This is a genomic window from Luteimicrobium sp. NPDC057192, assembly GCF_042670205.1.
In the GTDB taxonomy this organism is placed as follows: Bacteria; Actinomycetota; Actinomycetes; order Actinomycetales; family Cellulomonadaceae; genus Luteimicrobium.
In genome coordinates, this window is record NZ_JBHUWD010000002.1 from 169262 (window position 1) to 266564 (window position 97303).

Annotated in this window: 81 protein-coding genes, 2 tRNA genes and 1 pseudogene (1 of these 84 only partly in view); 59 read left to right on the forward strand and 25 right to left on the reverse strand. The window is 73.3% G+C overall.

Annotated features, from left to right (window positions below):
- The 4 genes from prcA to hisF all read left to right on the forward strand — a co-directional run.
- Positions 1-61 carry the end of a proteasome subunit alpha gene (gene prcA, locus ACFT5B_RS02255; protein ID WP_386796348.1) on the forward strand. The gene continues 653 nt to the left of window position 1, outside the view, so the window shows 61 of its 714 coding nt (coding positions 654-714); its start codon lies off the left edge, out of view; its stop codon occupies positions 59-61.
- A 24-nt stretch (positions 62-85) separates the two neighbouring features.
- On the forward strand, positions 86-1447 hold the full coding sequence (pafA, locus tag ACFT5B_RS02260) for a Pup--protein ligase (protein WP_386796349.1): 1362 nt from the start codon (positions 86-88) through the stop codon (positions 1445-1447).
- 73 nt (positions 1448-1520) lie between these two features.
- On the forward strand, positions 1521-2567 hold the full coding sequence (locus ACFT5B_RS02265) for an FKBP-type peptidyl-prolyl cis-trans isomerase (RefSeq protein WP_386796350.1): 1047 nt from the start codon (positions 1521-1523) through the stop codon (positions 2565-2567).
- A gap of 63 nt (positions 2568-2630) precedes the next feature.
- The gene (gene hisF, locus ACFT5B_RS02270) at positions 2631-3401 is read left to right on the forward strand and encodes an imidazole glycerol phosphate synthase subunit HisF (protein WP_386796351.1); all 771 of its coding nucleotides are present in this window, start codon (positions 2631-2633) and stop codon (positions 3399-3401) included.
- On the opposite strand, the gene ACFT5B_RS02275 is transcribed toward hisF, so the two are convergent.
- The gene (locus ACFT5B_RS02275; protein ID WP_386796352.1) at positions 3398-4045 is read right to left on the reverse strand and encodes a TIGR03085 family metal-binding protein; all 648 of its coding nucleotides are present in this window, start codon (positions 4043-4045) and stop codon (positions 3398-3400) included. The genes hisF and ACFT5B_RS02275 overlap by 4 nt on opposite strands.
- Before the next feature lie 81 nt (positions 4046-4126).
- On the opposite strand from ACFT5B_RS02275, the gene ACFT5B_RS02280 reads away from it, so the two are divergent.
- The 15 genes from ACFT5B_RS02280 to pyk all read left to right on the forward strand — a co-directional run bounded on the left by ACFT5B_RS02280 (position 4127) and on the right by pyk (position 22520).
- Positions 4127-4759 carry a hypothetical protein gene (locus ACFT5B_RS02280; protein ID WP_386796353.1) on the forward strand — a complete coding sequence of 211 codons (633 nt, stop codon included), beginning with the start codon at positions 4127-4129 and terminating at the stop codon, positions 4757-4759.
- A 34-nt stretch (positions 4760-4793) separates the two neighbouring features.
- Positions 4794-5669, forward strand: a complete 876-nt coding sequence (locus tag ACFT5B_RS02285; protein ID WP_386796354.1) for an alpha/beta hydrolase — start codon at positions 4794-4796, stop codon at positions 5667-5669.
- Positions 5666-7225 (forward strand): carboxylesterase/lipase family protein, encoded by a 1560-nt coding sequence (locus ACFT5B_RS02290; RefSeq protein WP_386796355.1) that lies wholly within the window; start codon positions 5666-5668, stop codon positions 7223-7225. The genes ACFT5B_RS02285 and ACFT5B_RS02290 overlap by 4 nt, the downstream gene beginning before the upstream one ends.
- Positions 7226-7295: 70 nt before the next feature.
- Positions 7296-7703 carry a phosphoribosyl-AMP cyclohydrolase gene (gene hisI, locus ACFT5B_RS02295; protein ID WP_386796356.1) on the forward strand — a complete coding sequence of 136 codons (408 nt, stop codon included), beginning with the start codon at positions 7296-7298 and terminating at the stop codon, positions 7701-7703.
- A complete protein-coding gene (locus ACFT5B_RS02300) occupies positions 7700-9286 on the forward strand; it encodes an anthranilate synthase component I (protein ID WP_386796357.1) in 1587 nt (528 codons plus the stop codon). The genes hisI and ACFT5B_RS02300 overlap by 4 nt, the downstream gene beginning before the upstream one ends.
- Positions 9283-9936, forward strand: coding sequence for a Trp biosynthesis-associated membrane protein (locus ACFT5B_RS02305; protein ID WP_386796358.1), 654 nt, complete (start codon positions 9283-9285; stop codon positions 9934-9936). The genes ACFT5B_RS02300 and ACFT5B_RS02305 overlap by 4 nt, the downstream gene beginning before the upstream one ends.
- A gap of 79 nt (positions 9937-10015) precedes the next feature.
- On the forward strand, positions 10016-10273 hold the full coding sequence (locus ACFT5B_RS02310; protein WP_386796359.1) for an HGxxPAAW family protein: 258 nt from the start codon (positions 10016-10018) through the stop codon (positions 10271-10273).
- A gap of 100 nt (positions 10274-10373) precedes the next feature.
- Positions 10374-10736, forward strand: coding sequence for a DUF2752 domain-containing protein (locus tag ACFT5B_RS02315; RefSeq protein WP_386796360.1), 363 nt, complete (start codon positions 10374-10376; stop codon positions 10734-10736).
- A 114-nt stretch (positions 10737-10850) separates the two neighbouring features.
- Positions 10851-11666 (forward strand): indole-3-glycerol phosphate synthase TrpC, encoded by an 816-nt coding sequence (gene trpC / locus ACFT5B_RS02320; protein WP_386796361.1) that lies wholly within the window; start codon positions 10851-10853, stop codon positions 11664-11666.
- Between the two features lie 52 nt (positions 11667-11718).
- The gene (gene trpB / locus ACFT5B_RS02325; RefSeq protein WP_386796426.1) at positions 11719-12996 is read left to right on the forward strand and encodes a tryptophan synthase subunit beta; all 1278 of its coding nucleotides are present in this window, start codon (positions 11719-11721) and stop codon (positions 12994-12996) included.
- The gene (gene trpA / locus ACFT5B_RS02330; protein ID WP_386796362.1) at positions 12993-13865 is read left to right on the forward strand and encodes a tryptophan synthase subunit alpha; all 873 of its coding nucleotides are present in this window, start codon (positions 12993-12995) and stop codon (positions 13863-13865) included. The genes trpB and trpA overlap by 4 nt, the downstream gene beginning before the upstream one ends.
- Positions 13862-14740 carry a prolipoprotein diacylglyceryl transferase gene (lgt, locus tag ACFT5B_RS02335; RefSeq protein ID WP_386796363.1) on the forward strand — a complete coding sequence of 293 codons (879 nt, stop codon included), beginning with the start codon at positions 13862-13864 and terminating at the stop codon, positions 14738-14740. Before trpA ends, lgt begins: the two co-directional genes overlap by 4 nt.
- 151 nt (positions 14741-14891) lie before the next feature.
- Positions 14892-19487 (forward strand): glutamate synthase large subunit, encoded by a 4596-nt coding sequence (gene gltB / locus ACFT5B_RS02340; protein ID WP_386796427.1) that lies wholly within the window; start codon positions 14892-14894, stop codon positions 19485-19487.
- Positions 19480-20946: a glutamate synthase subunit beta gene (locus tag ACFT5B_RS02345; protein ID WP_386796364.1), complete on the forward strand. Its 1467-nt coding sequence runs from the start codon at positions 19480-19482 to the stop codon at positions 20944-20946. Before gltB ends, ACFT5B_RS02345 begins: the two co-directional genes overlap by 8 nt.
- Before the next feature lie 137 nt (positions 20947-21083).
- Positions 21084-22520 (forward strand): pyruvate kinase, encoded by a 1437-nt coding sequence (gene pyk / locus ACFT5B_RS02350; protein WP_386796365.1) that lies wholly within the window; start codon positions 21084-21086, stop codon positions 22518-22520.
- 91 nt (positions 22521-22611) lie between these two features.
- Here pyk and ACFT5B_RS02355 read toward each other — a convergent pair.
- Positions 22612-22685: transfer RNA gene (locus ACFT5B_RS02355), tRNA-Leu, on the reverse strand.
- A gap of 110 nt (positions 22686-22795) precedes the next feature.
- On the opposite strand from ACFT5B_RS02355, the gene ACFT5B_RS02360 reads away from it, so the two are divergent.
- Both ACFT5B_RS02360 and ACFT5B_RS02365 read left to right on the forward strand, forming a co-directional pair.
- The gene (locus ACFT5B_RS02360; protein WP_386796366.1) at positions 22796-23464 is read left to right on the forward strand and encodes an ANTAR domain-containing response regulator; all 669 of its coding nucleotides are present in this window, start codon (positions 22796-22798) and stop codon (positions 23462-23464) included.
- Positions 23465-23651: 187 nt separating this feature from the next.
- Positions 23652-24302: a GNAT family N-acetyltransferase gene (locus ACFT5B_RS02365; RefSeq protein WP_386796367.1), complete on the forward strand. Its 651-nt coding sequence runs from the start codon at positions 23652-23654 to the stop codon at positions 24300-24302.
- A gap of 50 nt (positions 24303-24352) precedes the next feature.
- Here ACFT5B_RS02365 and ACFT5B_RS02370 read toward each other — a convergent pair whose 3' ends face one another.
- Positions 24353-24763 (reverse strand): hotdog fold thioesterase, encoded by a 411-nt coding sequence (locus ACFT5B_RS02370; protein WP_386796368.1) that lies wholly within the window; start codon positions 24761-24763, stop codon positions 24353-24355.
- Between ACFT5B_RS02370 and polA the strand changes: the two genes are divergently transcribed.
- Complete coding sequence (gene polA / locus ACFT5B_RS02375; protein WP_386796369.1) at positions 24762-27497, forward strand: DNA polymerase I; 2736 nt, start codon at positions 24762-24764, stop codon at positions 27495-27497. The two genes, ACFT5B_RS02370 and polA, sit on opposite strands and share 2 nt — an antisense overlap.
- Before the next feature lie 36 nt (positions 27498-27533).
- Here polA and ACFT5B_RS02380 read toward each other — a convergent pair whose 3' ends face one another.
- Positions 27534-28337: a class I SAM-dependent methyltransferase gene (locus tag ACFT5B_RS02380; protein ID WP_386796370.1), complete on the reverse strand. Its 804-nt coding sequence runs from the start codon at positions 28335-28337 to the stop codon at positions 27534-27536.
- Between the two features lie 141 nt (positions 28338-28478).
- Between ACFT5B_RS02380 and ACFT5B_RS02385 the strand changes: the two genes are divergently transcribed.
- Together ACFT5B_RS02385 and rpsA are read left to right on the forward strand one after the other, a co-directional pair.
- The gene (locus ACFT5B_RS02385) at positions 28479-29504 is read left to right on the forward strand and encodes a 6-phosphofructokinase (protein ID WP_386796371.1); all 1026 of its coding nucleotides are present in this window, start codon (positions 28479-28481) and stop codon (positions 29502-29504) included.
- Between the two features lie 221 nt (positions 29505-29725).
- Entirely contained in the window at positions 29726-31204 is a 1479-nt protein-coding gene (gene rpsA / locus ACFT5B_RS02390) for a 30S ribosomal protein S1 (protein WP_386796372.1), read from the forward strand.
- 128 nt (positions 31205-31332) lie between these two features.
- On the opposite strand, the gene ACFT5B_RS02395 is transcribed toward rpsA, so the two are convergent.
- Positions 31333-33210, reverse strand: coding sequence for an ABC transporter ATP-binding protein (locus ACFT5B_RS02395; RefSeq protein WP_386796428.1), 1878 nt, complete (start codon positions 33208-33210; stop codon positions 31333-31335).
- Between the two features lie 140 nt (positions 33211-33350).
- Here ACFT5B_RS02395 and ACFT5B_RS02400 point away from each other — a divergent pair, with 140 nt between their 5' ends.
- Genes ACFT5B_RS02400 through ACFT5B_RS02410 form a run of 3 tightly spaced genes read left to right on the forward strand, consistent with a single transcriptional unit; the run spans position 33351 to position 35169 of the window.
- Positions 33351-33863 carry a MarR family winged helix-turn-helix transcriptional regulator gene (locus tag ACFT5B_RS02400; RefSeq protein ID WP_386796373.1) on the forward strand — a complete coding sequence of 171 codons (513 nt, stop codon included), beginning with the start codon at positions 33351-33353 and terminating at the stop codon, positions 33861-33863.
- 23 nt (positions 33864-33886) lie between these two features.
- On the forward strand, positions 33887-34513 hold the full coding sequence (gene coaE / locus ACFT5B_RS02405; RefSeq protein ID WP_386796374.1) for a dephospho-CoA kinase: 627 nt from the start codon (positions 33887-33889) through the stop codon (positions 34511-34513).
- Positions 34510-35169, forward strand: coding sequence for a pyroglutamyl-peptidase I (locus tag ACFT5B_RS02410; protein WP_386796375.1), 660 nt, complete (start codon positions 34510-34512; stop codon positions 35167-35169). Before coaE ends, ACFT5B_RS02410 begins: the two co-directional genes overlap by 4 nt.
- 73 nt (positions 35170-35242) lie before the next feature.
- On the opposite strand, the gene ACFT5B_RS02415 is transcribed toward ACFT5B_RS02410, so the two are convergent.
- A complete protein-coding gene (locus tag ACFT5B_RS02415) occupies positions 35243-38038 on the reverse strand; it encodes a DUF5979 domain-containing protein (protein ID WP_386796376.1) in 2796 nt (931 codons plus the stop codon).
- Positions 38039-38216: 178 nt separating this feature from the next.
- On the opposite strand from ACFT5B_RS02415, the gene uvrB reads away from it, so the two are divergent.
- From uvrB to ACFT5B_RS02440, 5 genes are all read left to right on the forward strand, one after another.
- On the forward strand, positions 38217-40325 hold the full coding sequence (gene uvrB, locus ACFT5B_RS02420) for an excinuclease ABC subunit UvrB (protein WP_386796377.1): 2109 nt from the start codon (positions 38217-38219) through the stop codon (positions 40323-40325).
- A 61-nt stretch (positions 40326-40386) separates the two neighbouring features.
- Positions 40387-40836, forward strand: a complete 450-nt coding sequence (locus ACFT5B_RS02425; protein WP_386796378.1) for a VOC family protein — start codon at positions 40387-40389, stop codon at positions 40834-40836.
- Between the two features lie 24 nt (positions 40837-40860).
- A complete protein-coding gene (locus ACFT5B_RS02430) occupies positions 40861-42474 on the forward strand; it encodes a nucleoside/nucleotide kinase family protein (RefSeq protein WP_386796379.1) in 1614 nt (537 codons plus the stop codon).
- Between the two features lie 157 nt (positions 42475-42631).
- Positions 42632-43633: a TerC family protein gene (locus ACFT5B_RS02435; protein ID WP_386796380.1), complete on the forward strand. Its 1002-nt coding sequence runs from the start codon at positions 42632-42634 to the stop codon at positions 43631-43633.
- A 3-nt stretch (positions 43634-43636) separates the two neighbouring features.
- Positions 43637-44659, forward strand: a complete 1023-nt coding sequence (locus ACFT5B_RS02440) for a TerC family protein (protein ID WP_386796381.1) — start codon at positions 43637-43639, stop codon at positions 44657-44659.
- Here ACFT5B_RS02440 and ACFT5B_RS02445 read toward each other — a convergent pair.
- A complete protein-coding gene (locus tag ACFT5B_RS02445) occupies positions 44631-44954 on the reverse strand; it encodes a YciI family protein (protein ID WP_386796382.1) in 324 nt (107 codons plus the stop codon). The two genes, ACFT5B_RS02440 and ACFT5B_RS02445, sit on opposite strands and share 29 nt — an antisense overlap.
- A gap of 144 nt (positions 44955-45098) precedes the next feature.
- Between ACFT5B_RS02445 and uvrA the strand changes: the two genes are divergently transcribed.
- A complete protein-coding gene (gene uvrA / locus ACFT5B_RS02450; protein WP_386796383.1) occupies positions 45099-48017 on the forward strand; it encodes an excinuclease ABC subunit UvrA in 2919 nt (972 codons plus the stop codon).
- 62 nt (positions 48018-48079) lie between these two features.
- Here the strand turns inward: uvrA and ACFT5B_RS02455 are convergent, their stop codons facing one another.
- On the reverse strand, positions 48080-48571 hold the full coding sequence (locus ACFT5B_RS02455) for an OsmC family protein (protein WP_386796384.1): 492 nt from the start codon (positions 48569-48571) through the stop codon (positions 48080-48082).
- A gap of 88 nt (positions 48572-48659) precedes the next feature.
- Here ACFT5B_RS02455 and uvrC point away from each other — a divergent pair, with 88 nt between their 5' ends.
- The 9 genes from uvrC (at position 48660) to ACFT5B_RS02500 (ending at position 58077) form a co-directional block, all read left to right on the forward strand.
- Positions 48660-50849 carry an excinuclease ABC subunit UvrC gene (gene uvrC / locus ACFT5B_RS02460; protein ID WP_386796385.1) on the forward strand — a complete coding sequence of 730 codons (2190 nt, stop codon included), beginning with the start codon at positions 48660-48662 and terminating at the stop codon, positions 50847-50849.
- A complete protein-coding gene (gene rapZ / locus ACFT5B_RS02465; protein WP_386796386.1) occupies positions 50846-51784 on the forward strand; it encodes an RNase adapter RapZ in 939 nt (312 codons plus the stop codon). The genes uvrC and rapZ overlap by 4 nt, the downstream gene beginning before the upstream one ends.
- A gap of 2 nt (positions 51785-51786) precedes the next feature.
- Entirely contained in the window at positions 51787-52752 is a 966-nt protein-coding gene (gene yvcK / locus ACFT5B_RS02470; RefSeq protein WP_386796387.1) for a uridine diphosphate-N-acetylglucosamine-binding protein YvcK, read from the forward strand.
- Between the two features lie 25 nt (positions 52753-52777).
- Complete coding sequence (gene whiA / locus ACFT5B_RS02475) at positions 52778-53758, forward strand: DNA-binding protein WhiA (protein WP_386796388.1); 981 nt, start codon at positions 52778-52780, stop codon at positions 53756-53758.
- A 250-nt stretch (positions 53759-54008) separates the two neighbouring features.
- On the forward strand, positions 54009-55016 hold the full coding sequence (gap, locus tag ACFT5B_RS02480; protein ID WP_386796389.1) for a type I glyceraldehyde-3-phosphate dehydrogenase: 1008 nt from the start codon (positions 54009-54011) through the stop codon (positions 55014-55016).
- 144 nt (positions 55017-55160) lie between these two features.
- Positions 55161-56366 (forward strand): phosphoglycerate kinase, encoded by a 1206-nt coding sequence (locus tag ACFT5B_RS02485; protein WP_386796390.1) that lies wholly within the window; start codon positions 55161-55163, stop codon positions 56364-56366.
- Positions 56367-56420: 54 nt separating this feature from the next.
- Complete coding sequence (tpiA, locus tag ACFT5B_RS02490; RefSeq protein WP_386796391.1) at positions 56421-57212, forward strand: triose-phosphate isomerase; 792 nt, start codon at positions 56421-56423, stop codon at positions 57210-57212.
- Positions 57213-57370: 158 nt separating this feature from the next.
- Positions 57371-57613 carry a preprotein translocase subunit SecG gene (gene secG / locus ACFT5B_RS02495; protein WP_386796392.1) on the forward strand — a complete coding sequence of 81 codons (243 nt, stop codon included), beginning with the start codon at positions 57371-57373 and terminating at the stop codon, positions 57611-57613.
- A gap of 116 nt (positions 57614-57729) precedes the next feature.
- Positions 57730-58077: an RNA polymerase-binding protein RbpA gene (locus tag ACFT5B_RS02500; RefSeq protein ID WP_386796393.1), complete on the forward strand. Its 348-nt coding sequence runs from the start codon at positions 57730-57732 to the stop codon at positions 58075-58077.
- Positions 58078-58174: 97 nt separating this feature from the next.
- On the opposite strand, the gene pgl is transcribed toward ACFT5B_RS02500, so the two are convergent.
- The 5 genes from pgl to tkt form a co-directional block, all read right to left on the reverse strand.
- The gene (pgl, locus tag ACFT5B_RS02505) at positions 58175-58972 is read right to left on the reverse strand and encodes a 6-phosphogluconolactonase (protein WP_386796394.1); all 798 of its coding nucleotides are present in this window, start codon (positions 58970-58972) and stop codon (positions 58175-58177) included.
- Positions 58969-59892 (reverse strand): glucose-6-phosphate dehydrogenase assembly protein OpcA, encoded by a 924-nt coding sequence (locus ACFT5B_RS02510; RefSeq protein ID WP_386796395.1) that lies wholly within the window; start codon positions 59890-59892, stop codon positions 58969-58971. Before ACFT5B_RS02510 ends, pgl begins: the two co-directional genes overlap by 4 nt.
- A complete protein-coding gene (gene zwf / locus ACFT5B_RS02515; RefSeq protein ID WP_386796396.1) occupies positions 59889-61430 on the reverse strand; it encodes a glucose-6-phosphate dehydrogenase in 1542 nt (513 codons plus the stop codon). The genes ACFT5B_RS02510 and zwf overlap by 4 nt, the downstream gene beginning before the upstream one ends.
- A gap of 54 nt (positions 61431-61484) precedes the next feature.
- The gene (gene tal, locus ACFT5B_RS02520; protein WP_386796397.1) at positions 61485-62618 is read right to left on the reverse strand and encodes a transaldolase; all 1134 of its coding nucleotides are present in this window, start codon (positions 62616-62618) and stop codon (positions 61485-61487) included.
- A 109-nt stretch (positions 62619-62727) separates the two neighbouring features.
- Entirely contained in the window at positions 62728-64842 is a 2115-nt protein-coding gene (gene tkt, locus ACFT5B_RS02525; RefSeq protein WP_386796398.1) for a transketolase, read from the reverse strand.
- 373 nt (positions 64843-65215) lie between these two features.
- On the opposite strand from tkt, the gene ACFT5B_RS02530 reads away from it, so the two are divergent.
- The 10 genes from ACFT5B_RS02530 to der all read left to right on the forward strand — a co-directional run bounded on the left by ACFT5B_RS02530 (position 65216) and on the right by der (position 74179).
- On the forward strand, positions 65216-66190 hold the full coding sequence (locus ACFT5B_RS02530) for a heme o synthase (RefSeq protein WP_386796429.1): 975 nt from the start codon (positions 65216-65218) through the stop codon (positions 66188-66190).
- A 16-nt stretch (positions 66191-66206) separates the two neighbouring features.
- Complete coding sequence (locus ACFT5B_RS02535) at positions 66207-67139, forward strand: site-specific tyrosine recombinase XerD (RefSeq protein WP_386796399.1); 933 nt, start codon at positions 66207-66209, stop codon at positions 67137-67139.
- 260 nt (positions 67140-67399) lie between these two features.
- Positions 67400-68239 carry a ParA family protein gene (locus tag ACFT5B_RS02540; protein WP_386796430.1) on the forward strand — a complete coding sequence of 280 codons (840 nt, stop codon included), beginning with the start codon at positions 67400-67402 and terminating at the stop codon, positions 68237-68239.
- Entirely contained in the window at positions 68223-69137 is a 915-nt protein-coding gene (locus ACFT5B_RS02545) for a segregation and condensation protein A (protein ID WP_386796400.1), read from the forward strand. The genes ACFT5B_RS02540 and ACFT5B_RS02545 overlap by 17 nt, the downstream gene beginning before the upstream one ends.
- Positions 69134-69877 (forward strand): SMC-Scp complex subunit ScpB, encoded by a 744-nt coding sequence (locus tag ACFT5B_RS02550; protein WP_386796401.1) that lies wholly within the window; start codon positions 69134-69136, stop codon positions 69875-69877. The genes ACFT5B_RS02545 and ACFT5B_RS02550 overlap by 4 nt, the downstream gene beginning before the upstream one ends.
- Positions 69878-69923: 46 nt before the next feature.
- Positions 69924-70733, forward strand: a complete 810-nt coding sequence (locus tag ACFT5B_RS02555; protein ID WP_386796402.1) for a pseudouridine synthase — start codon at positions 69924-69926, stop codon at positions 70731-70733.
- Between the two features lie 13 nt (positions 70734-70746).
- Positions 70747-71109, forward strand: a complete 363-nt coding sequence (aroH, locus tag ACFT5B_RS02560) for a chorismate mutase (protein WP_386796403.1) — start codon at positions 70747-70749, stop codon at positions 71107-71109.
- Between the two features lie 80 nt (positions 71110-71189).
- On the forward strand, positions 71190-71921 hold the full coding sequence (gene cmk, locus ACFT5B_RS02565; protein WP_386796404.1) for a (d)CMP kinase: 732 nt from the start codon (positions 71190-71192) through the stop codon (positions 71919-71921).
- Complete coding sequence (locus ACFT5B_RS02570) at positions 71918-72610, forward strand: lysophospholipid acyltransferase family protein (RefSeq protein ID WP_386796405.1); 693 nt, start codon at positions 71918-71920, stop codon at positions 72608-72610. Before cmk ends, ACFT5B_RS02570 begins: the two co-directional genes overlap by 4 nt.
- Before the next feature lie 45 nt (positions 72611-72655).
- The gene (der, locus tag ACFT5B_RS02575) at positions 72656-74179 is read left to right on the forward strand and encodes a ribosome biogenesis GTPase Der (RefSeq protein ID WP_386796406.1); all 1524 of its coding nucleotides are present in this window, start codon (positions 72656-72658) and stop codon (positions 74177-74179) included.
- Between the two features lie 81 nt (positions 74180-74260).
- Here the strand turns inward: der and ACFT5B_RS02580 are convergent, their stop codons facing one another.
- On the reverse strand, positions 74261-75553 hold the full coding sequence (locus ACFT5B_RS02580; RefSeq protein WP_386796407.1) for an NAD(P)/FAD-dependent oxidoreductase: 1293 nt from the start codon (positions 75551-75553) through the stop codon (positions 74261-74263).
- A 223-nt stretch (positions 75554-75776) separates the two neighbouring features.
- Here ACFT5B_RS02580 and ACFT5B_RS02585 point away from each other — a divergent pair.
- A tRNA-Pro gene (locus tag ACFT5B_RS02585) sits at positions 75777-75853 on the forward strand.
- A gap of 136 nt (positions 75854-75989) precedes the next feature.
- On the opposite strand, the gene ACFT5B_RS02590 is transcribed toward ACFT5B_RS02585, so the two are convergent.
- Both ACFT5B_RS02590 and ACFT5B_RS02595 read right to left on the reverse strand, forming a co-directional pair.
- Positions 75990-76559, reverse strand: a complete 570-nt coding sequence (locus tag ACFT5B_RS02590) for a GNAT family N-acetyltransferase (RefSeq protein WP_386796408.1) — start codon at positions 76557-76559, stop codon at positions 75990-75992.
- Positions 76560-76843: 284 nt separating this feature from the next.
- Positions 76844-78088, reverse strand: a complete 1245-nt coding sequence (locus ACFT5B_RS02595) for a carbohydrate-binding protein (RefSeq protein ID WP_386796409.1) — start codon at positions 78086-78088, stop codon at positions 76844-76846.
- 662 nt (positions 78089-78750) lie between these two features.
- Between ACFT5B_RS02595 and ACFT5B_RS02600 the strand changes: the two genes are divergently transcribed.
- On the forward strand, positions 78751-83637 hold the full coding sequence (locus tag ACFT5B_RS02600) for a glycosyl hydrolase 115 family protein (RefSeq protein WP_386796410.1): 4887 nt from the start codon (positions 78751-78753) through the stop codon (positions 83635-83637).
- Positions 83638-83724: 87 nt separating this feature from the next.
- On the opposite strand, the gene ACFT5B_RS02605 is transcribed toward ACFT5B_RS02600, so the two are convergent.
- Positions 83725-84183 (reverse strand): PPOX class F420-dependent oxidoreductase, encoded by a 459-nt coding sequence (locus ACFT5B_RS02605; RefSeq protein WP_386796411.1) that lies wholly within the window; start codon positions 84181-84183, stop codon positions 83725-83727.
- A 98-nt stretch (positions 84184-84281) separates the two neighbouring features.
- Here ACFT5B_RS02605 and ACFT5B_RS02610 point away from each other — a divergent pair, with 98 nt between their 5' ends.
- Positions 84282-85250, forward strand: a complete 969-nt coding sequence (locus ACFT5B_RS02610; protein ID WP_386796412.1) for a sigma-70 family RNA polymerase sigma factor — start codon at positions 84282-84284, stop codon at positions 85248-85250.
- Positions 85251-85289: 39 nt separating this feature from the next.
- Here ACFT5B_RS02610 and ACFT5B_RS02615 read toward each other — a convergent pair whose 3' ends face one another.
- Positions 85290-86198 (reverse strand): sigma-70 family RNA polymerase sigma factor, encoded by a 909-nt coding sequence (locus ACFT5B_RS02615; RefSeq protein ID WP_386796413.1) that lies wholly within the window; start codon positions 86196-86198, stop codon positions 85290-85292.
- A gap of 79 nt (positions 86199-86277) precedes the next feature.
- Here ACFT5B_RS02615 and ACFT5B_RS02620 point away from each other — a divergent pair, with 79 nt between their 5' ends.
- On the forward strand, positions 86278-86784 hold the full coding sequence (locus tag ACFT5B_RS02620) for a hypothetical protein (protein ID WP_386796414.1): 507 nt from the start codon (positions 86278-86280) through the stop codon (positions 86782-86784).
- Here ACFT5B_RS02620 and ACFT5B_RS02625 read toward each other — a convergent pair.
- The 3 genes from ACFT5B_RS02625 to ACFT5B_RS02635 form a co-directional block, all read right to left on the reverse strand.
- Entirely contained in the window at positions 86763-87902 is a 1140-nt protein-coding gene (locus ACFT5B_RS02625; protein WP_386796415.1) for a pectinesterase family protein, read from the reverse strand. The two genes, ACFT5B_RS02620 and ACFT5B_RS02625, sit on opposite strands and share 22 nt — an antisense overlap.
- A 216-nt stretch (positions 87903-88118) precedes the next feature.
- On the reverse strand, positions 88119-90347 hold the full coding sequence (gene katG, locus ACFT5B_RS02630) for a catalase/peroxidase HPI (RefSeq protein ID WP_386796416.1): 2229 nt from the start codon (positions 90345-90347) through the stop codon (positions 88119-88121).
- A gap of 36 nt (positions 90348-90383) precedes the next feature.
- On the reverse strand, positions 90384-90806 hold the full coding sequence (locus ACFT5B_RS02635; RefSeq protein WP_386796417.1) for a Fur family transcriptional regulator: 423 nt from the start codon (positions 90804-90806) through the stop codon (positions 90384-90386).
- A 26-nt stretch (positions 90807-90832) separates the two neighbouring features.
- On the opposite strand from ACFT5B_RS02635, the gene ACFT5B_RS02640 reads away from it, so the two are divergent.
- Together ACFT5B_RS02640 and ACFT5B_RS02645 are read left to right on the forward strand one after the other, a co-directional pair.
- Positions 90833-91285, forward strand: coding sequence for an alpha/beta hydrolase fold domain-containing protein (locus tag ACFT5B_RS02640; RefSeq protein WP_386796418.1), 453 nt, complete (start codon positions 90833-90835; stop codon positions 91283-91285).
- A gap of 18 nt (positions 91286-91303) precedes the next feature.
- Positions 91304-91573 (forward strand): annotated as a pseudogene (locus ACFT5B_RS02645) (alpha/beta hydrolase fold domain-containing protein); the annotation flags it as partial.
- A 12-nt stretch (positions 91574-91585) separates the two neighbouring features.
- Here the strand turns inward: ACFT5B_RS02645 and ACFT5B_RS02650 are convergent.
- The 4 genes from ACFT5B_RS02650 to ACFT5B_RS02665 form a co-directional block, all read right to left on the reverse strand.
- Entirely contained in the window at positions 91586-92503 is a 918-nt protein-coding gene (locus tag ACFT5B_RS02650) for an RNA polymerase sigma-70 factor (RefSeq protein WP_386796419.1), read from the reverse strand.
- A gap of 95 nt (positions 92504-92598) precedes the next feature.
- On the reverse strand, positions 92599-93360 hold the full coding sequence (locus tag ACFT5B_RS02655; protein WP_386796420.1) for an SDR family oxidoreductase: 762 nt from the start codon (positions 93358-93360) through the stop codon (positions 92599-92601).
- Positions 93361-93421: 61 nt separating this feature from the next.
- Positions 93422-94825 (reverse strand): NAD(P)/FAD-dependent oxidoreductase, encoded by a 1404-nt coding sequence (locus ACFT5B_RS02660; protein WP_386796421.1) that lies wholly within the window; start codon positions 94823-94825, stop codon positions 93422-93424.
- A gap of 60 nt (positions 94826-94885) precedes the next feature.
- Positions 94886-96214, reverse strand: a complete 1329-nt coding sequence (locus ACFT5B_RS02665) for an FAD-binding oxidoreductase (RefSeq protein ID WP_386796422.1) — start codon at positions 96212-96214, stop codon at positions 94886-94888.
- 120 nt (positions 96215-96334) lie between these two features.
- On the opposite strand from ACFT5B_RS02665, the gene ACFT5B_RS02670 reads away from it, so the two are divergent.
- Positions 96335-97255: a sigma-70 family RNA polymerase sigma factor gene (locus tag ACFT5B_RS02670; RefSeq protein WP_386796423.1), complete on the forward strand. Its 921-nt coding sequence runs from the start codon at positions 96335-96337 to the stop codon at positions 97253-97255.
- Positions 97256-97303: the final 48 nt, after the last annotated feature.

Consider the following 97303-nt stretch of genomic DNA (forward strand, 5'->3'; position numbering starts at 1 on the left):
GCGGCGGGCGTTCCGGCGGCTGCCCACGGCCACGCTCGAGCAGCTCCTCGGCCGCCGCTAGGCCGCGGGAAGACAGGAGACCCCCATGGACCGACGCATCTTCGGGCTCGAGACGGAGTACGGCGTGACGTGCGCCGCCGACGACGGCCGCGGCCTGTCCGCGGACGAGATCGCGCGCTACCTGTTCCGCAAGGTCGTGGCGTGGGGGCGGTCGTCGAACGTCTTCCTGCGCAACGGCTCGCGGCTGTACCTGGACGTCGGCTCGCACCCCGAGTACGCGACGGCGGAGTGCGACGACGTGCGGCAGCTCGTCGCGTACGACCGGGGCGGCGAGCGCATCCTCGAGGGGCTCGTCGCCGACGCGCAGCAGCGCCTCGAGCACGAGGGCCTCGCGGGCCGGATCCACCTGTTCAAGAACAACACGGACTCGGCCGGGAACTCGTACGGCTGCCACGAGAACTACCTCGTGCGCCGCCAGGGCGACTTCGCGCGCCTGTCGGACGTGCTGGTCCCGTTCCTCATCACCCGCCAGATCCTCACGGGCGCGGGCAAGGTCCTCGCGACCCCCCGCGGCGCGACGTACACGCTCTCGCAGCGCGCCGACCACATCTGGGAGGCCGTCTCGAGCGCGACCACGCGGTCCCGCCCGATCATCAACACGCGCGACGAGCCGCACGCCGACGCCGAGAGCTACCGGCGCCTGCACGTCATCGTCGGCGACTCGTCCATGGCCGAGCCGACGACGGTCCTCAAGGTCGGCGCGACCGACCTCGTGCTGCGCCTCGTCGAGGCGGGTGTGCCGATGCGCGACCTCGGGCTCGAGAACCCGATCCGGGCGATCCGCGACATCTCGCACGACGTCACGGCCAAGGTGCCGGTCCAGCTCGCGAACGGGAGGACGGCCACCGCGATCGAGCTGCAGTCCGAGTACCTCCAGCGGGTCAAGGACCACGTGGACGCCCACGTCGAGCCGACGCCCATGATCAAGCAGGTCCTCGACCTGTGGGAGCGCGGCCTGCGCGCCCTCGAGTCGGGCGACCTGTCGCTCGTCGACCGCGAGCTCGACTGGGTGATCAAGCTCAAGCTCATCCAGCGGTACCAGGCCAAGCACGGCCTCGCCCTGACGGACCCGCGGATCGCGCGCCTCGACCTGGCCTACCACGACATCTCGCGCACCGACGGGCTGTACAACCTCATGGCCCAGCGCGGCCTCGTCGAGCGGGTCGTGTCGGACCTCGAGGTCTTCGAGTCGACGGCCGTGCCGCCGCAGACGACGCGCGCCAAGCTGCGCGGCGACTTCGTGCGCGCCGCGCAGGAGGCCCGCCGCGACTACACGGTCGACTGGGTGCACCTCAAGCTCAACGACCAGGCGCAGCGCACCGTGCTGTGCAAGGACCCGTTCCGCAACGTCGACGACCGGGTGGAGCGCCTCATCGAGTCGATGTGAGCGGTCGCGCGCCCGGGCGGTGCGCGCCGCCGGGTTCAGGTGGCCCCGGGTTGACCCGGTTACCCTGTCGCCCGTGATCCCCCCGCTCCGCCGTCGTCCCACCGCGCCCCGACACCGTCCCCGCCGACGGTCGCTGCCGCTCGGACGGGTCGGCCGGGCCCGCGCCGTGGGGGCGCTCGTGGTGGCGCTCGGCCTCGTGGGGACGGTCGCCGCGTGCGGCGAGGAGGACCCCCAGGACCAGGCCACCGTCACGGGCGCGACGCAGGACGACGTCAAGGTGTTCGGCAACGCGTGGGAGCCGCCCTCGTTCGCGTACGACATCCCGCTGACCGTCACCCAGCCGCGGCTCGAGACGGTCTGGGAGGGCGTGGGAGCCAAGGTGAAGGACGGCGACGTCGTCGTGCTCGACACGTACGCGGAGGACGCCCGCAACCGGAAGGTCGTCGCGAACACCTTCGGTGGCGAGCCGCGCGCGGTGCGCGTCGACGAGAAGAAGATGGGCACGGACCTGTACCGGATGGTCGTGGGCCGCACCGCGGGGAGCCGGGTGCTCGAGGTCGCCGAGTCGAAGGGCGTCCCGCTCGTGACGACGGTCGACATCCTCTCGGGCCGGGCCGGCGGGCAGGAGGTCGCGCAGAGCAAGAACGAGCCCGTCGTGACCCGGGCCGACGACGGCACGCCCACCGTCAAGATCCCGAAGGACGCCAAGGCGCCGAGCGAGCTCGCGGTGCTGCCGCTGATCAAGGGCACCGGGCCGCAGGTCCAGGCCGGCCAGCTCGTGACGGTCCAGTACACCGGCGTCACGTGGTCGAACGGGAAGACGTTCGACTCGACGTGGGGCGGCAAGCGGCTTCCCCTGACGTTCCGGCTGGGCGTGGGCGACGTGATCGAGGGCTGGGACCAGGGGCTCCTCGAGCTTCCCGTGGGCTCGCAGGTGCTGCTCGTCGTCCCGCCGGACCTGGCGTACCAGGGCACGTCGTCCGACCTCGCGGACCAGACCCTGGTCTTCGTCGTCGATATCCTGGACGTCCACACCCCGGGCGCGGGCACGGCCGTCGGGAAGAAGGCGAAGCCCGCAAAGGTGTCGCCGTCCGAGACGTCGGCGCCGTCCGGTCCCTGACGACCTGCGTACCCGCCGCACCCGACCCCGGTTCGCCCCCGGGACGACCTCCAAGGAGCCTCCGTGCCCGTCGCCGTCCGCGTGATCCCGTGCCTCGACGTCGACGCGGGGCGGGTGGTCAAGGGCGTGAACTTCGAGAACCTCCGCGACGCCGGTGACCCGGTCGAGCTGGCCGCCCGGTACGACGCGCAAGGCGCGGACGAGGTGACCTTCCTCGACGTGTCGGCGTCGTCCAGCGGCCGGGAGACGACGTACGAGGTCGTCCGGCGCACCGCCGACCAGGTCTTCGTGCCGCTCACGGTCGGGGGCGGTGTGCGGACGGTCGACGACGTCGACACCCTGCTCCGGGCGGGCGCGGACAAGGTGGGCGTCAACACCGCCGCCATCGCGCGGCCGGAGCTCCTCAGCGAGATCGCCGGCCGGTTCGGCAACCAGGTCCTCGTGCTGTCGGTGGACGCGCGGCGCACCCAGGGCGACGCGACGACGCCGAGCGGCTTCGAGGTCACCACCCACGGCGGCCGGCGGGGCACCGGCATCGACGCGGTGGAGTGGGCCGCGCGCGCCGCCGAGCTCGGGGCGGGCGAGGTGCTCCTCAACTCGATGGACGCCGACGGCACGTACGAGGGGTTCGACCTCGAGATGCTGCGCGCGGTGCGCGCCGCCGTCGGGGTGCCGCTGATCGCGAGCGGCGGCGCGTCCACGCCGCAGGACTTCGTGGCCGCCGCGCAGGCGGGTGCGGACGCCCTGCTCGCCGCGAGCGTGTTCCACTTCGGCCGGCTCACCGTCGCCGACGTCAAGGACGCGCTGCGCGCCGCGGGCGTCGAGGTGCGCTAGTCCGTCGGTCCCGGCTGGACGGCGTCGAGCGCCGCGACGTCCGCGTCCGCGCCCTCGACGGTGACGTGCGCGCTCCGGCCGCGACCTGAGGCGTGCAGGACCAGCTCGCCGACCTCGCCGGTGACGACGACGGTGCCTGCGCCGTGCCGGGCTCCCGAGACGCGCCGCCGGCCCACCCCGGGCGCGACGAGCACCACGCCCGGCGCCGCCCGGCGGTAGGCGACGCGCGCGGCGAGCCCCAGCTGGCGCCACAACGCCTGCACGACGTCGTCGTCGAGCGGGCGGGGCGGCGCGTCGGCCGGGCCGCGGCGCACGTCCTCCGCGTGCACGAAGAACTCGGTCACGTTCATGAGGTCGCCCGCCCAGGCGTGCGGCGACCGGCGAGGCGGCGGCGCCGCGACCCGGGCGACGAGCGTGGCGTAGACCTCCGGGTCGCGGGCCTGGTCCGCCAGGGCCCAGAAGGCGGGGGAGTGGATCCGTGGGGTGCGCTGGCGCGTCAGGACGTGCGACGCCACGTGACGGGCCTCCCAGCCCTCGCAGAGCGTCGGGTCGCCGGGGGACGCGGCGTCGAGCGCGGCGGCGAGGCCAGCGCGCAGCCGGGCGTGGCGGGGGCGGTCGCGGGGGCTCGCGTCAGGATCGGGCATGTCACCCATCGTGGCACGAGTGCGACGCCTCCAAGGTTCTGAGAGGAGGCAAAATACTGTGCCAAGCGGTACGCTTCCGTCATGACCGAGCCCGACACGCAGGTCCCGCCCACCGCCCCGCCCGGAGGCGGGGAGGGCCGCTACCCGCGCCCGACCGTCGACCTCGACGAGGCCGAGTGGGTGTGGCGCGACCTCGCGTCGCGCGCGTCGCGCGTCCCGGTGCGCGACGAGGAGGTCCGGCTCGCCGTGATCGCCGGGCTGGCCCGGTGCTCGGGGGCGCGCTACGGGGACCTGCTGCGCGTCACCGTCGACGACCTCGCCCTCGACCGGGACGGCGCGAGCGACGGGCGCGTCGTCGGCGGGGTGGTGCGCGTGCGGCACGGCAAGCACCGGACCGTGCGCGACCACCCGCTCGACGCCGGTGCGGCGACCGTCGTCGCGCGGTGGCTCGAGGTCCGCGAGGAGCTGTGCGCGGACCTCGAGGGCTCGGTGCCGCGCGCGCTGCTCCTGACCGTCCACCACACGCACGACAACGGGGTCACGGTCTCGAAGGGTCTGCCCATCACGGCGCAGGGGCTCGTGCTGTCCTGGCGGCGCTACGTGCACCGGACGGCCGCCGAGCAGGGCGGGCGCCGCCGCCCCCTGCCGACGCGGTTCGAGCAGGTGCGGCGTGCCTGGGTGGTGGCGCGCGACGCGGCCGACGGCGGCCACTAGCCTGGAGCCAGCCGGCGCGACGGAGAGGTGGGGGATGACGGAGACGACGGGGGCCAGCCCCGTGGCGGGGCCCCGCGAGGCGATCGTGACGGATCCGCAGGGCGTCGCCGTCCACGTCTACGTGTGGGACCACGAGGAGCCCCGCGCCGTCGTCCACGTCTCGCACGGGGTCGGGGAGCACGCCGGGCGCTACGCGCACGTAGCGCGCGCGCTGCACGCCGCGGGCTACGCCGTCGTCGCCGACGACCACCGGGGCCACGGCGCGACGGGCACCGGGCACCTCGGGCTCGGCGAGCTCGGGAAGGGCGCGCACCACGCGGTGTTCGACGCGGTCGAGGCCGTCGCGCGGCAGGCGCGGACGTGGTTCGCGCCGGCGCCGTTCGTGATGCTGGGGCACTCCTGGGGCTCCCTGGTCGCGCAGAAGCTGCTCGCGCGCGACCCCGGGCTGTTCGACGGGCTCGTGCTCTCGGGGACGTCGTACGCCGTGCCGGGCGTCATCAACGCCGGCGACCTCGGCAAGCGGTTCCGGGCCGAGGGCGGCACGGGCTTCGAGTGGCTGAGCCGCGATCCCGCGGTGGCCGCCGCGTTCGCCGCGGACCCGCTCACCTTCGACGTGAACGTCCGCAGCCCGTACACGTGGTGGCAGGCGCTGCAGCTCCTGGGCCGACCGCCGCGCCGCCTGGGCCGCGACCTCCCGGTGCTGATCCAGGGAGGCGCGGAGGACTCGCTCGGCGGGACCCGTGGCATGACGATGCTCGCCGAGGCGTACCGGCGACGCAGCGGGCTGACTGACGTGTCGCTCATGATCTACCCGGGGGCCCGGCACGAGATCTACAACGAGACCAACAAGGACGAGGTCCTGGCCGACCTCGTCGGCTGGCTCGACGCGCGGTTCGGGCGACGGCCGTGACGTTCCGGGTCGCGACGGAGTCGGGCGTCGTCGTCGGGGAGACCGACGGCGGAGCACGGGTCTGGCGCGGCCTGCCGTACGCGTCGCCGCCGGTCGGGGACGGACGGTGGCGACGCCCCCTGCCCGTCCGGCCGTGGGCCGGCACGCGTGACGCGACGCGCTTCGGCGACGCCTGCGCGCAGCACCGGCTCCGCGCGGGCGGCGGCGTCCCGCCGGCGTGGCCCCGGACCGAGGACTGCCTGACGCTCAACGTATGGGCCCCGCCGTCGGACGCCGACGACCTGCGGCCCGTGCTCGTGTGGGTGCACGGCGGCGCGTTCGTCGCGGGCTCGGGGATGCTGGCCGACTTCAACGGCTCCCGACTCGCGGCCGAGGGGGACGTCGTCGTCGTGACCCTCAACTACCGGCTCGGTGCGCTCGGCTTCCTCGACCTGTCCTCGTTCGCGACGCCGGACGTGCCGTTCGACGCGAACGTCGGGCTCTGGGACGTCGTGGCGGCGCTGCGCTGGCTCCGGGAGAACGTCGCGGCGTTCGGCGGCGACCCGGGGCGCGTGACGCTCGCCGGGGAGTCGGCCGGCGCGAGCCTCGTGACCGCCCTCCTCGCCGCTCCCGCGGCGCGCGGGCTCTTCCACCGTGCGGTCGCGCTGAGCCCGGCGCCCGCGGCGGCCTACTCGGCCGACCGGATGGCGTCGTACGCGCGCAGGTTCCTGCGCATCGTCGGCGCCGACCCCGACGACCCGGCGTCCTGGCGGCAGATCCCCGCCGACGACCTCGTGCGCGCGGGCACCCGGCTGCTCGACGAGGTCGACGCGCGGTACACCGGGACCATCGCGTTCGCGCCGAGCGTCGACGGGGCGCTGCTGCCCGAGTCGCCCGTCGACGCAGCGCTGGGCGGACGCACCTCGCCGGTGCCGCTGCTCACGGGCACGATGCGGAACGAGGCGCTGCTGTTCCTGCGCGCCCGGCCGCACATCCTTCCCGTCGCCGAGCCGCGCGTGGACCGCGTCTTCGAGCTGCTCGCGGAGCAGCGGGCGGCGGAGGCGGGCGACCGCACGCCGGACGAGCACGCCGAGGACGACGACGGGGCGCTCCAGGACGGCGTGCTCGCCGCCTACCCCGGCTACCCGGAGCGCGACGCGCTGCTCGACTTCGCGGGCGACTCGACCTTCCGCATCCCGACGATCCGGTTCGCGGAGGGCCACGCGCAGGTCGCGCCGGTGTGGATGTACCGGTGCGACTTCGCGACGCCGGCCGAGCGCATGGCCCGGCTAGACGCGACGCACGGCACCGAGATCCCGCTCGTGTTCGGCACGCTCGACGCGCCCGTCGGCCGCCTCATCGTCCTGCTGGGCGGGCGGTCGGCCGCGCAGCGCCTGGGCGCGCGCATCCGGACCCACCTGGTGAGCCTGGCCCGCGAGGGCACGCCCGGCTTCGGCTGGCCGCGGTACGCGCCGCCCGACCGGACGACCCTCGTCCTCGACCGCGACGTACGGATCGCCCGGGATCCCGGCGGCCCCGCGCGCGAAGCCTGGGACGGGGTCGACTTCCTCCGCTGAGCGGCGGCCGTGGCCCGGATCACGGTGGACGCGTGCGGGCTCGTCCGGCGCGGCGTGGCAAGATCGCTCCGTGCCCATCGGACAGCCCACCGGACCTGGTCCCGAGCTCGCGCTCGCGCCCGACGTCGCCTCGCGCCTCAAGCGCGACGAGGCCGGTCTCGTCGCCGCGATCGTCCAGCAGCACGACACCGGCGAGGTGCTCATGCTCGGCTGGATGGACGACGAGGCGCTGCACCGCACGCTCACGAGCGGGCGCGTGACGTTCTGGAGCCGGTCGCGGCGCGAGTACTGGCGCAAGGGCGACACGTCGGGCCACGCGCAGTACGTGAAGTCGGTCGCGATCGACTGCGACGGCGACGCGCTCCTGGTCCGCGTGGACCAGGTCGGTGCGGCGTGCCACACCGGCGCGCGCACGTGCTTCGAGGCCGGTGGCGAGCTCGCGGCCGTGGTCGGCGAGCGCCCCGAGGGTGCCCGATGAGCGCGGCGGCGGACGCGCCCGTGGTCGCCGACGTGCCGCCGGTCTCCGTGGCGTGGGGCGAGACGTGGCCGACGACCGAGGGCTTCCGCGGGCTCGCGGCGGACCGCCGGGTCGTGCCCGTGGTCCGCAAGCTCCTCGCCGACGACGTCACTCCGGTGGGCCTGTACCGCACGCTCGCGCAGTCGCGCCCGGGCACGTTCGTGCTCGAGTCGGCGGAGGTCGACGGGTCGTGGGCGCGCTACTCGTTCGTGGGCGTGCGCTCGCGCGCGACGCTCACGGTGGCGGACGGCCGCGCGACGTGGACGGGCGACGTGCCCGTCGGCGTCCCGGTGGACGGTGACGTCCTCGAGGTCCTCGACGCGACCCTCGAGGCCCTGCGCACCCCCGCGATCCCCGGGCTGCCCCCGTTCACGGGCGGGCTCGCGGGCTCGCTCGGCTGGGACGTCGTCCGGCACTGGGAGCCCACGCTTCCCGCGCTCGCGCCGGACGAGCTGAACGTCCCCGAGCTCACGCTGCTCCTCGCGAGCGACCTGGCGGTCGTCGACCACGTCGAGGGCTCGGTGTGGCTCGTCGCGAACGCGATCAACTTCGACGACACGGACGAGCGCGTCGACTGGGCGTACACGGACGCGGTCGCCCGGCTCGACGCGATGCAGGAGCGCCTCGGCCACCCCGACGCGGGCGCGGGGCCGCTCGTGCTCGCCGACGTGCCCGAGCCCGAGCTGCGGTTCCGCTCGACGCGCGAGGAGTTCGAGTCGTCGGTCCTGGCCGGCAAGGAGGCGATCCGCGAGGGCGAGGTGTTCCAGGTCGTCCTGTCGCAGCGCCTCGACCTCGACTGCCCGGCGCAGCCCCTCGAGGTGTACCGCGCGCTGCGCACCATCAACCCGAGCCCGTACATGTACTACTTCGAGCTCACGGACGCGGACGGCGCGCGGTTCGCGGTGGTCGGGTCGAGCCCCGAGACGCTCGTCAAGGTCACCGACGGCAAGGTGCTCACGTACCCGATCGCCGGGTCGCGGCCGCGCGGCGCGACGCCGGAGGAGGACCTGGCGCTCGGCGAGGAGCTCCTCGAGGACCCGAAGGAGCTCGCCGAGCACATCATGCTCGTCGACCTGTCGCGCAACGACCTCGTCAAGGTGTGCGAGCCGACGTCCGTCGAGGTCGTGGAGTTCATGGCGACCAAGCGGTTCAGCCACATCATGCACCTGTGCTCGACGGTCACCGGGCGCCTGCGCGCGGGCGCGACAGCGCTCCAGACGCTCGTCGCGACGTTTCCCGCGGGCACGCTCTCCGGGGCCCCGAAGCCGCGCGCGATCGCCCTCATCGACGAGCTCGAGCCCGCGCGCCGCGGCATCTACGGCGGCACCGTCGGATACTTCGACTTCGCGGGCAACATGGACATGGCCATCGCGATCCGGACGGCGCTGATCCGCGACGGCGTCGCGAGCGTCCAGGCCGGCGGCGGCATCGTCGCGGACTCGGTCCCCGCGCTCGAGTACGCGGAGTCGCGCAACAAGGCCGCGGCGGCGGTGCGCGCCGTCCAGGTCGCGGCGCGGCTGCGCCCGGCAGGGGAGCGGGCATGACGATCTCCCGCCGCTCGGCCGTCCTGCTGCTGCTCGTGCTCGGCGGCGTCGCGCTGCTCACGGCGATCCCCACGTGGCTCACGACCGCCGGCTCGACGGTGCTCGAGCCGCTCGTCGTCGTGCAGGTCGCCGGCACCAAGGCCGCGCCGGGGGTCGGCGCCGGCGCGCTCGTCGTCGCAGCCGCGGCGCTCGCGCTCGGGATCATCGGCCGGATCGGCCGCTACGTCGTCCTCCTGGTCGCCGCGCTGGCGGGCGCCGTCGTCGCCTTCTCCGCGCTCGGCGTCGTGCGCGACCCCACACCCGTCGCGACGCGCGAGGCCGCGGACGCGACGGGCGTCACCGAGCTCACGGAGGGCGTCCACGTGGCGTTCTGGCCGTACGCGACGACCGTCGTCGGGGCGCTCGTGGTCGTCCTCGCGATCCTCGTGGCCGTCCGGTCGGGGGCGTGGCGCACGTCGACCAGGCACGAGCGGGTCGCCGCGGGCGCACCCGCGTCGCCGGACGGCGCAGCGGCGACCGCGCCGGAGGCCCCGGCCGCCACGGAGCACCCCGTGGCCGACGACGGCTCGGGCTTCGTGGACGAGCACGCGGCCTGGGACTCCCTCACCCGCGGCGAGGACCCGACCGACGACGGCGCCTCGGGGCGCTGAGCCCCCCGCCTCCGTGTCCACGACGTCCGGCGCGCCTGCGCGTACTACCCTGCTGTCATCACCCCGGAAAGGCACCCACATGGCTGAGAACACCCCCGCGACGGCGTCCGCACCCGCGAGCAACTACCTGCCGCCGGCGTCCCCGCCCGCCAACGAGGGCAACACGCGTGCGGCCTGGACCGCGATGATCATCGTCATGGTCGGCGCGGTGCTGGCGGGCGTGGGCTTCGTGATCCCGTCGGTCCCCGTGGTGATCGGCGCGGCGGTCGTCATCGCCGCCGGCCTGGTCGTCGGCGCGGTGCTGCGGAAGGCCGGTCACGGTCAGCCCGTCGGCTGAGCCCGCCTCCGCCACGGGTGCCGGGCCGGCGGCCCGCGCCCCCGGGGCGGACCCGTCCGAGCCCTCAGGTGCCCTGCGGCGCCTGAGGGCTCCTCTCGTCGTGGCGGGTGCGGTGGGTGCGGCGACGGCGTGGGTGGGGCTGGTCGACCCGAACCACCCGGGCCGCTACCCGGTCTGTCCGCTCTACACCCTGACGGGCCTGTACTGCCCGCTGTGCGGCGGGCTCCGGTCGACGCACGGCCTCGCCCACCTCGACCTGGCGGCCGCGTGGTCGCAGAACCCGGTCTGGACGGTCCTGGCGCCGCTGCTCGTCCTCGGCTGGGCCGACTGGGCGTGGCGCCGGTGGCGCGGGCGCCCGGCACGGCGGGTCCCCCGGGGCGTCGTCGTGGCGTTCGTCGTCGTCCTCGTGCTGTTCGCGGTCGCCCGCAACGTCCCCGCCTGGGGGCCCTGGCTGGCGCCCTGACCGTCTCGCACCGTGACGCCGTGGCTCGGGCGGCCTCGTGACGGCCCTACGATGGCCAGTACCGCACCGGTCGTGTCACGAGGGACCGGGCGCGCCGACGAGGGGAGTGGGACGGTGGCCACGGTTCTGGACGACATCATCGCGGGCGTACGGGTGGATCTCGCCGCACGCGAGGAGGCGACGCCTCTGGCCGAGCTCAAGGAGCGTGCCGCCCGCGTGCCGAGCGCGCTGGAGTGCGTGGGCCGCCTCAAGCTCGAGGACGCGGTCGCCGTGATCGCGGAGGTCAAGCGCTCGAGCCCCTCGAAGGGCGCCCTGGCGAACATCGCCGACCCGGCCGCGCTCGCGCTCGAGTACGAGCACGGCGGGGCCGCCGTGATCTCGGTGCTCACCGAGCAGCGCCGGTTCCACGGCTCGCTCGCCGACCTGGACGCGGTGCGCGCGAAGGTCGACGTGCCGGTGCTCCGCAAGGACTTCGTCGTGACGCCCTACCAGGTCTGGGAGGCGCGCGCCCACGGCGCGGACCTGGTCCTGCTCATCGTCGCGGCCCTCGAGCAGACGGTCCTCGAGTCGCTCGTCGAGCGGGTGCACTCGCTAGGCATGACGGCGCTCGTCGAGGTCCACTCCGCGGAGGAGGTCTCGCGCGCCGTGGACGCCGGCGCACGCGTGATCGGCGTGAACGCGCGCGACCTCAAGACCCTCGAGGTCGACCGCGCGACCTTCGCGCGCGTCGCGCCGTCGATCCCCGACGACGTCGTGCGCATCGCCGAGTCGGGCGTGCGGGGCCCCCACGACGTCGTCGACTACGCCCGCTCGGGCGCGGACGCGGTCCTCGTGGGCGAGGCGCTCGTCACCGACGACGCCCCCCGCGACTCGGTCGCGGACCTCGTCGCGGCGGGCGCGCACCCTTCGCTGCGCGCCGTCCGCCACTGACCACCTGATCACCAGTCCCCGCGAGCCGTTGGAGGTCTCCCTCGTGCCGGAGCTGTCGCACGTGCCGGGCGAACCGCTGCACAACCCGCTGCTGGCCACCCAGCCGGGCCCGTACTTCGGCGTCTTCGGAGGCCGCTACGTCCCCGAGGCGCTGATCGCCGCGCTCGACGAGCTCGACGCGGAATACCGCAAGGCCGTCGAGGACCCGGAGTTCGTCGCCGAGCTGCGGCGCCTGCTGCGCGACTACGTGGGGCGGCCGAGCCCGCTCACGGAGGCGCCGCGCTTCGCGGCGCACGCAGGCGGCGAGGCGGGCGTCCGGGTCTTCCTCAAGCGCGAGGACCTCAACCACACGGGCTCGCACAAGATCAACAACGTGCTCGGCCAGGCGCTCCTCGTCAAGCGCATGGGCAAGACGCGAGTGATCGCCGAGACGGGCGCGGGCCAGCACGGTGTCGCCACCGCGACGGCCGCGGCCCTGATGGACCTCGAGTGCACGGTCTACATGGGCGAGGAGGACACCGAGCGCCAGGCTCTCAACGTGGCCCGCATGCGGCTGCTGGGCGCCGAGGTGATCCCGGTGACGCTCGGGACGCGCACCCTCAAGGACGCGATCAACGAGGCGCTGCGCGACTGGGTGACGAACGTCGAGACGACGCACTACCTGCTCGGCACCGTCACGGGCCCGCACCCGTTCCCCGAGATGGTCCGCGAGTTCCACAAGGTCATCGGCGAGGAGGCGCGCGAGCAGATCCTCGGGCGAACCGGGGCGCTGCCCGACGTCGTGGCGGCGTGCGTCGGCGGCGGGTCCAACGCGATGGGCATCTTCAACGCGTTCCTCGACGACCCGTCGGTGCAGCTCTACGGCTTCGAGGCCGGCGGCGAGGGCATCGAGTCGGGCCGCCACGCGGCGCGCTTCTCCGGGGGACACCCGGGCGTCCTGCACGGCGCCCGCACCTACGTCCTGCAGGACGAGGACGGCCAGACCCGCCCCAGCCACTCGGTCTCCGCGGGACTGGACTACCCGAGCGTCGGCCCCGCGCACGCGTGGCTGCACGACCTGGGCCGCGCCACCTACGAGCCCGTGACCGACGACGAGGCGATGGACGCGTTCGCGCTCCTGTGCCGCACCGAGGGCATCATCCCGGCGATCGAGTCGGCCCACGCCCTCGCGGGCGCGCTGCGCGTCGGGCGAGCCGCTGCCGAGCGCGGGGAGAGCCCGACCATCCTCGTCAACCTGTCCGGCCGCGGCGACAAGGACGTGGCGACCGCCGCCCGCTGGTTCGGGCTGCTGGGCGGCGACGCGGACGACGTGAGCGAGGGAGACCAGTGACCAGTCCCGCCGTGCCGACCACGGACCCCGCCGACCGGTCCGCGTCGCCCGCCTCGTCGCGGACGGCCGACCTCCTGCGCCGCCTGCGCGGCGAGGGACGCCCCGCGCTCGTCGCCTACCTCCCGACGGGCTTCCCGACGGTCGACCAGTCGGTCGAGGCGGTCCGGACGCTCGTCGAGCACGGCGCGGACGTCGTCGAGATCGGCATCCCCTACACCGACCCGGTCATGGACGGGACGACCGTGCAGCGCGCGGTCGAGCAGGCCCTCGAGGCGGGCACCCGCGTGCGGGACGCGTTCCGGCTCGTGCGGGCCGTCGCCGACGCGGGCGCCGTGCCGCTCGTCATGACGTACTGGAACCCCGTCCTCGCCTACGGCGTCGACGCGTTCGCGCGCGACCTCGCCGAGGCCGGCGGCGCCGGTCTCATCACGCCCGACCTCATCCCCGACGAGGCCGCCGAGTGGCTCGAGGCGTCGGAGAAGCACGGCCTCGACCGGGTCTTCCTCGTCGCACCGAGCTCGACGCCCGAGCGCCTCCAGCTCACGGCCCGCGCCTCGCGCGGGTTCGTCTACGCGGCGTCCACGATGGGCGTCACGGGGGAGCGGGCGACGGTCGGCGACCGCGCCGAGGAGCTGGTCGAGCGCACGCGCGAGCGCGGCGCGGAGCTCGTCTGCGTCGGCCTCGGCGTCTCCAACGGCGACCAGGCCGCCGAGGTCGGGCGGTTCGCCGACGGCGTGATCGTCGGGTCGGCGTTCGTCCGGCCGCTGCTGGGCGACGCGCCGTGGCCCGAGCGGCTCGCCGCGCTCGGCGCCGTCGTCGACGACCTGGCAGCCGGCGTGCGCCGCGCGCGCGAGGGGGCCTCGGCATGACTGCCGCGGCTCTCCACGGCGCGCTCGTCGCGTCGATCCCGAGCCCGTCGCAGGGCGTGTGGCACCTCGGGTTCGTGCCGATCCGGGCGTACGCGTTCGCGATCCTCGCGGGCATCGTCGTCGCGATCCTCGTCTGCCGCTCCCGCTGGGTCGCGCGCGGCGGCAAGGCCGACGACGTCCTGGAGATCGCCCTGTGGGCCGTCCCGTTCGGCATCGTCGGCGGGCGCCTGTACCACGTGATCACCACGCCCGAGCCTTACTGGGGCAAGGGCGGCAACCCGGTGAAGGCCCTGTACATCTGGGACGGCGGGCTCGGGATCTGGGGTGCGATCGCCCTGGGCGGCGTCGGCGCCTGGATCGGCTGCCGCCGCCTGAACGTGAGCTTCCCGGCCTTCGCCGACGCGCTCGCGCCCGGCCTCCTGTTCGCGCAGGCGATCGGCCGGCTCGGCAACTACTTCAACCAGGAGCTGTTCGGGCGCCCCACCGACCTGCCCTGGGCCCTCGAGATCGACCCGGCGCACCGCCCGCTCGGCTACGAGCAGTACGCGACGTTCCAGCCCACGTTCCTCTACGAGCTCGTCTGGAACGTCGCCGGCGGCCTGTTCCTCATCTGGCTCGACCGCAGGTTCAAGCTGGGTCATGGTCGGGTATTCTGGCTGTACGTGATGATCTACACCACCGGACGTGTGTGGATCGAGGCTCTCCGGATCGACGACGCCGAACACATCCTCGGGCTCCGGTTGAACATCTGGACCTCGATCCTCGTGTGGGTCGGAGCGCTAGTTGCGTTTATCGTTGTCGGGCGCCGCCACCAAGGGCGCGAGAAGACAGTGGAGCTCGCCGCGAAGGAGCCCGAGCACACGGACGCGGCCTGATCCCACCGGATCAGCGCGATCCGTCCCCCTGGGACGCACCGGTCCGACCGGTGACCTCCCCACCCCACGGGCCGACGCCGTCCCGTCCCCCCAGCAGAACGAGGGCACCCGGCGTCCGCGCCGGGTGCGTGTGAGGACCGACCAGATGACGATGCCGCCGAACGCCGGGCAGCCCCGCCCGGGCCGCGCCGCCGCCCCCATGGCGCGTGGGCTCTACGACCCCGCCGCCGAGCACGACGCCTGCGGTGTCGCGTTCGTCGCGACGCTGCGCGGGACGCCCGGACGCGACATCGTCGACGCCGGCCTGACCGCGCTGCTCAACCTCGACCACCGCGGTGCCGTCGGCGCCGAGGAGAACTCGGGCGACGGCGCGGGCATCCTCACCCAGATCCCCGACGCGTTCGTGCGCGACGTCGTCGCCGCCGAGCTCCCGCCGGCCGGCTACTACGCGATCGGCACCGCGTTCCTGCCCGTCGGCGACGAGGACGCGACCGCCCGCCGGTTCGAGGAGATCGCCGCCGAGGAGAAGCTCGACGTTCTCGCGTGGCGCGACGTCCCCGTGACCGCGGACCTGGTCGGCCCGACGGCGCGCGCCTCCATGCCGACGTTCCGCCAGGTCGTGCTTGCCGACCCGTCGCGCGAGCTCGCCGGCGTCGAGCTCGACCGCCGCGCGTACCGCGCCCGCAAGCGCGCGGAGAACGAGCTCGGCCTGTACTTCGCGTCGCTGTCGGCGCGGACCATCACGTACAAGGGCATGCTCACGACGGCGCAGCTCGAGCCGTTCTTCCCGGACCTGTCCGACCCGCGCTACGCGAGCGAGATCGCGCTCGTCCACTCGCGGTTCTCCACGAACACGTTCCCGTCGTGGCCGCTCGCGCAGCCGTTCCGCCAGATCGCCCACAACGGCGAGATCAACACCGTGCGCGGCAACCGCAACTGGATGGCGGCGCGCGAGGGCACGCTCGCGAGCGAGGCGCTCGGCGACCTCGCGCCCCTCATGCCCGTCTGCTCGGAGGGGTCGAGCGACTCCGCCAGCTTCGACGAGGTGCTCGAGCTCCTGCACCTGTCGGGCCGCTCGCTCCCGCACGCGGTCCTGATGATGATCCCCGAGGCGTGGGAGAACAACGCCGACCTCGACCCCGACCTGCGGTCGTTCTACGAGTACCACGCGACCCTCATGGAGCCGTGGGACGGTCCGGCCTGCCTGACGTTCACCGACGGCACCCTGATCGGGGCCGTGCTCGACCGCAACGGCCTGCGTCCGGGCCGGTACTGGGTCACCGAGGACGGCCTCGTGGTGCTCGCGTCCGAGGCGGGCGTCCTCGACCTCGACCCGTCGACGATCGTGCGCAAGGGACGGCTCGAGCCGGGCCGCATGTTCCTCGTCGACACCCGCCAGGGCCGCATCGTCGAGGACGAGGAGGTCAAGGCGCAGCTGTCCGCGCAGCGCCCCTACCAGCAGTGGGTCGCCGAGAACTCGGTCTACCTCGAGGACCTGCCGGAGCGCGAGCACGTCGCCCACAGCCCGGCCTCGGTGCAGCGCCGCCAGCGGACCTTCGGGTACACGCAGGAGGAGCTCAAGGTCATCCTCACGCCGATGGGGGAGACGGGCGCCGAGCCGCTCGGCGCCATGGGCTCCGACACGCCGATCGCGGTGCTGTCGCAGCGCCCGCGCCTGATCTTCGACTACTTCACGCAGATGTTCGCGCAGGTGACCAACCCGCCGCTCGACGCGATCCGCGAGGAGCTCGTCACGTCGATCGCCGGCGCGATCGGCCCCGAGCCGAACCTGCTGACCGACACGCCGCTGCACGCGCGCAAGCTCGTGCTGCCGTTCCCGGTGCTCGACAACGACCAGCTCGCCAAGATCATCCGCGTCGACCGCGACCCGAGCCTCGAGGGGATCTTCCGCGCCGTCACGGTCCGCGGCCTGTACAAGGTCGCCGAGGGCGGCGCCGGGCTCCTCGGCCGCCTGGAGGAGATCTTCGCGGAGGTCGACGAGCACGTGGCGGCGGGCGCGAGCTTCATCGTGCTGTCCGACCGCGACTCGACCCAGGAGCTCGCGCCGATCCCGTCGCTGCTGCTCTCGAGCGCGGTGCACCACCACCTGCTGCGCCGCCACACGCGCACCCAGGTCTCGCTCGTCGTCGAGGCCGGGGACGTGCGCGAGGTGCACCACGTCGCGCTCCTCATCGGCTTCGGTGCGGCCGCGGTCAACCCGTACCTCGCGATGGAGACGGTCGAGGACCTCGCGCGGCGCGGGTACCTGGGCGTCTCGCCCGAGAAGGCCGTCGCGAACCTCATCAAGGCGCTCGGCAAGGGCGTGCTCAAGGTCATGAGCAAGATGGGCATCTCGACGATCTCGTCCTACCGGGGCGCGCAGGTCTTCGAGGCGCTCGGCCTGTCTCACGAGCTCGTGGACGACTACTTCACCGGCACCACGACCCGCCTGGGCGGCGTCGGGCTGGACGTGCTCGCCGCGGAGGTCGCGGCCCGGCACGCCGAGGCGTACCCGGCGTCGGGCAACCACCAGCCGCACCAGAGCCTGGTCTCGGGCGGCGAGTACCAGTGGCGCCGCGACGGCGAGGAGCACCTCTTCGACCCGGAGACGGTCTTCCGGCTCCAGCACGCCACCCGCACGCGCCGGTACGACATCTTCCGCCAGTACACGGGACGCGTGAACGAGCAGTCGCAGCGCCTCATGACGCTGCGCGGCCTGCTCGAGTTCAGCCCGACCCGGCCGGCCGTGCCGATCGACGAGGTCGAGCCGGTCAGCGAGATCGTCAAGCGCTTCAACACGGGCGCGATGTCGTACGGGTCGATCTCGGCCGAGGCGCACGAGACCCTCGCGATCGCGATGAACCGCCTCGGCGGGCGCTCGAACACGGGCGAGGGCGGCGAGGACCCGGAGCGCCTGTACGACCCGGAGCGCCGCTCGCGCGTCAAGCAGATCGCGTCGGGCCGGTTCGGCGTGACCAGCGAGTACCTCACGCACGCCGACGACATCCAGATCAAGCTCGCCCAGGGCGCCAAGCCCGGCGAGGGTGGTCAGCTGCCCGGCCACAAGGTGTACCCGTGGGTCGCGAAGACCCGGCACTCGACGCCCGGCGTCGGGCTGATCTCGCCGCCCCCGCACCACGACATCTACTCGATCGAGGACCTCGCGCAGCTCATCCACGACGCGAAGAACGCGAACCCGTCGGCACGCATCCACGTCAAGCTCGTCTCCGAGTTCGGCGTGGGCACGGTCGCCGCGGGCGTGTCCAAGGCGCACGCGGACGTCGTCCTGATCTCCGGGCACGACGGCGGCACCGGCGCGAGCCCGCTGACCTCGCTCAAGCACGCGGGCACGCCCTGGGAGATCGGCCTCGCCGAGACCCAGCAGACGCTCGTGCTCAACGACCTGCGCGACCGGATCGTCGTCCAGGTCGACGGGCAGATGAAGACCGGGCGCGACGTCGTCGTGGCCGCGCTGCTCGGCGCCGAGGAGTTCGGCTTCGCGACCGCCCCGATGGTCGTGTCCGGCTGCGTCATGATGCGCGTCTGCCACCTCGACACGTGCCCCGTGGGCGTCGCGACCCAGAACCCCGAGCTGCGCTCCCGGTTCACGGGCAAGCCCGAGTTCGTCGTGAACTTCTTCGAGTTCATCGGGGAGGAGGTCCGCGAGCTCCTCGCCGAGCTCGGCTACCGGACCATCGAGGAGGCCGTCGGCGACGTCGCGGCCCTCGACGCGCGCAAGGCGGTCGACCACTGGAAGGCCGCGGGCCTCGACCTCGCGCCCGTCCTCGAGGTGCCCGAGCCCCTGCCGGGCTCGGCGCTGCACCAGGTCAAGACCCAGGACCACGGCCTCGCGAAGGCGCTCGACAACGAGCTCATCGCGCTCGCCGAGCCGGCCCTCGAGCGGCGCGAGCCGGTGCGCGCGGCGCTCCCGGTCCGCAACGTCAACCGCACCGTCGGGACGATGCTCGGCCACGAGGTCACCAAGCGCTACGGCGGCGCGGGGCTGCCCGACGACACGATCGACGTGACCCTCACGGGGTCGGCCGGCCAGTCGTTCGGCGCGTTCCTGCCGCGCGGCGTGACGCTGCGCCTGTTCGGCGACGCGAACGACTACGTCGGCAAGGGGCTGTCCGGCGGGCGCATCGTCGTGCGCCAGGACCGCGCGGCCGTCCTCACCGGCCAGGCGAACGTCGTCGCCGGAAACGTCATCGGCTACGGCGCGACGTCCGGGGAGATCTTCCTGCGGGGCGTCGTCGGCGAGCGGTTCGGCGTCCGCAACTCGGGCGCGACGCTCGTCGTCGAGGGCGTGGGGGACCACGGCTGCGAGTACATGACCGGCGGGACGGTCCTCGTCCTCGGCCGCACCGGGCGCAACTTCGGCGCGGGCATGTCCGGGGGCAGCGCGTACCTGCTCGACCTGCGCGAGCAGGCGATCAACCAGGCGTCCCTCGCGTCGGGCGAGCTCACGCTCTCGTCCCTCGCCGACGACGCCGCGGACATCGCGGAGGACGCCGAGCTCGTCGTCGCGCTGATCCGCCGCCACCACGAGGAGACGGGCTCGCCCGTCGCGGCCGAGCTCCTCGAGGAGCTGGCGACCGACCGCACGGCAGCGCTCGCGCGCTTCACCCGCGTCCTGCCGACCGACTACGCCCGCATGCGCCGCGCGCTCGCCGAGGCCGAGGCCCAGGGCCTCGACCCGGCGGCGCCCGGCGAGTGGGAGCACATCCTGGAGGTGGCTCGTGGCTGACCCGCGAGGATTCCTGAAGGTCCGCGAGCGCGAGCTGCCCGCGAACCGCCCCGTCGAGCTGCGCCTGCAGGACTGGAAGGACGTCCACGAGCACCGGGTGGAGGGCCAGCCCTTCCTCAAGGAGCAGGCCGGCCGCTGCATGGACTGCGGCGTGCCGTTCTGCCACCAGGGCTGCCCGCTCGGCAACCTCATCCCGGAGTGGAACGACCTGGTCTGGCGCGGCCAGTGGAAGGACGCGATCGAGCGCCTCCACGCGACCAACAACTTCCCCGAGTTCACCGGCCGGGTGTGCCCGGCGCCGTGCGAGTCGTCGTGCGTGCTGGGCATCAACCAGCCGGCCGTGACGATCAAGAACGTCGAGGTCTCGATCATCGACGAGGCGTTCGAGCGCGGCTACGTCACCCCCCAGGTGCCGCAGCGGCTCACGGGCTCCACGGTCGCCGTCGTCGGCTCGGGGCCCGCGGGCCTCGCTGCCGCCCAGCAGCTCACGCGCGCCGGCCACACCGTGGCGGTGTACGAGCGGGACGACGCGATCGGCGGCCTGCTGCGCTACGGGATCCCCGACTTCAAGCTCGAGAAGAAGCACGTCGACCGCCGCATCGCGCAGATGGAGGCGGAGGGCACCCGGTTCCGCACGAACCGGGAGATCGGCCGCGACATCACGTGGGACGGGCTGCGCCGACGCTTCGACGCGGTCGTCGTCGCCACGGGCGCGACGGTGCCGCGCGACCTGGCGCTGCCCGGCCGCGAGCTCGACGGGATCCACTTCGCGATGGACTTCCTGCACCCGGCGAACGCCGTGGCCGCGGGCAAGGACGTCGTGGACCAGATCACGGCCGAGGGCAAGCACGTCGTCGTCATCGGCGGCGGCGACACCGGGTCGGACTGCGTCGGGACGGCGCTGCGGCAGGGCGCGGCGTCCGTGACGACCCTCGCGATCGGCAAGAAGCCGCCGGTCGACCGCCCCGCGAGCCAGCCGTGGCCGACCGACCCGATCCTGTTCGAGGTCTCGAGCTCGCACGAGGAGGGCGGCGAGCGCGCGTACCTGGCGTCGACCGTCGAGTTCGTGGGCGACGACGAGGGCCGGGTCCGCGCCCTCAAGGTCGCGACCACGGAGTACCTGGCCGACGGGCGCCGCGTCCCGACCGAGGGCACCGAGCGGGAGATCCCCGCGGACCTCGTCCTCGTGGCCATGGGCTTCACGGGTCCGGAGACCGAGACCCTCGACGCGCAGGGCGGGGTCGCCCTCACCCGGCGCGGCCTCGTGGCCCGCAGCACGACCTACGCGACCAACGTGCCCGGCGTGTTCGTCGCCGGCGACGCGGGCCGCGGCCAGTCGCTCATCGTGTGGGCCATCGCGGAGGGGCGGGCGGCCGCGGCCGCCGTCGACGCGTACCTGCAGGGCGACACCGAGCTTCCCGCACCGGTCGCCGCGACCACGGCGGCCCTGCGGGTCTAGGAGGTCCCGGTCGCCTCGTGGCGACCGGGGCGTACGAACGAAAGCACGGCCACCCGCCGGTCGGCGGGTGGCCGTGCGTCGGGGCGCGGCGCCCACGGACGCCGCGCGGGAGAAGTATCGACAAGTAGGCTGGAGCCATGCGCAGAGCAAAGATCGTTGCCACCATCGGACCCGCGACCGAGACCCCGGAGATGCTCCGCGCGCTCGTCGACGCCGGCCTCGACGTCGCCCGGATCAACCGGAGCCACGGAAGCCAGGAGGCGCACGAGGCCGTCTACCACGGGGTGCGCGAGGCGGCGAAGGCCTCCGGACGCAACGTCGCGGTGCTCGTCGACCTGCAGGGCCCCAAGATCCGTCTCGGCTCCTTCAAGGACGGCGTCAAGCCCTACCTCAACGAGGGCGACACCTTCGTCATCACCACCGACGACGTCGAGGGCACCGCCGAGCGCGTGTCGACGACGTTCAAGGGCCTCACGGGCGACGCGCGCGTCGGTGACCCGCTCCTCATCGACGACGGCAAGGTCCAGGTCCGCGTGACCGCGGTCGAGGGCAACGACGTCGTGACGCGTGTCGAGGTCGCCGGCCAGGTCTCGGACCACAAGGGCATCAACCTGCCGGGCGTCGCGGTCTCCGTGCCCGCGCTCTCGGAGAAGGACCGCGAGGACCTGCGCTGGGCGCTCCGGATGGGCGCCGACCTCATCGCGCTGTCGTTCGTCCGCAACGCGAAGGACTACGACGACGTCCGCGCGATCATGGACGACGAGGGGCGCGTCGTCCCGGTCATCGCCAAGATCGAGAAGCCGCAGGCCATCGAGAACCTCACGGAGATCGTCGACGCGTTCGACGGCATCATGGTCGCCCGCGGCGACCTGGCCGTCGAGGTCCCGCTCGAGCAGGTCCCGATCATGCAGAAGCGCGCCGTGGAGCTCGCGCGCCGCAACGCCAAGCCGGTGATCGTCGCGACCCAGGTCCTCGAGTCGATGACCAACAACCCGCGCCCGACGCGCGCCGAGGCGTCCGACTGCGCCAACGCGGTGCTCGACGGCGCGGACGCGGTCATGCTCTCGGGCGAGACGAGCGTGGGCGAGTACCCGATCGAGACGGTCCGCACCATGGGCCGGATCATCGAGGCGACCGAGGAGCTCGGCCGGGAGCGCATCGCGCCCCTCGGCTCGACCCCCGGCACGCGCGGTGGCGCCATCACGCGCGCGGCCGCCGAGATCGGCGAGACGCTCAGCGTGAAGTACCTCGTGACCTTCACGCAGTCCGGCGACTCGGCGCGCCGCATGTCGCGCCTGCGCTCGCAGATCCCGCTGCTCGCGTTCACCCCGGACGAGCACGTGCGCGCGGTCCTCGCGCTCACGTGGGGCGTCCAGGCGTACCAGGTGCCGCCGGTCGACTCGACCGACGCGATGGTCTCGCAGGTCGACCAGACCCTGCAGGCCAACGGCCTGGCCGAGAAGAACGACCTCGTGGTCGTGGTCTCCGGTGCGCCGATCGGCGTCTCCGGCACCACGAACTCGATCCTCGTGCACAAGATCGGCGACGAGACGGACAACGCCCGCAAGGCGTGACCCTCGCGCTCCGAACGACGACGCCCGGACCCTCGTGGGTCCGGGCGTCGTCGTCTCCGCGCGCGTTCGACGCAGGCGCGGGGGAAGAGGGTGCCCCGGGTGGGATTCGAACCCACACTGGATCGGGTTTGAGCCGAACGCCTCTGCCAGTTGGGCTACCGGGGCATGGCGCCATCGAACCACACGACGCGTGGCGGCGAGGAATCCGTCCGCCGACGGCGGACGTCACACTCCGTCGTCGGACGTGGGGGCGGTGCGCGCACTACGATGTGCAGGTGACCCAGAACGACGCCCCTGACAACGACGCCACCCCGCTCGACCTGCCGCCCCTGGTGGAGACCGAGCCCGCACCCGCCAAGCAGTCCGGCCCGGCCCGACGCGCCGTCGTCGCCGAGGACGAGGCGCTGATCCGCATGGACGTCGTCGAGACGCTCCGCGACGGCGGCTTCGACGTGGTCGGCGAGGCCGGCGACGGCGAGACCGCGGTGCGGCTCGCCGAGGAGCTGCGACCCGACGTCGTCGTGATGGACGTGAAGATGCCCGAGCTCGACGGCATCTCCGCCGCGGAGCGGATCGGCAAGGCGCGCAGCGCGCCCGTGGTGCTCCTGACGGCGTTCTCGCAGCGCGAGCTCGTCGAGCGCGCGCGCGACGCGGGCGCCATGGCGTACGTGGTCAAGCCGTTCACGCCGGCCGACCTGCTGCCTGCGGTCGAGATCGCGATCTCGCGCTACACGCAGATCAGCGCGCTCGAGTCCGAGGTCGCGGACCTCGCCGAGCGGTTCGAGACCCGCAAGCGCGTCGACCGTGCCAAGGGCCTGCTGATGACGAAGATGGGCCTGTCGGAGCCCGAGTCGTTCCGGTGGATCCAGAAGACCTCGATGGACCGTCGTCTCACGATGCGCGAGGTCGCTGACGCGGTCATCGAGCAGGTCGGCGGCGCCTGAGTCCTGTCGTCTCGTCCGGCGGGGGCGCACCCCGGTGCGCCCTCCCTCTTGGACGAGTGTCCAGACAGGACTATGGTGTCGAGCTGTCGCGCGCCGCGGGAGGAACCGCAGCAGGGGGCCGGGCGACGGAGCAGCACCGAGGAGCCCTCGGCTCCTGCCCTGTTCCACCCGACGAAGGAGGTCCCACGTGCGCGTCGCGGTCGAGGTGACGGCAGCCCAGCCCGCCGACCTGGCGGAGCTCGCCGGTGTCTGTGCGCTGGCCCGTGAGGAGTCGTCGGCGGGCGTCCAGCTGTGCGCCCCGGAGCCGGGCAAGATCGCCGAGCAGCTCGGCGTCCTGCTGAGCGTCCCGGGCGGGCACGTGCTGGTGGCGCGGGTCGACGGGCGCGTCGCGGGCTTCGTCCTGGCGCGGACGCTGGGGAGCAACGGCTTCCTCCCCAAGACGGTCCTCTACCTCGAGGGCCTGTACGTGCGCACCGAGGTCCGTCGGCGCGGCGTGGGCCACGCGCTCCTTGCCGCAACGGCCGAGCTGGCTGCCACGGAGGGTGCGAGCGACGTCTACGCGGTGCCGATCCCGGGGTCGCGAGGCGTCCAGCGCTTCCTCGCCCGCATCGGGTTCGCGCCCGCCGCGACCCACCGGTACGTCTCGACGAGCGTCCTGCAGCGCCGCCTCGTCGCGGAGGCCCACGGCCAGCGGCACCGCGGCCGGACCGGGAGCCTCGAGGAGCTCATCGCGCGGCGGCGCAGGAGCCGGGGCGGCGCTCCGACCGGGTCCGTGGACCTGGACGCCGTGCGGGGCCGCCTCACCGACGGTGCGGGCACCGAGCGCCTCGTGGGCTGAGCCCGGTCGCGCGACGCCCCGTCGTCAGGGCGTCGCGCCGGGACCCCGCGTCAGCGCGGGTCGAGGATCAGGCAGGTGAGCCGCACGGTGCTGAGGCGACGGTCTGCCTCGTCGCTCACGACGATCTCGTAGCTCGCGGTCGTGCGCCCCAGGTGGAGCGCCGTCGCGACACCCGTCACGACGCCGTCGCGCGCCGACCGGTGGTGCGTCGCGTTGAGCTCGAGCCCCACGACGTGCCGGTCCACGCCGCCGTGCACCCACGCCGCGATCGAGCCGAGCGTCTCGCCCAGGGCCGCGCTCGCGCCCCCGTGCAGCAGGCCCGCGGGCTGGGTGTTGCCCGCCACGGGCATCGTTCCGACGGCGCGTTCCGGGGCGACCTCGAGCAGCTCGATGCCGAGCCGGTCGAGGAGAGTCCCCTGGGAGTGCTCGCGCCACCACTGCAGGTCCGGGATGTGGGTCATGACCGATAGGTTGGCACCCGTGAGCACCCCAGCGCGAGCCAGCGACAGCACTGCCGGCACTCCTCGTCCCGTCCTGCTCCTGATCGACGGGCACTCGATGGCGTTCCGGGCGTTCTTCGCCCTGCCCGACACGATGGTCACGACCACCGGCGAGGTCACGAACGCCGTCTACGGCTTCACGTCGATGCTCACCAACCTCCTGCGGGACGAGCAGCCGACGCACGTCGCCGTCGCCTTCGACGCGGGCCGCCAGACGTTCCGGACGGAGCGCTACCCCGAGTACAAGGGCACCCGGTCCGCGACGCCGGAGGCCTTCCGCGGGCAGGTCCCGCTCATCAAGGAGGTCCTCGCGGCGCTCCAGGTCCCCACGCTCGAGCGTGCGGGGATCGAGGCGGACGACATCCTCGCGACGCTCGCCGGCCAGGCCGAGGCCGCCGGCATGGACGTCCTGATCTGCTCGGGGGACCGCGACTCGCTCCAGCTCGTGACCGAGCACGTCACGGTCCTCTACCCGGTGCGTGGTGTCTCCGAGCTCGCGCGGATGACGCCGGACGCCGTCGCCGACAAGTACGGCGTGCCGCCGGAGCGCTACCCGGACCTCGCCGCGCTGGTCGGTGAGACGAGCGACAACCTGCCGGGCGTCCCCGGCGTGGGGCCGGGGGTGGCCGCGAAGTGGATCGGCCAGTACGGCGACCTGGACGCGCTCCTCGACCAGCAGGACTCGGTCACGGGCAAGCGGGGCGAGGCGCTGCGCGAGCACGCCGGCCAGGTGCGGCTCAACCGTGAGCTCAACGCGCTCCTGCGCGACGTCGAGCTGCCGTACGGGCCCGACGACCTCGCGCTGCGGGGCTTCGACCGGGACGCGCTGTTCCGGGTCGCGGACGCGCTGCAGTTCGGCCCGCTGCGCGACCGCGTGCTCGCCGTCGACCCGGCCGCGGGCGCGACCGAGGCCGTCGCGGCGCAGGCCGCGGTCGCCGTGACCGTCCACGAGCTCGGCGAGGACGGCCCGGGCTCCTGGCTCGCGGACCGTGCCGGGCAACGCCTGGGCCTGGTGGTCGACGGCAAGCCGTCGCCGTCGGGTGCGGACGCCTGGGCGGTCGCCGTCGCCGACGACGGCGGGGCCGCGTTCGCGCTCGACCTCGCGGACCTGAGCCCGCGCGCGGAGGAGGCGCTGGCCGCTTGGCTCGCCGACCCCGAGGCGCCGAAGGTGCTGCACGGCGCCAAGGAGGCGTGGCACGAGCTCGCCGCCCGCGGCTACGAGCTCCGCGGCGTCGTCCTCGACACCGAGCTGGCCGCCTACCTGTGCTACCCGGATCAGCGCGGCTACGACCTCGGCGAGCTCGTCGAACGGCTGCTGCACCGGACGCTCGTCGCGGCCGAGCCCGAGGCGCAGGGAACCCTCGACCTGGCGCTCGACGAGCAGGGCGAGGGGTCGCGCTCCGCGACCCGGGCGGCGGCCGTCGTCGAGCTGGCGCAGGTGCTCGAGGAGGAGGTCGCGGACCGCGGCGCCTCGGCGCTGCTCACGGACGTCGAGATCCCGCTGTCCGACGTGCTCGCCCACATGGAGCGGCGCGGCATCGCCGCGGACGTGCCGTACCTGACGGAGCTCGAGGAGCAGTTCGGCGCGCAGGTCGCCCGCGAGGCGGAGGAGGCGTACGACGCGATCGGTCGCGAGGTGAACCTCGGTTCGCCCAAGCAGCTCCAGGAGGTGCTGTTCGACCAGCTCGCGATGCCCAAGACCAAGAAGATCAAGACGGGGTACACGACCGACGCGGCAGCTCTCGCGGACCTCTACGAGCGGACCGGGCACCCGTTCCTCGAGCACCTGCTCGCGCACCGCGACGTCACGCGCCTGCGCCAGACGGTCGAGGGCCTGCTCAAGTCCGTCGCGCCCGACGGGCGCATCCACACGACGTTCCAACAGACCATCGCGGCCACCGGACGCCTCAGCTCGACCGACCCGAACCTCCAGAACATCCCGATCCGCACGGAGGAGGGGCGCCGGATCCGCCGGGCGTTCGTCGTCGGGGAGGGCTACGAGCAGCTCCTGACGGCCGACTACAGCCAGATCGAGATGCGGATCATGGCGCACCTGTCGGGCGACGAGGGGCTGATCGACGCGTTCCGCTCGGGCGAGGACCTGCACCGGTACGTCGGTTCCAGGGTCTTCGAGGTCGCGCCCGCGGACGTCACGCCCGCGATGCGCTCCAAGATCAAGGCCATGAGCTACGGGCTCGCGTACGGGCTGTCGTCGTACGGGCTCTCGAAGCAGCTGAGCATCGAGGTCGGCGAGGCGCAGGGCCTCATGGACGACTACTTCTCGCGGTTCGGCGGGGTCCGGGAGTACCTGTCGGGCGTCGTCGACGAGGCGCGTGCCACGGGGTACACGGCGACGATCTTCGGCCGCCGGCGCTACCTGCCGGACCTCACGAGCGACAACCGGCAGCGCCGCGACATGGCGGAGCGCATGGCGCTCAACGCCCCGATCCAGGGCAGCGCCGCCGACCTCATCAAGATCGCGATGCTCGGCGTCGAGCGGGAGCTCACCGAGCGGGGGCTGCGCTCGCGCCTGCTCCTGCAGGTCCACGACGAGCTCGTGCTCGAGGTCGCCGCGGGGGAGCGGGACGCGGTCGAGGAGGTCGTCCGCGCCCAGATGGGCAGCGCCGCCGACCTGTCGGTCCCGCTCGACGTCTCCGTCGGCGTCGGGCGCAGCTGGCACGACGCCGGGCACTGACCGGGGAGTCGTCGTGGACCGACGCGCGGACCGGGGTCAGGGGCGGTGCGTCACGAACACCGCGGTGCCGGGCAGGTAGGCGCCGCGCACCGGGCCCCACCCGCCCCACACGTTCGTGTTGTCGGCGGGCCACTCGGGCTCGACGACGTCGTCCACCACCAGCCCCGCAGCGACGACGTCGCGCACGTGGTCGCCGACCGTCCGGTGGTACTCCGCGTACAGGACGCGGCCGTCCTCGGCGGTCTCGACGTACGGCCGCCGGTCGAAGTACGACCGCCGCGCGGTCAGCCCGTGCTCCGACGGGTCGTCGGGGAACGCCCACCGGAGCGGATGCGTCACGGAGAACACCCAGCGTCCGCCGGGACGCACGACGCGCGCCGCCTCGCGGTGCACGCGGACGGCGTCGGGCAGGAACGGGAGCGCCCCGAAGGCCGTGAAGACGGCGTCGAAGCCGGCGTCGGGGAAGGGCAGCGACCGGGCGTCGGCCTGGACGAGCGGGACGCGGACGCCCGTGGCCCGGTCGAGTGCGGCGGCCTGGGCGAGCATCCCGTGCGAGACGTCGGTGGCGAGCGCCCGCGCCCCGGCGCGCACGAGCCACCGCGAGCACTGTGCGGCGCCCGCGCCGATCTCGAGGACGCCGCGCCCGGAGACGTCGCCGAGCAGGTGGGCGTCGGCCTCGCGCAGGCCCTCCGGACCCCAGACGAAGTCGGCGTCCCCGAGGAAACCGCCGTGCTCGGCGAGGTACTCGGGCGCCTCCGCGTCCCACCAGCTGCGAGCCGCGTTGCCGCCCGCCTCGTCGGGGACGTCGCGGTAGCCGGCGGAGGAGGGGTGCTCGGACATGGCCCTAGTCTCGGTGGTCGCGCGGTGCGCTCGCGACCGTGCCCGGTTCGCTAGGGTCGGCCGTGGTGACGGGGCCGTGCGCGCAGCGGACCCCTCCTCCGCCCGGCGCGCGGCCGCAGCAGACGGACGACGGGAGCTGGGATGCGCATCGGACTTCTCACGGGTGGCGGCGACTGCCCCGGACTGAATGCTGCGATCCGCGGCGTGGTCAAGCACGCGCTGGGGGAGTACGGGCACTCGGTGATCGGGTTCCGCAACGGCTGGAAGGGTGTCGCGCAGGGCGACGTCCAGCCGCTCGGACGGTCCGACATCCGCAACGTGCTCCCCGTCGGCGGGACGCTGCTGGGGACGGCGCGGTTCCACCCGCACTCCGAGGACGGCGGGATGGACGCGGTCCTCGGCACGCTCGAGGCGGAGCGCATCGACGCGCTCGTCTGCATCGGGGGCGACGGCACGGTGCACGCCGCCAGCAAGGTCGCGGAGGCGGGGGTGCCGATGATCGCGATCCCGAAGACGATCGACAACGACGTGGTCGGCACGGACCTGTCCATCGGGTTCCACACCGCCGTGAACATCGCGACCGACGCGATCGACCGCCTCCACACGACGGCCGAGTCCCACAACCGTGTCATGGTCGTCGAGGTGATGGGTCGCCACGCCGGCTGGATCGCGGTCAACGCCGGGATCGCGGGCGGCGCGGAGGTCGTGCTCGCGCCCGAGCGGCCGTTCGACATCGAACGCGTCGTGAAGTTCCTGCGGCACCGGCACCGGGCGCACGCGAGCTTCTCGATCGTCGTCGTCGCCGAGGGCGCGGTCCCCGCGGAGGGGACGGCGATGGACTTCACGCAGAAGCTCGGCCGGTTCGGCGAGATCGTCGCCGGTTCGGTCGGGGAGGCGGTCGCGAACGAGATCGCGCAGCGGACCGGGTTCGACACACGGCTGACCGTGCTCGGGCACGTCCAGCGCGGCGGCTCGCCCACGCCGACGGACCGCATCCTCGGGTCGCGCTTCGGCGTCGCCGCGGTCGACGCCGCGGCGTCCGGCCGGACGAGCGTCATGACCGCGCTGCGCGGCGACGAGGTGCAGCTGGTCCCGTTCGACGAGGTCGCGGGTCGGGTCAAGCACGTCCCCGACGAGCTGTTGCGGGTCGCGGACGCGCTCGCGTAGCCGCGGGCCGGCGCCTTTGACCTGCCCATGACGTTCCGACTAACATGGCACGCGGTGTATTGCGTTCTCGGCGCAGTCGTCGGCGGCACGGTCGTCCTCGGCAGCCTGGCTGACGCTCACGGCCCCCGATCGTCCCCCGGCTCGCGCCGGTGACGGCCGACGGTACCGCACCACCATCCCTGTCCGCACTACGTCCTGTCCGCATCGGAGCATCGAACTCAATGACCATCTCCACCCCCGCGAAGTCTGTTCCCCAGGTTGCCGTCAACGACATCGGCACCGAAGAGGACTTCCTCGCTGCCGTCGACGCCACCATCCGTTACTTCAACGACGGTGACATCGTCGAGGGCACCATCGTCAAGGTCGACCGCGACGAGGTCCTCCTCGACATCGGCTACAAGACCGAGGGCGTCATCCCCTCGCGCGAGCTGTCCATCAAGCACGACGTCGACCCGTCCGAGGTCGTCGGCGTCGGCGACCAGGTCGAGGCCCTGGTCCTCCAGAAGGAGGACAAGGAAGGCCGTCTGATCCTGTCGAAGAAGCGCGCCCAGTACGAGCGCGCCTGGGGCACGATCGAGAAGATCAAGGAGGAGGACGGCGTCGTCACGGGCACCGTCATCGAGGTCGTCAAGGGCGGCCTCATCCTCGACATCGGTCTGCGCGGCTTCCTGCCCGCGTCGCTCGTGGAGATGCGTCGTGTCCGCGACCTCGCGCCGTACGTCGGCAAGGAGATCGAGGCCAAGATCATCGAGCTCGACAAGAACCGCAACAACGTCGTGCTCTCGCGCCGCGCCTGGCTCGAGCAGACGCAGTCCGAGGTGCGCTCGACCTTCCTGCAGACCCTGCAGAAGGGCCAGGTCCGCCCCGGTGTGGTCTCGTCGATCGTCAACTTCGGTGCGTTCGTGGACCTCGGCGGCGTCGACGGTCTCGTCCACGTCTCGGAGCTGTCCTGGAAGCACATCGACCACCCGTCCGAGGTCGTCGAGGTCGGCCAGGAGGTCACGGTCGAGGTGCTCGACGTCGACTTCGACCGCGAGCGCGTCTCGCTGTCGCTGAAGGCGACGCAGGAGGACCCGTGGCAGACGTTCGCCCGGACCCACGCGATCGGTCAGGTCGTGCCGGGCAAGGTCACCAAGCTCGTCCCGTTCGGCGCGTTCGTCCGCGTCGAGGACGGCATCGAGGGCCTCGTGCACATCTCCGAGCTCGCGCAGCGTCACGTCGACCTGCCCGAGCAGGTCGTCAACGTCGGTGACGACGTCTTCGTCAAGGTCATCGACATCGACCTCGAGCGTCGCCGCATCTCGCTGTCGCTCAAGCAGGCCAACGACGGTGTCGACCTCGAGTCCGAGGACTTCGACCCCGCGCTGTACGGCATGGCGGCCGAGTACGACGAGCAGGGGAACTACAAGTACCCCGAGGGCTTCGACCCGGAGACGAACGAGTGGCTCGAGGGCTTCGAGTCGCAGCGTGAGGCCTGGGAGACGCAGTACGCCAAGGCCCACGAGCTGTGGGAGGCGCACCGTCGCCAGGTCTCCGACGCCGCCAAGGCGGACGCCGAGGCCGGCTCGAGCGACTCGGGTGCTTCCTCCTCGTCGTCGTCGTCCTCGTACTCGTCGTCGGCTCCGAGCGAGCCCGCCGCGGGCACGCTGGCCTCGGACGAGGCGCTCGCCGCTCTGCGCGAGAAGCTGACCGGCAACTGATCACGGCGGGCCGCCGGCGCACGTCGTCGGCGGCTCCCCGCGACACCACGAAGGGCCCGGCCCTCGATCGAAGGATCGAGGGCCGGGCCCTTCGGCGTGCTCGGGGGCGAGGTGCCGAGCGCGGGACCTCAGGCGACCGGCTCGAGCGGCTCGCCCGTGGCGCCGTCGGCGAACTGCGTGTGGTAGAGCTCCGCGTACAGGCCGCCGGAGGCGAGCAGCTCGGCGTGCGTGCCCTGCTCGACGACCCGGCCGCCGTCGAGGACGACGATGAGGTCCGCGCCGCGGACCGTCGACAGGCGGTGGGCGATCACGAGCGCGGTGCTCGAGGCGAGCGCCTCGTCGAGCGCGGCCTGGACGGCGACCTCGGACTCGGAGTCGAGGTGTGCGGTGGCCTCGTCGAGCACGACGAACGCCGGCTCCTTGAGGAGCATGCGCGCGATCGCGAGCCGCTGCCGCTCACCGCCGGACAGGCGGTAGCCGCGGTCGCCCACGACCGTCTCGAGGCCGGAGGGCAGCGTGTGGACGAGCTCGGCGACGTGGGCGCGCTCGAGCGCCCGCCACAGGTCGGCGTCGGTGGCGTCGGGCCGCGCGTACCGGAGGTTCGCCGCGATGGAGTCGTGGAAGAGGTGCGCCTCCTGCGTGACCACGCCGACGGCGTCGTGCAGGGACTGCTGGGTGACGTCGCGCAGGTCGGTCCCGGCGATGCGGACGGCTCCGCCGGTCGGGTCGTACATGCGTGTCGCGAGCTGGGAGACCGTCGTCTTGCCGGCGCCGGACGGCCCGACGAGCGCGACGGTCGCGCCCGCGGGCACGGTGAAGCTCACGTCGGCGAGCGTGTCGTGGGTCGGGTCGTTCGTGAGCGCGGCGACGGACTCGAGCGACGCGAGCGAGACCTCGGTCGCGGCCGGGTACCGGAACTGCACGTGGTCGAGCTCGAGCGTCGCGCCGTTCCGGGCGACGTCGTCGCCGAGGTCGTGCGCTCCCGGCGCGTCCGCGACCATCGGCTCCAGGTCGAGCACCTCGAGGACCCGCTCGAACGAGACGAGCGCCGTCATGACGTCGACCTGGACGTTCGACATCGCCGTGATGGGGCCGTAGAGCCGCCCGAGATACGCGGTGAGCGCCACGACCGTGCCGACGGTGAGCGAGCCGCCGATCGCCATGAGGCCGCCCGCCCCGTAGACGATCGCGACGCCGACCGCGGCGACCGCGGTCAGGCCCGCGCGGAAGTAGACGCCGAGCACCGCGGTGCGGACGCCGATGTCGCGCACGCGCCCGGCCTTCTCGGCGAAGTCGGCCGACTCGCGCTCGGGCCGGCCGAAGACCTTGACGAGGTGGGCGCCCGCGACGTTGAAGCGCTCCTGCATCATCTGCGCGGCGTCGGCGTTGAGCCCGTAGCTCTCGCGCGTGAGGCCCGCGAGCCGGCGGCCGACCCAGCGGGCGGGCAGCACGAACAGGGGGAGCAGGACGAGCGAGACGAGGGTGAGCTGCCACGACATCGAGAACATCGCGGCGAGCACGAAGACGATGGTCAGCGCGTTGCTGACGACGTTCGAGAGGGTCGAGGTGAAGGCCTGCTGCGCGCCGAGCACGTCGCCGTTGAGGCGCTGGACGAGCGCGCCCGTGCGGGCGCGGGAGAAGAACGCCAGCGGCATGCGCTGGACGTGGTCGAAGACCTGGGTGCGCAGGTCGAGGATGAGGCCCTCGCCGATCCGGGAGGAGAGCCACCGCTCGGCGACGGTGAGGCCCGCGGACACGAGGGCAAGGCCTGCGAGGAGCGCGGCGAGCGCGACGACGAGGCGCCGGTCGCCGGCGGAGATCCCGTCGTCGATGAGGCGGCTCACGACGAGCGGGCTCGCGGCTCCCGCGGCGGCGTCGACGGCGAGGAGCGCCACGAATCCGCCGAGTGCGCGGCGGTAGGGGCGGGCGAAGGTGAGGATGCGGCGCAGGGTGCCGCGCTGGAGCCGCTGCTGGGCGACCGAGGAGTCCTGGACGAAGGAGCGCATGCCGCGGCCGCCGCCGCGCACGCCTCCACCATGGGTTCCGAATGCCATAGGTGACCTCCGGTGGGATCGATGAGCTGGGAATTGATAGTGAGTATAGCTCACTATCTGTTACGACACAAGAGTCCCGGTAGGCTGGGGCTATGACCACGACGCCGTCCGCCACGACGACGCACCCGCCCGCCGCGCACGGTACCCCCGCGCACGAGACCCCGACGGGCGGCGAGTTCGTCGCCGTCCTCCACGCCGCGATGCGCGCGGTCCGGCGCGAGGCCGACGCACAGCTGGGCGACGACGCCGTCGCCCCGGGCCAGCTCCGGCTGCTGCGCGTGCTCGACCGCGCCGGGGGAGTGCAGCGTCCCAGCGTGCTGGCCGAGACCCTCGACGTGAGCCCCCGGTCCGTCACCTCGAAGGTGGACGCCGCCGAGCGCGACGGGTTCGTCGTCCGGCACCCCGACCCGAACGACCGGCGGGCCACGCTCGTCGAGCTCACCGACCGCGGCCGCGCCGCGCTCGCGCGGATGGGCGACCTCCGGGCGTCCGGCGCGGGCGGGCTGCTCGAGCGGCTCGACCCGGCCGAGCAGCACGAGCTCGTCCGGCTGCTGCGGCGCGTCGCGGGGCCGTCCGACGGGACGGCGGCCGCGCGGCACCCCTGACCTGCCCCTGGCAGGATGGAGGGATGTTCCGCGTCGGCCTCACCGGAGGCATCGCATCCGGCAAGTCCGTGGCACTGGCTCGCTTCGCCGAGCTCGGGGCCGTGACCATCGACCACGACCGCCTCGCGCGCGACGTCGTCGAACCCGGGACCGTCGGGCTCGAGCGCGTCGTCGACGCGTTCGGCGTGGGCGTCCTCGCGGCTGACGGGTCGCTGGACCGCCCGGCGCTCGCCGCGATCGTCTTCGCCGAGCCGGCGCGTCGGGAGCAGCTCAACGCGATCGTCCACCCGGAGATCCGGCGGTGCGCCGCCGAGCAGGAGGCGCGCGCCGCGGCCGCGGACCCGGACGTGGTCGTGGTGCACGACATCCCGCTGCTCGTCGAGACCGGGCAGGGCGACGCGTTCGGCCTGCTCGTCGTCGTGGACGCGCCGCGCGACCTCCGCCTCGCCCGGATGGTCGAGGAGCGGGGGATGAGCGTCGCCGACGCCGAGGGTCGGCTCGCCGCCCAGGCGTCCGACGAGGCGCGGCTCGCCGCCGCCGACGTCGTGCTCGACGGCGCCCGCACCCCGGACGACCTGCGCGCCCAGGTGGATGCGCTGTGGCCGTCGCTCGCGCGCGAAGCCCGCGACGAGGACGAGTCCGTCGGATGAGCGCGGAGGCTCCCGTCGTCCTCCTCACCGGTTTCGAGCCCTTCGGCGGCGCGGCGACCAACCCCTCGTGGGACGCCGCCGACGCCGTCGCCGCCAGCTGGTCGGGGCCTGGGGTCGTGCACGCCCGCCGGGTCCCCGTGACGTTCGCGGACGGTCCGCGCGCCGTCCTCGACGCGGTCGCCGAGCTCCGGCCCGACGCCGTCGTCATGCTCGGGCTGCACGGCGGGGCGCACGAGCTGCGCCTCGAGCGCGTGGCCGTCAACGTCGCCGACGCCCGGATCCCCGACAACGCCGGTGCGCAGCCCGTCGACGAGCCGGTCGTCCCCGGCGGCCCCGTGGGCCACTGGTCGACCCTCCCGCTGCGCGCCGCGCTCGACGCCGTCCGCGAGGCCGGAGTCCCCGTGGCGCTGTCGCCGTCGGCGGGGACCTACGTCTGCAACGCGACGTTCTACGCCGTCCAGGACGCCCTCGCCGACGGCGAGGGGCCGCGCGTGTCGGGCTTCGTGCACGTCCCGCCCGTCGCCGGGCAGCGAGTCACCGACGACGACGGCGTGGTCGCGGGCGGCGAGCCCGGCCTGCCGCAGGGCGACCTCGTGCGGGGGGTGGCCGCCGTCGTCGGCGCCGTGGTCGCGGCGCTGCGCGTCGACGCGCACTGAGGGCTGCCGCCCCGCACAGCGCGCCGCGGCAGCACGGGCTCGGCCCGGGCCCCGAGCCGGGCCGCGCGTCGTCTCAGCCGTGTCGGCGTCGGCCGATCAGGATCGCTGCGAGCCCGAGGGCGACCAGGAAGGCGCCGATCGCCGCGACCGTCAGGATGTCGAAGCCCGTCGTCGCGAGGCCGCCCCCGCCGGTGTCGGGCGTCGTGACAACGGACGTCGGCGCGGGTGCCGGCGTGGTCGTGCTCGGCGCCGCGGTCGTGGGTGCCTGAGTCGTCTCGGACGGCGTGGGCGTCGGCGTCGGTGCGACGAAGGTATTGGTCACCGTGACGACCTGGGTGGCGGCATCGCCCTCGGCGACGGTGATCTCGCCAGGGTCGACGGCCGGGGTGCGCCAGGTGCCGTTGTCGTCGGTCGGGGTCTCCTCGGTGACGGCGCACGTGGTGCCGACCGGGAAGCCCACGATCGTCGCGGTCTCGCCGTCGGCGAGGTGAACGGCGCCGGAGCCGTCGCCGTCCACGTTCTCGACCGAGCACTGCCAGGCGATGTCGAACGACGTCGTGGAGGCGCCGGGATCCCCGGTGACCTCCTTCTGGATCGTGAACCCGCCGCGGGCTGCCGTGAACGTGTTGGTCACCGTGACGGCCGCGACCTGGGTGGTGTCCTCGCTGCCGATCGTCACGGTCGCTGGGCTGATCGACGCCTCCCACGTGCCCGTCGCGTCGTCGACCGTCGGCTCGCTGATCGTGCAGGTCGTGCCGACGGGGAAGCCGGTGATCGGATCGGACTCGTCGCCCGCGCGGAGCGTGACCGAGCCCGACGACAGGCCGTCCGCGTTCGGCTGGTCGCAGGACCAGTCGATTGTGAACTCGTCGACGGTCGCGCCGGCGTCGCCCTGGACGATCTTCTCCACCTGGAACCCGCCGACCGTGCTGGTGAACGTGTTGGTGACGGTGACGACGCGGGTCGCCGACGTGCCCTCGGTGATGGTGAAGTCGCCTGCGGGGTCGACCGAGGACGACCAGGTGCCGTTGTCGTCGTCGGGCCGGTCCTCCGACACCGAGCATGTCGTGCCGGTGGGGAAGCCGTCGAACGCGACGGTGCCGCCGTCCTCGAGCGACCACGTGCCGGAGTCGTCACCCTGCGCGTCGGGGGCGTCGCAGGTCCAGCTCCCCGTGAACGTGGTGGTCGAGGCGCCCGGGTCGGAGTCGTCGGACACGACCTTCCGGATCGTGAAGCCCCCGCGCTGGAGCGTCGCGGTGTTCGTGACGGTCACCGCGCTCACGGTGCTGTCGCCGCCGAGTCTGACAGGGTTCGGCGTGATCGAGGGGGTGCCCCAGTCGATGCCGGGAACAGTCGGAAGGGTCGGCTCGGAGAACGTCACCTCGTCGCCGTCGGCGAGATCCGTCGGGCCGTTGGCAGGGGTGCCGTCCGCGAGGACGGTGAGGGTGCCCGTGCGGTTCAGGTCGGGGCTGTCCGACGGTCCGGTGACCGTCCAGTCGACTGTGAACTCGGTGTCGGCCGGGACGGCGTCGGCGCCGTCACCCGTGATCGCCTTCTGGATGCTGAAGGTAGCGGGCACGAGCGCGGCGCAGCCCAGCTCGCCGGTGAACTGGTAGGCGTGGTTCTCGGTGCCGGTGCTCGCGCCGACGCCCGCCCCGCCGTCGTTGACGAGGGTGCCCGGCGTGTAGATGCGACCGTTCGTGCCGGCGACGCCGACGGTGAGCGTCGAACCGGGCTGGCCCATGAGGATCGAGCCGGGAAGCTGCACGGGCCCGCCGAGGCGGACGGACGTCGCGTTCGGATAGTTGTAGAGGATCTGGTCGCGCCACGTCGGTGCGGGGTTGGGCTCGCCGTCGACCGTGATGTTGGAGACGAACTGCGCGACGGACCCGCCCGCCGCGGCGTTGAGCAGGATGGTCGCCGTCGTCGGGATGCCCGTCACGTCCACGGACACGGGCGAGGTCGCCGACCCGATCGTCGCGGGCAGGTCGAAGACCACGAGGTCCCCCGTGCCAGGTCCCGTCAACGTGAGAGTGCCGCCGGAGGCGGCGACCGTTCCGTGTGTCACGGCGAGCGTCCCGCCCTGGTTCTCGGCCGTCGTGACGCCCGGGTCGCTCAACGGCGCGTAGCACTGCTGGGAGTAGGTCGCCATCGTGCCGTCGGCACCGAACAGGTCGTCGTAGTGATCGTCGGCCAGGACGGACGTGTCGCTGTACACCGCGTTCTGGAACTGAGTGGGCGGGTCCTGATTGCCAGTGTCGACACCCGCGCCGAGCTGCCCCCACTGGGTGCTCGACGCCACCGCCGCGTCCCGGAAGTTGTGCGTGCCTCCGACCCGGATGTCGCCGGTGCGGTACGGCGCGATGGTGGTCCCGACCTGGACCTGCGAGCCGGCCGGCGTGACGGTGGCGTCGCCGCCGACGATCAGCCAGTCGGCCCGGTCGGCAGGGATCACGCCGCTCCCGATCGCCCAGCCGACGTTGTAGCCCTTGTCGAAGGACGCATCCCCGTCGACGACCAGCAGGCCCTCCGTCTCGGCCGCGGTGCCGGTCGCCGCGAAGTCGCTGCCGACGATCACGTTCGGCGCGTCGTCGGTGCCGTTGATGGTCCCGCTCTTGTCGTCGGACCAGCCCTGGCAGTTGCCCGCCGCGTCCGGGTCGGGGTCCGGGACGCAGGGGCCCCAGCCGTCGTTCGCGCCGTCCCCCGAGGGCGACGGACCGGGGAGGATGCCCGACGACGGCGGCAGCAGACCGGAGACGGTGGCGGCGTCGGCCGCGGGGATGGTCGTGCCGACCGCGATCGCGCCGCTCAGTGCCAGGGTGAGCGCGGCGCCGGCCGCAGCCCGCCGGTGCAGTGGTGCTCGAACCATCGGACCCCCGTCTCGCTCTGTGCCCCGGCGTGCGACGCGTCGTCGCGCCACGCGTCCACTGTCACCCACGCCCTCGGGCGGCGCATGTCGGACGTGCCCGTGCAGGCGGGGCGAAACCTCCTCTCGTCGCGGCCGCTCCCCGGAGCCCGCTGTGGGTGGGCCGTCCTAGGGTTGGCGTATGCGCCCCGTCACCGACCTCCAGCGCGTCGAGTCCCCGTTCGAGGTGGTCTCCGAGTACACCCCCTCGGGCGACCAGCCGACCGCCATCGCCGACCTCACGCAGCGGCTCCAGGCGGGGGAGAAGGACGTCGTGCTCCTCGGTGCGACGGGCACCGGCAAGTCGGCGACCACGGCCTGGCTCATCGAGCAGGTCCAGCGCCCCACGCTGGTGATGGCCCCCAACAAGACGCTCGCCGCGCAGCTCGCCACCGAGTTCCGCGAGCTGCTCCCCAACAACGCCGTCGAGTACTTCGTCTCGTACTACGACTACTACCAGCCCGAGGCGTACATCGCGCAGACCGACACCTACATCGAGAAGGACAGCTCGATCAACGACGAGGTCGAGCGCCTGCGCCACTCCGCGACGAGCTCGCTCCTGACCCGGCGGGACGTCGTCGTGGTCGCGTCGGTGTCGTGCATCTACGGCCTGGGCACGCCCCAGGAGTACGTGGACCGGATGGTCCGCCTGGACGTCGGGGACCAGGTGGAGCGAGACCAGCTCCTGCGGCAGTTCGTCACCATGCAGTACACGCGCAACGACATGGCGTTTACGCGCGGCACGTTCCGGGTGCGGGGCGACACGGTCGAGATCATCCCCGTGTACGAGGAGCTCGCGATCCGGATCGAGTTCTTCGGCGACGAGATCGAGTCGATCCAGCTCCTCCACCCGCTGAGCGGTGAGGTCATCCGCTCCGAGCGGAGCACGTACATCTTCCCGGCCACGCACTACGTCGCGGGCCCCGAGCGCATGGAGCGCGCGATCGGCTCGATCGAGGCCGAGCTGGCGGACAGGCTCGACGAGCTCGAGCGGCAGAACAAGCTCCTCGAGGCACAGCGCCTGCGCATGCGCACCACGTACGACATCGAGATGATGCGCCAGATCGGCACCTGCTCGGGCATCGAGAACTACTCGCGGCACATCGACGGCCGCACGCCCGGCTCGCCTCCGAACACGCTCCTCGACTTCTTCCCCGAGGACTTCCTCCTCGTGATCGACGAGTCGCACGTGACGGTCCCGCAGATCGGCGCCATGTACGAGGGCGACATGTCGCGCAAGCGGAACCTCGTGGACTTCGGGTTCCGGCTGCCGTCCGCGATGGACAACAGGCCGCTGCGGTGGGAGGAGTTCGTCGACCGGATCGGCCAGACCGTCTACCTGTCCGCGACGCCCGGCGCGTACGAGCTGTCGATGTCCGACGGGGTCGTCGAGCAGATCATCCGCCCGACGGGCCTGGTCGACCCGGAGGTCGTGGTCAAGCCCACCAAGGGCCAGATCGACGACCTGCTGGGCGAGATCCGCGACCGCGTCGACAAGGACGAGCGCGTGCTCGTCACGACCCTCACCAAGAAGATGGCCGAGGACCTCACGGACTACCTGCTCGACAAGGACGTGCGGGTCCGGTACCTGCACTCCGAGGTCGACACCCTGCGCCGCGTCGAGCTCCTGCGCGAGCTGCGGCTCGGCCAGTTCGACGTGCTCGTCGGCATCAACCTGCTGCGCGAGGGCCTCGACCTGCCCGAGGTGTCGCTCGTCGCGATCCTCGACGCGGACAAGGAGGGCTTCCTCCGGTCCGGCACCTCCCTCATCCAGACGATCGGCCGCGCGGCGCGCAACGTGTCCGGCCAGGTCCACATGTACGCGGACCGGATCACCGACGCGATGGCCCTGGCCATCGACGAGACGAACCGGCGCCGCGCCAAGCAGGTCGCGTACAACGAGGAGCACGGGATCGACCCGACCCCGCTGCGCAAGCGGATCGCGGACGTCACGGACATGCTCGCGCGCGAGGACATCGACACCGACGAGCTCCTGTCGACCGGGTACCGCGGCTCCGGGAAGGGCCGGTCCAAAAGCGGCGGCAAGGACACCGCCCCCGTCAAGGAGGGCGTCGGCGGCAACCGGCTCGCCGCCGCGGCCGCCGGTGACCTCGCCGGGCTCATCCAGGAGCTCACGGACCAGATGCACACGGCGGCCGGCGAGCTCCAGTTCGAGCTCGCGGCGCGCCTGCGCGACGAGATCTCCGACCTGAAGAAGGAGCTCCGGCAGCTCCACGCCGCCACGGCGTAGCAGCGCCCGGCCCCAGACCAGCACCGACCGACGCAGCACCGACACGAGGCAGGGGCAGACGATGGCGTTCAGCGTGCAGGTGACCTTCGACGCGCACGACCCGGAAGGGCTCGCGCGCTTCTGGATGGAGGCGCTCGGCTACGTCGTGCCGCCGCCGCCGGGTGACTTCGCCACCTGGGACGAAGCGCTCGACGCCTGGGGCGTCCCCGCGGACGAGCGGGACCGCGCGTTCGCGCTTGTCGACCCCGACGGCGCCGGGCCGCGGCTGTTCTTCCAGAAGGTCCCCGAGCCGAAGACCGCGAAGAACCGCGTGCACCTCGACGTCAACGTCGGCGCCGCCAGCGCTGCCGACGGGGACGACGACGCCGCGCGCGACGCCGTGCGCACGCACGCCACCAAGCTCGAGGGCCTCGGCGCGACGCGCGTCCGCGAGTTCGGCCCCGACGAGACGAACGGCGAGTACTGGATCGTCATGCACGACCCCGAGGGCAACGAGTTCTGCGTGCAGTGACGCTCGCGCGCCTACGCTGAGGCCGTGCCGTCCACATCGCAGCCACCCGCCGGCCGTGCGCACCGGGAACCCCTCCCGTCCGGTCTGTTCGTCGGCCTGACGACGCTCGACGTCGTCCACCGGGTCAGCGCGCCGCCCGACCCCAACACGAAGGTCACGGCCCGTCGCCAGGACGTGGCCGCGGGCGGTCCCGCCGCGAACGCGGCCGTGGTGTTCGCGGCCCTGGGCGGCCGGGCGACCCTGGTGACGGCGCTCGGCGCGGGCGCGGCGGCGTCGGCTGCACGCGACGACCTCGAGTCCCACGGCGTCCGGGTCGTGGACGTGGGACCGCGCGGGTTCGCGCTGGCCGTCTCCGCGGTCGCGGTCGACGAGCGCACGGGGGAGCGGACGGTCGTCTCCCCGGACGGCGGCCGGGTCGAGGTCGCCCCGCCGGGGCATGTCCACGAGCTGGTGCGCGGTCAGGACGTCGTGCTCCTCGACGGTCACCACCCGTCGCTCCAGGCGGTCGCGGCGAGGGCTGCACGTGCCGCGGGCGTGCCGGTCCTCCTCGACGCGGGCCGCTGGAAGCCCCACCTCGCGGACCTCGTGCCGTGGTGCGACGTGGTGGCAGCGTCCGGCGACTTCCGGCTGGGGCCGGAGCCCGACGCACGGGCCGAGGCGGTCGGTCCCGGGCTGCGTGCCGTCGGCGTGCCCCGGGTGGCCGTGACGCACGGCGGCGACCCCGTCGAGTGGTGGGACGGCGACCGGTCGGGGACCGTGCCGGTGCCGCGGGTCGACGTCGTCGACACGCTCGGCGCGGGTGACGCGTTCCACGGCGCGCTCGCGTGGGCGCTCGCCTCGGGCACGCCGTTCGCCGGGGCGATCGCGGAGGCGGCGCGGGTCGCGTCGCTGCGCGTCACCGTCGCCGGACCGCGGGCGTGGCTCACGCTGCTCGGCGCGCCGCCCGTGCCCACGGCGCCGCCCGGCACGGACGCGCTCTCCGCCGAGCCCCCGACGGTCGCCTCGCGCGACGAGCTGGTGGCGCGGGCGCGGGCCCTCGTCGAGCTGGCCCGGTCGGACGGCCGGCGCCGGGTGCTCGGCATCGCCGGACCCCCGGGCTCGGGGAAGTCGACCCTCGCCGCGCAGGTGGCGGACGCGCTTGGGGACGCGGCCGTCGTCGTCGGGCAGGACGGGTACCACCTGGCGCAGCGCGAGCTCGAACGGCTGGGCCGGGCCGACCGCAAGGGCGCCCCGGACACGTTCGACGCGGCCGGCTTCGTCGCGCTCCTCGAACGGCTCGTGGGGCAGGGACCGGGCGACCCGGTGGTCGTGGCCCCCGAGTTCCGCCGGGAGATCGAGGAGGCGGTCGCCGGCGCGGTGCCCGTGCACGCCGACACGGCGCTCGTGGTCACCGAGGGCAACTACCTCCTGCTCGACGAGGGGCCGTGGGCCCGCGTCCGCCCGCTCCTCGACGAGGCGTGGTTCCTCGACCCGGACGACGCCGCCCGGGTCGAGGGACTCGTCGCGCGGCACGTGCGGCACGGCCGGTCCGAGGCGGACGCCCGTGCCTGGGTGGAACGCTCCGACGAGGCGAACGCACGGCTCGTGCGGCCGGGCGCGCAGCGCGCAGACGTCGTCGTACGCCTCGCCGACTGGTAGCCTCGGTACCCGTCAGAAGGGGAGTACTCCCGAACGCGGCGACCTCGTCATCACGAGCGCGCCGGCCCGGTCAAGGGTCGGTGAGCGCTCCGGGGCGCCGGCCCGATCCCGGGTGGAGGAGACCTTCGGTACCCGTCGTCGTACCGGAGGTCTGTCCGTGGATGTTCCCGTCTGGGTCTGGCTCGTCACCGTCGCCGTGATCCTCGCCATGCTCGCCGTCGACTTCGTCGGCCACGCCCGTGTCCCGCACGCGCCGTCGATGCGCGAGTCCGCCTGGTGGTCGGCCGGGTACGTGGCGGTCGCGCTCGTGTTCGGGCTGGTCGTCTGGGCGGGCTGGGGAGGCGGCTTCGCGGGCGAGTACTTCGCCGGCTACATCACGGAGAAGAGCCTGTCCGTCGACAACCTCTTCGTGTTCGTGCTGATCATGGCGACGTTCCGGGTACCGCGGCTCCTGCAGCAGAAGGTCCTGCTGCTCGGGATCACCGTCGCGCTGGTCCTGCGGACGATCTTCATCCTGCTCGGCGCGGCGCTCGTCGAGAACTTCTCCTGGGTCTTCTACCTGTTCGGCGCGTTCCTGCTGTGGACGGCATGGTCGCAGCTGAGGCACGCGCGGAGCGGCGACGACGAGGAGTACCACGAGAACGGCTTCCTCCGGCTCGTGCGGCGCACGCTGCCGGTGACCGAGGACTACGTCGAGGGCCACATGGTCGTGCGGCGGGCGGGCCGATGGTTCGTCACGCCCCTGCTCGTCGTGATGCTGGCGATCGGCAGCGCCGACCTCCTGTTCGCCGTCGACTCGATCCCCGCGATCTTCGGGCTCACGCAGGAGACGTACCTGGTGTTCGCGGCGAACGCGTTCTCGCTGCTCGGTCTGCGCCAGCTCTACTTCCTCATCGACGGGCTGCTCGACCGGCTCGTCTTCCTCGCGTACGGGCTCGCCGCGATCCTCGCGTTCATCGGCGTCAAGCTCGTGCTGCACGCGCTGCACACCAACGAGCTGCCGTTCGTGAACGGGGGCGAGCACGTCGAGGTCCCGGAGATCTCCACGGCGTTCTCGCTCGGCTACATCGTCGTCGTGCTCGCGATCACCACCCTGCTGAGCCTGTGGGCGGACCGTCGCCGTCGCGAGCTCGCAGCCCCCACCCGGAAGGACTCCTGACCCGTGCACGACATCCCCACCTGGTTCCGCGCGGTCAGCCTCACGGTGCTCGCGGTCCTGCTCCTGGGCGACCTGTACCTCGTGCGGCGCCGCCCGCACGTGCCGTCGGTCAAGGAGTGCCTGGCCTGGATCGGGTTCTACGTGGGCCTCGCGCTGGTGTTCGGCGGGCTGCTGTACCTGGTGGGCGGGGGAGCGCCCGCGACCGAGTTCTACGCCGGGTGGCTGACCGAGTACAGCCTGTCGGTCGACAACCTGTTCGTGTTCGTGCTGATCATGGCGTCGTTCGCGGTGCCCCGCGAGCAGCAGCAGCGGGTCCTCATGGTGGGCATCGTGATCGCGCTCGTGCTCCGCGGCGTCTTCATCCTCGCGGGCGCCGCGCTCATCGAGCACTTCACCTGGATCTTCTACTTCTTCGGCGCGTTCCTCGTCTACACCGCGGTCACGCTCGTACGCGGCGGCGGGGAGGACGAGGAGTACCACGAGAACCGGTTCGTGGGGCTCGTGCGCCGCGTCCTGCCCGTCACCGACCACTACGACGGGGGCCGCCTCACCACCCGGGTCGACGGGCGGCGGTTCCTGACCCCGCTCCTGATCGTGTTCGTCGCCATCGGCACGACGGACCTGCTGTTCGCGTTCGACTCGATCCCCGCGATCTTCGGGCTGACCCAGGACCCGTTCATCGTCTTCACGGCGAACGTCTTCGCGCTCATGGGCCTGCGCCAGCTGTACTTCCTGCTCGGCGGGCTGCTCGACCGGCTCGTCTACCTGCCGCTCGGCCTGGCCGTCGTGCTCGCGTTCATCGGCGTGAAGCTCGTCCTCGAGGCGCTGCACGAGAACACGGTGCCCTTCATCAACGGCGGCGACCCGGTCCCGGTGCCCGAGGTGCCCACGTGGCTCTCGCTCGTCGTGATCGTCGTCGTGCTCGCCGCCGCGACGCTCGCGAGCCTGTGGCGCGCCGGCCGGACCGGGGGCGGCGGGCCGGGCGGGGCTCCTCAGGTCAGGCCTGCGGCGCCCACGGCCCCATGACCTGGACCCACGCCCGCAGCTCGCGGTTCGCGACGACGCCGGCCTGCCGGAACGGGTCCTCGTCCAGCAGGGCGGCCGCGGCGGCCTCGTCCACGGCGGTCACGACGAGCAGCGCGCCGTCGTCCCGGCCCTCGGCCGGGGCCCACGGCCCGGACGCGAGCAGGCTCCCTCGCTCGAGCAGGTCCGCCAGGAACGCGCGGTGCGACGGCCTCACCTCGTCCCGCGTCACGGTGTCCTCGGTGTAGGTGTAGAGGACGGCGAAGACGGGCTGCGCGGGGGCGGTGGAGGTGGTCATGGCGCCATTGAAGCGCACGACGCCGCGCGCTCGCGCGAGTCCTCGCGATGCGGACGTCCGGCACCGCGGGTGTCACGACGACCTCGAGCGAGCCACGCGCCGATCGCCCTTCACGACGACGCCCGCAGCGAACATCGGTCGAACATGTGTGCGATTGTCAGAGGGGCGCCCTACCATGGTGCGGTGACCAATCGCCTCGTGATCCAGGGTGCGCGCGAGCACAACCTCCGCAACGTCGACCTCGACCTCCCGCGCGACGCGATGATCGTCTTCACGGGACTGTCCGGGTCCGGCAAGTCGTCCCTCGCGTTCGACACGATCTTCGCGGAGGGCCAGCGCCGCTACGTCGAGTCGCTGTCCGCGTACGCGCGCCAGTTCCTCGGGCAGATGGACAAGCCCGACGTCGACTTCATCGAGGGACTGTCGCCCGCCGTCTCGATCGACCAGAAGACCACCAACCGCAACCCGCGGTCGACGGTCGGCACCATCACCGAGATCTACGACTACCTGCGCCTGCTGTTCGCGCGCGCCGGCACCCAGCACTGCCCCGTGTGCGGGGAAAAGGTCCAGGCGCAGACGCCCCAGCAGATCGTCGACCGCCTCCTCGAGCTGCCCGAGGGCACGCGCTACCAGGTGCTCGCGCCCGTGGTGCGCGGCCGCAAGGGCGAGTACGCCGACCTCTTCAAGGAGCTGCAGGCCAAGGGCTTCGCGCGCGCACGCGTCGACGGCCAGGTCGCCCAGCTCACTGAGCCCCCGGCGCTCGAGAAGAAGCTCAAGCACGACATCGAGGTCGTGGTCGACCGCCTCGTCTCGCGCGAGGGCGTCCAGCGCCGTCTCACCGACTCCGTCGAGACCGCGCTCGGCCTCGCCGGCGGCCTGCTGCTCGTCGAGCTCGTCGACGCCGAGGCGGACGACCCCGAGCGCCTGCGCCGCTTCTCCGAGCGCCGCGCCTGCCCCAACGACCACGAGCTCACGCTCGACGAGATCGAGCCCCGCACCTTCTCCTTCAACGCGCCCTACGGCGCGTGCCCCGAGTGCACCGGCATCGGGTTCCGGCTCGAGGTCGACCCCGACCTCGTGATCCCCGACGAGGAGAAGTCGCTGGCCGACGGCGCCGTCGCGCCCTGGGCGCAGATCTCGAGCGAGTACTTCGTGCGCGTCATGTCGGCGCTCGCGGACGAGCTCGGCTTCTCGATGGACGTCCCGTGGCGGGCCCTGCCCGAGCGTGCCAAGAAGGCGATCCTCTACGGCCAGGACCACAAGGTCCACGTGCGGTACAAGAACCGCTGGGGCCGCGAGCGGCAGTACTCCACGGGCTTCGAGGGCGTCGTCACGTTCCTCGAGCGCCGGCACCACGAGACCGAGTCGGAGTGGTCGAAGGAGAAGTACGAGGCCTTCATGCGCGAGGTCCCGTGCCCGGTGTGCCAGGGCACGCGCCTCAAGCCCGAGGTCCTCGCCGTCAAGGTCGGCGGCCGGTCCATCGCCGACGTCTGCCGCCTGTCGCTGCGCGACGCGCACGCCTTCCTCGGCGCGCTCGAGCTCGGCGAGCGGGAGCGTCGCATCGCGCAGGAGGTCCTCAAGGAGATCGCCGCCCGGCTCGGCTTCCTGCTCGACGTCGGTCTCGACTACCTCTCGCTCGAGCGTCCGGCGGGCACCCTGTCGGGCGGCGAGGCGCAGCGCATCCGGCTCGCGACCCAGATCGGGTCGGGCCTGGTCGGCGTCCTGTACGTGCTCGACGAGCCGTCCATCGGCCTGCACCAGCGCGACAACCGCCGCCTCATCGACACCCTGACCCGGCTGCGCAACCTCGGGAACACGCTGATCGTCGTCGAGCACGACGAGGACACCATCCGCACCGCGGACTGGATCGTCGACATCGGCCCGGGCGCGGGCGAGCACGGCGGCCACGTCGTGCACTCGGGCGACCTCAAGGGTCTGCTCCGTTCGCGCGAGTCGATCACGGGCGCGTACCTGTCGGGCCGGCGCAGCATCCCCATGCCCGCCGAGCGCCGGCCGGTCGACAAGAACCGCCGGGTGACCGTCGTCGGGGCGCGCGAGCACAACCTCCAGGGCATCGACGTGTCGTTCCCGCTCGGGACGTTCACCGCCGTCACCGGCGTCTCCGGGTCGGGCAAGTCGACGCTCGTCAACTCGATCCTCTACACGGTCATGGCGAACGAGCTCAACGGCGCCCGCCAGGTCGCCGGCCGCCACACGCGCGTCACGGGCCTCGACCAGCTCGACAAGGTCGTGCACGTCGACCAGGGTCCGATCGGCCGCACCCCGCGCTCCAACCCCGCGACCTACACGGGCGTGTGGGACCACGTGCGCCGGCTCTTCGCGGAGACGACTGAGGCCAAGGTCCGCGGGTACACCCCGGGCCGGTTCTCGTTCAACGTCAAGGGCGGGCGCTGCGAGGCGTGCTCAGGCGACGGGACCCTCAAGATCGAGATGAACTTCCTGCCCGACGTCTACGTGCCCTGCGAGGTGTGCCACGGCGCCCGGTACAACCGGGAGACCCTCGAGGTCCACTTCAAGGGCAAGACGGTCGCGGACGTCCTGGACATGCCGATCGAGGAGGCCGCGGAGTTCTTCGCCGCCGTCCCCGCGATCAGCCGGCACCTGCGCACGCTCGTCGACGTGGGCCTCGGGTACGTCCGGCTCGGCCAGCCCGCGCCGACGCTGTCGGGCGGCGAGGCGCAGCGCGTCAAGCTCGCGAGCGAGCTGCAGAAGCGCTCGACCGGCCGCACGGTCTACGTCCTCGACGAGCCCACGACCGGCCTGCACTTCGAGGACGTGCGCAAGCTCCTCGCCGTGCTGCAGTCGCTCGCCGACAAGGGCAACACGGTGATCGTGATCGAGCACAACCTCGACGTCATCAAGAACGCCGACTGGGTCATCGACATGGGACCCGAGGGCGGCTCGGGTGGTGGCCGGGTCATCGCCGAGGGCACGCCCGAGCACGTCGCGGGCGTCGCTGCGAGCCACACGGGGCGGTTCCTCGCGGAGGTGCTCCCCGGCGCCGAGTCGGACGACGTGGCCGAGGAGCGCCGCAGCGCCTGAACGTCGCCCGGCCGGGCGGGTCGAGGTCGTCCAGGCGCAGGCGGCCCCGGGCGACGCCGGCGTCAGGCCTGCGGCTGAGCGATCCGGGCGGGGGCGGGCTCGACCGTGACGGCGAAGTTCACCGACCGCGCGAGGAAGCAGTGCTCGTGCGCGAGCTCGTGCACCCGCGCGAGGGCCTCGTCGGAGACGTCCGGCCCGGCGTCCACCGTGACGCGGGGCCGCAGCGTGACGTCGACGAACTGCCCGGCGCCGCTCGACTCGACGCGCATGCGTCCGGTGGCCTCGTCGGTGTACTCGCGCACCACGATCCCGTGGCTCGACGCGAGGTGGAGGAACCACAGCATGTGGCAGTCGCTGAGCGAGGCCACGAAGAGCTGCTCGGGCGAGTAGCGCGTCGGGTCGCCCCGGAACGCCGGGTCGGACGACGCGGGCAGCGGGGGGAGCCCGGGGAACTCGACCGTGTGGTCGCGCGAGTAGGCCGTGTACGAGCTGGTGCCGGTCGTCCCGGCGCCCGTCCAGGTGATGGTGGCGCGGTAGTCGTGGAAGGCTCCCATGGCCACACCCTAGTGGTGCGCGTCACACCCCGCGCGTGCCCACGGGCGCGCACCCGGAGCGTCGGTGGGCCCGACTAGGCTCGTCTGTATGGCCGATCCCGCGACGTACCGCCCTGCCCCGGGAGAGGTGCCGACCGACCCGGGCGTGTACCGGTTCCGTGACCAGCACGGTCGCGTGATCTACGTCGGCAAGGCGAAGAACCTGCGGTCCCGGCTGGCGAACTACTTCCAGGACGTCGCGAACCTCCACCCGCGCACGCAGACGATGGTGACGACGGCGGCGTCAGTCGAATGGACCGTGGTCGGGACCGAGGTCGAGGCCCTCGCGCTCGAGTACTCCTGGATCCAGGAGTTCGACCCGAGGTTCAACGTGAAGTACCGGGACGACAAGTCCTACCCGTACCTCGCGGTCACCCTGGGGGAGGAGTTCCCCCGCGCGCAGGTGATGCGCGGCGCGAAGCGGCCCGGCACCCGGTACTTCGGGCCCTACGGGCACGCCTGGGCGATCCGCGAGACCCTCGACCTCCTGCTGAGGGTCTTCCCGGTCCGGACCTGCTCGTCGGGCGTGTTCCGCCGTGCGCACCAGACGGGCCGGCCGTGCCTGCTCGGGTACATCGACAAGTGCTCGGCGCCCTGCGTCGGGCGGATCAGCCCCGAGGACCACCGCGCCCTCGCCGAGGACTTCTGCGACTTCATGGCCGGCGACACCGCGCGCTTCGTCAAGCGCCTCACGGCCCGCATGCAGGAGGCCGCGGCGTCGATGGAGTACGAGCAGGCCGCCCGCCTGCGCGACGACATCCAGGCCCTGGAGCGTGCGACCGAGAAGAACGCCGTCGTCCTGGGCGACGGCACCGACGCCGACGTGTTCGCGCTCGTCGGGGACGAGCTCGAGGCGGCGGTCCAGGTCTTCCACGTGCGCGGGGGCCGCATCCGCGGCCAGCGCGGCTGGGTGGTCGAGAAGGTCGAGGACGTCACCGACGCAGAGCTCGTCGAGCACCTGCTCCAGCAGGTCTACGGCGCGGACGACGAGCGCGTCTCCGACCCCGCGGACCGGGCGGCGGTCCGCCGGAGCGGGCGGACCGCGGATCGGGGCGCCGAGTCGCGTCGCACCCGCACCAACGACGCGGTCCCGCGCGAGGTCCTGGTCCCGGTCCTGCCGTCCAACCACGACGAGGTCACCGCGTGGCTCACCGGGCTGCGCGGCGCGCGCGTCGACGTCCGGGTCGCGCAGCGTGGCGACAAGGCCGAGCTGGCCAGAACCGTCCGCACCAACGCCGAGCACGCCCTCGCCCTGCACCGGACCCGCCGCTCGGGCGACCTGACGACCCGGTCGCAGGCGCTCCGCGAGATCCAGGAGGCGCTCGGCCTCGACACGGCGCCGCTGCGGATCGAGTGCTACGACGTCTCGCACAACCAGGGCACCTACCAGTCCGCGTCGATGGTGGTGTTCGAGGACGGGCTGCCGCGCAAGAGCGAGTACCGCCGGTTCGCCGTGCGCGGGCCCGAGGGCGACGGCGCCCGCGACGACACGGCCGCGATGCACGAGGTCCTGACCCGCCGGTTCCGCCGCTACCTCGAGGCACGCGACGGGGTGTCCGACGTCGAGCTCGACTCGGTCGAGGAGGACGCCCCCGCCCGCCGCGCGAGCGACGTGACGGGCTCGTCCGGCCCCGTCTCCGGGCCGGCCACACCCGTGGACGAGGACGGTCGGCCCCGCCGCTTCGCGTACCCGCCCAACCTCGTCGTCGTCGACGGCGGCCCGCCCCAGGTCGCGGCCGCGGCACGCGCGCTCGAGGAGCTCGGCGTGACCGACGTCGCGCTGTGCGGCCTCGCCAAGCGCCTCGAGGAGGTCTGGCTGCCGGGCGAGGAGTACCCGGTCATCCTCGAGCGCTCGTCCGAGGGGCTCTACCTCCTCCAGCGCGTCCGCGACGAGGCGCACCGGTTCGCGATCACCTACCACCGCAGCCGCCGCAGCAAGGGCATGACGGTCTCCGCGCTCGACGACGTCCCCGGCCTCGGGCCCGCACGCCGCAAGGCGCTGCTCGCGACGTTCGGCTCCGTCAAGAAGCTCCGGGCCGCGACGGCCGAGGAGATCGCGACCGTCCCCGGCATCGGCGACGCGACCGCGCGCGCCGTCGTCGCCGCGCTCGCCCCCCGCGACGGCGGTGCCGAGCGCGGAGCCGACCCCGCCGCGCCCCAGGACGGCGAGGGCCGGTCCGACGGCACGCAGCCCGAGACGACCGTCCCGGCACCGTCCGCTGGCATGCTGGACGGATGAGCCACGAGCCCGATCCCTCGACCGTCCCCGTCGGCATCCCCGCGGTCGAGGCCGCGACGCCCGCCCCCGAGGCCACCGAGCGCGAGGTCATGATCGTCACCGGCATGTCCGGGGCGGGGCGGACCCGCGCCGCCGCCGTCCTGGAGGACCTGGGCTGGTACGTCGTCGACAACCTCCCGCCCCGCATGATCGTCCCGCTCGTCGACCTCATGACCCGCACCGGTTCGCCCGTGGAGCGGATCGCCGCCGTCGTCGACGCGCGGGGGCGCGAGTTCTTCTCGGACCTCGAGGAGGTCCTGGGGCACCTGCGCCAGGCCGGGGTGTTCTACCGGATCCTCTACCTCGACGCGTCCGACGAGGTGCTCGTCCGCCGCTTCGAGCAGGTCCGCCGTCCGCACCCGCTGCAGGGCGAGGGCCGCGTGCTCGACGGGCTCGCCGCCGAGCGCCGGCTCCTCGCGCGCGTCCAGGAGCGAGCCGACGTCGCGATCGACACGTCCGTGCTCACCGTCCACGACCTCGCCCGCGAGGTCCGGGCCGCGGTGGCCGACGGCGCACCCGACACGCTGCGCGTCAACGTCGTCGCGTTCGGCTTCAAGTACGGGCTCCCGCTCGACGCCGACCACGTCGTCGACGTCCGGTTCCTCGCCAACCCGTACTGGATCACCGAGCTACGGCACCTGACGGGCCGCGACGCGCCCGTCCGCGACTACGTGCTCGCGCGGCCCGGGGCGCTCGAGTTCGTCGAACGGTACGTCTGGGCGCTCGAGCCCGTCCTGGCCGGGTACCTGCACGAGGAGAAGCGGTACGTCACGATCGCCGTCGGGTGCACGGGCGGCAAGCACCGCTCCGTCGCGATCGCCGAGGAGCTCGCCGCACGGCTGCGGCGCCACGGGGAGCGCGTGCTGGTCACGGCACGCGACCTCGGGAAGGAGTGAGGGTGGGTCCACGCAGCACGTCCCCGGCCGTCGTCGCGCTCGGCGGGGGGCACGGGCTGTCGGCGTCGCTCGCGGCGCTCCGGCTGCTCTCCGAACGGCTCACGGCGGTCGTGACCGTCGCCGACGACGGCGGGTCCTCCGGCCGCCTGCGCACCGAGCTCGGCGTGCTCCCGCCTGGTGACCTGCGGATGGCGCTGTCCGCCCTGTGCGACGACTCCGAGTGGGGACGCACCTGGAGCGACCTGCTCCAGCACCGGTTCCGCTCCGACGGCGAGCTCGACCACCACGCCGTCGGGAACCTCATCATCGTCGCGCTCTGGCAGATCCTCGGGGACACCGTCGGCGGACTCGACTGGGTCGGACGCCTCCTGGGCGTGCACGGGCGCGTCCTGCCCATGTCGTCGGTCCCGCTCGCGATCGAGGCCGACTGCCGCGTCGACGGCGACCTCGTCACGGTCCGCGGGCAGAGCCAGGTCGCCAAGGCCCCCGGCCCGATCGAGGAGCTCCGCATGGAGCCGCCCGACGCCGCCGCCTGCGAGGAGACCATCGCCGCGATCCGCGAGGCCGACTGGGTCGTCCTCGGCCCCGGCTCCTGGTACACGTCCGTGATCACCCACCTGCTGGTCCCCGACCTCGCCGCGGCGCTCCACGAGACCTCCGCCCGCCGGTGCGTCACGCTCAACCTCGAGCCCGAGGTCGGCGAGACCGACGGGCTCGGGCCCACCGAGCACCTCGAGCTGCTGCACCGCTACGCCCCCGACCTCCGGATCGACGCCGTCGTCGCCGACCCGTCCGCCGTCGACGACACCGACCGCCTGGCGCTCGCGGCCGACCGGATGGGCGCGCGCCTGCTGCTGCGCCAGGTGAGCCGGGGCGACGGGTCGCCGCGGCACGACCCGCTGCGGCTCGCGACCGCCTACCAGGACGCGTTCGACGGGTTCTGGGGCGACGTCGGGACGCGGGCCTGACGACGGCGGGTGGCAGGATGCTCCCATGGCGCTGACCGCACAGGTGAAGGAAGAGCTCGCACGGCTGGCCGTGGACAGGACGTCCTACCGCAAGGCCGAGGTCTCCGCGACGCTCCGCTTCGCAGGCGGGCTGCACATCATCTCGGGCCGGATCGTGATCGAGGCCGAGCTCGACACCGCAGCGGCGGCGCGGCGCCTGCGCCAGGCGATCCTCGAGGTCTTCGGGCACTCGAGCGAGGTCATCGTGGTCTCGCCGAGCGGGCTGCGTCGCCAGACGCGGTACGTGGTCCGGGTGGTGCGCGACGGCGAGTCCCTGGCACGCCAGACGGGCCTGCTGGACGCGCGGGGGCGCCCGGTGCGGGGCCTGTCGCCGCAGATCGTGTCCGCGGGGGTGGGGGAGGCGGAGTCGGCGTGGCGCGGCGCCTTCCTCGCCCACGGCTCGCTCACCGAGCCCGGCCGGTCGGCCGCCCTCGAGGTCACGTGCCCCGGGCCCGAGGCCGCGCTCGCCCTGGTCGGCGCCGCGCGCCGGCTCGGGATCCAGGCCAAGGCGCGCGAGGTGCGGGGCATCGACCGCGTGGTGATCAGGGACGGCGACGCGATCAGCGCGATGCTGACCCGCCTCGGCGCGCACGACACCGTCCTCGTGTGGGAGGAGCGGCGGACCCGTCGTGAGGTCCGGGGGACCGCGAACCGCCTCGCGAACTTCGACGACGCGAACCTGCGCCGGTCCGCGCGCGCGGCGGTCGCCGCGGGGGCCCGGGTCGAGCGGGCGTTCGAGATCCTGGGCGACGAGATGCCCGAGCACCTGCGCGAGGCCGGCGAGCTCCGGCTCGCGCACAAGCAGGCGTCGCTCGAGGAGCTGGGTCAGCTCGCCGACCCCCCGCTGACCAAGGACGCGGTGGCCGGCCGCATCCGCCGCCTGCTGGCCACGGCGGACAAGCGGGCCGCGGAGCTCGGGGTCCCGGACACCGAGGCGGGGCTCAGCCCCGACATGCTCGAGCTCTGAGGTGCCCGCGCTTTGTCGGTGTCCGACAGACGGGCGCGTCTCACCTGCAGAACACCACGAGGCGACCAAGGTCACATCGGGTATAGGCTTTGGGCGTCGGGAAACCTGCGAAACCCCACCTTCGGACCTCGGTCGAGGCTCGAGGTGCGTTCTCAGTCAGGTTCGCCCCCCCGCGTACGCCGATGTACGACAACGTTCGACAACAACCGTGTGCGTCGGAGCAGAACCGGCGCGCCCTGAGGAGGGCATAGTGACCATCCGCGTCGGTATCAACGGCTTCGGTCGTATCGGCCGCAACTTCTACCGCGCGCTCGTCGCGTCGGGTGCGGACATCGAGGTCGTTGCGGTCAACGACCTGACGGACAACAAGACGCTCGCGCACCTGCTCAAGTACGACACGGTGCTCGGCCGCTTCCCGAAGTCGGTCGACTTCGACGCCGAGAACATCATCGTCGACGGCAAGAACATCCGGGTCTTCGAGGAGCGCGACCCCGCGAACCTCCCCTGGAGCGAGGTCGGCGCCGACATCGTCATCGAGTCGACGGGCTTCTTCACGGACGCCGAGAAGGCCAAGGCCCACATCGCGGGCGGTGCCAAGAAGGTCATCATCTCGGCCCCGGCCAAGAACGAGGACGCCACCTTCGTCATGGGCGTGAACAACGACCAGTACGACCCGGCGGCGCACCACATCATCTCGAACGCGTCCTGCACGACGAACTGCCTCGCGCCGCTCGCCAAGGCGCTCAACGACTCGATCGGCATCGAGCGTGGCCTCATGACCACGATCCACGCCTACACGGGTGACCAGAACCTCCAGGACGGCCCGCACAAGGACCTGCGTCGTGCCCGCGCGGCCGCGCAGAACATCGTGCCGACCTCCACGGGTGCCGCCAAGGCCGTGAGCCTGGTCCTCCCGGAGCTCAAGGGCAAGCTCGACGGCTACGCGCTCCGCGTGCCGGTCATCACGGGCTCGGCCACGGACCTCACCTTCACCGCCTCCAAGGAGGTCACGGTGGACGAGGTCAACGCCGCGATCAAGGCCGCGTCGGAGGGCCCCCTCAAGGGCATCCTCGAGTACGTGGACGACGAGATCGTCTCGAGCGACATCGTCACCAACCCGCACCAGAGCATCTTCGACTCGAAGCTCACCAAGGTGATCGGCGACCAGGTGAAGGTCGTCTCCTGGTACGACAACGAGTGGGGCTACTCGAACAGCCTCGTCGCGCTCACGGTGTACGTGGGCGAGCGTCTCTCCTGACGCTCGACGTGCCCGCCGTGCGAGTCCTCGCACGACACCCGTAGCACCCGATGCCCGCGCCGGGCCGTGGCTCCCACGCCTCGGCCGGCGCGGGCATCGTCGTGTGACGGCACCCCCGCCCTCCGCACCCCTCAAGGAGCAGCCATGGCAGTCAAGACCATCGCGGACCTCGGTGACCTGCGCGGCAAGCGCGTCCTCGTCCGCTCCGACTTCAACGTCCCGCTCGACGGCGAGACCATCACCGACGACGGCCGCATCCGCGCGTCGCTCCCGACGCTGACGCGGCTCGTGGACGCCGGCGCGCGCGTGGTCGTGACCGCGCACCTGGGCCGCCCGAAGGGCGCCCCGGACCCCCAGTACTCGCTCGCGCCCGTCGCGCACCGCCTCGGTGAGCTCCTCGGCCAGGACGTCGCGCTCGCCGCCGACGTCGTCGGGACCTCCGCGCAGGAGACCGTGGCCGGCCTCGGCGACGGCCAGGTCGCGCTCCTCGAGAACGTCCGGTTCGACGCGCGCGAGACCAGCAAGGTCGACGCGGAGCGCGAGGAGCTCGCGGGCGAGCTCGCGGGCCTCGCCGACGTCTTCGTGTCCGACGGCTTCGGCGTCGTGCACCGCAAGCAGGCGTCGGTCTACGACGTCGCGAAGCTCCTCCCGGCCGCCGCGGGCGAGCTGGTCCTCAAGGAGGTCCAGGCGCTCTCGAAGGCGACCGAGGACCCGGCGCGCCCGTACGTCGTCGTGCTGGGCGGCTCGAAGGTCTCCGACAAGCTCGGCGTGATCGCGAACCTGCTCACCAAGGCGGACCGCCTCGTGATCGGCGGCGGCATGCTCTTCACGTTCCTCGCCGCGCAGGGCCACTCGGTAGGCTCCTCGCTGCTCGAGGAGGACCAGATCGAGACGGTCAAGGGGTACCTCGCGACGGCCGCCGAGCGCGGCGTCGAGATCGTCCTGCCGACCGACATCGAGGCCGCCGACTCGTTCGCCGCGGACGCCCCGCACCGGACGGTGCCCGCCGACGCGATCCCCGACGGCACCATGGGCCTCGACATCGGCCCCGAGTCGGCGGCGCTGTTCGCGAGCAAGATCACGGACGGCAAGACGGTCGTGTGGAACGGCCCGATGGGCGTGTTCGAGTTCCCGGAGTTCGCCGCGGGGACCCGCGCGGTCGCGCAGGCGATCGTGGACGCGACCGCGAACGGCGGCTTCACGATCGTCGGCGGCGGCGACTCCGCCGCGGCCGTGCGCCTCCTCGGCTTCGACGAGGACGGCTTCAGCCACATCTCCACCGGCGGCGGCGCCAGCCTCGAGTTCCTCGAGGGCAAGGAGCTCCCCGGGCTCGCCGTCCTCGGTGCCTGAGCCGGCGCGCCCCGGCCGGCACCAGCCCCCCGCACCACGAGAGAGAAGGACCCTGTGACCACCACCCGCACGCCGCTCATGGCGGGCAACTGGAAGATGAACCTGGACCACCTCCAGGCCACGCACACCGTGCAGAAGCTCGCGTGGACCCTCAAGGACGGCAAGCACGACTACGCGTCCGTGGAGGTCGTCGTCGTGCCGCCGTTCACCGACCTGCGCAGCGTCCAGACCCTGGTCGACGCCGACAAGCTCCAGGTCAAGTACGGCGCCCAGGACGTCTCCGTGCACACCGAGGGCGCGTACACGGGCGAGATCTCGCCCGTCATGCTGGCCAAGCTCGGCGTCTCCTACGTCGTCGTGGGCCACTCGGAGCGCCGCGAGTACCACGGCGAGGACGACGCGACGGTGTCCGCGAAGGCGAAGTCGGCCTTCGGCCAGGGCCTCGTGCCGATCATCTGCGTGGGGGAGGGGCTCGACGTCCGCAAGGCCGGCGAGCAGGTCTCCTACACGCTCGCGCAGGTCGACGGCGCGTTCGACGGGCTCTCGGCCGAGCAGGCCGCGCAGGCCGTCGTCGCGTACGAGCCCGTCTGGGCCATCGGCACGGGCGAGGTCGCGACCCCGGAGGACGCTCAGGAGGTCTGCCGTGCCATCCGCGGGCGCCTCGCCGAGCTGTACTCGGCCGAGGTCGCGGACGCCGTCCGGGTCCTGTACGGCGGCTCCGTGAAGTCCGGCAACGTCGCGTCGATCATGGCGCAGGCCGACGTCGACGGCGCCCTCGTGGGCGGCGCGAGCCTCGACCCCGAGGAGTTCGCGCGTATCGTCCGGTACCAGTCGCACGCCGTCTGACGCCCGTGCGGGGATGACCTGCTGGTCCGCGGGACGGACCGCGGACCAGCGGGCACCCCGGCGCCACCGTCGTCCGGATGGTGGCGTGTTCGCCGGAACCCCTCCGGCTCGCCTACTCTTGTCCTGTTCGACACACCGCAACGCGAGGAACTCTTCACGTGGACGTACTGCGCATCACCCTCCAGGTCCTCCTGGTCCTCACGAGCGTGCTGCTCGTGCTCCTCGTGCTGCTCCACAAGGGCAAGGGCGGCGGCCTCTCCGACATGTTCGGCGGGGGGATCAGCTCGAGCGCCGGGAGTTCCGGCGTCGCCGAGCGGAACCTGAACCGCATCACGGTCATCATCGCGCTGGTCTGGACGGCAGCGATCGTGCTCCTCGGCCTGATCCAGAAGGTCAACTGATCCGCATCAGCTGACCCGGGCGCCTCGCGGCGTCCTCATCGGCATCGCGTCGTGCGGTCGCCGGGCATCGCCGCCCCGGCCGCCACGGCGCCCGCAGGGAGAAGAGAAGAGCCGACGTGGCTGGGGGAAACGCCATCCGTGGCTCGCGCGTGGGCGCGGGACCGCTGGGGGAGAACGAGCGAGGCGACGTCGCCCCGCGGCTGTCCGTGTCGTACTGGTGCGCCAACGGGCACGAGACCCGTCCGGCGTTCGCGACCGGCGGCGAGGTCGAGATCCCGACGACGTGGGACTGCCAGCGGTGCGGCCTCCCCGCCGGCACGGACCGGGAGGCGCCGCCGGAGGCGCCCCGCAACGAGCCGTACAAGACGCACCTGGCGTACGTGAAGGAGCGGCGGAGCGACGCCGACGGCGCCGCGCTCCTCGACGAGGCCCTCGCAGCCCTGCGCGCCCGCCGCGGCCGCTGAGCGGCACCCCGCCGCAGCACGGACGACGCCGGCACCGGACCCCGCGAGGGGCCGGTGCCGGCGTCTTGTCGTCGAGCCGGGTGAGGTGCCGGCCCCGTCAGGCCGCCGCGGTGTCCCCGGCGGCTGCGGCGTCCACGAGCCAGAGGGTCAGCTCGGCCCCGGTCGCGCCCGCGGCGGGCGTGCCGTGGACGTCGTCGCCGTCGAGCGCGCGCGCGACGGCGTCCGCCTTCTCGGCGCCCGCGGCCACGACCCACACCTCGCGCGCGCCGTGGATCGTCTCGAACGTGAAGGAGACCCGTTCGGGCGGCGGCTTGGGAGAGCCGTGCACCCCGACGGCCGCGACACCGGTGACGTCGAGGGCCGGGTGGCCCGGGAACAGCGACGCGACGTGCCCGTCGGGGCCCATGCCGAACATGAGCACGTCGAACGCAGGCGCCGCGGCGCCGTCGGGCGCGAACCGGGCGAGCTCGGCCGCGTAGGCGGCCGCCGACTCCTCGGGCGTCGCGACGGCGCCGAGCGGCGGCATCGCGTGCACGTGGTCCGCGGGCAGCGCGCCCGCCGACACGAGCGCGTCGACGAGCGCCTCGCGGGCCTGGGTCTCGTTGCGGTCCGGGTCCTCGTCGGGCAGGAACCGCTCGTCGCCCCACCACAGGTGCACGCCCGACCAGTCGACCGCGTCGACGAGCGGGCTCGCGGCGGCCGCGGCGAGGGTCTTGATGCCGACGGTCCCGCCCGTGAGCACGACGTGCGTCACGGGCTGCACCGACTGGAGGTCGGTCAGCCGCACGAGGAGCCGCGCCGCGGCCGCCTCGGCGAGCGTGTCGGCGTCGGGGTGGACGACGACACGCCGCTCGGCGGCCGCGGGGACCCCGTCGGGACCGGGCCGGCCGGTCATGCGGCGTCGAGCTTCGCGAGGCCCTTGGTGAGGACCTCCCCGAACATCTCGTCGGGGTCGAGCCGGCGCAGCTCCTCGGCGAGCGCCTCGTTGAGGAGGCGGATCGGGAGGGCGACGTGCCGGTCGGGCTGGTCGGGCTGCGAGATGGTGACGACGCGGCCGTCGGGGCGGTCGAACACGATGGAACCGCTCTTGCGCTCGAGGGTGACCCGCGTGATGGCGTCCGCGTCGCGGTGGCGCCGCACCGTCACGGGGCAGCGCAGCCGCAGCCGCAGCCAGGCGGCGAGCAGGTCGATCGAGGTGTGCCCCGACTCGCCCTCGATGGTCACCGACGACACCGACTCGTAGGGCGGCTGGTCGAGGGCGGCGGCGATGAGCCCGCGCCACAGCGTGACGCGCGCCCACGCGAGGTCGGTGTCGCCGGGCTCGTGCTCGGCCGCGAGGCGGCGGAGCATCGCCTCGCCGGACGTCTCCTTGGTGGAGTCCGTCACGCGGCGGTGGGCGATGGCGCCCAGCGGGTCCGCGGAGGGGTCCTCGGGGGCGTCCGTCGGCCACCACACGACGATCGGGACGTCGGGCAGGAGCAGCGGGGTCACGAGGGTGTCGACGTGGTCGACGATCGGTCCCGCCGGGCGCAGCAGGATGACCTCGCTCGCGCCGGCGTCGCCACCGACGCGGATCTCCGCGTCGAGGCGGGCCGTCGCGTTGGCGCGGCCCACGGGGGAGATGACGATCACCCGGCACGGGTGCTCGCGCGAGGCGTCGTTCGCGGCCTCGACGGCCTCCTCGAGGTCGTCCTCGCCCACCCGGATGATGAGCGTGAGGACGCGGCCGAGCGTGACGGCGCCGCCCTCGTCGCGGAGCTTGACGAGGCGCTTGCCGACGTCGTTCGCGGTGGTCTCGGGCAGGTGGACGATCATGGTCTCCTCCAGGCACGGCCGTCGCGGGCCATCATCTCGTCGGCGGAAGCGGGACCCCAGGTGCCCGAGCGGTACGGCTCGGGCTTGCCCTTGGACGCCCAGAAGCTCTCGACGGGGTCGAGGACCTTCCAGGAGAGCTCGACCTCCTCCTCGCTCGGGAACAGCGGCGGGTCGCCGAGGAGCACGTCGAGGATGAGGCGCTCGTACGCCTCGGGGGAGGACTCGGTGAAGGCGTGCCCGTAACCGAAGTCCATCGTGACGTCGCGGATCTCCATGGCTGTGCCGGGCACCTTCTCGCCGAAGCGGATGGTGACGCCCTCGTCGGGCTGCACGCGGATGACGAGCGCGTTGTGCCCGAGCTCGGCGGTCTGGGAGGACTCGAAGGGCAGGTGCGGGGCGCGCTTGAAGACGACGGCGACCTCGGTCACGCGGCGCCCGAGCCGCTTGCCGGTGCGCAGGTAGAACGGCACCCCGGCCCAGCGGCGGTTGTCGATGTCGACACGGATCGCCGCGAACGTCTCGGTCGTGGAGTCGGGGTTGAACCCCTCCTCCTCGAGGAAGCCGACGACCTCCTCGCCGCCCTGCCAGCCGTGCGTGTACTGGCCGCGCGCGGTGTGCTTGCCGAGGTCGCGGGGGAGCCGGACGGCGGAGAGCACCTTGATCTTCTCGGCGCGCAGGTCGGCGGCGTCGAAGCTCAGGGGCTCCTCCATCGCGGTGATCGCGAGGAGCTGGAGGAGGTGGTTCTGGATGACGTCGCGGGCGGCGCCGATCCCGTCGTAGTACCCCGCGCGGCCGCCGATGCCGATGTCCTCGGCCATCGTGATCTGCACGTGGTCGACGTAGTTCGAGTTCCAGATCGGCTCGTACAGCTGGTTCGCGAACCGCAGCGCCAGCATGTTCTGGACGGTCTCCTTGCCCAGGTAGTGGTCGATGCGGAACACCGAGTCCGGGGCGAAGACCTTGGAGACGACGGCCGACAGCTCTTGCGCGGACTCGAGGTCGTGCCCGAACGGCTTCTCGACGACGACGCGACGCCACGCGTCCGGGCCCGAGTGCGACAGGCCGGACCGCGAGAGCTGCTCGCAGACCTCGGGGAACGCTGCGGGAGGGATCGACAGGTAGAAGGCGTGGTTGCCGTTGGTGCCGCGGTCGCGGTCGAGCTCCTCGACCGTGGTGCGCAGGCGCTCGAACGCCTCCTCGTCGCCGAACTCCCCCTGGACGAAGCGGATGCCCTCGGCGAGCTGCTTCCAGGTCTCCTCGCGGAACGGGGTGCGCGCGTGCTGCCGGACGGCGTCGTGCACGACCTTGGCGAAGTCCTGGTTGTCCCACTCGCGCCGCGCGAAGCCGGTGAGCGCGAAGCCCGGGGGCAGCAGGCCGCGGTTGGCGAGGTCGTACACGGCCGGCAGGAGCTTCTTGCGGGCCAGGTCTCCGGTCACGCCGAAGATGACGAGGCCGCAGGGTCCCGCGATGCGCGGCAGGCGCAGGTCGCGGGGGTCGCGCAACGGGTTGTTCCCGGCGCTGATCTTGACGGGGCTCACGGGGTCAGGTGGTCCTCTCGTGCGGTGGTCGCGGGGTCGGTGGCGCCGGGACCCTCAGGCCCCGTGCCCCGACGCGCGCTCGAGCCCGGCGGTGATGGTGTCGAGGAGCTGCTCCCAGCTCGTCACGAAGGAGTCCACGCCGTCGGACTCGAGCTTCGCGGTGACCTCGGCCATCGACACCCCGAACGACTCGATCGCGCGCAGGTGCTCGCGCGAGGCGTCGAAGGTGCCCGCGATGGTGTCGCCGGTGACGACGCCGTGGTCGGCGACGGCGTCGAGCGTCTTCTCGGGCATCGTGTTCACCTCGTCGGCGGCGACGAGCTCGGTGACGTACATCGTGTCGCTGTAGTCGGGGTTCTTGGTGCCCGTCGACGCCCACAGCGGGCGCTGGACGTGCGCGCCGGCCGCGGCGAGCGCCTGCCAACGGTCCGACGAGAACCGCTCCTGGAAGAGCTCGTAGGCGAGGCGCGCGTTGGCGAGCGCGGCGGTGCCGCGCGCGTCCAGGGCCTCGGGCGAGCCCACCGCGGTCAGCGCCTTGTCGACGGCCGTGTCCACACGGGACAGGAAGAACGACGCGACCGAGCCGAGCCTCGACAGGTCCAGCCCTGCGGCCTTCGCGCCCTCGACGCCGGCGAGGAACGCGTCGATGACCTCCGCGTACCGCTCGAGGGAGAAGATCAGGGTGACGTTGATCGAGATGCCCTCGGCGAGGGCCCGGGTGATCGCCGGCAGCCCCTCGACGGTCGCGGGGATCTTGATCATGACGTTCGGGCGGTCGACCGTCTTCCAGAGCTGCTGGGCCAGGGCGACCGTGCCGTCGGTGTCGCGCGCGAGGCGCGGGTCGACCTCGATGGACACGCGGCCGTCGACGCCGTCCGTGGCGTCGTACACGGGCCGCAGGACGTCCGCGGCGGCGCGCACGTCGTCCGTGACGATCGTCCAGACGGCCTCCTCCGCGGGGGACCCGGCGGCCGCGAGGGCCGCGAGCTGCTCGTCGTACGCGTCGCCCTTCGAGACGGCGCCCGCGAAGATCGTGGGGTTCGTCGTGACGCCGACGACGTCGCGCGTCGCGACGAGCTCGGCGAGGTTGCCGGTCCGCAGCCGCTCGCGGGACAGGTCGTCGAGCCAGATGGAGACGCCCTGCTCGCTCAGAAGGCGCGTGGGGCTGGGGGTGGTGCTGTCGGACACGCTGATCGCTTCCTTTCCGGGTCGTTCCGGCCCACCGGATTCCGTACCTCCCGGGGACCGGGCCCGGGCGCCGCGACCGCGGCGCCCGGGCAGGTCACGCTCTTCGGGTTCAGCCCCGGACGGCCGCCAGGGATTCCCGGGCCGCGTCGGCCACGGCCTCGGCCGTGATCCCGAACTCGCGGTACAGCGTCTTGAAGTCGGCCGACGCCCCGAAGTGCTCGAGGCTGACGATCCGGCCCGCGTCGCCGACCAGCTCGCGCCAGCCCTGGGCGACGCCCGCCTCGACGGACACGCGCGCCCTGACCGCGGCCGGCAGGACCGACTCGCGGTAGTCGGCGTCCTGCGCGTCGAACCACTCGCGCGAGGGCACCGACACGACGCGCGCCTTGATGCCGTCGGCGGCGAGCTGCTCGCGCGCCTGCACCGCGAGCTGCACCTCGGAGCCCGTGCCGAGCAGGATCACGTCGGGCGCGCTGCCGTCGTCGGCGCCGTCGACCAGGACGTACGCGCCCTGCGCGACGCCGGACGCGTCCGCGAACCCGTCCGTGCCGCGCGGGAACGTGGGGACGTTCTGGCGGGTCAGGACGATGCCGGCCGGGCGGTCCGTGTGCCCGAGCACCGTGCGCCACGCCCACGCGACCTCGTTCGCGTCCGCGGGACGGACGACGTCGAGGCCGGGGATCGCCCGCAGCGCGGCCAGGTGCTCGACCGGCTGGTGCGTCGGGCCGTCCTCGCCGAGGCCGATCGAGTCGTGCGTCCACACGAACGTCGACGGGATCTGCATGAGCGCGGCGAGCCGCACGGCCGGGCGCATGTAGTCGGAGAACACGAGGAACGTGCCGCCGTAGGCGCGGGTGCCGCCGTGCAGGACGATCCCGTTGAGGATCGCGCCCATCGCGTGCTCACGGATGCCGAAGTGCAGCGTGCGGCCGTACTCGTTGCCGGTCCACGCCTTGGTGGAGTGCTCGCCCGGGATGAAGGACGGCTCGCCCTCCATCGTCGTGTTGTTCGACTCGGCGAGGTCCGCCGAGCCGCCCCACAGCTCGGGCAGGACCGGCGCGAGCGCGCCCAGCACCTTGCCCGACGCCGCCCGCGTCGAGGAGTCCTTGCCGGGCTCGAACGTCGGCAGGGCGTTCGTCCAGCCCTCGGGCAGCGTCCGGGTCGACAGGCGCTCCAGGAGCGCCGCACCCTGCGGGTTCGCCTCCTGCCAGGCCTCGAACGCCGTCTGCCAGCGGCCGCGGAGCTCGTGACCCCGGTCGATGACCTTGCGCGCGTGCGCCAGGACCTCGTCCGAGACGGCGAAGCTCGCCTCGGGGTCGAGGCCGAGCTCGACCTTGAGGCCCTTGACCTCGTCGGCGCCCATCGCGGAGCCGTGGATCTTGCCCGTGTTCTGCTTGGTGGGCGACGGCCACCCGATCACCGTGCGCAGCGCGATGATCGACGGCTTGCCCGTCTCGGCGCGCGCCGCGGCCAGCGCGCCGGCGAGCGACTCGACGTCCTCGCCGTAGCCCGTGCCGCCGTTCGTCCAGTCGACGCGCTGGACGTGCCAGCCGTACGCCTCGTACCGCGCCAGGACGTCCTCGGAGAACGACACGTTGGTGTCGTCCTCGATCGAGATGTGGTTCTGGTCGTAGATGACCGTGAGGTTGCCGAGCTTCTGGTGCCCCGCGAGCGACGACGCCTCGGACGTCACGCCCTCCTGGAGGTCGCCGTCGCCGGCGATGACCCAGATGTTGTGGTCGAACGGGCTCTCGCCCGCCGCGGCGTTCGGGTCGAGCAGGCCCCGCTCACGGCGCGACGCGAACGCCATGCCGACCGCGGAGGCGAGCCCCTGGCCCAGCGGGCCCGTCGTGATCTCGACGCCCGTCGTGTGGCCGTACTCCGGGTGCCCCGGCGTCAGCGAGCCCCACGTGCGCAGCGACTCGATGTCCGACAGCTCGAGGCCGTAGCCCGACAGGAACAGCTGCAGGTAGAGCGTCAGGGAGGAGTGCCCCGCGGACAGCACGAACCGGTCGCGGCCGACCCAGTGGGCGTCCGTCGGGTCGTGGCGCAGGAACTTCTGGAACAGCAGGTAGGCCGCCGGGGCGAGCGAGATCGCGGTCCCGGGGTGTCCGTTGCCGGTCTTCTCCACCGCGTCGGCGGCGAGCGCCTTGATGGTCTTGACCGCCTGGTCGTCGAGCTCGGACCACTCGAGCGGCAGCCCTGCTGGTGTGAACGCGTTCACCGAACCTCTTTCCTGCGCGAGGAGCGCAGCCCTCGCAGCACTGTGCGTGTCAGTCGTGCGCATGACGTGGCGCGGTGTGCGCTTCGTCACCCGGCGGCCGCGCGGACCCGTGGCGGCTCGGAGGCCTCCGACGGGGCACGGCACGGCCGGTGCGGGCGCGCGAGCGGGTCTGAGGGCTGTCCGCGCGCCGCTCACCACCCTACCGACTCGCTCGGCCCCGTGCCCGGCCCGGTCCGCCCCCTGGACGCTCACCAGGGACGGCGCACCCGGTCACGGCCCTCGCGCACGTGCCGGACGACGTACCATGGAGCCGCGACGCGCCGAGGCGCGAAACCCCACTCGACGAACGGAAACACGGGCCCGCGTGACCACCATGAGCCAGGCAGCGACGAACGACGCGCCCGATCTCGGCACCCTCGGAGGTGCGGGTGTCGCCCCGTCGGACCCGAGCACCCGGTGGGGACGCACCCGCCGCCGCGTCGGCGCGTACGTCTCGCTGACCAAGCCCCGCATCATCGAGCTCCTGCTCGTCACGACGATCCCCACGATGATCCTGGCCGAGCGCGGCATCCCCTCGCTCTGGCTGGTCGTCGCGACCCTCGTCGGCGGGGCGCTCGCGGCCGGCAGCGCGAACGTCCTCAACTGCTACGTCGACCGCGACATCGACCGCCTGATGAACCGCACGCGCAAGCGGGCGACGGCGACGGGGGAGATCAGCGGCCCCGCGGCGCTCACGTTCGGGATCGTCCTGGGCGTCGTCGCGACGGCCTGGCTGCTCGCGTTCGTGAACGCGATGTCGGCGGTCCTCGCCGTCGGCGCGATCGTCCTGTACGTCGTCTTCTACACGATCATCCTCAAGCGCCGGACGTCGCAGAACATCGTCTGGGGCGGGGTCGCGGGCTGCATGCCGGTGCTGATCGGCTGGTCCGCCGTGACGGGCTCGCTGTCGTGGGCGCCGGTGACCCTGTTCGGCGTGGTGTTCTTCTGGACGCCGCCGCACTACTGGCCGCTGTCGATGAAGTTCCGCAAGGACTACGCGGCCGCGGGCGTCCCGATGCTGCCGGTCGTAGCCAAGGACACGCGGGTCGCGCGCGAGATGATCTGGTACACGGTCGCGATGATCGCGTGCTCGCTCGCGCTGGTCCCGCTCGCCGACATGACGTGGTTCTACGTGGTGTGCGCGGTCGCGCTCGGCGCGTGGTTCCTGTTCCTGTGCGTCCGGCTGCTGCGCCGTGCGGAGCACCCCGAGCAGGGCAAGCTCGGCGCCATGAAGGTGTTCCACGCCTCGATCACGTACCTGACGCTGCTGTCCGTGGCCGTGTGCGTCGACGTCTTCCTCCCGTTCTGAGGGCCGCCGTCGTCCGATGGCTGAGACCCTGCGCGACGCGCTCGACCAGTACCTCGCCCATCTGACGGTCGAGCGGGGACTCTCGGTCAACACGACCTCGGCCTACCGCCGGGACCTGCTCCGCTACGTCGACTACCTCGAGGCCGCCGGGGCCGGGGTGCCCGCGGACGTCACCGCCGCGCACGTGCAGGCGTTCGTCGTGGTGCTGCGCTCGGGCGGGGACGGGCGCGCGGTCCTCTCGGCGGCGTCGACGGCGCGCTGCCTCGCGGCGGTCCGCGGCTGGCACGGCTTCTGCGAGGGCGAGGGCCTGGCACCCGCCAACCCCGCGCACGACGTCCGCGCCCCAGCGCGAGAGCGTCGCCTGCCGAAGGCGATCAGCGTCGAGGACGTGGGCCGGCTGCTCGAGGCCGCCGGGCTCGGCGACGGCGCGGTCCCGGTCCGGGACGCCGCGCTCCTCGAGCTCGTCTACTCGACGGGCGCACGCATCTCCGAGGCGGTCGGTCTCGACGTCGACGACCTCGACCTGGACGGCGGCGCGCCCGCGGTGCGGCTGTTCGGCAAGGGCAGCAAGGAGCGGGTCGTGCCCGTCGGGTCGTACGCGGCTCGCGCCGTCGGCGCCTACCTGGTCCGCTCGCGTCCTGAGCTCGCGCAGCGGGGCCGCGGCACGCCCGCGGTGTTCCTCAACGCCCGCGGCGCGCGCATGAGCCGGCAGAGCGCCTGGGCCGTGCTGCGCGGCGCGGCGGAGCGCGCGGGCCTGGGGGCGCACGTGTCGCCCCACACGCTCCGGCACTCGTTCGCGACCCACCTGCTCGCGGGCGGAGCGGACGTGCGCGTGGTCCAGGAGCTCCTCGGGCACGCGTCCGTCACGACGACGCAGCTCTACACGCTCGTGACCCCCGACGCGCTCCGCGAGGTGTACGCGGCCACGCACCCCCGCGCGCTGGGCTGAGCGCTCGGCCCGGACCCGGCGCGAACCGAGGCCCGGCGCGCCCGGCGACGCTCCGAACCTGCGCGCAGGCGCTGTTGTAGGTTGGCTGCGTGAGCAGCCAGGCATCGAGCGAGAGCACCGAGCAGACGCTGCCGACCCTGTCGGCCCCGCTGCCCCCGCAGCGCCCGTCCGGGGGGCACGACGGCGCGCCCGCGCGCGCACCGGAGGCCAGTCCGGCCCCGCCGTCGGCGTCACCGGTCCGGCAGGAGCACGACGGGCCGCTGCTCGACCCCGTGGGCCGCGAGCTCCCCGAGTTCCCCGTGCCGGAGCCCCTGGCCACGCACGGGCCGGGCCGCATCATCGCGCTGTGCAACCAGAAGGGCGGCGTCGGCAAGACCACGACGACGATCAGCCTGGGTGCCGCGCTCGCCGAGTACGGCCGCAGGGTGCTCGTCGTCGACTTCGACCCGCAGGGCGCCGCGTCCGTGGGCCTCGGCGTCAACCCGAACGAGCTCGACCGGACCGTCTACAACGCCATGATGGAGCGCGGCACGACGCTGCACGACGTGCTGCGCCCGACCGACATCGAGGGCCTCGACCTGGTGCCGGCGAACATCGACCTGTCGGCGGCCGAGGTGCAGCTCGTGGGGGAGGTGGCGCGCGAGAGCGTGCTGTCCCGCGCGCTGCGCGACGTCGTCGACGAGTACGACGTGATCCTCGTCGACTGCCAGCCGTCGCTCGGCCTGCTCACCGTGAACGCGCTCACAGCGGCGCACGGCGTGATGATCCCGCTCGAGTGCGAGTTCTTCGCGCTGCGCGGCGTCGCGCTGCTCGTGGAGACCATCGAGAAGGTGCGCGACCGGCTCAACCCGCGCCTGGAGATCGACGGGATCCTCGCGACGATGTTCGACTCGCGGACGCTGCACGCGCGCGAGGTCGTCCAGCGCGTCTACGAGGCGTTCGGCGACACCCTGTTCCACACGGTCATCGGCCGGACGGTGAAGTTCCCCGACGCGTCCGTGGCCGCCGAGCCCATCACGGTCTACGCCCCGACGCACGCGGGCGCCACGGCGTACCGGCAGCTCGCCCGAGAGCTGGTCGCGCGTGGCGACGCCGCCTGACGCGGCCCCAGTCGAACCGTCCGAGCCGGAAGGGCGCAGCGGGGGCTTCGAGGTCCACCTGGAGAACTTCTCCGGGCCGTTCGACCTGCTGCTCTCCCTGATCTCGAAGCACAAGCTCGACATCACCGAGGTCGCGCTCGCGCAGGTGACCGACGAGTTCATCGGGTACATCCGGGCCGCGGAGTCGGCGGCGTCGGACGGCACCGGCACGGGCTGGGACCTGTCGACGGCGAGCGAGTTCCTCGTGGTGGCTGCGACGCTGCTCGACCTCAAGGCGGCCCGCCTGCTGCCGACCGGCGAGGTCGACGACGCCGAGGACCTCGAGCTCCTCGAGGCGCGCGACCTGCTGTTCGCCCGGCTCCTGCAGTACCGCGCCTACAAGCAGGTCGCCGACGTGGTCCGGGAGCGGCTCGACACCGAGGGCCGCCGGTTCCCGCGCCTCGTCGCGCTCGAGCCGCACCTGGCCGCGCTGCTCCCGGAGCTGGTGTGGCAGGTCGGCCCCGACGAGCTCGCGCTCCTCGCGGCGCGCGCCCTCGCCCCGAAGGCCCCGCCGCCCGGCGTGGACCTCGCGCACCTGCACGCGCCCGCGGTCAGCGTGCGCGAGCAGGCCGTCGTCCTCGCGGACCGGCTCCGGCACGACGGCGCCGCGTCCTTCCGTGCGCTCACCGCGGACGCCGGGGAGGTGGTCGTCGTGGTCGCCCGGTTCCTCGCGCTGCTCGAGCTGTTCCGCGAGGGGCTCGTCGGGTTCGACCAGGTCGCACCGCTCGGCGAGCTCACGGTCCGGTGGGCCGGGGGCGACGACGACACGGCCGACACGCTCCAGACCGACTACGACGACGTGAGCGACCCCGCCGGCACCGACCCCGTGGCGGCGGACGCGCAGGAGGTTCCCGCATGACCGACGAGCAGCGACCCGACCCGGACGCGGAGACGTCGGTCACGGACGTGCCGGGCGCCGAGGCGGAGGGCGCCCACGCGGAGGGCGCCGGGCCCGACGCGCCCGAGCCCGAGGTCCCGGACGTCCACGCGCTGCCGGGCGGCGTGCACGCCGCGCTCGAGGCCGTGCTCATGGTCGTCGACGAGCCGGTGCCCGTGGACCGGCTGGCGAGCGTCGTCGCGCTGCCCGTGGCGGAGGTCGAGGAGGTCCTCCACGAGCTCGCGGCCGCGTACCGCGGCGAGGTGGACGGCGAGGTCGTCGCGCCGCCGCGCGGGTTCGAGCTGCGCGAGGCCGGGGGAGGGTGGCGGATCTACTCGGCGCCCGCGTTCGCGGACGTCGTCGGGCGGTTCGTGCTGGAGGGCCAGACGGCGCGCCTGACCCAGGCGGCCCTCGAGACGCTCGCGGTCGTCGCCTACCGGCAGCCCGTCACGCGCGGACAGGTCTCCGCGGTGCGCGGGGTGAACGTGGACGGGGTGGTGCGGACCCTCACGTCGCGAGGCCTGGTCGCCGAGGTGGGCACCGACCCGTCGACGGGTGCGGTCCTGTACGGGACTACGGGATACTTCTTGGAGCGGATGGGCTTCTCGTCGCTCGACGAGCTGCCTCCGCTGGCCCCGCACCTGCCGGATCTCGACACGCTCGACGACGCGATCGAGACGGCGCTCCGCCCCGCGCGGGAGAGCACGCCGCAGCAGGGCTGACCGTGGCGCCGACCACCGCGGCGCCGACGACCGAACGAGGAGACCCGTGAGCCCAGCCCGACCGCCCCGCCGCCGCCCTGACGGCGCAAGCCCCGGCAGCAAGGCCAGTCAGGACAGGGACGTCCACGACCCGGACGGCGTGCGGCTGCAGAAGGTCCTGGCGACCGCGGGCTACGGCTCGCGGCGGGCATGCGAGGAGATCATCGCCGCGGGCCGCGTCGAGGTCGACGGCGTGCGCGTGCGCGAGCTGGGCCTCCGCGTCGACCCGGCCAAGGCCGTCGTGCACGTGGACGGGCTGCGGGTGCAGCTCGACACGTCCCTCGTGACGATCGCGCTCAACAAGCCGCTCGGCGTGGTGTCCTCGATGCACGACGACGAGGGGCGCCCCGACCTGGCGCCCTTCGTCGCCGACCGGTCCGAGCGGCTGTACCACGTCGGCCGTCTGGACGCCGACAGCGAGGGCCTCCTGCTGCTCACGAACGACGGCGAGCTCGCGAACCGCCTCACGCACCCCCGCTACGAGGTCGCGAAGACGTACCTCGCGACGCTCGACGGCCGGGTGCCCGACGGCGTGCGGCGCACCGTCCTGCGGGGCGTGGAGCTCGAGGACGGGCCCGTGAAGGCCGACCACTACCGCGTGGTCGACCGGACGCCCCAGCAGTCGCTCGTCGAGATCGAGCTGCACGAGGGTCGCAACCGGATCGTCCGGCGTCTGTTCGACGAGCTCGGCTTCCCCGTGACGCGCCTGCTGCGCACCCAGATCGGGCCCGTCCACCTCGGCGCGCTCAAGCCGGGCCGGACGCGGGTCCTGGGACGCGACGAGCTCGGCAGCCTCATGGCGGAGGTCGGGCTGTGAGAGGGAGACGCTGATGGCGGTCCGGGCGATCCGCGGCGCCACCCAGCTCGACGTCGACGAGCGCGAGCACCTGTTCGCGCGCACCCGCGAGCTCGTGGCGGAGGTCCTGGCGCAGAACGAGGTCGACACCGACGCGCTGATCTCGATCGTGTTCACGTGCACCCCGGACCTGACGAGCGACTTCCCGGCCGCGGCCGCACGCGAGATGGGGCTCGGCGACGTCCCCCTGCTGTGCGCCGTCGAGATCGCGGTACCGCACGCGCTCCCACGCGTCGTGCGGATCATGGCGCACGCCGACCTGGACGTGCCGCGCGGTGCCGTGCGGCACGTGTACCTGCACGGCGCGACGGCGCTGCGCCGTGACCTCGCGCAGTGAGACCGGCTCCGCGGGCGCAGTAGTCTCCTGACCGGGCCCTCCCGGTCCCCCCTTCCCCGAGCAGGACGGATCCCACGCACGTGACCATCGTCATCGCCATCGACGGGCCCTCGGGCTCCGGCAAGTCAAGCGTCTCGAAGGCGGTCGCCCGCCGCCTCGGCCTCGCGTACCTCGACACCGGCGCCATGTACCGCGCGGCGACCTGGTGGTGCCGGCACACGGACGTGGACCTCGCCGACGCGGACGCCGTGGCCGCCGCGGTCGAGGCCCTGCCGCTGGTCATGGGCGTCGACCCCGATGCGCCCGCGGTGCACGTCGACGGCGAGGACGTGGGCGCCGCGATCCGCACGACGGAGGTCTCGACCGCCGTGAGCGCCGTCGCGACGAACCTCGCGGTCCGGGACGAGCTGCGTCGTCTGCAGCGCGCCGCGATCGACGCCGAGAAGCTCGGCGGATTCTCGGGCGGACGCGGGATCGTCGCCGAGGGGCGCGACATCACCACGGTCGTCGCGCCCGACGCCGACGTCCGCGTCCTCCTGACGGCGAGCGAGGAGGCGCGCCTCGCGCGCCGGGCCCGCGAGCTCCACGGCTCGGACGCCGCGCACGCCGTCGAGGCCACGCGCGACCAGATCGTGCGCCGCGACGCCGACGACTCGACCGTCTCGCAGTTCACCGTCGCCGCCGACGGGGTCGCGACGGTCGACTCGTCCGAGCTCGACCTGGAGCAGACCGTCGACGCGGTGCTCGCCGTGGTCGCCCGGCTCACGGCGACCGCCGCCGACGAGGCGGGCACCGAGCGCACCGACGCATGAACCGGGCGCAGCGCGTGGACCAGGACCTGCCCAGCGCCGTCGGCCCCGCGTGGTCACGATGGGTCGGCCGGTTCCTCGGCCGCGTCGTCTGGAACGCCCGCGTCCTGGGCGCGGAGCACGTCCCGGTCGACGGCCCCGTCATCGTCGCCGCGAACCACACGGGCCTGCTCGACGGGCCGCTCCTCCTCGGCGTCGCGCCCCGCGGCCTGCACATCCTCGTCAAGGAGTCGATGTGGGTGGGGCCGGTCGGGTGGATCCTCCAGGCCTCGGGTCAGATCCCCGTCGACCGCGACGGCGGCCGCCGCGCGCTCGCCACGGGGCTCGGGGTGCTGCGCCGCGGTGACGCCGTCGGCGTCTTCCCCGAAGGCACGCGCGGGCGCGGCGACTTCTCCGGGGCCCGCGCGGGCATCGCCTGGCTCGCGCTCAACGGGCACGCCCGCGTGGTGCCGACCGCGATGCTCGGGACGCGGCGCACCGGCCGCAGCGTCAACAGCCTGCCGCGGCTGCGGTCCCGGCTGCACGTCGAGTTCGGCGCGCCGATCGACGTCGTCCGCGAGGCCGGCGTGAGCGGCAAGGAAGCGATCGCGCGGGCCGCGGAGACCATCCGCGACGGTCTCGCCGCGCACGTCCACGCCGTGAGCGCGCGCACCGGGATCGGGCTGCCGCAGGACGACCCGCTGCGCGACTGAGCGCCGCGGTTCGTCGTGGCGGCCAGCACCTGGGAGAATCGGTCCATGACCACCCCCGACCTTCCGGTGTCCGGCGTGCCCGACGACGCCGAGGACGCCCGTGAGCTCGACGTCGCGCGCCTGCCCGACGAGGCGGACGACCTCGCGCGCGAGCGCGCGCTGCGCGCCGGGCTGCGCGAGTACGACCTCGACGACTCCGACCTCGCCCTCCTCGACGTCGGCGAGCTCGCCGAGGAGCGGGGCGACGAGCCCGAGGTCCTGCCCGTGCTCGCGGTCGTGGGACGCCCCAACGTCGGCAAGTCGACGCTCGTGAACCGCATCCTCGGCCGGCGCGAGGCCGTCGTCGAGGACACGCCCGGCGTCACGCGCGACCGCGTGAGCTACCCCGCGGAGTGGGCCGGGCGCCGGTTTACGCTCGTCGACACGGGCGGCTGGGAGGTCGACGTCGCGGGGATCGACGCGCGCGTCGCGGAGCAGGCCGAGGTCGCGATCTCGCTCGCCGACGCCGTCGTCTTCGTCGTGGACGCCACGGTCGGTGCGACCGCGACCGACGAGGACGTCGTGCGGCTCCTGCGCAAGTCCAAGAAGCCGGTGGTGCTGTGCGCCAACAAGGTCGACGGGCCGCGTGGCGAGGCCGACGCGACCGCGCTGTGGAGCCTCGGGCTCGGCGAGCCCTTCCCGGTCTCCTCGCTGCACGGGCGCGGGACGGGGGACCTGCTCGACGCCGCGATGGCCGCCCTGCCCACGGAGTCGGCGCACGGCGTCCCCCTGCCCGACGGGCCCCGCCGCGTCGCCCTCGTCGGACGCCCCAACGTCGGCAAGTCCTCGCTCCTCAACAAGCTCGCCGGCTCCGAGCGCGTCGTCGTGCACGAGACCGCGGGCACCACGCGCGACCCCGTCGACGAGCTCGTCGAGCTCAAGGGCATCCCGTGGTGGTTCGTCGACACCGCCGGCATCCGCCGCCGCGTCCACCAGACCAAGGGCGCCGACTTCTACGCGAGCCTGCGCACGCAGGCCGCGATCGAGAAGGCCGAGGTCGCCGTCGTCCTGCTCGACGCGTCCGAGACCCTCACCGAGCAGGACACCCGCGTCATCTCCCAGGTCGTCGACGCCGGCCGCGCCCTCGTCATCGCCTACAACAAGTGGGACCTCATGGACGAGGACCGCCGCCACTACCTCGAGCGCGAGATCGAGCGCGAGCTCGTCCAGGTCCAGTGGGCGCCGCGCGTCAACGTCTCCGCGAAGACCGGCTGGCACGCCGACCGCCTCGTCCCCGCCCTCGAGAAGTCCCTCGACTCCTGGGACACCCGCATCCCCACGGGCCGGCTCAACGCGTTCCTCGGCGAGCTCGTCGCCGCCCACCCGCACCCGCTGCGTGGCGGCAAGCAGCCGCGCATCCTCTTCGCGACCCAGGCGTCCACCCGCCCGCCGCGCTTCGTGATCTTCGCGTCCGGGTTCCTCGAGGCCGGCTACCGCCGGTTCGTCGAGCGCCGCCTGCGCGAGACGTTCGGGTTCGAGGGCACGCCCCTCGAGATCTCCGTGCGCGTCCGCGAGAAGCGCAAGCGCTGACCCGCCCCTCGCAGCGACTCCGGGGTCCGCGTCCGCCCGCTCCCGCGGACGGGTACGGACCCCGGCGTCGTCAGGCGCCGATCACGTGGTCGGGATGCGGCCCCGCAACACGTCCGGGCCGGTGACCGAGCCCGGCTCGTGGAACTCGCCCAACAGCTCCCGCGCCCTGTCCGTGGAGTCCCACACGTTCCACAGCAGCACCCCCTTGAGCTTCCCCGCGTCACCCGACTCCTCGGTGCCCACGTAGTAGACGACCCCCGTGTCGCCCTCCGCGCCCGGAGCCCAGTCCTCGACGAGGTCCAGGCTCGCGTCGAGGACGCCCACCGCCTCGTACCCCAGGTCGAAGATGTCCGAGTAGTAGAACGGCGTGTACTCGTACGGCCCCAGCTCGTTGCCCAGCACCGACGCCGCCATGTTCCGCCCCGCCGTGCGGCCCGAGTGCTGGGCGTGATCCACGTGCTCCACCCGGCGCGTACCGAGCAGCCGGTCCGGGTACAACGCGATGTCGCCCGACGCGAACACGTCCGGGTCGCTCGTGCGGAAGGCCTCGTCGACCACCACCCCGTGCTGCTCGTCGTCCACGTCGATGCCCGCCGCGACCGCCAGCTCCACGTTCGGCTCGATCCCGAAGCCCACCACCACGCCGATCCCCGACAACGTCACCGAAGACCCGTCCACCTCCGTGTGCACCAGGACACGGTCCGGCTCCGTCTGCTCCAGCCCCGTCGCCCGTGCCCTCGTCACCACGTCGACGCCGTGCTCCGCGTACCGGGCCTCGATCCGCCGGGCCAGCACCTCCGGGTACGTCTTCGCGCCCGGGACCGGGTCCGCCGTGAGATAGGTCACGGGCGCCCCCGCCATCGCGATCCCCGCCGCGACCTCCGTCCCGATGTACCCGCCCCCGACGACGACCACGCGCCCCGCGTCCGCGTCACCCGCCTGCGCCCGGGCCTCGTCCGCCAGCTCGCGGACCCGGTGAAAGTCGCCGAACGACCGGTAGTACACCACCCGCGGGCTCGGCGGGAGGTTCAGCTCGCGCGGCCGGCCACCCGTCGCGAGCAGCAGCGCACGATAGCCGTACTCGTCGTCGTCGTTCGCCACGACGACGTGGCGCTCGCGGTCGACGCTCGTGACGCGCGTCGACGTGCGGACGTCGGCTCGGGCGGCCTCGGCGGTGCCCAGGTAGACGGAGTCGGGGGAGCGGTCGGCGTCGCGCCAGAGGTCCTTCGAGAGCGGCGGACGCTCGTACGGCTCGTCGACGTCCTCGGACAGGATCGCGATGCTGCCGTCGGGGTCCAGCTCCCGGATCCCGCGGGCCGCGGTGTCCGCGGACATCCCCCCGCCGACGATCACGTAGTCGTAGTCGAACCGCATCACAGGCCTCCCGGCGTCGGTCGGGTCCGGCGGCACCGGCCGGACGCTCCCACCGTAGGACCTGGCCGGCGTCCTGCGCACGACCTGGCCGGCCACCCGTCCGACGAGGTGGGGGACCGAAAGTGGTCGGAGCGGGTGCCGGAGTTGGGGTAGCATTACCGTCGGTCCTGAGGGACCACCTCGGTGCCCGGGGTCTCGTCTGTGGACGGGCGTTCGGCACCGACGGGCTGTGGCGCAGCTTGGTAGCGCACCTGACTGGGGGTCAGGGGGTCGCAGGTTCAAATCCTGTCAGCCCGACCAGCATCGGCTTGGTCCAGAGGCGGTTTTCGGTTCGCACCGGAGACCGCCTCTTCTGTGTCGTTCATAGCATCGAATAGTGTGCCAAGCGGTGCGGGCCACACCCGCAGGGTCGCGCCTGCGCTCCGCGCGGCAGCGCTCACGAGCGAGAAGGGCCGTCCAGCTGCTCGAGCTCGGGGTCGCGCAGGCCGACGGTGTCGGTCTGCCACATCGCCTCGGGGTAGACGACGCGTCCGACCATCCACGGGAGGTGGGCGGAGAGCGGCGCCACCTGGAACGCAGGCTCGGGGATGCGGCGCGACGGGCGGAGGAGTCCGTGCGACGCCGCGGGGACGAAGCCGCGCCGGGCGTAGAAGCCTGGGGAGCCCTCGAGGACGACGGCGGGGGAGTGCGCCGCGTCGGCCGCGGCGAGGGCGGTGTCGAGCAGCAGCGTCCCGATGCCCTGGCTCTGGCGGGAGGGCTCGACGGCCAGGGGAGTGAGCATGAGGATCTCCACCAGCCGTTCGCTGGCGTCGATCCACGCCCGGCTGAGCCTGACGTGCCCGACGACGTCGTCGTCCTCGTCCGCGACGAGGTCGAGGCGCGTGGCCTCGGTGGCGTCGAGGCGGTGCATCATCTCGAGCACGCGGGGACCGTGGGCGCCGAACGCGGCCGCGACCACGGCGTCGACGGCGGGGGAGTCGGCCGGGGCTGCGGCCCGAATCGTCATGGGGAGAGCGTAGGGAAGCGGGTCGCGGTCCCGCACGGGGATTCGGGGCCGACTGCCGGGGGCTTGCAGGAAGGCGCCGACGAGCAGGCACTCACCGTCGACCAGGGGTCAGGCGTTCGACGAGGAGACCGAAAGAAATACTGTGCCAAGCGGACTCGTATCACTCTCACCACCGCACCCTGCACCGCAGCCCCAACACGCCTCGACGACGGGGGCGCACGAGGACATGCCGGAGGCCGCCCCGAGGTGCGGGACGGCCTCCGGCGTCGCGGTGACGGCCCCGGTCAGCGACCGAGGTCCTGGAGGAACCGCTTCGTGTACTGGGCTCCGGAGTCGCGGTCGAGCGACCAGTACCGGATCCCGGCGAGGCCGTGCGTCTTGACGTAGCTCGTCACGGTGTCGACGTCGGACAGGGAGAAGTTCTCGCCGGCGACGTCGTTCGGGCCGATCATCGGGCACAGCTCGATCTTGCTCGCGGGGATCCCGAACGTGTACTCGAGGTTCTCGGCCGCCTGGATCGCGGACCGGCCCATCTGGCACTGGCCGTTCGACACGACGCACACGGCGGCCGACGGGCCGCCGTAGTCCATCACCATGAGGTCGATCGTGTAGTGCGAGAGCGAGGACGCCTTGATCGCGTTGACGACCGAGGTGCCGAGTGCGTTGACGCCCGCATGGCTGCCGTCCGAGCCCGCCCAGGTGGCCAGGGTGAACGAGAAGCGCAGGTTCGGGTAGGCCGACTCGGCCTGTGCCGCGGCGTTCACGAGGTTCGCGATGTCGGAGCTGGACATCCCGTTCTCGATGTCGAAGTCGATCCCGATCAGGTGCGGCGTGGCGTACCGGGCGATGAACTTCTCGAGGTCGGCGCCCGAGCTGCACGTGAAGGACCCGGCGGCTCCGCCCGTCGAGACGGTGTAGTCGAGGTCGGCGGCGTCGAGCGCCCCGATGTTCGCGGAGACGAAGCTCTGCGCGTTGACGCCGGCCCAGCCCTCGTTCTGGCAGGTGCCGGTCGCGAAGGCGAGCGTGATCGCACCCAGGTTCGGGACGACCTTCGAGACGAAGCTGTTCGCGCCGACGAGGGGGAGCGTGGAGCCGCCGGCCGCGGTGCGCATCGTGTTCGTGTTCCAGCCCATCAGGACGGTGATGTCCTTGTACGGCGCGAACACGACGCCGGAGCCGTCGCCCGTGCCGCCGCCCGGGTTCCCGCCGTCGCCGGGGTCGGTCGTGCCACCGTCACCGGGGTCGGAGCTGCCACCGGTGCAGGCCCCCTGGGAGGTCCACGGCTGTCCGGTGCCCCCGGCGCCGTTGTGCGTGGCGGGGTCGTCGCCCTGGGTCCACCAGTTCGCCGTGTAGTTGACGCCGTTCTCGCTCGCCGTCTGCCCGCCCGTGTAGACGGTCGACGCGCTCCACGCCGCCGAGCAGGTGGTGCCGGCGGCGTGCGCCGCGGTGGCGGTCACCAGGCCCCCGCCCAGAGCGAGGGCGCCGACGGCCACCGCCCCTCCCAGTCGTGACTCGAGTCTCAGCCTCATCGTTGATCTCCTTGTCCTGGCCAGGTCCGGGGCAGGACGGTGCCCGGGCCGAACTGCCGCACGGCCCGCACGGTGCGGGTCGCTCGTCATGATTCGCTCTGTGCAACAAACGGATCAAGACGGTCCCCGGTTTTGTGTGGCGTTCCCTTATCTCCGGCGGGGGCATGTGGATTTCGCGTACCCGTCCGCGCGCCGGGAGACGCGGTTGGCGGACGGGGCGGAAACGATTGCATGCTCAGCGGGGCGGTAGTTCGGCAGGCCGATCGAACAAATCGGCTCACTACCTGGACAGACACGTGGATCATGTCCCTCGTTGTCAGTTGCTCCGTCCCCACCTCTTGACGTGCTGCGGAATCGTTTGCACACTCGGTACGACGCTTCGCGCCAACGACGGCCGGAGCCCGACCCCGGGAGTCGTCATGGCACGCGCTCCACGACGCACCGTCACGCTCAGGAGCGCCGCACCGCCCCCGACCCGCCCGTCGACCGGGCGGGGACCCCCTCCCGCCGACACGGACGACGACGTCGTCCGCCGGAGAGGCAGGGCAGGGGCAGGCACGCAGGAGCGAGAGGAGCGAGAGATGGCGCAGGCCGGACAGAGTGGTCCAGGAGTGCAGCACGAGCGCGGCTTCGTAGGGCGGACGAGGCGATGGGGAGCGGCCGTGGCGGCCGGCTCGCTGGTGGCCGCGTCGTTCACGGCGGTGACCGCCGGCTCTGCGCAGGCGGTGACGCACGCCGCCGCGAGGTCGTCGTCGGGCTTCACCGTCTACGACGGGACGCGGACCACGCCGATCCTCATGGACGCGGGGTACGAGGGCGACCACGGCGACCGCGACTACACGCAGGTGCGCCGCGCGGTCCAGGACCTGCGGCAGGACGTCGCGATGGTCACGGGCGGGATCGACGCGCACGCGGTCCAGAGCCTTCTCGCCGACGACGAGAACGCCGAGGCCGCGCGGCTCGACGGTGCCGACCCGGCCAGGGTCCCGGCGCTGCTGACGTCGGCGACGCCGCAGCGGACGGCGATCATCGTCGGCGAGGTGGGGCAGAGCCCGCTGATCGATCGGATCGTGAAGGCGGGCAAGTTCGACGAGGCGGCTGGGATCCGGGGGAAGTGGGAGGCCTACGCCACCAAGACGATCAAGGACCCGCTCCCCGGCGTCGACCGCGCCCTCGTGATCGCGGGCAGCGACGCCCGCGGCACGATCTACGGCACGTACTCGATCTCCGAGGAGATCGGTGTCTCGCCCTGGTACTGGTTCAGCGACGTCCCGGTCCAGCGGCAGACGACGGTCGCGGTCAAGGGGAAGACGCACGTCGAGGAGGGGCCGAGCGTCAAGTACCGCGGCTTCTTCATCAACGACGAGGAGCGCACGCTGGCGTGGGCGCGGAAGAAGTTCCCGACCGCGGACGGGACGGTGGACGTCAACTACTACCGGCACGTCTTCGAGCTCATCCTGCGCCTGCGCCTCGACACGCTGTGGCCGGCGATGCACGGGGCGGGGACGGCTTTCAACGCCGCGACGGACACCGGGACGTACGACGACGGCACACCGGTCAACGCGCAGGAGGCCGCGGAGTACGGGGTGATCGCGTCGACGTCGCACGCCGAGCCCATGCTGCGCAACAACGAGGGCGAGTGGCGCCAGTGGTACACGGCGAACAAGACGAAGTACGACATCAAGGGGTCGGACTCGAACGCCGCCTACGACTACTCGATCAACAAGCCGGCGATCCTCCAGTACTGGCGTGAGCGCATCGAGGCGAACTCCGACTTCGAGAGCATCATCGTGCTGGGCATCCGCGGCGTCAGCGACAACAACGCCGCCTTCACGGCCGACAACCCGTACGGGTTCAAGGACAAGGTCGAGATGGAGGCCGACGTCATCCGCGAGCAGCGTCGGATCATCGCCGACACGTACGGCGCCGAGGACGCGGTCCCGCAGGTGTTCATCCCGTACAAGGAGATGAACGACCTTTACAACCAGGGCCTCAAGAAGTACATCCCGGCCGACGTGACGCTCATGTGGGCCGAGGACAACTACGGCTACCTGCGCCAGGTGCCGACCCAGACCGAGGCCGCACGCGCGGGCGGCAACGGCGTGTACTACCACGTGTCCTACTGGGGCGAGCCGAAGAGCTACCTCTGGCTCAACTCGACGCCGATGTCGCTCATGGTGCAGCAGCTGCACCGCGCATGGAGCTCGGGCGTCCAGCGGTACTGGGTGCTCAACGTCGGTGACATCAAGCCGGGGGACATGAAGCTCGAGCTGTTCTCCAAGCTCGCCTGGGACGTCGACGGCTACGACGACACGAACATCGAGTCCACGTTCCTGACCCAGGACGTCGAGCGGGACTACGGGCTGCACGGCAAGAACGCGCGGACCGTCGCGGACGCCCTCGGCCGGTTCGACACGCTCGAGAGCACCAAGCGGGCGGAGTTCTGGGGTGAGGTGAACACGTCCAGCGCGACGTCCGGCCGGATCCACGACGGCGAGGTGTTCCCGTTCAGCGCCACGTCCGACGGCGACGAGCTCCAGCGGTACATCGACGAGTCCGACGACCTCGTCCGCATCCTGCAGGGCGTGTCGGCGAAGCTCGACCCGTCCTACCGGGCCGCGTTCTACGAGCAGGTGCTCTACCGCGTCCGGTCCTACCGGAACATGGCCGAGCAGATCGGCTACTACGAGAAGAACCAGCTCGCGGCGTCGCAGGGCCGGTACGCGAGCGCCGGCAGCTACGAGCTGCTGTCGAAGGCGGCGCGGGACCGGATCTTCACGGACGAGCAGACGTGGAACGCCCTGAGCGACGGCAAGTGGGCGGGGATCATCGGGCACAGCCACCCGGAGGGGTTCCCGAACGAGGGCACGGTGATGCTGACGAACGACCGGTACGCGCGGGTCGAGAAGCCGGTCGCGGGCGTGGGGGCGGCCGCGGAGGGAGGCATGGAGCCGGGCGCGGGCACGTTGCGGTTCGACGCGGCGGCGCCGGACGACGAGCGGTTCTTCGACGTGTTCAACCGGGACGACGTGGCGAGCCCGCACGGGTGGGTCGCGGAGACGGACGCGTCGTGGCTCACGCTGTCGAGGCGGTCCGGCACGGTCGCGACCGAGCAGCGGGTCGTCGTGACGGTGGGCAAGCAGCACCCGGCGGCGACGGCCACGATCCGGGTGTTCGACGCCGTCCGCGGCAAGAAGTCCGGTGACCCGGTGGCGACGTTCACCGTGGTGTCGGAGCGGCCGGTCGTGGACCTGCACCGGGTCAAGGGGCCGGTCCACCTGGAGGCGAACGGGTACGTGGCGCTCGAGGCGGAGCACTTCTCGTCGAACGTCCGGGGCGCCGACGGGAGCAGGTGGGCCGCGCAGCAGGGCGTGGGTCAGCGCGGTTCGGTGATGGGGAGCTACCCGGAGACCGCACCGCGGGTCGACGACGGCTTCGAGAAGACGGCGCGCCTGACGTACCGGGTGTACTTCCGGTCGACGGGCACGTTCACCGGGACGTTCTACCGGGTGCCGACGCTCAACGAGGGCACGAACGACGACGGGACCGCGAAGACCGCGCGCACGGCGGTCGGCCTCGACGACGCGACGCCCACGCTCCTGCGGGGCAACTCGGTCGCGGGGACGAGCACGAGCCCGTGGGGGTTCAACATCATGCACGGCACCGAGCCCCTGGACTTCACGGTCGACGTGAAGACCGCGGGCTGGCACGACCTCACGGTCTATCGGTCGGACGCGGCGATCCTGTTCGACCGGATCGTGATCGAGACGCGGGCGGGCGCGGTCGGGGACGGTCTCGTCGGGCCGACGGAGAGCCCGAACACCGTCGCGGCCGCGCAGAAGGCCACGGTCGCGGCGCTGCCGTCGAACCTGCCCGCGCTGCACCGGCTCGCTCCGGTCGAGACGACGGTCGGCGCCACGGCCGCCGTCGACGGGGTCGTCGGGGGAGTCGCGTCCGCGGAGTCGGACAACACCACGGCGGCGACGGTGAGCGTGGACGACGGGAAGCTCAGCGTCACGGGGCGCCGGGTCGGGAAGGCGGAGGTCTCCGTCACCGACACGGACGGTGAGGCCTGGGTCCTGTCCGTCACCGTGGACCGCGGGGCGGTCACCTCGACGGGGCCGTACGTGGAGAAGGGGGGCCTGGTCGTCGTGGACACGGCCGACGCGCTCGAGGAGAGCGCGTCCGCACGGACGACCGACGGCAACGACGGCGTCCACACGTGGACGCTGGCCCGCAACGGGCTCCAGGTCGTGCCGCCCGCCGACGCGAGCGCCAAGGCCAACTGGATCGCGACGACGCCGGCCCAGGGCGACGCCCTGCTCGCGGCGGGTCCGAAGGACGTCCTCAACGGGAGCACGGCGTCGGGCGCACCCCCGCGCCTGGACTTCCAGGTCGACATCCGGACAGCGGGCACCTACTACCTGTTCGTGAACTCCAGCCACCCGAACGACAATGCGGACTCGTACCACGTCGCCGTCGACGGGACGTGGCGCTACCAGTCGGGCAAGACGTCGCCGGAGACCGGGTCGGAGACGTGGTACGGCAGCGTCGGCGTCGACGGTGCTGCGTTGAAGCTGTCGGCGGGCGTCCACACGGTCACCCTGGCGGCGCGCGAGGCCGGGATCGTGCTGAACCAGGTGGCGCTCACGACGAGCACGTCGCCGGGCTTCAGCGGGTTCCGTCCGACGAGCAGCCGTGCGACCGCGACCCCACCGCACGGGCTGCCGGCGTCCTCGACCACGGTCGGCGCGTCGGTGACCGTGGAGGGCGTGACGGGGGCGGCGTCGGCGGCGGCGTCGGACAACCCGACGGCGGCGACGGTGGCGGTGTCCGACGGGAAGGCGACCGTGACCGGGCGGCGGGTCGGGACGGCGGAGATCACCGTCGCCGACGCGGACGGGGGCCTGTGGGCCCTCCCGGTGACGGTGCACCGGTCTGCGAGCGCCCCGACGGGCGCCTTCGTGGAGCGGGGTGGTCTGGTGGTGCTGGACGTCGCTGACGCGCTCGAGGAGAGCGAGTCCGCACGGACGACCGACGGCAACGACGGCGTCCACACGTGGGCGCTGGGCCGCAACGGGCTGCAGGTGGTCCCGCCGGCGATCTCGTCGGCGAAGGCGCAGTGGTTGGCGACGACGCCGGCGGAGGGGGAGGCACTGCTGGAGGCGGGGTCGTCGGACGAGGTGAACGGGAGCACGGCGGCGGGGGCTCCGCCGCAGCTGACGTTCCGGGTGGACGTGGGCACGGGGGGCACGTACTACCTGTTCGTGAACTCGAGCCATCCGAACGGGGACGCGGACTCGTACCACGTGGTGGTGGACGGGTCGTGGCGCTACCAGTCGGGCAAGAGCGCGCCGGAGACGGGGTTCGAGTCCTGGTACGGGAGCACGGGCACGGCGGGGGCGGGCCTGGACCTGACGCCGGGGCTGCACACGGTGACCCTGGCGGCGCGTGAGGCCGGGATCGTGCTGAACCAGGTGGCGCTGACGACGAGCACGTCGCCGGGGTTGGCGGGGTTCTTGCCGGTGAGCGGGAGGGAGGCGTCGTGACGGACCGGGCCTGAGCGTCCGGGACGCGGCCGGTGCCGTCCGCCCTCGCGGGGCGGGTGGCGCCGGCCGCGCCGTCCGTGCGGAGTCTCAGGGGGCGGTCGGCGGGGGCGGTGCGTAGGTCCGGGTGGGGGACAGTCGCACCACGAACCGGTGCGCGCCCGGTTCGGGTGGTGGGGTGGCACCGCCCATGTGCTGCCCGTACATCGTCCGGTGGAAGGCGCCGTCCGGGTCGTCGACGAGCTCGACGGTCCCGGAGACGGTGGCGTAGGCGGTGCTCGCGTCGGCCCCGGGCAGGCCGTGGACCAGCAGGTTCACGCGGGGGTCGCGCTGCATGTTCGAGGTCTTGCGACGGCCCTCGATCGTGCTGAAGAGGATGTCGTCGCCGTCGCGCGCGACGAAGATCACCGACGACTGCGGGGAGCCGTCAGGGTTGGTGGTCGACAGGACGGACAGGTGGGGGCCCGCGAGGACGCGCTCGGCGGTCTGCCGGGCGACGTCGTGGGGGCTGCCGTGCCGATAGGGGTCGAGGAATCTCTGTGTCGTCATACCCCGTGCCGACCCGTGGCGCGGCCCGGAGGAATCGCGGCGGGCCCGATTCTTTCGGGCGGCCTCGCGAGTCGGTAGGTGATGTGACCGTGCCCGACGTGACGACGGACGACTTCGAGGAGGCGACGGCTCCCTACCGGCGGGAGCTGTTCGCGCACTGCTACCGGATGACGGGTTCCCTCGGCGACGCCGAGGACCTGGTCCAGGAGACGTACCTGCGGGCGTGGCGGTCGTTCGACGGGTTCGAGGGCCGGTCCTCCGTGCGGACGTGGCTCTACCGGATCGCGACCAACGTGTGCCTGTCCGCGCTGGACCGCGCGCGACGGCGTCCTCTGCCGTCGGGGCTCGGCGCCCCGACGGACGACCCGTACGCTCCGGTGGCGTCGCCGCCCGGCGAGGTGGTGTGGCTCGAGCCGGTGCCGGACGGCCTCGTGCTCGACGAGCGTGCCGACCCCGCGGAGGTCGTCGCCGCACGCCACCGGGTGCGGCTCGCCCTGGTGGCGTCGTTGCAGCTCCTCCCGCCTCGTCAACGTGCCGCCCTGGTCCTGTGCGAGGTGCTCGAGCTCCCCGCGGCCGAGGCGGCGGAACTGCTCGGGGTGTCGGTCGTCGCGGTCAAGAGCCTCCTGCAGCGTGCGCGGGGCCGCCTCGCCGAGTCGTCCGTCAGCGACTCCGACCTCGTCGAGCCCACGGACCCCGCGGCCCGGCTGGTCCTGGACCGGTACATGGCGGCCTTCGAACGGTCCGACGCCGGGGCGGTCGCGCGCCTGCTCACGGAGGACACCGTCCTGGAGATGACCGGGACGACGACCTGGTTCTCGGGCAACGCCACGTGTGCCCCGTTCGTCGAGGCTCAGGCCGTCGGGCACCCCGGGGACTGGCGGATGCTTCCTGTCGCGGCGAACGGTCAGCTCGGCGCGGCGGCGTACCACCGCGGGGCGGGGCGGACGTACCTCCCGTTCGCGATCGTCGTGCTCGCGACGACCAGGTCCCACCTGAGCCGGATCACCTTGTTCACCGATCCGGGACTCTTCCCACGATTCGGGCTGCCGGCCTTCCTCGAGCGGTGATTCCACGCCGGCGAGCCGTGGGGTGGCGTCTCGACGGCGTCAGCCGAGCACGTCGGCGAGGTCGAGCCGGGCGAGGCGCTCGGGGTCGGCGAGGATGTCGATCTCGGTGACGCGGCCGTCGTCGACGGTGAAGCCGAGGACCGCGAACGGCCTGCCGTGCGGCGCGACGAGGACCCCGGCGACCCCGTTGACGAGCACCAGGCGCGCAGCCGAGGACAGGGTCGCGAACTGGCGTGCCTGCGCGATGACGGCCTCCGGACCCCGGACGGTGCGCGACGGGCCGGCGGGGCCCGCACCCGCGTCGGCGCGCAGCGTGACGTCGGGGGCGAGCAGGTGAGCGAGGCGCTCGAGGTCGCCGTCCCGCGACGCCGCGACGAACGCCTCGACGACGTCGCGGTGGTGTCGCGCGTCGGCCCCGCGCACCCGGCCCGGGTCGGCGTGCGGGCCCGCCGCGCGCAGGCGGCCGCGCGCCCGGCTCGCGAGCTGCTTCGCGGCGCCCGGGGAGCGGTCGAGGACGGCGCCGATCTCGTCGAACGGCACCGCGAACACGTCGTGCAGCACGAACGCGAGCCGTTCCGACGGCGACAGCGTGTCGAGGACGACCAGCAGCGCGAGGCCCACCGAGTCCGCGAGGAGCGCCCGCTCCTCCGGGCCCTCCACGGCGACCGTCCCGGAGCCCGGCAGCGCCCGGACCACCGGGTCGGGCACGTGGACGTCGAGCGGGTCCTCGCGGCGCGCCGCCCGCGAGCGCAGCAGGTCCAGGCACACCCGCGAGACGACGGTCGTGAGCCAGGCCCGCAGGTTCACGACGTCGTCCGTGCCGGACCGCGACATCCGCAGCCACGTCTCCTGCACGGCGTCGTCGGCCTCGGTCAGGGAGCCGAGCATGCGGTACGCCACCCCGCGCAGGTGCGCCCGGTGCGCCTCGAAGAGCTCCGCGTCGTCCACCGTGTTACCTCCGGTCCTCGGGTTCCGTCCACGGGGTAGACGGTCCGCACGCGACCAACGTAACGACGAGGAGCCAGACATGAGCGACCCCACCACGAACGCGAGCCCTGCAGCGACGGGCGCGAGCCCCACCACCGGCGAGTCCCGGACGATCGCGGCGCAGGGCCTGGCGAACCGGATCGTCCGGGCGGTGCTGCGCACCCCGGGCCTCGACCGGGTCGCCGGGCGGCGCCTGGTCACCCTGTACGTCGTCGGGCGCACGTCCGGGAGGCGCTACACCGTCCCGGTCGCGTACGCGGCGCACGAGGGGTCGCTCCTGGTCGGCACCCCGGCTCGGTGGGGTCGCAACCTCCGCACCGGCGAGCCCCTCGAGGTCCGGCTGCGGGGCCGGCGTCGGACCGTGGACGTCGAGGTACTCACCGCGCAGGAGGACGTCGTGGCCGCGTACGCGGTGATGTGCCGCGAGAACAAGACGTTCGCGTCGCTCAACGACGTCCGCCGCGCCGACGACGGCACACCCGTGGCCGAGGACCTCGTCGCCGCATGGGCACGGGGCTCGCGCGCCTACCGCCTCACCCCGCGCTGATCCTCGCCGGACTCGCCCGCGAGCCCGTGCTGGGGCGCCCAGCCGTCGTCGCCCGCGAGGTAGGCGGCAATCGTGTTCGCCCGGGCGCCCGCCGCGTCGAGCTGAGGACGCTCGGGGGTCACGAGGGCGCCCGGGCCACGGTTGTGGAGCTCGGCGTTGCTGCCCGCCGTCCAGTCGTAGCCCGCCATGGTCGCCCAGGGGGCGGCGACGGCGAGGTGGGGGCCGAGGTACGAGTCGCGCACGACGGCGCGCGGCTCGTTGTCGGGGGCGCTGCTCGGGTGCCACGGGCGTCCCAGCGCGTAGCTGCCCGGGTCGGCGTCGGAGATCAGGCGCGAGCGCGTCACGAGGAACCCGTGCGCGGACGACGCCGACGTGCTGGGCGCGAGCACGTACCCGTTCGGGGTGCCGGTCCGGCGCAGCGCCTTGATGGTCGACCGGTCGATCACCGCGGTCGCGCGGCCGAAGACGAAGTCCACGTCGCCCTCGATCCAGCTGTCGTGCACGTACACGCGCGCGGGCACGTCGACGGCGGGGGAGTCGAGGTACAGGGTGTCCTGGTTGCCGAGGAACCGGACGTGGTCGAAGACGACCCGGTCCGCCGTCGTCTTGACCGCGACGGCCTGACGGTTCGCGATCTCGGGGTGGGCCGCCTCGTCGAACCCGTTGGCGAACGTCACGTCGCGGGCCTCGAACCCGTCGCCCGCGACCGTCACCGTCGCGCTCCCCGACGTGCCCCAGGTCCCTCCGTCGGGCTTCGGGGTGCCGTTCGCCCGGTCGTCCGTGATCACGACGTCGCCGGGGTCGCCCGTGGCACCCACGAGCCTGAGGCGCGGCTTGTCGGCCCCGATCACGACGCGGCCCTGGTAGACGCCCGGCCGGACGAGGATCTCCACCGGGCGGGACGAGCCCGCCGGCGCGAGGTCGACGGCCCCCTGGATCGTCGTCGCGTCGCCGGACCCGTCCGCGGCCACGACGAGGTCCGCGCCACCCCGGGCGTCGCCGTCGTGCCGGGCGACGGCGCCCGCCGGGGCGGCGAGCGCCAGCACCGGCAGCGCTACGAGGAGACCCGGCACCAGGCGCGCACGGCGGCGCGGTCGTCGGGAGTGGGGCGTGAGCATGCGGGCCTCCAGTGTCGTCGTCGACAGGCGCGCCCGTGGCGGGCGGCGCTGGTCCCAGGTCGGGAACCGGTTACAGACAATGCCGCGCGAAGCGCATGTCAGACAAGAGGCGCGCCCGAGAAACACCAGAAACCGGTTCGTCGCGAGCGAGGTGCCGCGCACGACGGGTCACGGCCCGAGACGAGCGTCCCGGGCCGTGACCCCGTGCCGCCGACGTCAGCGGTGCAGGTCGAAGCGGTCGAGCTCCATGACCTTGACCCACGCGGCGACGAAATCGTCGACCAGCTGACGCTCGGCGTCACGGGACGCGTACACCTCGGCGACGGCGCGCAGCTCGGAGTTCGCGCCGAACACGAGGTCGGCGCGCGTGCCCACCCACCTCACCTCGCCCGTCGTCCGGTCGACGCCCTGGTAGGCGTGCTTGCCCGGGTCGAGCGCCGTCCAGCGGGTGCCCATGTCGAGGACGTTGACGAAGAAGTCGTTCGTCAGCACGCCCGGCCGGTGCGTGAGCACGCCGTGGGCCGACCCGTCGTGGGCCGCGCCGAGCACCCGCAGGCCGCCGACGAGCACCGTCATCTCGGGCACGCTCAGCGCGAGCAGGTTCGCCCGGTCGACCAGGTGGTACTCGGCCGGCATGGCCGCGCCGGGGCCCACGTAGTTGCGGAACCCGTCCGCGACCGGCTCGAGGTAGCCGAAGGACTCGACGTCCGTCTGTTCCTGGGTGGCGTCGACGCGGCCCGGCGTGAACGGGACCGTGACGGCGTGCCCGGCGGCCTCGGCCGCGAGCTCGACGCCGACGCCGCCCGCGAGGACGATCAGGTCGGCCATCGAGACGCCCGTGCCGGACGCCTCACGGACCTGCTCGAGCGTCGCGAGGACGCGGCCGAGCCGGGCCGGGTTGTTGACGGCCCAGTCCTTCTGCGGGGCCAGGCGGATGCGCGCACCGTTCGCGCCGCCGCGCTTGTCGCTGCTGCGGAACGACGACGCGGACGCCCACGCCGTCGACACGAGCTCGGTCACGGTGAGGCCGGAGGCGCGCACCGCCGCCTTGAGCGCGGCGACGTCGTCGGCCGTGAGGGTGCCGGCCGGTGCGGGCAACGGGTCCTGCCACAGGAACTGCTCGGCCGGGACCTCGGCGCCCACGTAGCGGGAGACGGGGCCCATGTCACGGTGCGTCAGCTTGAACCAGGCGCGGGCGAACGCCGCGGCGAACGCGTCCTGGTCGTCCTTGAAGCGGCGCGCGATCTGCTCGTACACCGGGTCGACGCGCAGCGCGAGGTCGGACGTGAGCATGCGGGGCTCGCGCCGCCCGTCCGAGTGCGCCAACGGCACCATGTCGTCGCCGCCGCCGTCCTTCGGGCGCCACTGCTTCGCGCCCGCCGCCGATTCCATGAGCTCCCACTCATAGGCGAACAGGATGTGGAAGAACTCGTTGTCCCAGCGGGTCGGGTGGTACGTCCACGTCACCTCGAGGCCCGAGGTGATGGTGTCGTCGCCGTGCCCTGTGCCGTGGGCGTTCGTCCAGCCGATGCCCTGGTCGCCCAGGTCCGCGGCCTCGGGGGCGGCGCCGACGTTGCTGTCGGGCGCGGCGCCGTGCGTCTTGCCGAACGTGTGCCCGCCCGCGATGAGCGCGACGGTCTCCTCGTCGTCCATCGCCATGCGCTTGAACGTCTCGCGCACGTCGTGGGCCGACGCGAGCGGGTCCGGGTTGCCCGCCGGGCCCTCCGGGTTGACGTAGATGAGCCCCATCTGGACCGCCGCCAGCGGCCGCTCGAGCTCGTGCTCCCCGTGGTAGCGCTCGTCGCCGAGCCAGGTCGTCTCCGGGCCCCAGTACACGTCGTCGTCCGGCTCCCAGGCGTCCACGCGACCGCCGGCGAACCCCAGGGTCTCGAAGCCCATCGTCTCCAGCGCGACGTTGCCCGCGAGGATCATGAGGTCCGCCCAGGACAGGCTGCGCCCGTACTTCTGCTTGACGGGCCACAGCAGGCGTCGCGCCTTGTCGAGGTTCACGTTGTCGGGCCAGCTGTTGAGCGGGGCGAACCGCTGCTGACCGGTGCCGCCGCCCCCGCGGCCGTCCAGCACGCGGTACGTGCCGGCGCTGTGCCAGGCCATCCGGACGACGAGCGGGCCGTAGTGGCCGAAGTCCGCGGGCCACCAGTCCTGGGAGGTGGTGAGGACCTCGGCGATGTCCTGCTTCACGGCGGCCAGGTCGAGCGCCTCGAACGCCGACGTGTAGTCGAAGTCCTCACCCAGCGGGTTCGCGACGGCCGGGTTCTTCGCGAGGATCTTCAGGTTGAGGCGCTCGGGCCACCACGCGCTGTTCGCGTTCCCGCTGGTCGGGTGCGGGGCTCGCGCGCCGTGGGGGACCGGGCAGCCGTCCTCGATCGGCTGGGTGGTGTCGTCGTCGGTCACGACGACGCCGTGCTCTTCGGGGGACGTGGACACAGGGGATCCTTCCGGTGGGTGACAGGGCAAAAGGGGTCAGCCGCGCCGGGCGGTGCAGTCGGCGCACAGGCCCGAGAAGACGACGTCCGCGGCCTCGATCGTGAAGCCGTGCGTGTCCGAGGGCGTGAGGCAGGGGGCGGCGCCGACGACGCAGTCGACGTCCTGGACCGTCCCGCACGCGCGGCACACGAGGTGGTGGTGGTTGTCGGCGACGCGGGTCTCGTAGCGCCACGCGTGCCCGGGCAGGTCGATGCGCCGGACGAGGCCGGCCTCCTCGAGGGCGGCGACGACGCCGTAGACGGTCTGCGCGCTCACGGCACCCAGGCGGGGCTCGAGGCGCCGGACGAGCTCGTCGGCCTCGGCGTGCGGGGCGGCCTGGAGCTCGTCGAGGACGGCGAGGCGCTGCTGCGTGACGCGCAGGCCCGCGTCGCGCAGGGCGCGGCTCCAGTCGGGCGACATGCGCCTCAGGCTACAGGTTGTCTTGAGTGAGTCAAGACAACTGCCGTCGCGCGCTGTCGTGCGCGTCCGGCGCGGACGTCCTCACGGGCGCCGGTCTCGCGCGGTCGCTGACCGGGGTCGAGGCCGTCGTCGACGTGAGCAACCGCACCACGCTGTCCGCACGCCAGGCGCGCCGGTTCTCCGAGACCGCGACGAAGAACCTGCTCGCGGCCGAGCACGAGCTCGCCGACCTGGCCCGCCGCCGGCTCGCGCACGACGGCGTCCGGCGTCGGGTCCTCGAGCTGCGGACGCCCGGTGCGTACGGACGCGGCGGGGACATGGCGGCCGCGCTCGCGCCGCTCGCGAAGCACCGCGGTGACGTGGCGTTCGTCCACCAGTCGCTCTACCACCCGGTCACGGACGCCGCGCAGGACACGCCCAGCCACGTCGAGTTCGCGCACGGCCCCTACCTGACCGCCGCCGCCATGGCGTGGTCCTAGGACGGCTACGCGCCCGACGAGAACGTCCGCACCGAGATCACCGTCTCGCCGCTCCGGGCCACGCACGCCCAGCTCACCGACCTGCCGTCGGCGTTCGTCCTCGCGGACGAGAACGACGTGCTGCGGGACGAGGGCGAGGCCTACGCCCGTCTCCTGGCCGAGTCGGACGTGCCGACCACCAGCGTCCGCTACAACGGCACGATCCACCACGTCATGATGCTCAACCACGTGCGGTCGTCCCGGGCCGCGAGCGCGGCCGTCGAGCAAGCCGTCCACTTCCTCCCGTGAGCGGTGGGCCGTTCAGCGCCGGAACCGCTCCAGCTTGTCGGGGTTGAGGATGACGAGGAGCTTCTCGATGCCGGCGTCGGAGCCGTCGGTGGACAGGAGCGCGATGGGCTCGTCGGCGGGGTCGCGGACGACGAGGGCCTCGCCGCCGTTGACGTCGGCGATCTCGAAGGTGGACCGGGACCAGTACTTGCGGATCACGTTGTCGAGGAAGTTGACGACGCGGTCGCGGCCGACGATGTCGCGTCGGGACGCGTAGACCTTGCCTCCGCCGTCCGAGTAGGACACGGCGTCCTCGGCGAAGAGCTGTTCGAGCTCGTCGACGCGGCCGCCGCGGGCTGCGGCGACGAACGCCTCGAGGAGGCGGCGCTGCACGGGTGCGGGGGCGGTCGCGGTGCGTTCGGACGTGAGGCGGAGGCGGGCGCGCCGTGCGAGCTGGCGGGCGTTCGGCTCGGACGTCTCGAGGATCTCGGCGATGCGGCGGTAGGGGTAGCCGAAGGCTTCGTGCAGGACGTAGGCGGCGCGCTCGACGGGGTTGAGCTTCTCGAGCAGCAGGAGGACGGCGAGCTCGAGGGCTTCGTCGCGTTCGGCGCCCAGCAGCGGGTCGGCGGCGGTGTCCACAGGTTCGGGCAGCCACTGGCCCACGTAGCTCTCGCGTCTCGCCCGCGCGCTCGTGGCGGCGTTGATGGCGAGGCGGGTGGTGGTGGTGGTGAGGAACGCGGCCGGGTTCTGCACTCCGCGCCGGTCGGCGTTCTGCCAGCGGATCCACGCGTCCTGGACGACGTCCTCCGCGTCCGCGACGGATCCGAGCATCCGGTAGGCGATGCCGAACAGCTGGGGACGCACGTCGAGGAAGCCGGCGAGGCCGTCGTCGTGGACCGCGGTGCCGGTGTTGTCGTCCGGGGCGGTGCTGGGTGCCGTCGAGGGGGTCACGGGGAACAGACTAGGGCGCGCGGGCCGCGCGTGCGGCCGCCCCGGGTGGGACGGCCGCACGGCCGTGACCTGCGTCGACGTGGGCGCTGTCGCGGTCACGCCGCCTGCTCGGCCTGCGCCTTCTTCCATGCGGCCAGGGTGGTGCTGCCGAGGACCACGTGGTCGCCCTCGGGCACGAGCGAGTGGTCGTCGACGAGGGCGCCCCAGTAGCGGGCGTCGGGGTCGGTGACGACGTCGCGGGGGTCGCCCGCCTCGGTGAGCTCGGCGCGCAGCAGCTCGTCGTAGCGGAAGCGCTCGGGTCCGCCGACCTCGACGTCCGTGTTCGCGGGGCCGTGCAGGACGGCGTCGACGACCGCAGCCGCGACGTCGCTGGACGCCATCGGCTGGAACGCGACCGGCGGGACGCGCACGACCCCGTCGACGGTCTGGGAGTCGGCGAGGGTGGGCAGGAACTCGAAGAACTGGGTGGCGTGCACGATCGTCCACTCGACGGGTGCGGCCTGGACGAGGTCCTCCTGCGCGACCTTGGCCTGGAAGTAGGAGTTCTCGGGCTGGCGGCGGGTCCCGACGATCGAGAGCGCGACGTGGCGGGGCACGCCCGCCGCCTGCTCGGCGGCGAGGACGTTGGTCGTCGAGCGGGTGAAGAAGTCGAGGACCTCCTCGGGCACGAAGGTGGGCGAGCCGGCGACGTCGGCCACGACGTCGGCGCCCTGGAGCACCTCCGCGAGGCCTTCGCCGGTCAGGGTGTTCACGCCCGTGCTGGGGGCCGCGGCGACGGCCTCGTGGCCCTGCTCGCGCAGCGCGGTGACGACCTGGGAGCCGATGCGGCCGGTGCCGCCGATGACGACGATCTTCATGGTTCTTCCCTCCGTCTTGCTGGACAGTGCGGGTCCCGGGCGGGGCGTGCCCGCCCGGTCGTCATACCGACCGGGCGGCGGCCTCGGTCGTGACAGGTTCGGGTGTGACGGGCGCCACGTCGTGGGGCGGGACGGCGTCGTGGAGCAGGAGGTCGGGCTCGCCGCCGGCGAGGAAGGCCGCGCGCGGCTTCTGCACGGTGGGCAGGGCGACGATGTCGCGTCCGAGCACGAGGCTCGCCGTCCAGCCGAGGGCGACGCGGATCTTGCGTTCCCACGTGGGGACCGCGAGCACGTGGTACGAGCGGTGCATGAGCCAGGCGGGAAGGCCCGTCACGACGATCCGGCGGTACTGGAAGATGCCGTGCCCGAGCCCGAGGGTGGCGACCGTCCCGAGGCTGTGGTGCACGTAGCGGCGGGGTGGGCGGCCGCGCAGGTCCGCGAGGATGTTGCGCGCGAGCAGGCGGCCCTGCCGGACGGCGTGCTGTGCGTTGGGGACGGTGCGCGCGCCGGGCACGGGCGAGGCGAGGTCGGGGATCGCGGCGTTGTCGCCGGCGGCCCAGGCGTGCGGGACGGAGTGCTCGTCGGTGCCGACGCGCAGGTCGGCACGTGCGACCACGAGGCCGCGCTCGTCCACCGGCAGGTCCGTCTGGCGTGCCACCACCGGGTTCGTGCCGTTGCCGGCGGCCCAGACGAGGAGCCCGGCGTCGACGGAGGTGCCGTCCGCGAGCTCGACGTGCCCGCCTTCGGCGGACCGGACGGTCGTGCCGAGGTGGAGGATGCCGCCCCGGCCCTCGAGGTGGCGGACCACCCAGCGGCCCGGCCGCTCCGTGACCTCGGGGAGGATCCGGTCGTGGGCCTCCACCAGGTGCAGGCGAGGCTCCGACGGGTCGATCTCGGGGTAGCGGCGGACCAGGCTCGCGGTGAGCCCGAGCAGCTCGCCGAAGACCTCGACACCCGTGAACCCGCCGCCGACGACGACGGTCGTGAGGAGCCGGGAGCGGGCCGGCCCGGCGGGCAGGCACGCGGCCCGCTCGAAGGACGTGAGGAGACGGTCGCGGACGGCGACCGCCTCCTCGACGTGCTTGAACCCGATGCCCTCCTCGGCGAGCCCCGGGATGGGGAAGGATCGGGTCACCGCGCCGGCCGTCACGACGATCGTGTCGTAGTGCAGCGTGCGGGGCAGACCGTCGGCCGTGCGCACGGTGGCGGACCGGTGCGCGTGGTCGATCGACGTGACGTATCCCGTCACCACGTGGGTGCGCCGCAGGTGGCGACGGAGGGAGACGGCGGTGTGGCGGGGCTCGATCGACCCGGCCGCGACCTCGGGGAGGAACGGCTGGTAGGTCATGTAGCCCCGCGGGTCCACCAGCGTGACCTCCGCCTCCCCGCGGCGCATCCGACGCTCGAGGTGCCAGGCGGTGTAGAAGCCGGCGTAGCCTCCGCCGACGACGAGGATCCTTCTCACGACTACCTCCTGATGGTGTGTCTCACCCCATCGACCAGGTAGCCCCCGCGGACGTGACAGTCAGCGCACGGGGAAGTTGCTCCGCAGGACGCCGCGGGGGTCGCGGTCCTCCTTGAGCGCCCGGAGCCGGGCCATCGCCGCCTCCCCGAGCGCGTCCCCGAGCGTCTCGTGGGGCGCGAGGAACGTCACGGGCTTGCGGCCGCTCGTGGGGAGGGCGGCCGCGAGCTCGGCCTGCCGCGCCCCGACCGCCGCCGCGACGTCGGGGCCGAGGGGGAGCCCGAACAGGTAGACCGCGTACGGCTCGGTCAGCGCACCGTGCGGGCTGTCGGACGGCCGGGCGAGCGCGCCCCCGAGGTGCCGGATCTGCACGGCGACGAGGGGCGCGACGGGCCCCGCGAGGAGGGTGGCGACCACGTCGTCGTCGAGCGCCGTGAGCAGCTCGGTGTGCGAGAGGCCGGCCGCCGGGTCGGTGGGCTCGCCGGTGATGCTGCCGAGCTCGGCGACGGTCATCGCCCGGCGGGTGTCCGCGATCGGGGCGGGCAGCGCGTCGAGGGCCGCGAGGAGCGCTCGAGCCCGGTCCTCGTCCCCGAGGTACGTGACGTCGATCGCGACCATGGGCTCGGCGCCCGGGAACTGTGCGAGGGAGAGCCACGCGGTGAGCTCGTCGGGGGCGTCCGCGGTCAGGGCGCGGTACGCGTCGACGACCGCCCGCGTGTGCTCGCCGGCCCACAGGACCCGGCCGCCGAAGACCTCCGGCGCCGCGTGCAGCGCGAGCTCGACCGCGGTCACGACGACGAGGTCGCCGCCACCGCCGCGCAGCGCCCAGAAGAGCTCGGGATCCGTCTGGGCGGTCACGTGCTGCGGGCGGCCCGCCGCGTCCACGACGTCGAACGCCGTCGCGGAGTCGGCGACCCAGCCGAACGCGCGCCCGAACCAGGACAGGCCGCCGCCCAGGACGACCCCGGTCACGCTGACGACGGGCGAGCTTCCCGGCAGCGCCGTGAGCCCGTGCTCGGCGGCCGCCGCCTGCAGCGCACCCGAGCGGACGCCCGCGCCGATCACGGCGCGGCGCGCCTCCGCGTCGATCGTGATCGAGTCGAGCAGGCCGGTGCGCAGGACGATCGCATCGCGGGTACGCCCCGTCGCGCCGTGCCCGTTCGGCTGGGTGGCGACGGTCGCGCCGCGCTCGGCCGCGTACCGGACGAGGGCCGCGACGTCGTCGGCGTCCACCGCCTCGACGACCGCCGCGGCGGGCTGGTCGACGGCCCGGTTCCAGGGCAGCCGGACGTCGTCGAAGCCGGCGTCGCCCGGCAGCCAGACGCGACCGCGGACCGCGGAGCGCAGGTCCTCGTGAGGCGCGGAGGTGGTGGGGGAGGCGGAGCTGGTCATGGCGAGGTCCTTCCGTGGTCCTGAGGGTTACGCCTCTACGTCGGATGCGCCCGCGAGGATGTGACACGACGATGTGAGGCGGCGGCCGACCGGCCGCCCGGACCGACGTGAGGAATGCCTGTGACACCGACGAACACCCTCCCGGGCGTGTCGCCCGACGAGCTCGCCGACGCCTTCGTCGCGCAGCGTCCCCGGCTGCGCGCCATCGCGACCCGCACGCTGGGGTCGGTCTGGGACGCCGAGGACGTGGTGCAGGAGGCGTGGCTGCGCCTGCAGCGCACCGACGCGTCCACCATCGACAACCTCGAGGCGTGGCTGACGACCGTGGTCTCGCGGGCGTGCGTCGACCACCTGCGGCGCCGGGGCGCGCGCCCGGACACCTGGGGCGACGAGCTCCCCGACGAGACCGGAGCCGCCGAGGACCTGACGGTCGAGGGACCCGAGCAGACCGCGCTGCGCGCCGAGGACGTCGGCCTCGCGCTCGACGCGGTCCTCGACTCGCTCGGCCCGCTCGAGCGGCTGTCGTTCGTGCTCCACGACGTCTTCGGGCTGTCCTTCGACGACGTCGCTCCCGTGGTCGACCGGTCGTCAGCGGCGGCCCGGCAGCTCGCGTCGCGGGCACGCCGCAAGGTGCGCGGTGCCGACCCCGAGGGCGACCGGAGCCGCCGCACCGAGGCTGTCGACGTGTTCCTCCGCGCGGCGCGCGAGGGCGACTTCGGCGGGCTCCTGCAGCTCCTCGACCCCGACGTCGAGCTCCGCGCCGACGACGCCGTGATCGCCTCGGCCGCCCCGCACGCGGACGAGGGCGCCCCGCTCCTCGCGTCGTCGATCACCGGTGCCGACGCGGTCGCGCGCGTGTTCGCGGGGCGCGCCGCGGGCGCGTCCGTCGCGCTCGTCGACGGGATCCCCGGTGCCGCCTACGCGCCGGGCGGCGTCGCGCGAGGCGTCTACTCGGTCCGGATCGAGGGCGGCCGGATCACGCGGATCGAGGTCATCGCGGCGCCCGCGGTCCTCGCGGACCTCGACGTCGTCCTGGCCTGACGGCTCTCGCGAGCCCTCCGCACGACGACGGGGGCGGGCGTCGCACCT

Excerpts from the sequence above, each read along its gene's own strand:
- pafA (WP_386796349.1), top strand. The coding sequence starts at position 86 with ATGGACCGACGCATCTTCGGGCTCGAGACGGAGTACGGCGTGACGTGC.
- ACFT5B_RS02275 (WP_386796352.1), bottom strand. The coding sequence starts at position 4,045 with ATGCCCGATCCTGACGCGAGCCCCCGCGACCGCCCCCGCCACGCCCGG.
- ACFT5B_RS02280 (WP_386796353.1), top strand. The coding sequence starts at position 4,127 with ATGACCGAGCCCGACACGCAGGTCCCGCCCACCGCCCCGCCCGGAGGC.
- ACFT5B_RS02285 (WP_386796354.1), top strand. The coding sequence starts at position 4,794 with ATGACGGAGACGACGGGGGCCAGCCCCGTGGCGGGGCCCCGCGAGGCG.
- ACFT5B_RS02300 (WP_386796357.1), top strand. The coding sequence starts at position 7,700 with ATGAGCGCGGCGGCGGACGCGCCCGTGGTCGCCGACGTGCCGCCGGTC.
- ACFT5B_RS02305 (WP_386796358.1), top strand. The coding sequence starts at position 9,283 with ATGACGATCTCCCGCCGCTCGGCCGTCCTGCTGCTGCTCGTGCTCGGC.
- ACFT5B_RS02310 (WP_386796359.1), top strand. The coding sequence starts at position 10,016 with ATGGCTGAGAACACCCCCGCGACGGCGTCCGCACCCGCGAGCAACTAC.
- lgt (WP_386796363.1), top strand. The coding sequence starts at position 13,862 with ATGACTGCCGCGGCTCTCCACGGCGCGCTCGTCGCGTCGATCCCGAGC.
- gltB (WP_386796427.1), top strand. The coding sequence starts at position 14,892 with ATGCCGCCGAACGCCGGGCAGCCCCGCCCGGGCCGCGCCGCCGCCCCC.
- pyk (WP_386796365.1), top strand. The coding sequence starts at position 21,084 with ATGCGCAGAGCAAAGATCGTTGCCACCATCGGACCCGCGACCGAGACC.
- polA (WP_386796369.1), top strand. The coding sequence starts at position 24,762 with ATGACCGATAGGTTGGCACCCGTGAGCACCCCAGCGCGAGCCAGCGAC.
- ACFT5B_RS02370 (WP_386796368.1), bottom strand. The coding sequence starts at position 24,763 with ATGACCCACATCCCGGACCTGCAGTGGTGGCGCGAGCACTCCCAGGGG.
- ACFT5B_RS02380 (WP_386796370.1), bottom strand. The coding sequence starts at position 28,337 with ATGTCCGAGCACCCCTCCTCCGCCGGCTACCGCGACGTCCCCGACGAG.
- ACFT5B_RS02385 (WP_386796371.1), top strand. The coding sequence starts at position 28,479 with ATGCGCATCGGACTTCTCACGGGTGGCGGCGACTGCCCCGGACTGAAT.
- rpsA (WP_386796372.1), top strand. The coding sequence starts at position 29,726 with ATGACCATCTCCACCCCCGCGAAGTCTGTTCCCCAGGTTGCCGTCAAC.
- ACFT5B_RS02395 (WP_386796428.1), bottom strand. The coding sequence starts at position 33,210 with ATGCGCTCCTTCGTCCAGGACTCCTCGGTCGCCCAGCAGCGGCTCCAG.
- ACFT5B_RS02400 (WP_386796373.1), top strand. The coding sequence starts at position 33,351 with ATGACCACGACGCCGTCCGCCACGACGACGCACCCGCCCGCCGCGCAC.
- coaE (WP_386796374.1), top strand. The coding sequence starts at position 33,887 with ATGTTCCGCGTCGGCCTCACCGGAGGCATCGCATCCGGCAAGTCCGTG.
- ACFT5B_RS02410 (WP_386796375.1), top strand. The coding sequence starts at position 34,510 with ATGAGCGCGGAGGCTCCCGTCGTCCTCCTCACCGGTTTCGAGCCCTTC.
- ACFT5B_RS02415 (WP_386796376.1), bottom strand. The coding sequence starts at position 38,038 with ATGGTTCGAGCACCACTGCACCGGCGGGCTGCGGCCGGCGCCGCGCTC.
- uvrB (WP_386796377.1), top strand. The coding sequence starts at position 38,217 with ATGCGCCCCGTCACCGACCTCCAGCGCGTCGAGTCCCCGTTCGAGGTG.
- ACFT5B_RS02425 (WP_386796378.1), top strand. The coding sequence starts at position 40,387 with ATGGCGTTCAGCGTGCAGGTGACCTTCGACGCGCACGACCCGGAAGGG.
- ACFT5B_RS02445 (WP_386796382.1), bottom strand. The coding sequence starts at position 44,954 with ATGACCACCTCCACCGCCCCCGCGCAGCCCGTCTTCGCCGTCCTCTAC.
- uvrA (WP_386796383.1), top strand. The coding sequence starts at position 45,099 with ATGTGTGCGATTGTCAGAGGGGCGCCCTACCATGGTGCGGTGACCAAT.
- ACFT5B_RS02455 (WP_386796384.1), bottom strand. The coding sequence starts at position 48,571 with ATGGGAGCCTTCCACGACTACCGCGCCACCATCACCTGGACGGGCGCC.
- uvrC (WP_386796385.1), top strand. The coding sequence starts at position 48,660 with ATGGCCGATCCCGCGACGTACCGCCCTGCCCCGGGAGAGGTGCCGACC.
- rapZ (WP_386796386.1), top strand. The coding sequence starts at position 50,846 with ATGAGCCACGAGCCCGATCCCTCGACCGTCCCCGTCGGCATCCCCGCG.
- whiA (WP_386796388.1), top strand. The coding sequence starts at position 52,778 with ATGGCGCTGACCGCACAGGTGAAGGAAGAGCTCGCACGGCTGGCCGTG.
- ACFT5B_RS02485 (WP_386796390.1), top strand. The coding sequence starts at position 55,161 with ATGGCAGTCAAGACCATCGCGGACCTCGGTGACCTGCGCGGCAAGCGC.
- pgl (WP_386796394.1), bottom strand. The coding sequence starts at position 58,972 with ATGACCGGCCGGCCCGGTCCCGACGGGGTCCCCGCGGCCGCCGAGCGG.
- ACFT5B_RS02510 (WP_386796395.1), bottom strand. The coding sequence starts at position 59,892 with ATGATCGTCCACCTGCCCGAGACCACCGCGAACGACGTCGGCAAGCGC.
- ACFT5B_RS02530 (WP_386796429.1), top strand. The coding sequence starts at position 65,216 with ATGAGCCAGGCAGCGACGAACGACGCGCCCGATCTCGGCACCCTCGGA.
- ACFT5B_RS02535 (WP_386796399.1), top strand. The coding sequence starts at position 66,207 with ATGGCTGAGACCCTGCGCGACGCGCTCGACCAGTACCTCGCCCATCTG.
- ACFT5B_RS02550 (WP_386796401.1), top strand. The coding sequence starts at position 69,134 with ATGACCGACGAGCAGCGACCCGACCCGGACGCGGAGACGTCGGTCACG.
- aroH (WP_386796403.1), top strand. The coding sequence starts at position 70,747 with ATGGCGGTCCGGGCGATCCGCGGCGCCACCCAGCTCGACGTCGACGAG.
- ACFT5B_RS02570 (WP_386796405.1), top strand. The coding sequence starts at position 71,918 with ATGAACCGGGCGCAGCGCGTGGACCAGGACCTGCCCAGCGCCGTCGGC.
- der (WP_386796406.1), top strand. The coding sequence starts at position 72,656 with ATGACCACCCCCGACCTTCCGGTGTCCGGCGTGCCCGACGACGCCGAG.
- ACFT5B_RS02580 (WP_386796407.1), bottom strand. The coding sequence starts at position 75,553 with ATGCGGTTCGACTACGACTACGTGATCGTCGGCGGGGGGATGTCCGCG.
- ACFT5B_RS02590 (WP_386796408.1), bottom strand. The coding sequence starts at position 76,559 with ATGACGATTCGGGCCGCAGCCCCGGCCGACTCCCCCGCCGTCGACGCC.
- ACFT5B_RS02595 (WP_386796409.1), bottom strand. The coding sequence starts at position 78,088 with ATGAGGCTGAGACTCGAGTCACGACTGGGAGGGGCGGTGGCCGTCGGC.
- ACFT5B_RS02605 (WP_386796411.1), bottom strand. The coding sequence starts at position 84,183 with ATGACGACACAGAGATTCCTCGACCCCTATCGGCACGGCAGCCCCCAC.
- ACFT5B_RS02620 (WP_386796414.1), top strand. The coding sequence starts at position 86,278 with ATGAGCGACCCCACCACGAACGCGAGCCCTGCAGCGACGGGCGCGAGC.
- ACFT5B_RS02625 (WP_386796415.1), bottom strand. The coding sequence starts at position 87,902 with ATGCTCACGCCCCACTCCCGACGACCGCGCCGCCGTGCGCGCCTGGTG.
- ACFT5B_RS02635 (WP_386796417.1), bottom strand. The coding sequence starts at position 90,806 with ATGTCGCCCGACTGGAGCCGCGCCCTGCGCGACGCGGGCCTGCGCGTC.
- ACFT5B_RS02655 (WP_386796420.1), bottom strand. The coding sequence starts at position 93,360 with ATGAAGATCGTCGTCATCGGCGGCACCGGCCGCATCGGCTCCCAGGTC.
- ACFT5B_RS02665 (WP_386796422.1), bottom strand. The coding sequence starts at position 96,214 with ATGACCAGCTCCGCCTCCCCCACCACCTCCGCGCCTCACGAGGACCTG.